Below are 115039 nucleotides of genomic sequence, written 5' to 3' on the forward strand. Positions count from 1 at the left end.
GGATGCGGCGTTCGCGAAGTTCGCCAAGCCTGGGATGTGTAATCCGGCGGATGCGTCGCCGGTCGTCGACGAACCCGACACCGACACCGACAGCAGCGACACCGATACCGACAGCAGCGACAGTAGTAGTAGCAGTAGTAGCGACACCAGTAGTAGCGGTAGCGGCGGTCGGGGTGGGCCGACCTTGTTCGACGACCCCGACAACCCAGACGAGCCCGGCGACAGTCCCGACCCAGACGGCGGGGGTTCTGGCAGCGACGGTCCCGGCGGTGGCAGTTCGGATGGTTCGCCTGGTGGCGGTGATGATGATGCTGTGGTGCGGGCGGGGCGGGATCGGCGGGGGCAGGGGCGGCGTCAGCATGATGCGTTGAAGGTGATTGTGCGGGCGATGTTGGCGTCGGGTCGGTTGGGGCAGCATCGGGGGTTGCCGGTGACGGCGGTGGTGTCGATGACGTTGAGGGAGTTGGAGTCGGCGTCGGGGCATGCGGTGACGGCGACGGGGTCGTTGGTGCGGATGCGGGATGCGATTCGGATGGCCTCGCATGCGCATCATTATTTGGTGATTTTCGATGATGATGGTCGGCCGTTGTATTTGGGGCGGTCGAAGCGGATTGCGTCGGCGGATCAGCGGTTGGTGTTGATTGCTTCGGATCGGGGGTGCAGTTTTCCGGGGTGTTCTCGGCCGGCGTCGTGGTCGCAGGTGCATCACATCGATGAGTGGGTGGGGGGTGGGAATACTGATATCGATTCGTTGACGTTCGGGTGCGATGAGCATCATGGGTGGGTGGGTTCGGGTGATGGTCAGTGGGCGACGACGAAGGCGGGTCCGGGTCATGAGTATCCGGGTCGTACGTTGTGGCATGCTCCGGTGTCGGTGGATCCTTCTCGTCGGGGTCGGGTCAATCATTTTCATCATCCGAACGAGTACATCTATTCTGCGCAGTCCGGGGCGGGGTCGGTGCAGGTGCCGAAAGACCGGGCAGCGCAGGACGCAGCGGCGCAGGGCAGGCAGGCGCAGGGCAGGCAGGCGCAGGGCAGGCAGGCGCAGGGCGGGCAAGCGCGGGACAGTGGATTCTGGGGCGGGACAGGACCTAACAACACAGCTTCCGACAACGCAGGATCGAACGGCGCACGATCGAACAACCCAGGATCGAACAGCGCAGGATCGAACAGCGCAGGATCGGACAGCGCAGGATGGAACGGCGCAGGATCGAACAGCGCAGGATCGAACAGCGCAGGATCGAACATCACAGCTTCCGACAGCGCAGGATCGGGCAGTGCAGGATCGGACAAGTCTGATGGGCCTGGGACCTGCGGGTCGGAGCCGGGCGTACCACCGCCTGCCTGACCGCGGGGCGTAGGGGGCTTGTCGTCCCTTGCGCCCCGCGGGTGGGGCTCCGCGCAGGGGGCCTGAGACGCCAGGAGCGGCACAGAGCATCACATGTGCCGCCTACAGTCGTGCGCTGGGTCCAAATCTATTCTTGTGTCAGCGCCGAGCGGGTCAGAGACGGAAGAGCACGGTGTCACCGGGGCGCAGTTGGCCGAGGATCGGCAGGTCCGCGGTGACCACTACACCGATGACCGGGTAGCCGCCGGTCACCGGATGGTCGGCCAGAAACGCGACTGGCTTGCCGTCGGGTGGTACCTGCAGTGCTCCGGGAACCATTCCCTCGCTGGGTAATTCGTCTGCGACAGACCGGGTCAATGTGGTATCGCCGTCCAGCCTGATGCCGACGCGATTGGAATCAGCTGTCACCGACCAACTCCGATTCAGCAGAGCGGTCGGATCGGTGAACCAGTCGGCGCGCGGGCCGAGTACAACGTGAACGAACGGGTCAGCATGTATCGGCGGCGGCGCGAAGTCCGCTGCAGGCCATTCGGCTACATCCTCTCCGATGGGCACGAGATCGCCGGGGGACAGCTGGGTGGGCCCAAGGCCGGACATCGTGTCCGTCGACCTGCTGCCCAGAACCGGTTCGACGTCGATGCCGCCGCGCACCGCAATGTAAGTCCGAAGTGCCGAAGTGGGTGTACCCACTGTCAATTCGTCACCGTCGACAAGGTGGAGAGTGTTGTACGTTGCGTTCGGAGTGCCGTTCACCGAGATCTCACCGTCGGCGCCCGTCACCGCGAGGACGACGGTCCCGCGTGCACGGATGCGCAACCCACCCATCGTCGCTTCGAGTGTTGCGGCGTCGATGTGGTTTCCCACCAACCGATTTGCGGTGTCGTGCGAGCGAACATCCGCGGCACCGGACCGCCCGACGCCGATGGACGAATATCCGACGCGGCCCCGGTCCTGCACCGTGCACAGTGGGCCTGGGGAGATGATCTCGAGTGAGCTCATCGCTGCTCGAACCGTATGGACACTCCTGGCCGCAGCAGGGCGGGCGGGTCGCGGTCCGGGTCCCACAGCACCGCGTCGGTGCTACCTATGAGCTGCCAACCGCCGGGCGAACTGCGGGGATAGATTCCAGAGAACTCGCCTGCGAGCCCGACAGAACCGGCGGGAACCGTCGTACGCGGTGTTGTTCTACGTGGAACATGCAGGCGGTCGTCGGTGCCGACGAGGTATCCGAACCCGGGTGCGAACCCGCCGAACGCAACGGTCCAGATCTGCTCTGTGTGAGCCGATATCACCTCGGCCACCGACTTGCCGGTCAACTGCGCAACGTCGTCGAGATCGTCTCCGTCGTACTTCACTTCGACCACAACGGGTTTCGAATCGGCCAGAATTGCGTTGTCGGACGGCTTCGTCGACTCGGCCCAGGCACGTATGCGGTCGCGATCGCCGCCGTGGCGCACCAGGATCGTTCGAGCCGCGGGAACGAGGTCTTCGATGTCGTCGAGCTGGTTCTCGTGCAGGGTGCGGTAGTAGGCCATCGTCTCGGCGAGGTCGGCGAATTCGATCAGCAGTGCGCGATCTCCGCAATCGTGAAAGATCATCAGACGAACGCAGAAATGTCGATATCGTTGTCGGACAAAATCTTCTGGATCGCCAGTGCCATCTCGACAGCGCCGGGTGAATCGCCGTGGACGCATACAGATTCGGCTCGGACGGCGACCGTGGATCCGTCGATCGCCTGCACGACGCCGTCCCGAACGAGTCTGAGTACCCGCTGGGCGACGTCGGCGGGGTCGGACAGCACGGCACCGTCCACGCGGCGAGACACGAGCTCTCCCGACGGCGTGTAGGCGCGGTCGGCGAATGCTTCGGCGACGGTGCGGAGTCCGGCCTTGTGCGCTTCGTCGAGGAACGCAGACCCAGGGAGCCCGAGGACCGGCAGGGTCGGATCGTAGGTTCGGACTGCGTCGACGACGGCTCGTGCCTGCTCGCGGTGCGTCACGATCGCGTTGTACAGCGCGCCGTGCGGTTTGACGTAGGCGATTGCCGATCCCGACGCCTGCGCGAGGCCGTCGAGTGCACCCATTTGATACAGGACGTCGGCGATCAGATCAGCCGGCTCCATGTCGATGAACCGTCGGCCGAAACCGGCGAGATCTCGGTAGCCGACCTGTGCGCCGATGCGGACGGCGTTCTCGGCCGCCGCACGGCATGTGTCGAGGATGGTGCGCGGGTCGCCGGCGTGAAATCCGCATGCGACGTTCGCACTGGTGACGATGGCCAGCATGGCGTCGTCGTCACCGAGCTTCCAGGTTCCGAAGCTCTCGCCGAGGTCCGAGTTCATATCGATGGAAGGCATTGCCCCGAGTTTAGGCGCCCTGCAGCCGGGCCGGGCACGATCGAAAGCTCGCGCCCGGCAGCAACGCCGATTCCGCAGCAGAAGGCGAAGTTCAGGTAGCCAGAACCCGTCCCGAGTTCGCCTTGCGCCGAGATCCGATGAAGCGGCAGATCAGGTAGATGACGAACGAGATGGTGGTGACGAAAGTCGACACCGGGACGCCTGGGGCGAGGGAAAGCAGGATGCCGCCGACTGCTGCGATTTCGGCGAAAACGATCGACAGCACGGTCGCCTTCAAGGGGCTTGCAGTGACCCGAGCGGCAGCAGCGGCAGGAGTGATGAGCAAGGACAGCACCAGCAGTGCGCCGACGATCTGCACACCGAGAGCGCATGCAACGCCGACGAGCACGGCGAACACGACGGCCAAGCCGCGAACCGGGACGCCGCGGGCGAGGGCGACCTCCGGGTCGGTGCTGGCGAACAAGAGGGGCCGATAGACGACGGCCAGCACGATCAGCACGACGACCGCACAGATCAACAGCAGCTGCAGCCCGCTCTGTCCGACGCCGACGATCTGGCCGATCAGCAGCGAGAAGCTGGTTCCCGTTCGGCCTGGATACAGCCAGATGAACAGGACCGAGAGTCCGAGGCCGAAGGACATGATGACGCCGATGACGGAGTCGCGGTCCCTGGCCTTGGCGCCGAGCAATGCGAACATGACCGCCGCGACGACCGAGCCGATGATCGCACCGAGCCCGACGGTGACGCCGACGAGAAGCGCCGCAGACGCACCGGTCAACGACAGCTCGGAAGATCCGTGCACGGCGAACGCCCACTGCCTACTGACGATCAACGGGCCGAGAGCGCCTGCCAGTAGGCCGAGGATCGCAGCGGCGATCAGAGCTTGCTGAACGAAGTCGTAGCTCAGCAGATTGGCGGTGGTGCTGAAGTCGAACATCTTGGAGAAGGCGTCGATGACCTTGTCGTTCATGCCGGATCCTCGATCGGGGGGTGGTGGGCACCTGCCGTGCCGAGTGCGTCGATCGAGTCTCCGGTGCCGACGACGACGAGTCGGCCTCGAACCTTCAGGACTTCGACATTGGTGCCGTACAGCTCCGACAGCACCTCGGTGGTCATCACTTCCGACGGCGTCCCGATCCGGAACTTGCCGTCGACTATGTAGACGATGCGATCGACGAGCGGGAGGATCGGATTGATCTCGTGGGTGACGAAGAGAACCGCGGTGTCGTGCTCACGTCGTCGTCGATCGATCAGTCCTGAGACGAGTCGCTGGTTGGCGAGGTCGAGACTGAGCAGCGGCTCGTCGCACAGCAGAACAGTCGGATCGCCGACGAGTGCCTGCGCGATGCGCAACCGCTGTTGCTCGCCGCCGGACATGGTCCCGACGGGCGCACCCGCGAACGAGTTGGCGTCGACCTGATCGATGGCGCTCTGCACGATGCGCTTGCGCTCGCGCATCCCGCGGATGCCCATGCCCCACTGGTGACCGTCCCAGCCGAGGCCGACGAGATCGCGGCCGCGCAGGGGCAGACCGTCGTCGATGCTTCGTTGCTGGGGGACGTAGCCGACGCCGGATTGACCTCGTCGAACCGGCTCACCCGCGATGGTGGCAGTGCCGTGGGTCAGATGGTTCTGGCCGAGCAGGACCTTGAGCAGCGAGGTCTTGCCCGAGCCGTTGGGGCCGAGGATCGCCACGAATTCACCGCTCGTCACGGTGAGGTCGAGGTTCTGCCACAGCGTGCGTTCACCGAATGCCAGGCCGGCATCACGCAGTTCTACAGCAGACATGTCGTACAGCTTTCCAGCACACTTCGGGCGGTACCCACTCAGGATGCCGAGAGTGCGGCCTGAAGATCTTCCGCTGCCTTCGTCTGCCACTGGATGTACGTCATGCCCTCGGGGAGAGTCTCGGTGACCTCGACGACGGGGATGCCTGCGGCCTCGGCGGTCGACCGGATGTCCTCGGTGACCGAGTCGACGGTCTGGATGTTGTAGACGAGGACCTGAACGGACTTCGAGGTGAACAGATCGCGGGTCTGTGCGATCGAGGCGGGTGACGGATCGTTGCCCTCCTCGATGGCGTTCGCGAAATCCTCGGGAGTCTTGTCGTCGAGTCCGGCTTCCTGGACCAGGTAATGCGCGATGGGCTCGGTCTGGGCGACGGGCGCCGCAGCGTGATCGGCGGCGATCGTGGCGGTGACGTCGGTGATGGCGTGAACCTGATCGTGGAATACTTCGGCGTTGGCGGTGTACTGCGCGGCGTTCTCGGGATCGAGCTGCCCGAGCGTGTCGGCGATGGATTCTGCTGTCGCGGCGGCAACTTCGGCGTCGTACCAGACGTGCTCGTTGTCGGTGCCGTGGCTGTGGCTGTCGGCCGATGGCTCGTCGGTTCCGGCCGTATCGTCGGTTCCGGCCGTATCGTCGGTGCCGGCCGTATCGTCGGTGCCGGCTGTGTCTTCGTGGGCTGCTGTGTCTTCGTGTGCTGCTGCGTCGTCATGTGCATGGTCGGAGCCGAGCAGGTCGTATGCGTTGACCGACGGCACATTCTTGCCCTCGGTACCGAGGATGTCCTCGATGAACTCGTCGTAACCGCCGCCGTTGTAGACGACGAGCGACGCCTCGGCCACCTTCGCCGCATCGCCTGCGGATGCCTCGTAGGAGTGCGGGTCGGCGGAGGGGTCGGCGATGATCGAGTCGACCGTGGCCAGATCTCCTGCCACCGCCTCGGCGACGCTGCCCCAGACGTTGGTCGACGCGACGATCGTGATCGGCCCGTCGACGGCAGTCGCCGCTGCCGAGCCCGCGGGAGCATCGGAGTCGGAGCTGCATGCGCTGAGGGCGAGTGCTGCGGCGCAGGTCAGCCCGATCATGGCGGTGACATTTCGATTGAGGGGTCGCACGGGGAACTCCTTGGAGCTGACGAATAGATGCAATTGGAAACCGTTACCGTTGTACTCTAGCGACTGTTCGACCGCCGATCGAATCGGTCAACTTTCACTCCGGCGACCTTTGCGGCTAACGTCCCCATATGTCCAGGTCGAGGGAGCCGCGTCGCCCGGCTACGTTGGCGTCCATCGCCGCCGAGTTGAAGGTGTCCCGCACCACGGTGTCGAACGCGTACAACCGACCCGACCAGCTGTCGCCTGAGCTGCGAGAACGCGTGTTGATGGCCGCCAAGCGTCGCGGGTACGCCGGTCCCGATCCCGTCGCTCGATCACTGCGTACCCGCAAAGCAGGCGCCGTCGGGCTACTGCTGACCGAGGCGCTGAGCTACTCGTTCCGCGATCCAGCCGCGATGTCGTTTCTCGCAGGCCTCGCTGAGTCGTGCGAGGCCGCAGGTCAAGGGCTGCTGCTCATCCCCGCCGGTCCCGACCGCGACGACACCGCGGCCGCAGCCGTCGTCCAACAGGCAGGCGTCGACGGATTCGTCGTCTACTCCGTCGCCGACGACGACCCGTACCTTCGCGCGGTGCGGGAGCGTCACCTCCCGATCGTCATCTGCGACCAACCGCGTGGTGTGCCCGAGGCGGCACTCGTCGCCATCGACGATCGAGCGGCGATGAAGATGCTCGCAGACCAGGTCGTCGCACTGGGCCACGAGCACATCGCCGTGCTGTGCATGCGGCTAGGACGCGACCGCCGAGATGGCGTCGTACCGCCGGGCCGGCTCGCGAGCAGTCACTTCCACGTACAGCGTGAACGCATCGCAGGCGTCAAGGATGCGATGGCGGAGGCAGGTCTCGATCCGGAGACGCTGACCGTCGTCGAGCGGTTCGAGCACACCACTCGCTCCGGGCATTCTGCGGCGGCGCAGGCGCTACAGGCCAATCGCGACACGACCGCCCTGCTGTGCACCACCGACGTCCTAGCACTCGGTGCGCTGAACTTCGCCAGGGTGACGGGTATCGACGTGCCGCGTCAGCTCACTGTCACCGGATTCGACGGCGTCGAGGATGCCATCCGCGAGAACGTCACCACGGTGCGGCAGGACGCCGAAGAGAAGGGTCGACGCGCCGGCACGCTACTGCTCTCGACGTCGCACTCGGGAATCATGGCGGCGGAAATCCTGCCGACCGAACTCGTCAAGGGTCGGACTGCGGGACCGCCGCCGGCTCGGGTCTCCTGAACGCTCGGGTCCCCTGAACGCTCGAGTCTCCTGAATGACCGCTTGAATGGTCCTTTCATACGCTCAGATCGTATGAAAGGACCATTCAAGCGATCCGGGGGCGGGCGATCCGGCAGTCCGGCGATCCGGGGGCGGCGATCCGCGCTCAGGCGCTCAGCAACGACGCACAGCGCAACAATCCGAGGTGACTGTAGGCCTGCGGGTGGTTGCCGAGAGAGCGTTCGGCGACGGGGTCGTACTCCTCGCTGAGCAGACCGGTCGGACCTGCTGCGCTGACGAGCTGGGTGAACAGCGCCTCGGCTTCGGATCGCTGGCCGATGAGCAGGTATGCCTCGACGAGCCAGGCGGCGCACAGGTGGAAGCCGCCCTCCCCGCCGGGGAGCCCGTCGTCGTGGTGGTAGCGGTACACCGTCGAACCGCTGCGCAGTTCGGCTTCGGTGGCGGTGACGGTCGCCGCGAACCGGGGGTCGGACGGGTCGATCAGCCCGGAGAGTCCGATGTGGAGAGTGGCGGCGTCGAGGTCGGTGCCGTCGTATGCGGCGGTGAACGATTGGACCTCGTCGTTCCATCCCTGATCGAGCACCTCGGCGTGGATCTCCTCGCGCAGCGCGGACCAGTTCGGCTCGGTCTCGCGGTCGAACGCCGTCGCGAGAGTGAGCGCGCGGTCGATGGTCAGCCAGCCCATCACCTTCGAGTACACGTGGTGGCGAGGGTTGCCGCGGATCTCCCAGATGCCGTGGTCAGGTTCGGACCATCGACGTTCGACGGCCTCGACCATGGACCGGACGAGCGACCAATCATCCTCGGAGAGCGCCTCTTTGCCGTCGAGGCCCGTGGCCTGGCGCGCGTGGGCGAGCGAGGAGATCAGGTCGACGATCGGCCCGAAGACATCGAGCTGCACCTGCTGGTTCGCAGCGTTCCCGACACGTACGGGTCGTGAACCGGCATAGCCGGGCAGCTCGTCGATGACGGCCTCGGGAGGGAGTCCGAGACCCCAGATCGTGTACAGCGGATGCAGGCGTTCCGGTCCGGGAACCGACTGCAGAACGCCGTGGATCCAGGACAGGTAGTTCTCGGCCTCTGTCGTCGAACCGAGGCTGACCAGTGCGGATGCTGTCAGGGCAGCGTCGCGCAGCCAGCAGTAGCGGTAGTCCCAGTTGCGGACGCCGCCGATTTCCTCGGGAAGCGAGGTGGTGGCTGCCGCCATGATCGAACCGGATTCGGAGTGCACCAACCCGCGCAGCGTCAACGCCGAACGCTTCATCAGGTCACGCTTGAGCGGTGGAAGCGACAGCCCGTCGACCCAGTCCTTCCAGTAGCTCTCGGACTCGGCGCGGCGCTCGGACTCCTCGCGTGCCGACGGGCCCAGATCCTCGGTGCCCAGCCGCAATTCGAGAACGATCGGGCCATGCGACGGGTCGACTTCTGCATGCGCGGTCTGCTGGGTGCCGTCGGAGACGATGTTCCACTTGACGCCGGGGCTGCGCAGCACCATCGGGTCCGCGGTGCCGTAGATCCGCAGGCCGTCCGCCTCGGGTTCGAGTCGGACCCACACCTTGCCGAACTCGGGGCGCGGCGCGAACGACACCACGGCCGTGGCCTTGCCGGAGATGACGCGGGTGAGCGAGGTCTGCCCGCTCAGGACGTCGTGCGGCAGATAGTCGGTGACCTGGAGGCTCGACCACTTGGTCTGCACCGTCATGGTTCCGTCGACGTATTGCTGGCTCAGCGGGAGTGCGGCCCGTGTCGGTCCGACGCTGAAGTGGCCGGCGCCGTCGCCGCCGAGCAGGTGCGCGAAGATCGCCGCCGAATCGGGTTCGGGATGGCACAGCCACGTCATCTTCGCGTCCGGCGTGACGAGTGCGACCGCGTTGGGACTGGCGAGCATCGTCAGCCGCTCGATGCGGGGTGCATCGGCACCGGAGAGCCACTGGCGACGCTCCTGGAGAAGGAACGCCAGGGCCAGCGACACCTGTTCGGTGCTCTCGATGCGGAACTCCGCTGCGGTGTCGCCCGTCCCGACCTTGACACCGATGTCCGGGCCGTGCAGGCGCGCGAACGCCTTCTCGTCGGTGACGTCGTCGCCGAAGAAGACCGCGGCGGTGGCACCTTCCTGATGACGCAGAATATCGAGGGCGATGCCCTTGTCGGTGACGATGACGGCCAGTTCGATGACCGACTTTCCTTCCGTCACCTGGACGCCCTCGAGGATGGCGACGCCTTCCCTGACGGCGACGAGAGCACGCTCGGCGTCGGCTGGATCGGCATTGCGGACGTGCAGTGCTGCGCTGGCAGGCTTGGTTTCGACGGTCACGCCGGGGAATCGGGCGGCAATCGACTTCATCTCGTCCGAGACGGTCGAGAGCAGGTGCTTGGCGGTGTCGTCGATGGCGTGGATGAAGCCGACGTCGAACTCGCTGCCGTGACTTCCGACGAGCTGGACCTCTGCGGGCAGTCTGGACAGAGTGGCCAGGTCACGTAGTGCGCGGCCGGAGATGACGGCGGCATTGGTGGCTGCGAGCGTCGCCAAGCCGCGCATGGCGCTGACCGACTCCGCGTGCGGAAACGCCTTGTCCGGATCGGAGACGATGGGTGCCATCGTTCCGTCGTAGTCGGAGGTGACGAGCAGTCGGGGGGTTCGGGCCACCCCGATGAGGGCGCGGCGAAGTTCGAGCGGCAGATCCAGAGCAGTCACGGTTCGAATCTATTCGATGGCGGACGATCCGGCTCACCCGGACACCGGCCCGGCCGAGGTCCGGGCCGAGGTGTCAGTCGAGAGCTTTGGACTCTCCGAGCAGAAGGTCGACGGTGAGTTCGAGGCGCGCGGCGACGTCGGTGGCCGAGGATCGCCGGGTCAGCCACGCGACGAGATTCGACAGCCACACATCACTGATGACGCGAGCGATACTGAGTTGCAATTCCGTTGGCTCGCCGTCGCTCATCGCCTTGGCGAACAAACGATCCATCAGACGGCCGACCTGATCCACCTCGGCGGCGGCCGAGGCGTCGGCGAACATGAAGGCGCGCGTCATCGCTTCGGTGAGCAGTGGGTCACGTTGCATCGCCCGTGTGATCTGTCCCAGGATCAGGTGCATCCGCTCCTGCGGGGTCTGACCGGGTGGGAGTTTGCGACGGGAGTCGATCTTCTCGAATTCTCGTGCGAGTGCCGACACCAGCAGGTGCACCTTCGACGGAAAGTAGCGGTACAGAGTCCCGACGGCGACATCGGCGCGCTCTGCAACGGCACGCATCTGAACGGCTTCGTATCCACCCTTGGATGCGAGGGCGAGAGTCGAATCGAGGATTCGCTTTCGTCGTTCGCGTTGCGCGTTCGAGCTCAGATCCTCGTCCGTGAGCACACCCACTGGCCTCAGTGGAGTAGCAGTCGGTGTCGGTGCGGGGACACCGTTGTTGTCGGCGGGGCTTGGAGCACCCGGCCGAGATGATGAGGTCATCGTTGGTTTTCCTTCGCACCTTGACTCTTGTCCAGCTAGCGTATTAGAACACGTTCTAGATGGAAAAGTCATCTCGAGAACCAGGGGAGTCACTGTGACGATTGCCACGACCGAGGAGCAACGCGACATCCAGAAGTCCATCGGTTCGTGGGTATCCTCTGCCCGGCCGACTGAAACTTTACGCGCTGACGAGCTGACCGGGTGGCGCACGCTCTGGCCGGCGCTCGCCGAGTTCGGACTGTTCTCCGTCGCGGTCGAAGAATCGGCCGGCGGCGCCGGGGGGACCGTCGCGGATCTCGCGGCGATGATCGAGGCGACCGCAGCCGGACTCGTCGGCGGACCGGTGGTCTCCACTGCCGTCGCAGCCCTGGTGCTCGCGCGCGGCGGCGGCCACGCCGAACCGCTTCTCGACGGGTCCGAGCCGTGCGCGCTGGTGTTACCTCCCGCGTCGGTGGCGGCGAGGAGGCGCGGCGAATCCGTGCTGCTCGACGGCGAGGTCGACATCGTCTCCGGGTTGGCGGACGGCGTTTCGGTGTTGCTGCCGATCGACCTCGACGACGAACAGATGTGGTGTCTCGTCCCCGCCGCCGCACCGGGGCTGAAGGTCGAAGCGCTCCCGGGTGTCGACCGGACCGTGCCGATGGGTCGGCTGACCGTGGCAGGCGCCGAGGTGTCCGCAGATTCGCTCATCCGAGGCATCGAATTCTCGTTCGTGGGCGATCTCGCTGCGACATTGCACGCCGCCGAGGCGTCGGGGATCGCGGGGTGGTGTCTGAAGACCGCAGTCGAGTACGCCACCGTTCGTGAGCAGTTCGGCGCGCCGATCGGCAGCTTCCAGGCGATCAAACACCTGTGCGCCGAGATGCTGTGCCGCGTCGAGAAGACCGGTGCAGCAGCGTGGGATGCTGCCGTCGCCGCCGACTCGGCGCCGGACGAATTGCCGCTGGCGGCGGCCGTGGCTGCGACGATCGCGCTCGACGCAGCCGTCGACACGGCGAAGGACTGCATTCAGGTGCTCGGCGGCATCGGTTTCACGTGGGAGCACGACGCGCATCTCTACCTCCGTCGGGCAGTGGCGTCGAGGCAATTGTCGGGAGGTTCGGCTCGATGGCGGCAGCGGGTGATCGAGCTGACGCGGGCGGGGTGTCGACGGCATCTCGGGGTCGATCTCGGCGTGGCCGAAAGGATGCGCGCAGCCGTCCGAGCGGAGGTTCGTGAGATCGCCGCCGCCGAGAATCCCGCCGTTGCTCTTGCTGCCTCGGGTCTTGCCGCACCGCACTGGCCCGCGCCCTACGGCCGGGATGCAACAGCAGCCGAGCAGCTGCTCTACGCCGAGGAACTCGCTGCCGCGGGACTGGAAAGCCCGGATCTGGTCGTCGGCTGGTGGGCGGTGCCGACCATCCTCGAACACGGGACGGCGGCTCAGATCGACAGATTTGCCGGTCCGACTCTGCGCGGCGAGATCGTCTGGTGTCAGCTCTTCAGCGAGCCCGAGGCGGGGTCGGATCTCGCCTCGCTGCGGACGACGGCACGCGAGGTCGACGGTGGGTGGACACTGCGCGGCCACAAGGTCTGGACGTCACTGGCGCGTGAAGCGGACTGGGCCATCTGCCTCGCCCGCACCGGCCATGACGTGCCGAAACGTGATAGTGCTGACGGCAAGCGTTCCAAGCACGACAAGGCTTCCAAATATCAGGGCATCACGTATTTTCTCGTCGACATGCGCTCGCCGGGGATCCGTGTCGAACCGCTGCGCGAGATCACCGGAGACTCGGTCTTCAACGAGGTGTTCCTCGACGACGTCTTCGTTCCCGACGACTGCATGGTGGGCGAGCGGGGTGGCGGCTGGCGGCTCGCGCGCACGACCCTCGCCAACGAGCGGGTGGCGATGAGCAACGGCTCGGCGCTCGGCTCGGCGCTCGAGGACGTGCTCACCGCGACGGCGGGCAGCCGGGACCGGGTCATGGGGGAGCGTCTGGGGGCTCTTGTCGCCGACGGGCAAGTCGGTTCGCTGCTCGAACTGCGAGGGGCTCTCCGACGGCTGGGCGGGCAGGACCCCGGCGCCGAGTCGAGCGTCCGAAAGCTGGTCGGCGTGCGGCACCGACAGGATCTCGCCGAGTTCGCGCTCGAGGCTGCGGGTCCGTCCGGCGCGGTCGAGGGGCCGCTTGCGAAGGAGATGCTTCTGACTCGGTGCCTGTCGATCGCCGGGGGCACGTCGCAGATCCTGCTCACCGTCGCCGCCGAGAGGATTCTCGGTCTGCCGCGGTGAATGCGCGACGGACTCTCCGCGCATGGGGCTGGTGCATCCCTTTGCCAGGTGTTAAAAATAGAACACGTTCTACTAACTTTCCTTCGACGGTGGGCAGGTATGGACTTCACCAGAGATTCGACTCAGACGACCGTGGCCGAGATGGTCACCGGTCTTCTCGCCAAGGAACCCGAGGACCTCCACGCGGCGATGTCCGACGCAGGCTTGTTCTCGATGCTGCTCCCTGCGGCGATCGGCGGCGACGGACTCGGCGTGATGGAGGCGACCGTCGTGCTCACCGAACTTGCCAGGGCCGCGGCGGTCGGTCCTGCGCTCGCCACGATCGGTTTCGGCATCATCCCGCTCGTCGAACTCGCCGATCCTGCGCTCGTGCAGCGAGTTGTTCGGCCAGGAGCCGTTCTGACCGCGGCACTGATGGAACCGGGATCACCGTTTCCGGCGGTGCCTGCGACGGAAGCCGTCTCCGATGGTCGAGACGTCCGGGTGACCGGTACGAAAATTGCCGTGGCCTACGCCGAACAGGCCCACCGAATCCTGGTACCGACATCGGCGGGTGTCTTTCTCGTCGATCCGCACGCCGACGGGATTCGGCTGACCCCGGCGCCTACCTCCAGCGGCGAACCCGAGTACATCGTCGAGATGAACCGAGCCGCAGGTGAATTCGTCACCGAGGACATCGGCGGACTTCATCGGCTCGCGATTGCCTCGATCGGTGCCGTCGCCGACGGCCTCGCCGCGGGCGCAGCCGAACTGACGGCCGCGCATCTGGCCGGCCGCCACCAGTTCGGCAAACCTCTCGCGACGTTTCAGGCGGTCGCGGGTGAGATCGCCGACGTCTATGTCACCGCGCGGACGATCCACGTCGCGGCAGTCTCGGCAGCGTGGCAGGCGCACACGACAAGCTCCGAGGACGACGGAAACGTGCTCGCCTACTGGATCGCAGCCGAACTTCCTGCGGCGATGCAGGTGTGCCATCACCTGCACGGCGGCATCGGCGTCGACATCACCTATCCGATGCACCGGTACTACTCGGCTGCAAAGGATCTCGCCCGACTCGTGGGCGGTGCGTCCCTGCGACTCGATCTGGTGGAGGTGTAGATGTTCGTCGAACTCACCGAGGAGCAGCGAAAGTTGCAAGCAGAGCTTCGGCACTACTTCGCAGATCTCGTCAGCGAAGTCGACGCCGAGACCATGATGACCGAGCGGCACGGGCCGACGTACCGCAGGATCGTCAAGAGAATGGGAGTCGACGGGTGGCTGGGGGTCGGATGGCCGTCAGAGTTCGGCGGACGCGGATTCGGTGACGTGGAGCAGTCGATATTCGTGAACGAGGCTGCGCGAGCCGATGTTCCGCTGCCGGCGGTCACGTTGCAGACCGTCGGTCCGACGCTGCAGAAGTACGGGACCGACGTGCAGAAGAAGAAATTCTTGCGCGCGATCCTGGCCGGCGACGTTCATTTCGCGATCGGATACACCGAACCGGAGGCCGGAACCGATCTTGCGTCGTTGCGTACGACGGCGGTGCGCCGCGGGGACGAATACGTCGTGAACGGGCAGAAGATCTTCACCACCGGCGGTCACGACGCCGACTACATCTGGCTTGCCGTCCGTACCGGACCCGCCGATTCGCGTCATCGAGGAATCTCGATGCTCATCGTCGACACCACCGATCCCGGATACTCGTGGACTCCGATCATCACGTGCGACGGTGCACACCACGTCAACGCCACCTACTACAACGACGTGCGAGTGCCGGTGGACATGCGGGTCGGGGACGAGAACGCCGGGTGGGCTCTGATCACGACGCAGCTGAACCACGAACGCGTGATGCTGGGTCCTGCGGGTCGAATCGCCGGACTGTTCGAGCGACTGCGCGCGTGGGCACAGAGCCACGATCTGCTCGGCGAGCCCGATGTCCGACGCATTCTCGGTGAGATTCACGCGACGTTCCGTGTCAACGAATTGCTCAACTGGCAGGTGGCATCGAGTACCGCCGAATCGGTCGACATTGCCGACGCCTCCGCGACGAAGGTGTTCGCCACCGAGCGAATACAACGCGTCGGCCGACTCGCGGAGGAGCTGGTCGGGCGGCACGGCAACCCTGCCGACCCCGACACAGCCGCTCTGGCGGAGTGGCTCGACAAGCAGGTCAAACGCAATCTCGTCATCACCTTCGGCGGCGGGGTCAACGAGGTGATGCGCGAGATGATCGCGACGTCGGGACTCGGATTGCCGCGGGTGATCCGATGAGCGTGCACGAGATCCAACGGGCAGCGGAACGCATCGAGGCAGCGGGTGAATGCGCGCCTCGAGCGGGGCGGGACCCGATCAACCAGCCGATGATCAACAACTGGGTCGAGGCGATCGGTGACGCCAATCCCATCTACGTCGATGCGGCCGCGGCACAGGCCGCCGGGCACAAAGGCGTCGTCGCACCTCCGGCGATGGCGCAGGTCTGGACGATGGGAGGGCTGCACGGCCGTCGCACCGCCGACGATCCGCTCGGGCTCATGATGGGGATTCTCGACGACGCGGGATTCACGTCGATCGTCGCGACGAACTGCGAACAGACCTACCACCGCTACCTCCAGCTGGGAGAGGAACTCACGTTCACGACGAGGCTCGACGGCGTTGTCGGACCGAAGAAGACAGGACTGGGGCTCGGGTGGTTCGTCACGACGCGCAACACGTGGTACGTCGGTGACGAGCCCGTTGCCGAGATGCTGTTTCGTGTTCTGAAATTCGCACCCGCTGCCGAATCATCGGTGCAGGAACAGATTCGGCCGGTCGTCTCACAGGAGACCGAATTCTTCTGGGACGGAACACAGGCCGGGGAGCTGAGAATTCAACGAACGCGGGACGGTTCGCTGCGGCATCCGCCGATTCCGGCGATCTGGCAGGACAAGGAGGAACCGATCGACTACGTCGTCGCGAGCGGGCGGGGGACGGTCTTCAGCTACGTGGTGCACCACGCACCGAAGGTGCCGGGCCGCAGCGTGCCGTTCGTGGTGGCGCTCGTCGAGTTGGAGGAAGGGGTACGCATGCTCGGGGAACTGCGCGGCATCGACCCCGCGGAGGTGGAGGTCGGTCTCGACGTCGAGGTCGAGTATCTGCGTATCGACGACGATCTGACACTCCCGGCATGGAAGCCGGTCCGATGATCGCCGCAGTCGGCGACCTGCTGCCGGAGTTGCAGATCACCGCCGATCCGACGTTCGTGGTATCGACGGCATTGGCCACCAGGGACTTTCAGGATGTGCACCACGACAGGGACAAGGCGGTCGAGCGCGGGTCCACGGACATCTTCGTCAACATCCTCACCGACACAGGACTGGTCCAGCGGTTCGTCACCGACTGGGCGGGGCCGAGCGTCGTATTGCGTTCGATTGCACTGAAACTCGGTGTCCCGTGGTACGCGTACGACACGTTGACATTGAGCGGGACCGTATCGGCCGTCGACGGTGACGAGATCACCGTGGACGTCCGCGGAACCGACTCGCTCGGTGCCCACATCATCGCGACGGTGAGGATGGCGTGAGGGTGAGGATGGCGTGAGGGTGAGGATGGCGTGAGGGTGAGGATGGCGTGAGGGTGAGGATGACATGAGTAGGCAGTCGGCAGGATTGTCCGGTCGCGCCGCGATCGTCGGGATCGGTGCCACGGACTTTTCCAAGAACTCCGGTCGAAGCGAGCTGAGGCTCGCGGCCGAGGCGGTCACCGCAGCGCTCGACGACGCAGGCCTGGCACCCGCGGACGTCGACGGACTCACCTCGTTCACGATGGACACCAATACCGAAACCGCCGTGGCGCGGGCAGTCGGTATCCCGAATCTCAAGTTCTTCAGTCGAATTCACTACGGCGGCGGGGCCGCGTGCGCGACGATTCAGCAAGCGGCGATGGCCGTCGCGACAGGAGTAGCCGACGTCGTCGTCGCGTATCGAGCATTCAACGAGCGCTCGGGCGCCAGATTCGGACAGGTCGCATCACATCTCGCGCAGGCGCCGACGTCGTCGGGCATCGACGCCGGGTGGTCCTACCCGCACGGGCTCGGAACCCCCGCGTCGTTCGTGGCGATGGTCGCGCGCCGATACATGCACGTCTACGGCGCCACGAGCGAGGACTTCGGACGCGTCGCCGTCGCCGATCGAAAGCATGCCGCGACCAATCCCGCTGCCTTCTTCCACGGCAAGCCGATCACGCTGGAGGACCACCAGAATTCGCGATGGATCGCCGAACCGCTGCATCTGCTCGACTGCTGTCAGGAATCCGACGGTGGCATCGCCATCGTGGTGACGTCCGTCGAACGGGCGAAGGATCTGCCGAATCCGGCCGCTGTCGTCACCGCGGCAGCCCAGGGCAGCGGCGCCGATCAATACATCATGACCAGCTACTACCGCGACGCGATGACGGGGCTGCCGGAGATGGGGCTCGTCGGAGATCAGTTGTGGGCCCAGGCCGGGCTCGGGCCGTCGGACATACAGACCGCTGTTCTGTACGACCACTTCACCCCGTTCGTGTTGATGCAATTGGAGGAGCTCGGATTCTGTGGTCGCGGCGAGGCCAGGGATTTCATCTCGGGGGGCGCGATAGAACTCGGTGGACGACTCCCGTTGAACACACACGGCGGCCAGTTGGGTGAGGCCTACATCCACGGGATGAACGGCATCGCCGAGGGTGTACGTCAGATCCGCGGCACGTCGGTCAACCAGGTCGAAGACGTGGAGAACGTGCTGGTGACCGCGGGTACGGGAGTGCCTACGTCGGGCTTGATTCTGTCGAGTTCTCGGTAGCGAGCATCGCGCCGGTCGATTCGCTCACGATCTCGAGCATCGCCTGCTCCGCCGCGGCGGCATCCCCTGCCTGAACGGCAGACGCGACAGCGCCGTGCAAGCGGATCGCCTCGGGATCGGCTTGATGCGGCATGAGCGCGTGACGGGTTCGACCGGCGAGCACTTCGACGACGATGTCGGACATCGAGCGCAACATCGGATTTCCCGACGCGGCCAGCAGCGTGCGGTGGAAGTCCGAATCGTGGGCGAGATAGGCGTCGGAGTCCGCGGACCGCGAGGTGGCCGACATTCCGATCACGGCAGCGGTCAGCTTTCCGCACTGCGCAGGGGTCGCGCGAGCAGCAGCGAGCCGAGCCGCCAAAGGTTCTATCCCCGAACGTAATTCGCTGAGAACCAGTAGCTGCTCGGCGCGCCGTGGGCCGGCGAGTTGCCACCTGATGACGAGGGGGTCGAGCGAATTCCAGTGCTCGGAATCGAGAACGGTGATCCCGACGCGTCTGCGCACGGTCAGCAGGCCGAGGGATTCGAGCACTCGAACCACCTCGCGGACGACCGTGCGCGAAACCTCGAAACGCGTCGCAACGTCATCGGCGGAAATGCGGGTGCCCGCAGGCACAGCGCCGCCCACGATGCCCAGACCCAGTTTTTCGAGTACGGAATCGTGTAATTGCAGGAACTCGACGTTCGCTTCGGCCACCACTGCTCGATCGTGCCATGCGATTCGATCACCCGTGCATCTCGACAGCTTGCCGTGTATCCAGACGGTTCTGTTGTCGCTACTGTCGAATGCAGGGGCGGTGCGCAGGAAACGTCGGCGTACAGGGGAGACCAGTACCAGAGAGACCAGTACAGGGGGCGACCATGACCGATCGCGACGACCTACGGTTCGAATCAGGCGGGGCAGAGTGCGCGGCGTGGCACTATCGGGGGCGTGAGGGTGCGCCGGTCGTCGTGATGGCGCACGGTCTCGGCGGAGTCCGGTCGATGCGCCTGGCCGCGTATGCCGAGCGATTCGTCGCGGCGGGGTATTCCTGCCTCGTGTTCGACTATCGGCACTTCGGTGACAGCGGAGGCGAACCCCGTCAGCTCCTCGACATCGGAGAGCAGCTCGACGACTGGGCCGCCGCGATCGGGTTTGCGCGCACCCTCGGGTCCGGCCGCGTGGTGCTGTGGGGAACCTCGTTCGGCGGCGGCCACGTGATCATCGCGGCGGCCAGGGACGGCGACATCACCGCGGTGGTCTCGCAGTGTCCGTTCACCGACGGCCCAGCTTCCTCCTGGGCGACGCGGCCGTCGACGGCAGTGCGGGTGACGGCACGGGCTGCCGCCGACCGTCTCTCCTCGCTGCTCGGCCGTGAACCGGTCATGATCGCGCTCGCGGGTCCGCCCGGATCGACCGCGTTGATGTCCGCGCCGGACGCGATGCCCGGGTATCTGGCGCTCGTTCCCGAGGGTGCCCCGTTCAGGAACGAGGTGTTCGCACGCGTCGGCTTGCACATTCCGATACACCGGCCGGGCGCGTACGCGTCGAAGGTGACCTGCCCGATCATGTTCTCCGTCTGCGCGTCGGACACCGTTGCGCCCGCCAAGGCGACCATCCGGCATGCCAAGCGTGCCCCTCGCGGTGAGGTGGTGGTCTACCCGGACGGTCATTTCGGTATCTACGTCGGCGAGCCGTTCGAGCGGGTCGTCGGCGATCAGGTCGAGTTTCTCCAGCGTGTAGCACCCGCGCGCGCCTGAGTCGCGCGGACCGTGCATGCACCCCGGCTCGCATTTATCATACGAAATGCAGAATAATTTGCAATTTGTATGATTATTGGAGATAGTGAGCCGGGTCACCGACGCGGACATATGGTGACGGAACATCCGGGTACGCAGCTGGTGCGTACCTCGAAGACCTGGTGCGTACCTCGAAGACCTGGTGCGTACCTCGAAGACCTGGTGCGTAACTCGAAGACATGGAGTGGTGATCTGACGTGACCGAATTGCAGAGTGCGCAGCCGGTTCTGGTCATAATGGGCGTTTCGGGATCGGGGAAGTCGACCGTGGCGGGGATGCTGGCGGGTGCACTGAAGTGGGATCTGCAGGAGGGCGACGACCTGCATCCGGCGTCGAACGTCGCGAAGATGGCGTCCGGGCATCCGTTGACCGACGAGGATCGGTGGCCGTGGTTGGAGACCATCGCGGAGTGGATTCGGGCGCACACCCGCAGCGGCGAACCCGGAATCGTGACCTGCTCTGCCCTCAAGCGGAGTTACCGTGACGTTCTTGCGAAAGGCTCGGAAGGCAAGGTGGTCTTCGTACACCTCGCCGGTACCAGGAATCAGATCAGCGACCGTCTCAATGTGCGCATGGACCACTTCATGCCGAGTACGTTGCTCGACACTCAGATCACGACGCTGGAGCCGATCGAACCCGACGAGCAATCGATCGTCGTCGACGTCGGTCCGCCGCCTGCCGAGATCGCGGCGAGAATCATCGCCGAACTGGAGCGAAAGCTCGACGAATGACGCTGTGGCGCCGACCGGTGCATGCGCCGGTTCACGAACGAAGTGACAGTCCATGGTGAGGGGTGCGCCCTCGCGGCCGGTCGAACTTCCAGTCCCGTATGCCGATGTGTGGGACTGGCAACTCGACGGTCTGTGCCGCGGATACGACTCCTCGGTGTTCTTCCATCCCGAGGGTGAGCGAGGACGCGCCCGATCCATGCGGGAGCAGAAGGCCAAGGACGTGTGCGGCAGGTGTCCGGTTCTGGCGCAGTGTCGATCGCATGCCCTGTCGGTGAACGAGCCGTACGGCGTCTGGGGCGGCATGTCGGCACACGACCGCGCCGACTACTACCGCGGCGCATCCCGACCGGCCTGATTCTTCGCGGCATCCGTACCTGTCGGTGGGGTCCTGCATGATGTCGTCTCATGAACAAGGTCCTACGTGCGACGCTCGTCAGCGCGGTCGTCATCACCACGGTCATCGGTATCGCATCGTTCGTGCTGAGTTTCGCAGCGCTGTGGGATCTGGCGACCATGGCGGGCGTCCCGAGGAATCTGTCGTGGTTGTGGCCCGTCATCGTCGACGGCACCATCTTGCAGGCCACCATCTCGGTCATCGCGCTTGCCGGTTTCGAGGACCAGCGCAGCGGTAGGCGCTTCTTCTGGTGGGTGCTCGTCATCGCCGCGTTGGTGAGTATCGGAGCAAATGCGATGCACGCCTTCATCTCTCATACCGGTACCCTGCACCCGGCGTTGTCCGCCGCGATCGCGACGGTTGCTCCGGTGAGTCTGCTTGCTGCAACGCACGGCCTGGGAATCCTGGTGCGAATACCGGCCCGGACGGCGGACTCCGCGCCCGACCCGGTACCACTGGAACAGCCGATAACAGGGGGACAGCCGATATCAGGGGAACAACCGTCGGCATCGGAGCAGACCGACGTGGAGCCGTTGTCCTGGAACCACTTCCGATCGATCGACACCGCCGCTGCTGCAGCCGCTCCGGTGACCCCGAAGGCGCAGGCGTATGTACCGACTGTCGGGCACGCCGAGCCGGTCGCCGAACCGCTCGAAGACGTGGACCGCTGGATTCTCGACGAGGATCGAGCCGACGATCTGTACCCCGTCGATGCTCCCTGACGGCTCGGCCCTGTCCGCGGCTGTCGCGCCGGGACCACGGCGCTCCGGCGCCGAGAGTGGCACTATCGAGTGATGAGTACGGTGAGCCCCGAGGTTCCGGGGCCGGGGCAGGAATCGGTGTGGGACTATCCGAGGCCACCCCGGCTCGAACATTCGAATCGCCTGATCACGGTACGTTTTCGCGGCGCACTCGTCGCCGAGACGCGTGATGCATGGCGGGTACTGGAGACCAGTCATCCGCCGACCTGGTACGTCCCGCGGGACGATGTCGCACCGAGTGCACTGTCACCTTCGGCCGCTGCCGCTACGCATTGCGAGTGGAAGGGCGCGGCCACGTACTGGGACGTGCACGGTGAGGGCGAGGTGAGCGCGGGCGCCGCGTGGAGCTACGAGGATCCCACCGCAGCGTTCCTGCCGATCACCGGGCATCTTGCCTTCTCGCCGAGCCGCCTCGAATGCGAGGTCGACGGCGAACCGGTGACTCCGCAGGAGGGCGGGTTCTACGAGGGCTGGATCACCAGCGATGTAGTCGGGCCGTTCAAGGGCGTTCCCGGTAGCTGGGGGTGGTGAGTCAGTCGCGCCGACCGAACTTTTCGTGGTGAATGGCCTCGGACAGGTCTCGTCGGCTTCTCCAGCCGAACCGCTCGAGGTCGGGGGTGCGCTGGAATTCGGTGACGGGCCCGATGCACAGCCATGCGATAGGCCGGACGGGCCAGGGGATGTCGAGCAGATCGGTGAGGTAGGCCTCGTCGTAGAACGACACCCACCCGACTCCGATCGATTCGGTGACCGCTGCGAGCCACAGATTTTCGATCGCCAGAACGGCGGAGAAGAGGCCGGTGTCGTCGACGGTCGCACGTCCGAGGATGTGCTCTCCGCCGCGCGCCGGGTCGTACGTCACGACCACTCCGGTGCCGCTGGTCTCGATGCCTTCGATGCGGATCGGGTCGAAGGTGTCCTTTCGATCCGAGGGCAGTGAATCGGCGAAGGCTTCTCGCTGCTGCTCGACGTGCCGCGCGAACGCGCCGAGGGTCTCGGGAGATCGGACGACGACAAAATCCCACGGCTGTGTGTTTCCGACACTCGGCGCGTGGTGTGCTGCGGTCAGAATGCGCTGCAGCACAGCATCATCGACGCATTCGCCGCTGAATTCTGCGCGAACGTCTCGCCGTGACTCGATCGCGGCGTACAGGGACATCTTCTGGTTGTCGATCATCGGCGGGTAGCGACGTCCTTCAGCTCGGAGTTCAGGGCGGCCACGGAGGCAGGGATTCGGTGACCGGGAACGGGACGTCCGAGATAGTAACCCTGCGCGGTGGTGCAGGACAGCCTGCGCAGCTCGAGCAGAGTCTCGATGTCCTCGACGCCTTCTGCCGTGACGGTGAGGCCGAGGGTCCGAGCCAGGTCGATGGTCGACTGCACGATGACCCGGTGCGTCTGTGTGGTGAGCATGTGAGCCACGAACGTCTTGTCGATCTTCAGCTGCTGGACCGGTAATCGCTGCAGGTAGGACAACGAGCTGTATCCGGTCCCGTAGTCGTCGACCGCCAGAGTGATGCCGAGTTCGCGGAGTTGGCGCATCGATTCGATCGCAACGAGTGGATTTGCGATCGCTGCCGTCTCGGTGATCTCGAGTGTGAGTATCTCCGGGTGGGCTCCGACGGCGGCCAGTGAACGCCTGATTTGTCCGACGATGGTGGTGTCGATCAGATTTCGTGTCGAGACGTTGACGGACATGGCGAGTTCGAGACCATCGCGGCTCCACAACTGTCGTTGAGCCAGTGCCTCGGTCAGCACGAAGTCGGTGAGAGGTCGGATCAGACCGGTGCGTTCTGCCATCGGAAGGAAGAGGTCGGGTTCGATCGTTCCTCTGTCCGGGTGGTTCCACCGAAGGAGGGCCTCGACGCTCGTCGCCTCCATGGTGGCCAGGTCGACCTGAAGTTGGTAGTACACCTCGAGCTGGTGTGTGTCGATTGCCGTGGTGAGCTCGCTCAACAGCAGGAGTTGGCGGCTGTTGTCTCGGTCCATCGACGCGTCGTACAGGGCGATGCGAGGTTGCACCGCCTTGGCCGAATGCACGGCGAGCCCGGCATGTCGAATCAGAACGTCGGATCGGTCGTCGAGGCTCTGCGCGCACGCCACTCCCACGCTGGCTTCGACGAGCAGTGTGGATTTACGGACGGTGATGGGTCTTCGCAGCGTGGCGTGCATCTCGTGCGCGACGGTCATCGCGTCCGTCATCTCTGCCCGGAGCGCGACGGCGAATTCGTCCGCGCCGATGCGTCCCACTGCTCCTCGGCGTCCGATCACGGCGCCGAGTCGGTCGGCCACGACGCACAGAACCTCGTCACCGATCTCGCGACCGAACGTGTCGTTGATCTCCTGGAATCGGTCGATATCGAGCAGAAGCAGGGCCAGTGGCAGTGCAGGGGCACTCGGCGACTCCATCCACGACTGCAGTCCGTGTCGGTTGTACTTGCCGGTCAGGGTGTCGGTCGTGGCGACTGTCCGCAGCGATTCGGTCTGGTCGTGCAGCAGTCGCAGCAGCTCGGCGACTCGCACGAACACCAGACACACCAGCACGGTTGCGCACACCACGACACCCCACCCCCACTGGTGCACGGGCGCACCGCGGACGAGGAGGATTCCCATGACTGCAGGTGCGGTCAGCGTCGCCAACGTCAACACGATGACCGTCGGGGTGCTGAACGACGCCACCAGATGGATGGCGCTGCCGCTCCTGGGCGCCGGGCGAGCAAGAGCCCGCATGGACGGGTGGAGTGCGGCGGTGCCGGCGAGAACGTAGTACGCGATGTAGCCGAGGTCGAGCGCGGTGCGCGAGGTCTCCGACAGCGACGTCACGGCGACGTTCGATGCGGTATCGGCCACCAGGACAGCCACCGTGGCAGCGGTCAGCAGCCGGAACGACGCGCTCTGCCATTGGACGGCACCGACGAAGTGCACGAGCAATCCGAGTAGATACAGGTCCATGGCCGCGTAGACCACGCCGAGGATTCCCGCCGTCGTCGAGATGTTCACGGCCTCGACGTCGACGACGAACACCCACATCAGCAGACCGAACGCGATCATGACGATCGCGCTGTTGGCTACGTGGCCCAGCTCGCCGCGTCGCCATCCTCTGTGTACGAGCAGGTACAGCCCGGCTGCCATGACGGGGTAGCCGAGGAGATAGATGCCATCTGCTGCCGAGGGCAACGGAACGACCCCGGTCGTGTGGCCGATCCAGAGGAATGCGGCGTCACCGAGCACCCACAGGCCGGAGCCCGCCGCGATGAGCCACCACGCCTGCGCCGACGCAGGCCGGTTCGCCCGGATCCCGATGGCCATCGCGACCAGGGAGGATGCGCCGATGGCGACGAAGATCGATTCCGACACCACGCCGGCCGGAGCGAAGAAGTACACGGTGCAGGCAAGCGCACCGAACGTCGGATACAGCCACCATTTCACCGGGTGCATCCTTCCGTCCACGTGCTGTCGGTACTCGGTACTCACCCAACCTTCCACACTTGATACTGCAGGTCACTTTCATTGCGCGACGGCGATTCGGCCCACCCTCGCTCACGGCAGAAGACGGTCGATGAACGTGTTGCTGTAGATCCGGTGCGGATCGAGGGAATCGAACGTGGCGCGCGCTGTGTCCCAGTTCTCCGACGCCGGGACGCCCTCGCGGTAGGTATTCGGGAGAGTGTCCTCGATGACCGCGGCGTCCTTGTACGGCAGTTCGGTGCTGAACGCCCAGCCCTTGGACCATTCCGGACGAAAGGTGGCCGTGGTGCCGGTGTAGTGCGAGCGCATCCACTGCTCCATCTCGCGATAGAACGCGAACATCCCGGGTGTCCCCGGTACACCGAGAACATTGAGCCACACCGCCGTGTCCCATTCCGGATGGTCGGGACGTGGACGCATCGCCGATATCGTCGGAGGTCCGGCCGAATCGACCAGAACGTCGGCCGCGGCGTCCATTCCGCAGCATCGGATCTCGACGGGGCCGTTGATGGGAAACTGGCCGATCGACTGGTAGTACGCCACACGCTCGGAGAACCATTGGGTGAAGTCGTGGATCACCTGGGCGACGTCGGCGCGGTTCGTGATCACTGCCCCACCGCCTTCGGTGAGCAGCAGGGTGCTCGGCTTGATGTAGAACTGGAGGTCCTTGGCCCATCCCCACAGATCGGATGAGGCCGTCGCGGCCAGGCCCGCAACCGTCGTGCCGTAGAAGACCTGCCCGAATGCCGGTGCGATGAAGGTGTTTCCAGCGGTCAGCTGCCCGATGAGATCGGACGCGACCTCCGGCAGGTTGTCGGAGAACGCGTAGTTGTACGGACCGGTGACCTCTCTGGCCGTCACAGGTTTGTCGGGGCAGATCGACCAGACCTTGAGCCACGGGTTCTCGGTGAACGGATACCAGATCGCCTCGACGCGGCCGGTGCGGCCGAGGTAGCTCTCGAAGGTGCGGCCGGGTGCTCCTGTGGCGCCGAACATCTCACGCCAACCGATGTCGGTGTAGCTCTGACAGCGCATGCGGCTGTTCGCGCCCGCCTGCATCGTCACCGAGGTGAGGAAGGCGCGGCCGAGATGGGTGAGCAGTGGGGTGATCTCGGGTTCGGATCGGTCGAACGTCCGCAGAGCGTAGGCGCTCCCGTTCCACACCACCGCGGTCAACGACGTGACGAGATTGCTCAGTGATCCGTATGTCGTTCCTGCAACCGGTGTTTCGCCCGCAGCGGGAATCGCGGCGCCGTGGGCGTCCACGGCGAGTGCGCCCGCGACGGACAACACTCCAGGGGCAGGAACACTGACCCAGCCGAGTCCGTTGTCCTCGAGTTGCGCAAGCATCGCTTCGATGGTTGCGCCTGCGCCTGCCGTGACGGTAGAGGTCGACGGATCCACGCTGATGCCGTTCAGGTGGACCATGGTGTCGACGAGTACGACACGGTCGATGTTCTCGCCGTTGACGATCGTCAACGGCGTCCACCCGTGCATCGCGCCGCGGGGACGGATGCGATACGAGTTCTCGTGTGCCCAGTTCGCCAGCCGGACGACGTCATCGGGTGTCACCGGTGAGCACGTCCAGATGGCGTCGAGGATGATCTCCTTCGACCAATTCTGATACCGCTGCTGATACAGCGGGATGCCGGCGGGGAAGTTCGGTGGTGCCGGGATCGTGGTGTCGGAACTGCCGAACGGCGCAGCGCCCGCAGGCACCGGGCGCAGCACCGAGGTGACTGCCAGTGCGCCTGCGCCTGCGGCGATGAACTGACGACGATTGAGCTCGGGCATGGTTTGTCGGTCCGATCGGTCGATTCAACGGGTGGTCAGTACTACGTCGGCAAGTGCGGGGGCGTCGTGTCGGTCGCGGACGAAGACACCGACGACGAGTCGGTCGTCCTCGGCCCAGATGCGGCAGAGCAAACTCTCACCCGGATAGACGACTCCGGCGAACCGGGCTTCGAAGCTCCGAACGGACTCGACGTCGCCGTCCAACATAGTGTCGGTGACGGCCTTGCAGACCATCCCATAGGTGCACAACCCGTGCTGAATCGGTGCGGAAAACCCTGCAGAGGTTGCGAACTCGGGGTCCGAATGCAACGGATTGCGGTCTCCGCACATGCGGTACAGCAGGGCCTGCTGCGGCAGAAGAGCGATGGTCGTCTCGGCGTCGGCCGGCCGTTCGGGCAGTGGAACTCTCGTCGTTTGTCCGCGTTCGCCGCCGAATCCGCCTTCGCCGCGCGCGAACATCGACGACCGAGTCCGCCACAGTTCGGTACCGTCCGGTGCGGTCGTTCTCGACTCCTGGACGATGACCGCGGCGTTGCCCTTGTCCCAGACGTCGGTGATCCACGTGATCGTGCGAGCCCGTCCCGCGGGGGGTATCGGGCTCGACACCGTGACCTGCTGGGTGCCGTGCACCACCTTCGCCAGGTCGATGTCGACGCCGGGGAACTGCACTCGCGGGGCCTCGGTCGCGTGAAACGTGGGCGCGACGGTCGCGAACGTCGGAAGCACGACGGGCTCGGTGTCGTCGAGGTAGCGCAGTTCCCGGGGATTGCTCGGCTCACCGCCCGCGCCGAGTGCCAGGTTGTAGGTCTGGACGTCGCGCGGGGTCCACTCGAACTCCTGCGCGGCGAGCTCGGCGCCGATCGCAGCCGACGGATCTATCACCGCAGTGCCCTGCTCGCCATGTCGAGGACTGCGAGGTATCCGAACGTCATGGCCGGACCGATGGTCGCTCCGGGGCCCGCGTACGTGTGGCCCATCACCGGGGCGCTGGCGTTGCCGACGGCGTACAACCCGTCGACGACGCTTCCGTCCTGCCGCAGTACGCGGGCATCGGCGTCGGTGACGAGCCCGCCCTTGGTTCCGAGATCGCCGGGCACCATCTTGACCGCGTAGTAGGGCGGCTTGTCCAGTACACCGAGGCTCGGGTTGGGCTTGTTGGTCGGATCGCCGTAGTACTTGTCGTACCCACTGTTGCCGCGGCCGAAGTCCTCGTCGACTCCGCTGCGCGCAAAACCGTTGAACCGCTGCACGGTTGCGGTCAGCTCGGCGACGGGGAGGCCGGTCTTCTCGGCCAGTTCGGAGATGGTCTCGGCCTTGACGACCACTCCAGCTTTCATCCAGCGCGACGGGAACGGCTTCTTGGGTTGCAGCCCGGCGAAGATGTAACGGTCGCGGTAGCGCTGGTCGATGATCATCCACGTCGGAATGTTCTCCCCGGGGCCGTCGCCGATTCCGTATTCGCCGCCGTACATTCGGTGCACCGCTTCGACATACGGCGCTGCCTCGTTGAGAAACCGCCTGCCCGACGCGTTGACCATGATTCCGCCGGGCAGTGTGCGCTCGGCTATGCAGAACCATGGGCCACCGGTCAGTGGGATGGAGGGACCCCACCAGGCATCGTCCATCAGATCCACTGCGGCGCCGAGCTTCTGGCCAGCAAGGATCCCGTCGCCGGTGTTGGCCTTCGCACCGACAGTCCAGCCCGTCCCGATCGGTTCGCGCTGGTACTTCTTGCGCATCTCCTCGTTGTGTTCGAATCCGCCGGAGGCGACCACGACACCGAGTTCGGCTCGAAAGATTCCGCGGTCGGTGTGTACGCCTCGAACCCTTCCGTCCTCGATCAGGAGGTCGACCATCGGTGTATCGAGCAGGACGGGCACTCCTGCGTCGAGCAGCCCCGCGCGCAGTGCCGCGGCGAGGGCCTGACCGCGTCCCAGCAGGTGTTTTCCGGTGAGTTTTGCTGCCATCCAGCGCATTCCGACGCGCAGCACCCGCGCAAGACCGCTCGGGTGGCGCCGCAGCAAATTGATGGTGCGGTAGTCCGCCTGCGTCAGCACGACGTTCAGTGGCGCCTTGCCGTAATCGGGTTCCAGATTGTCGATCTCCGGGCCCAGGCACGACGCGTCGAACGGGGTCGGTTCGACCGAGCGTCCGCCGACCCTGCCGCCAGGCGCCTCGGGGTAGTAATCCGAATATCCGGGCACCCACTGCATCTTCAACGGCGAGTGTCGCAGAACGAAACTCAGCATCTCCGGCCCACGTTCGAGGTAGGTGTCGATTCGTTCCTTCGTGACGACGTCGCCGATGATCGAGTGTAGATACTCTCGTGCGGCCTCCGGGGTGTCGTCGACGCCGTCGGACTCCAGTGCCTCGTTGCCTGGGATCCACACTCCACCGCCGGAACGTGCCGTCGAACCACCGTAGTGGGGTGCCTTTTCCAGTACGACGACGCTCAGTCCTCGGTGTGCCGCGGTGAGTGCGGCCGTCATGCCGCCTGCACCGCTGCCGACGACGACGATGTCGTAATCCTGCTCGCTCATGTAGAACACGTTATAGAATGATATGGCCGTCAGTCCATGCTTTCTGCCAGGAAGAATCGACGAGAAGTCATCGAATAACCAAAACACGTTCCATTTTTGTTCGGGAGGAATGCCAGTGACCTGGGATCTGCATGCCGACGTCGTGGTCGTCGGGTTCGGGGCGGCCGGAGCGGCCGCGGCGATCGAGGCCGCCGAAGCCGGCGCACAGGTGATAGCGCTCGACCGGTACTCCGGTGGTGGGGCAAGCGTCATGTCGGGCGGAGTCGTGTACGCGGGAGGGGGCACGTCGGTACAGCGGGAGGCGGGCGTCGTGGACTCGGTCGACGACATGTACGGCTACTTGAGCGAGGAGGTCGGCGACGCCGTCTCCGCCGAGACGTTGCGACGGTTCTGTGAGGGCGCCGCCGCAATGATCGACTGGCTCTCGGCGCACGGGGTGCCGTTCGAGGCGAGCCTGTGCCCGTACAAGACGTCGTATCCGAGCAATCGTCATTACCTCTACTACTCGGGCAGCGAGGCCGCAGGGGCATTTCGCGACGTCGCCAGGCCTGCGCCGCGGGGGCACCGGGCGAAGGGGAAGGGCACCTCGGGCAAGATGCTCTACGGTCCGCTCGCTGCGTCGGCGAAGAACGCAGGCGTGCATGTGCTTTCGCAGACACGGGCGTACTCGCTCGTGGTGGAGGGCGGCCGGGTGCGCGGTGTCGAATGCCATAGTCTGATGAACGCACCGGCGCACGTCAGGCGCCGGCATCGTCGGCTGGGCCTGCTGTCCGCCAAGCCGGGTGTCTACGCCCCTCGATTTCGGTACATGCTCGAGCGAAGACTCGCGCGTATCGAGAAGAAGTACAGCCGGACCGTGCGCATCGAAGCCAGGCGAGGCGTCGTGCTCAGTGCAGGCGGATTCGTCGCCGATCGCGTCATGATGGCCGAGCACGCGCCCGAGTACACCGGCGGAATCGCACTCGGAACCGCGGGCGACGACGGCAGCGGTATCACTCTCGGCACCGATGTCGGTGCGGCGACGGCGAAGCTGGGCAACATCTCCGCCTGGCGATTCATCGTCCCGCCCGTGCCGTTCCTCGGTGCGCTCCTGGTGAACAGCGCAGGAAAGCGGATGGTCGACGAGTCCAGGTACGGCGCAGCACTCGGACATGCGATCGTGGAGAAGGGAGGCGGGCGGGGGTGGTTGCTCGCCGACGTCGATCTCGCCCGCGACGCCAGAAAGCAACTCCCGCACCAGGCGATGTGGTTCCAGCGCATCCAGAATGCGGGTCTGGTGCGAACTGCGGTACACGGCAACACTGTCGAGGACGTCGCACGGGCCGCGGGAGTCGATCCGGGGGAGCTTCGGGAGACGGTCGAGCGACACAATGCGGCCATCGCGTCGGGAATCGCTGACCCGTTCGGCAAACACGACGATTTTCGACGACCGATCGTGCGGGCACCGTTCACGATGTACGACGCCGGGATTCCGGCAGGCAGCGGGCTCGCGAAGATGATGAATCCGTGCCCGATGATCACGCTCGGAGGTCTCGTCGTGGACGAGGAGACCGGCGGAGTGAAAGATGCAGCGGGCCAGATCATTGCGGGTCTGTTCGCGGCAGGACGCACGGCGGTCGGGCTGTGCTCGAACTCGTACGTCAGCGGGTTGTCGCTTGCGGACTGCATCTTCTCGGGCCGCCGAGCCGGTACCCACGCAGCGAGAGGGACACGGCACGCTGTCGACGCAGACACGATGTGAGCTCGCGAACGTGCGCCGCCTGTAGGGTCGAATGCGGGTTGGGTACGTACAAGGCGGAGTAGCACTGTGACGAACGACGAAGACACGCACGCATCGATCGTGGCGGCTGCAGTGGCCGTCATCGCGGAGACAGGGTACGCGTCGGCGTCGCTGACGACCGTCGCCGAGCGTGCAGACGTTCCCGAGGCCACGGTCGTCGGCCTCTTCGGGAACAAGCCCACGTTGATAGCGATGACGATGGGGTGGATGTACGGCGACCTCGCCCACTACGTCGGTGCCCGCCTCGAAGGTGAGCCCGAAGGCCTGCCGAAGATCCAGGCGTACATCCGAGCGATGAACCGGTACTTCTTCGACAATCCTGGGCACATACGGGTGATGGGCGAGGTGATCGGCAGCGGCGAACTGGTCGGCCCGCCCGGTGACCAACCCGCTACGCGGCGTTGGCAGTCGGTGGCGGACATGCTCGCCGAAGGCCAGAGAAACGGAGTGCTGGGAAAGTTCGACCCACGGGCAGTGGCGATCGTCATCGGCGGAGCCATCGACGGCCTGCTCGTCGAATGGACGACGGACTCGTCGTTCGACCTGATCGCGGCGACCGAGGAGCTTGCCCGAATGGTCTCCGTCCTGACGCGGGATGCCGCGTTCACTCAGGGCTGAGCGCTATTCGGGGACTGTCAGAATTCCTTCCAGAACCGCGTGCTCGATGGAGTCCTGCATACGCGGGCAGGACTCACGCGTCGCAGAACTTCCTGCCTCGCGAAAGACCGGACACGTCTCTGCCGGGCGCGTGGTCCACTGGACGGAAGTCTGCTTGAAGCTGTTCTTGCGCACCAGCACACAGGTTCCGCAGGCCCGGCATTCGACGGGGGCGAGGCGTGAATCCAGGTAGTTGTCCTTGTCCCTGACGGTCTGGGCGTGGATTTCCAGGGCGCGGCCCGGGTCGTCCGCGAAATCGGGAGCCTTCGCCCACTGCAGGGTCATGCGTCGGCTTTCGCGGTGGTCTTCTCGGCTGCCTGTTTGGCCAGGTTCTCCTCCACTTCGTGCTGCCAGGCCTCGTTGGCCTTGGTCGTGTCGACCTCGAATTCGAAGCGGTCCGTCATCTTCTCGGTGACGTCGGCGACGTCGACGTAGAACTGGTCGTACCACCGTCGCAGCTGATACACCGGCCCGTCCTCCTCGCACAGGAGGGGATTGTCGATCTTGGTCTTGTTCTTCCAGATCTCCACGTCCTGCAGGAATCCGACACTGATTCCCTCGGTGAACTTCTCGGCCAGTCTCGTCGCGGTCTTGTCGTCGATACCCTCGGGCTTCTTGACGGTGATGCCCCACTGCAGCACGAACGAATTCTGGTCGATCGGGTAATGGCAGTTGATCAGGACGCTCTGCACCTCGTAGCCACCGTAGATGTTGATCAACGGGTTGATCATGTACGAGGGACCGAAGTACGACGCCTCGGACCTCAGCAGCGTGTCACCGCCGTACTGCGAGGCCATGCCGATGTCCGGTCTGCCCTTGGTGTTGAGGTACTGCGAGGCGATGTGCCCCTCGAAGACGTTCTTGAAATACGTCGGGAACGCATAGTGGATGTAGAAGAAATGGGCCATGTCGACGACGTTGTCGATGATCTCGCGGCAATTCGCACCCTCGATGACCATCGAATTCCACGTCCAGTCGGTCCAGTCGTCGCTGTAGGCCCCGTCGATGCGCGGAATCGTGACGTTCTCCGGTGGCGGGTTGCCTTCGGCGTCGTTCCAGACGAACAACTGCCCGTTGCGGTCCAGGGTCGTCCACGTGCGGGTACGAGCCAACGGCGGTACGCGTCGGGCATAGGGAATCTCGGTGCACTTGCCGTTCGATCCCCATCGCCAATCGTGGAACGGGCACGCGATGGAATCGCCCTTGACCGTGCCCTGGGTCAGATCCCCGCCCATGTGGCGGCAGTACCCGTCGAGCACGACGATCGTGCCCGAGGAATCGGCGAAGACCACGAGCTTGGTTCCGAAGGCGTGTACTGCGTGCGGTTCGCCGTCCGTGTAGGTCTCGGTCAGTCCGAGACAGTGCCAGCCGCGGGCATAGCGGGTCGGTGTCACACCCACGTCGATGTCACGGATTCTGGCCATGTGCACCCCTTACGTATCTCGTCGCTACTAGTAGAACACGTTATAGAATTGGGTGGCTATTCGCTAGTGACAGCGGTGGAACGAGTTCTCGACAGCTAGCGGTAACGTGTTCTAGTCTGACTGGGCAACCACGGAAGGCAGGGGCAGACGAAGTGACTCACGAGGTTATGCACAGGCTCGACGCCTTACTACCCACGCTGCGGGAGCGCGCGCAGGAAACCGAGGACCTCAGGCGGCTGCCCGACGAGACGGTCAAGTCGCTCCAGGAACTCGGATTCTTCCGGCTGCTGCAGCCCGCGCAGTGGGGCGGCTACGAGGAAGATCCGGTGCTGTTCTACTCCGCGGTGAAGAAGATCGCGAGCGCCTGCGGCTCGACCGGGTGGGTCAGCTCGATCATCGGGGTGCACAACTGGCATCTGGCGCTCTTTCCGCAGCAGGCTCAGGAGGACGTCTGGGGGCAGGACACCGACGTCCGAATCTCGTCCTCGTACGCGCCGATGGGCGCGGGAACCGTCGTCGACGGCGGGTATCGCCTCTCCGGGGCATGGCAGTGGTCGTCGGGATGCGATCATGCGAGTTGGGCGATGCTGGGCGGGCCCGTGATCAAGGACGGACGCCCGGTCGATTTCGTGACGTTCCTCGTGCCGCGGGAGGACTACCGCATCGACGACGTGTGGAATGTCGTCGGGCTGAGGGGGACCGGCAGCAACACCGTGGTGGTCGAGGACAAGTTCGTTCCGACGCACCATGTCCTGAGCTTCAAGAAGATGAACGATCACACCGCCGAAGGGCTGGAGCGCAATACCGCTCCCGTGTACAGGATGCCCTGGGGCACAATTCATCCCACGACCATATCGGCGCCGATCGTCGGTATGGCCGAGGGCGCGTACGCCGCGCACGTGGAACATCAGGGCAAGCGTGTGCGTAAGGCGTTCGTCGGGGAGACGGGCAAGGACGACCCGTTTGCCAAGGTCCGCATCGCGGAGGCGAGCAGCGATATCGATGCGGCGTGGCGGCAGCTCTCGGGCAATGTCGCCGACGAGTACGCACTGTTGAAGGCGGGCGAGGAAGTTCCGATAGAACTGCGACTGCGTGCCCGACGCGATCAAGTGCGTGCGACGGGAAGATCCGTCGCCTCCATCGATCTGTTGTTCGAGAGTGCAGGTGCGACGGCATTGCAGAACGAGACTCCGCTGCAACGCTTCTGGCGCGATGCGCATGCCGGACGGGTTCATGCTGCCAACGATCCCGAGCGCGCCTATCAGATGTTCGGCGGCGGAGAGTTCGGTCTCCCGTTGAAGGACACGATGGTATGACCGCGGTGGCGCAGGAGATCACGTACGAGTCCACGTCGAAGTTCGCTCGCGTTCGCGAAGACCTGACGTTGCATTATCACGAGGCGGGCGTCGGCAACGACACGACGATCGTGTTGTTGCACGGAGGTGGCCCAGGGGCATCCGGTTGGTCCAACTTCGCGGCGAACATTCCCGTTCTGGCACAGCGGTTTCACGTTCTGTGTGTGGATCAGCCGGGGTTCGGGAAGTCCGACAAGCCGACCCGGCATCCGCAGTACTTCGTGCACAGCAGCTCGGCATTGAACGATCTACTCGACCATCTCGGTATCGAGAAGGTGCATCTACTCGGCAACTCGCTCGGCGGCGGCACGGCCGTGCGTTTTGCGCTCGACTATCCGAAGAGGGCAAACAGGTTGGTGCTCATGGGTCCCGGAGGGTTGAGCATCAACCTGTTTGCGCCCGACCCGACCGAGGGCGTCAAGAACCTCGGTAACTTCGCGGCACCACCGGGCCCGTCGAAGGAGAAGTTGGCGGCTTTCCTGAAGGTGATGGTCTACGACCAGTCGATCATCACCGAGGAGCTGCTCGATCAACGGTACGAGCAGGCGTCGACGCCGGAGTCCGTTGCGGCGATGAAGGCGATGGGAAAGTCCTTCGCCGGCGCCGATTTCGAGAAGGGAATGCTGTGGCGCGAGGCGTACAGGCTCCGTCAACGTGTGCTGTTGATCTGGGGTCGTGAGGACCGCGTCAATCCGATCGACGGCGCGTTGGTGGCGCTCAAGACCATCCCGCGTGCGCAGTTGCACGTCTTCGGGCAGTGCGGGCACTGGGCTCAGGTCGAGAAAGCCGACGAGTTCAATCGTCTGACCGCCGCATTCCTGACCGAGGGGAGCTGAATCATGGGAATCAGATCACTCGCGTACATGCGCGTCGAAGCAACCGACATGGGTGCGTGGCGCGAATACGGCCTGAAAGTGCTCGGCATGGTCGAGGGAAAAGGCGCAACGCCGGGGGCGCTGTACCTACGGATGGACGATTTCCCCGCACGCCTCGTCATCGTGCCGGGGGAGAAGGACAGGCTGCTGGTCTCGGGCTGGGAGACGGCGAACGCTGCAGAGTTGCAGGAGATCCGAACAGCGTTGGACAACGCAGGTGTGCCGTACAAGGAAGGCACCGCCGAGCAGGTGCAGGACCGCCGCGTGGATGAAATGATCGTGTTCGAGGACCCGTCGGGCAACACGCTCGAGGCGTTTCACGGTGCGGCACTGGAACACCGGCGCGTCGTCAGTCCGTACGGGCACCGGTTCGTCACCGGTGAGCAGGGGCTCGGACATGTGGTGCTCTCCACCGACGACGACCAGGCATCACTGCAGTTCTATCGCGACGTTCTCGGTTTCAAACTCCGCGACTCGATGCGTCTGCCACCGCAGATGATGGGCAGACCGGCCGACGGCCCGCCCGCATGGCTGCGGTTCTTCGGGTGCAATCCGCGCCATCACAGTCTGGCGTTCCTGCCGATGCCGACGCCGACCGGCATCGTCCACTTGATGATCGAGGTGGAGAACTCCGACGACGTCGGCTTGGGACTCGACCGTGCGCTGCGCAGGAAGGTGCCGATGTCGGCGACCCTCGGCCGACACGTCAACGATCTGATGCTCTCGTTCTACATGAAGACACCGGGCGGCTTCGATATCGAGTTCGGCTGCGAGGGAAGGCAGGTCGAGGACGACAACTGGGTGGCGCGCGAGAGTACCGCAGTCAGTCTGTGGGGGCACGACTTCACGGTGGGAACGAAGTAGTGACGCTCGATCCTCGCGTGTTCAGGACTGTCCTCGGGCAATTCTGCACCGGGATCACGATCGTGACGACGGTTCTCGACGGAAAACCGATCGGTTTCGCCTGCCAGTCCTTCGCTGCGCTGTCCCTCGACCCGCCGCTGGTGCTGTTCTGTCCGAGCAAGGGCTCCAGGTCGTGGGCGGCCATCGAACACTCGGGCGTCTTCGCCGTCAACGTACTCGGTGAGGAGCAACAGCAGACGTGCGCGCGCTTCGGATCCCGCGAGGCGGACAAGTTCGCCGGAATCGGTTGGGAGCCGTCGAAGCTGGGCTCGCCGATCCTGGCGGGATCGCTCGCGCATGTCGACTGCACGGTCGAGAGTGTGCACGACGGAGGCGATCACGTCGTCGTCATAGGAAGGGTTCACTCGCTCGGCGAGATCACCGGCGAGCGCCCACTGCTGTTCTACCGGGGGCAGTACACCGGCATCGAGCCGGACAAGACCGTCCCTGCGCCCTGGCGCGACGATCTGGAGGCGTTCCTGACGGCGACGTCGGCCGATACCTGGTTGTGAGTACGGCACCGATTGCCCTTCAGGACTCGACACTCGGATTTCGGATTCGACGGAGATAGGACTCCGCGACGGTTGTTCGACGTGATATGAGTTGGTCGAAGGCACATTCACTTCGATCGAAGAGGGCACCATTGAAATTTCCATCGTTCTTCTTCGCGGTCGGTGAGCAACTGCACCCGCTCCCCGTTGCCGCCGGTGCGTGGACCGAGGGGACCATCTCCGGACCTGCCGTCTGTGGAGTGCTGGCGCGAAGTCTCGAACGAGAGATAGCGGACCAGATGTGGCGGCCCGCTCGTGTGACGGTCGATATGTTTCGGCCGGTCAGAATGGCACCGGTGACGACCGAGACGAAGATCGTTCGCGACGGTCGACGCATCAAGGTCGTCGATTCCTCTCTCGTGCAGGACGACAGAGTCGTCGCCCGCGCCAGCGCGGTTTTCGCTCGTCTGTCCGAGGATCCACCGGGAGAGATCTGGGCTCCGGCGCTCGCCGACGACGCCAGACCGCCGCTCGGCAGTGCGTCGAATGGCACTGCGTTGAACGGCGGTGAGTCGAATGGCGGTGCGTCGAATGGCGGTGAGTCGAACAGCGAGGGCTGGTATTGGTCGAGTGAGCGTCAGTGGACCAACAGCATGATCGATCATCAGAACTCCGGTCGCAAACGCGTATGGGTCCAACAGGCGTCGCTCGTGGAGGGCGAGGCGTCGTCACCTTTTGTTCGTCTCGTCACGGCCGCAGAGGTGACGAGTATGTTGACGAACTGGGGCAGCAAGGGTATCGGTTTCGTCAACGCCGATCTGACGGTGCAATTGGCTCGTCTGCCCCAGGGGCAGTTCATCGGCCTGGAAGCGCAGAATCACGCGAGCGCCGACGGTGTGGCCATGGGAACCACCATGATCTACGACGAGGTCGGCATATTCGGCAGTGCGTCGGTGTGTGCAGTGGTCAATGCAGCGCTGCAACTCGACATGACGTCGATAGTCGCCGAGCGCGGTGCGGCAATCGCCAACGGCGTGTGAACCGTGCACGCGCCGCGGACACACCGGTGCCCGGCCGAACTCCGGTCAGGTGAGTCCGCGGATCGCGTACCGCTGGACGAAGTCTCGTACCGCGGCCGGGTCGTCTCCTTCGTGCGCGATCGATGCCTGAAAGATGGTGAACGACAGCAGGATACGAGCCAGCCATTCGCTGGCATCCGCAACGTCGAGGTCTGCGCGAGCTTCGCCCCGCGCACGGGCGGCCTCGATGTAGGGCCGCAGCTCCTCGGCGGTTCGCTGCAGCGCGTGGACACTCTGGTAGGCCAGCATGTGCGCCAGGGCGGACGGATCGGTGACGACGCCGCCTGCTTCCGGATGAATCGACGAGATCAACATCTCGGAAAATGTGCCCAGTTGCTCCGACAATGACGACTTCGTGTCCATTGCACGGGAAACCTCGGCGAAGAACACATTGCTGACCTGTCGATTCAGGGCCCCCAACAATGTCTCTCGGGTGTCGAAGTAGCGGTAGAGGGTTCCTCGTGCGACTCCTGCCCTGCGGGCGACGTCGGACATGTTCAAGCGCTCTGCACCGAACTGTTTGAGCACGGCGGCACCGGCCTCGAGTAGTTTCGTCTCGGTGGCGCTGTCCAAGGAGTTGGGCTCGCCCGACGGGATCGATGCAGTTCCGGACGGGCTCCCGTCGGATGTATCAGTCATTCCGGTCTCCCTGTTCCGTCCGATATGGCCGTATGCCTCTGCTGGAACAGTCTAGGTAGGCCGGCGGGCGGAGTGGGGGTCCGGTCCGGTTCGTCGGCGCCCGAACCGGCCGGACCGAAGGTCAGACGAGCCAGACGGGGAGTTCGGTAGTGGCGTGTCGCGGCGCCTTGCGCACTGGCCGCGCCGAGGTGGCCAAGGACGTTGCTGTCAGATCGGATGGGCCGAGCATCAGGAACGAGACGCCGCATCCGACCGTGTCGGTCCACAAATCGACATCGATGGGATGTGTGTCCGGACGGCGCACGAGCATGGAACGACCTCGCCCCCACGTGACGAAGAACCAACCGTCTCCGTCCTCGATCACGTCACCGAGCAGAGCGCGGCCGAGTAGATCGTGCGCGCGTCCGAGGTCGTCCGAGGTCAGCCCGATCATCGAAATAGGCTGTGATGGAGCGCTTTCCGATGCACTCGCTGCCGCGCCCGAGTGGTGCGAGCTGCGGATCGATTGGTACGCCTCGGCCTGCACGAGTTGCACGAACGTGCCGATGGAGGTGTCCTTCGGATGCAGGAACACCTCTCCTGAATGGGTGTGCCTGTCTGAATCGGTGTGCCTGCCTGAATCGGTGTGGCCGCGTGGATCGGGGACAGGCGAGAAGTTCAGGCGCTCCAGGTCTTTCATGGCGTCGTCGAGGGAGGGGACTGTGAAGGTGATGTGGTCGGCTGCAGTTCCGCTGTGCTCGGGAGATCTGCCGACGAGACCGTCGGGTGAGCCGGGCGAGAGAAACTGCAGGCCCACACCGTCTTCGCGCCAGGGCTGATACGGCGAGGCCGCGTCGGGCGCACCCCCGGAAGTCTGCTGTCCGTCCGAAATCTGCTGTCCGTCCGAAATCTGCTGTCCGTCCGAAATCTGATGTCGACTCGGTTCGCTGATCGTGCTGAAGGGCGAGTCCTCCCGGCGGTCGACGCGGATGGTGAGTCGATCCAGTGTCGGCCATTGAATGGCTGCTACGCCGGTGGTCGGTGTGCGGACTTCGGGCCCGGGAACCTGCTGAGCGTGCATTTGTGCCTCCTGTGTGTCGATCTGGCCGGTCCGGAAATTCGCTGCTCGTAGATTTCCAGATCAATACTAGACATATGAACAGGTTGTGTTCTAGTGTCTCATTCGTCGAAGGAAATGTAACCCGGATCACGTACTCCCCTCGACTGGGTTGTGAGGTCCTGCAGGCAGAAAGGGGTGTTATGACGACCGTGAACCGCGCCATCGATGGCCTGGTGAACGTCAGTATGGCCGACCAAGGAGTGCCCGATTGGATGGTTCGGGTGAAGGAGGATTACTTCAAAGGTGGGGAGTCGTTCTTTCGGAACGCAGACTTCGGTCAGCTGATCGACGAGATGGACGAACACGGTGTTCGTAGGGCCATCCTCATGGAGAACGTCGCGCTCGGCGGCACCTCGCGTGCCCGGCAGTTCGCCGAGAAAGCTCCTGATCGATTCTCGGTCGGAGTCGGCGGATTCGATCTGTTACGTCCTGTGCCGAGTCTGCGCTCGCTCACCGAGATTGCCGCCACTGTCCCTGTCTCGTATGTGACTGTGGGGCCGAGCTTCTGGGGTGACGGCGCCTATCCGCCGAGCGATGCCGTCTACTATCCGCTGTACGCCAAGGCGGCGGAAATGGGATTGCCGGTCTGTCTGAACACCGGCCTTCCCGGCCCGCCCATCCCAGGGGATGTGCAGAATCCGATTCACCTCGATCGGGTCTGTGTGCGTTTTCCCGAATTGAAACTCTGCATGATTCATGGTGCAGATCCATGGTGGGACGTCGCGATCAGGCTGATGATCAAGTACAAGAACCTGCATTTGATGACGTCGGCATGGTCGCCCAAGCGACTGCCCGAGTCGTTGTTGCATTTCATGCGAACCCGGGGCAAGAACAAGATCATGTTCGCCTCGGACTCGCCCGTTCTGTCGATAACCCGAACCATCTCGGAGGCAGCGAATTTGGACCTCGGAGACGAAGTACTCGACAACTACCTGTATGGAAACGCATCGCGTTTCTTCTTCGATGGAGATGAGTGAGATGACTGCTGTTTCGGACCAGAAGCTCGACGATGCGACTCTGTACTCGCAGCCTTTCGATAGCGACCATCACTACTACGAGAAGATCGATGCATTCACACGGCACCTCGACAAGAAGTTCCGGAACCGTGGCATCCAGGTCGTCAAGCGCGGCACGCACACCGAACTGTTGGCCAACGGTCGTCTGTTCGAGTTCGTACCGAATCCCACGTTCGACCCCGTCATCACCCCGGGATGTCTCGACCTGTTGTTCCGCGGACAGATTCCCGAGGATGTCGATCCGCGAACACTCACTCAGGTCGAACCACTGAATCCTGCGTACCAGGACCGCGATCTTCGTCTCGCCGAGATGGACAAGCAGAAACTGTCCGGCGTCCTACTTCTCCCGACGCTGGGATGCGGTGTGGAAGAGGCGCTGAAGGAAGACATTCCAGCCACGATGGCAAGTCTGTCGGCATTCAATCGGTGGCTCGACGAGGACTGGGGTTACTCGTACAAGGGAAGAATCTTCGCCGCGCCGATGCTCTCTCTCGCCGACCCGGATGAAGCAGTCAAGGAAATACACAGACTGATCGAGCGTGACGTGCGCAGTGTCTCCGTGCGGCCGGCGCCTGTGCCGGCAGGAAACAACCGATCGAACTCTCTGGGTAATCCGATCTACGATCAGGTGTGGGCCACGCTGGCCGACGCGGGCATCGCAGTGATCTTCCACCTCTCCGACAGCGGGTACAACGGTCTGATCGCCTCGGCGTGGGGCGCACCCGATCGTTTCGTGCCCTTCCGTAGCTTCAACCCACTGGCATCGATCGTGGTGTCGGACAGAGCAATTCACGACACGATGGCGAGTTTGGTCGTCGACGGTGTCTTCGCTCGCCATCCCAAGCTGCGGGTAGCTAGCATCGAGAACGGCGCTGAATGGGTTCCGCTGCTGGTCAAGAGGCTGCGGAAGCAGGCAAATCAGACTCCGTGGATATTCGACGGTGATCCGCTGGACACGATTCGCAAGCACGTATGGGTCACGCCGTACTACGAGGAGGACATCCGCAAGCTGGTGGACCTCGTCGGGTCCGACCGTGTGCTGTTCGGCTCGGATTGGCCGCACGGTGAGGGTCTGGAAAGTCCGCTCTCGTTCCGCAAGGAGCTCGAGGGGATCAACGAGGCGGAGACCGACCAGATCATGCGCACCAACGCGTTGGACTTGCTGCAGCTTCCGCACTGACCGCACGTCGAAGTGGCAGGCGAGACACTCTTGTCTCGCCTGCCACCGTGCTGAACAACCAACGCCTCTGCGGACGTCGTGCCCCCGTCCATCCATCCGCCTACTGTCGCGACCAGCGAAGAAAAGACCATCATGAGTGACACCCTGATCGAGCGCTTCGACGGTGTAGTGAAAGTGACGTTCAATCGTCCCGACAAGAAGAACGCATTGACTGCGGAGAACTGGCTCGATCTCGACCGAGTCATCGACGAAGTCGCCAAGAACCCGGCGGACCGGGCGCTTGTTCTGACGGGGGCCGGTGGGTGTTTCTCCGCCGGTGCCGACCTTGCCGGTGGCCTCGACAGTGAGACGAACGGAAAGCGGCCAGGGCTGACCGGCAGAGAACAGCAATCCATTCTGCACGAGATGCGGATCGTCAACGACATCATCAGCCGGCTGCAGCGGTTGCCGAAACCTACGATGGCCGTCGTCGACGGCGTGGCGATGGGTGTCGCTCTCGGTCTGGCACTGGCGTGCGATCTGATTCTGGCCAGTGATCGTGCTCGTTTCTCGGAGGTGTTCGTCAAGCGCGGCCTGGCTCTGGACGGCGGCACCTCGTGGTCGCTGCCTCGGGCGATCGGAGTTCGGCGAGCCAAGCAGATGGCGTTCTTCGGAGACATGGTCGATGCCGAAACAGCCCTGTCCTGGGGGCTTGTGAACGAAATTGTGCGGGCCGACGAGTTGCAGACCGAGGGGGATCGCTGGGCACGGCGACTTGCTTCGTCTCCCACCACCGCGGTCAGTTTGATCAAGCGTCTGATCGACAACGGACCGCACACGAATTTCGATCAGTCGCTCGAGGACGAAGCCCGCAGCCAGCAGATAGCGTTCACCACCCACGACATGCGGGAAGGTATCGCCGCGTTTCTGGGACGCCGGGATCCTGTGTTCACCGGTGTGTAGCAGTGCGATGAATCTGTTCAGCGCGCGGAGCCGAGCATCCCGCTCGGCGGAGCGCCAGGAGAGGCCGTACGCCAGTTCCAGCGATCAGGAGTCAGCAAACATATGAGCACCGATCTGTTTCCTTCGACGACCGACGAGCAACGGATGATGCTGGACGTGGTCAGCCGGGTCTTCGACACTATTTCTCCGTTGGATGTCGTGCGTGCGGCATCGGAGAAGTCGGAGCCGAGCAGTCCCGAACTCAGGCGAACACTTGCCGACGTCGGCTGCTTCGGCCTTCTCGTCGACGAGGCTCACGGAGGCGGTGGCCTCTCGATCAACAGTGTCGTCGATGCCGCACTCGTTGCGGCAGAGCGTGGGGCGAGCCTGCAACCGGGTCCGTTCGTTGGGTCGAGCATCACTGCGCACACGCTCTCTCGGGTGGGCGCCGCGGCGCACCGGGTGACGTTGAATTCGCTGATCTCCGGCGCCGCCGCCGCGACGTGGGCACCGGACGGGCTCACCGGCGGAACGGCGGGTGCTGTCGTCTCGGTCGATTCCGGTCACGTGGTCCTCGGCGGGGTGATCGAAGCGGTACAGGATGCCGACGAGTGTGCAGTGATGCTGCTGAGTACACCGACGGACGGGGGCATCACTCAGATCCTCGTACCGTTGTCCGACAAGAGAATCGAGTTGCAGCGCCGTGGCAGCCTCGATATCACCAGACGCTTCTTCGACGTCCACCTGTCCGACGTGCTGTTGCCCATGGATGCGGTACTCGCCGACGGTGCTGCGGGACGCGCGCTGTTCGAGCGTCAGCTGGCGGTGGCAGCGGTGCTGAGCGCGGCCGAGTCGATCGGAGCCATGGACACGGACTTCGGCCTCGCAGTCGAGTATGCGAAGAGCCGCATCGCGTTCGGGCGCCCCATCGGGTCCTTCCAAGCTGTCAAGCACCTGCTCGCCAACACCGGTCTGATGCTCGAGATGGCGAAGAGCTCGACGACGGCCGCCGCCGAGTCGGTCGGCAACGACTCCGACGACGCCCTCGCGATGGCCAGCATGGCCAGAATGTTCGTGAGCGAGAAGTCGATCGAGCTGGCGCACAACTGTTTCCAGGTATTCGGAGGAATCGGCTATACCTGGGAGCACGATCACCACCTCTTCATGCGGCGCTTGGCGTCCGACGCGTATCTGTTCGGATCGCCCACATGGCACAGCCGAACCGTCTGGGCGCAGTCGCACCATGCATCCCACGAGAATCGGAGCATCGATGTCTGAAAACCTCCCTGCGCTGGAGGACTACCGCCACGGCGTTCGGACCTGGCTGGAGGCCAATCTCGACCGAAGGGAAGAGGCCACCGGCAGGTTCGGCTTCTCGAACGAGATCACCGAGGAGCGACTCGCCGAGCAACGGGCGATTCAGCGCAAGATCTTCGACGCGGGTTACGCCGGAATCTCGTGGCCCACGGCGTACGGCGGACAGGGACTTCCCGAGTCCTACGAGCGCGCGTTCGACGACGAGGCGGCGAGCTTCGCCACGCCGGATTTCGGTATCGCCGGTGGAACGACCTTCGGTGTCTGTGCAAGGACGATGCTGGCGCACGCGTCGCCCGAGTTTCTGGAGCGTCATGTCCCGAAGATCTTGGCCGGGGAGCGATTGTTCGTCCAGTTCTTCTCGGACCCCGAGGCCGGATCGGATCTCGCCGGCGTCCGAACGCGAGCAGACCGTGCCGGCGACAACTGGATTCTGAACGGATCGAAGATCTGGAGTAGCGGGGCATACTATGCCGACTACGGCATGTGCCTGGCGCGTACGGATTGGGACGTCCCGAAACATCGAGGTCTGACCTGGTTCGCGGTCCCGATCGACTCGGACGGTGTGACGGTTCGGCGGATCAAGCAGATCACCGGCGACGCCGAGTTCTGTCAGGAGTTCTTCGACGACGTCGAACTGCGTGGAGACGACGTCATCGGATCGGTGAACGATGGTTGGTCGGTGGCCCAGACGATGCTGTTCTTCGAACGCGGCGGCAGTGCAACGGCGGCAGTCGAGGACGACGCCGCGGATGTGCGTCGCCTTCCTGCAGACCTGATCGAACTCGCCGATCGCAGTGGCAAGCTGGGGGACAGTCGAGTCCAGGACCTGATAGTTCGCGCGCACGTCGATGCGTTCGCCAAGCATCAGCTCGATCTCCGCGTGGGTGCGCTGATGAAGTCGGATCCCCTGCGCGCCAGTGCATATGCGTCGTACAGCAAGTTGGCCTCCGGGGTCTTGGACCCTCTTCGCGCGAACATGGCTCTGGACATCGCCGAAGGAGCAGCGACAACCTGGTCCGATCCCGAGACCGCACCCCAGGTTGCACTCGATCTACTCAACAGCCGCTTCATGTCGATTGCGGGCGGTACGAACGAGGTTCAACGCAACAGCATCGGGGAGCGAGTCCTCGGCCTGCCACGTGAGCCGTCGTTCGATACTCAGAGGTCCTTTCGGGAAGTGATTCGGGCCTCGCTCGAATGGTCGGGCAAGGTGGGCTGACGACCTGCTGTACGTCCGCGGTCTTCCATCGACCGACACGCGCGAGTTCCATTCGGCCACTAGGATCTACGAGGAGATTTCATGGTTTCCCAGGAAGCAGACATCATATCTCAGCTCACCGCGGCAGGTGCCAAATACGAAGTGCACGAGGAGAAGGCGCGCGGACATGTACTTCCGGTCTTCCGTCATCGTGCGAAGTCGCTGCGCGAGGTTCTGGAGTCCGCGCGAGCGTTCGACGAACGAATCTTCATCATCGATGGCGACGACAGACTCACCTATGCAACACATTTACAGTATGTCGATGCCTTTGCTTCGGCTCTCCAGAACGAATACTCGGTCGAACCTGGCCAGCGGGTGGCCATCTTTGCTGCCAACCGGTGGGAATGGATCGTCTCCTTCTGGGCCGCGGCGAGTATCGGAGCTATTCCGTGTGCGATGAACGGGTGGTGGACGGTAGCGGAGTTCGCGCATGCCGTCGACCTCATCGAACCCGTGCTGGTGATCGGCGATGCGGTGCGACTGGGGCGAGTGGCCGGGTATCGAGGCTCGTTCGCCACACTCGATCTCGACAGCCACTTCGGCGCGACCATCCGCCGCTACGAGGGTGCTGTTCCGATGCTTCCGAGGATCGAGGAGGACGACCCGGGGTTGATCCTGTTCACCAGTGGCACCACCGGCCGGGCCAAAGCGGTGACGCTTTCCCATCGATCGATGATCGGATTCGCTCAGCTGAACCAGTTCGCCGGTGTTGCAGGCGGAGTGGCCTTCGGCATGCCGATTCCGAAGAAGGACGATCCGCTGATTGCCTCGCCCGAGGTCTCGTTGATCACGTCGCCGCTGTTCCACGTGTCGATGTTGCAGGGTTTCGTGCTCTCGTCCTTCGTGAAGGGTGGAGCCATCGTCCTGCTCCGCGGGCGTTTCGATCCCGAACGTGTTCTACGAACCATCGAGAACGAACGGGTCACCACGTGGTCGGCGCTCGGTAGTGCCGCATCGCGCACCGCGATGTCGCCGGCTCTGGGGAAGTACGACACGACAAGCATCATCGTTCTCGGTGTCGGGGGCGCGCCCGTCAGTCCTACGGTGCAACAGCGGCTTCGGGATGCGTTCCCGAGTGCGTTCACTCTCGGTATGGGGTACAGCAGTACCGAGGCAGGAGTCGTGGTGGCGACGATCAACGGCGTCGAGTACGTGTCGCGGCCGTTGTCGACCGGGCGCCCCAACGTCACGGTCGACATCGAGATACGTGATCCGTTCGACGGCCGTCCGATGGGCGAAGGCGAATACGGTGAGGTTCATGTGCGCAGCCCGTACACGATGTCGGGATACTGGAACGACCCGCTCGCGTCGGCAGAGGTCCTCAAGGAAGACGGTTGGCTCGCGATGGGAGACATTGCGCGCGTCGAGGGCGGATATCTCTACATCGACGCGCGGGCACGGGATCTCATATTGGTCAACGCCGAGAATGTCTCTCCCACCGAAGTCGAGTACGTCCTCGACGCCCACCCCGCCGTCTCCGAAGTAGCGGTATTCGCTATCGACGACGTCGTGACCGGTGATGCGGTCTGTGCGGTGGTAGTGGTGCAGGAGGCAGGGCAGACCAGTCAGGAATCGCTCGACCAGTGGTGTCGAGATCGACTGGCGCACTTCAAAGTACCCACGCGGTGGTATATCAGTGTGGAACCGCTGCCGCGGACTCCCACGGGCAAGGTCAAGAAGAACAGTCTGCGTTCACAGATCGAATCGGTGAGGTTGTCGCATTGACGAGTTCGGTGAGAAGTCCGATGTCCGACGACGCACCGCCGCTGCCCGTCGAATTCGTGAATCTGACGACGGTTGCGAGGACGTATCTCAAAGTGATCTGGATGTCGCAGGAGTGGCGCCCGACGCGTATGTCGACGAAACTACTGGCGTCCAGTCTGTCGGTGACGGCGTCGACAGTGTCGGAGACCATCCGGAAACTGGCTGCCATGGGGCTCGTGCACCATCGGCCCTACGGCGCCATCGGACTCACCGAGGCCGGGCGAGTGGCGGCAACCTACATCGTGCGACGCCAACGTCTCCTGGAGCTCTTTCTCGTGGAGCAACTCGGTTACGGGTGGGATGAAGTAGCCGAGGAGGCCGCATGCTTGGAATCCTCTGCATCGGACAAGATGATCGACTCCATCGACGCCGTGTTGGGTTATCCGACACGAGATCCTCACGGCGACCCCATTCCACGTCTGGAGGGCGAGGGGGCCGGTCCGCAGATATCGGTGCTCTCGTCGCTGCAGCCCGGCGCAAGCGGGACGATTGCGCGGGTGTCGGAATCGAGCGCGGAGCTGCTGCGCTACTTCGACGCGGTCGGCATAGGTCTCGGTAAGTCGGTGACGGTGTGTGACAACGCACCCGTCCTCGGAACCGTCACCGTCAGGGTGGAGGAACAGGCTTCGCTCAATCTCGGATATGTTGCTGCAGAGTCGATCTGGTTGGTACCGGGCGGGGAGTGAGTGCGTGTCCCGGGTCTCCTGTCGGTCGGGGTCGGGGTCGGGGTCGGGGTCGGGGTCGGGACAGGTCGGGTCAGGTCAGCACGACGTCGAGCTCGGTTCGCATGCGTTCGGCGAGGGCGTTTGGAAATCCCGCTGCAGCGGTGAGGGCTACTCGCCAGCTCGACAGGTCGTAGTTCGGCCGTGACGGATGATCGAGAATCGTCGAGAACAACGAGGGAGCTCCAGGGACGACGGTGATTCGTTCTCGTTCGATCGAGTCCATCGCGGCCTCGGCGTCGTTTCCCACCTGCGGCACCATCGTCGCACCCGTCGACAGGGCCACCAGAATTCCGGCCTGGTGTTCGGCAGTGCGCGAGAAGGGGTCGACGATCAGGCAACGGTCGTCGGAGTTCGATGTCGCGCCTGCCCAGGCGCGTGCGATACCGGCGATGTCGCGATGCGTGCTCGACTCACCGCTACTCGGGTCCGGGGTCTGCGGGGTGAACCGGATGTCGGCGATGCCGTCGCCGCTGACCCCGTCCGCACGCTGCTCGGCGATGTCCTCACCGACCGCGGCACCGAGAAAGCGGAGATCGGCCCACGGGACGGCTGTGTCGTTCCGAGGCACCGGCCCGCCGAGTCGAACGACGGTCAGCAGCGAGACGGGGAGTCCGGCAACCTTGAGTTCGGCGAACCTGTCCGCACCGAGGAACTCACCCGCCACGCACAGTGCAACAGCACGGCTCTGCGTCAGAATGTCAGCAGCGTCGGCCCCTGTGCACCGGGTGTCGATCTGAACGATCGCCGCCCCCGCGTAGTGCACGGCAAGTGCGGCAGCGACCCGGCGGTGACTGTTGGGCGCCCAGATCGCAACGCGGTCGCCCGGTTCGACGTTGCGCGCGATCAGCGCGCGGGTGACTGCGACGACGTGGCTGTGCAGGTCCCGGTAGGTCCAGCGGATGTCTTCGTCCGCCACTGCGCCGAGTCCCCCGAATCTCTGCGCCGCCGATCTCAGTGCCGCCGGGCTCGTATCCGATTCCGTGTCCACTTACACCCCCCAGTGTCAGCACAGCGATTGTGTCAGCAAAGCGAGCGACGAGGGGCAAATTTTACCGGCTGGGCGGCGGTGGATCGCATATTGGGCCCGGCGAGTGTGCCCAGCTGTGCTCGAGGTGACCTGAGCGTGGAGAATCGGGCCGATGGAGATCGCAGTGTTTCTGGTTGCGCTCGCGATCGGTGTACTCGCCGTCGCTGCTCTGGCCGAACGATTGGACGTACCGCCGCCGCTGTTGCTGATCGTCGTCGGCGTCGCGGTGTCGTACGTTCCTGGAATCCCGGAAGTCCATCTCGAACCAGAGATCGTGTTGCTCGGATTGCTCCCACCGCTGCTGTATGCGACGGCCATTCAATCCTCGCTCGTGGACTTCAATGCCAACCGTCGATCGATTCTGCTGCTCTCGGTGGTTCTCGTCGCCGTGACGACGTTCGTCGTCGGCGTCATCGTGCACGCGATCCTGCCTGGAATTTCGTGGCCTGCGGCGCTCGCGATCGGTGCCGTCGTCGCACCCCCGGACGCCGTTGCCGCCACGGCGATAGGCCGGAGAATCGGGCTGCCGCGTCGTGTCGTGACGATCCTCGAAGGGGAGTCGCTGCTCAACGACGCGACCGCACTCGTCGCCCTGAGTACGGCGATCTTCGCCCTCGGTCACTCCGTGCACGCGTGGCGGGTCGGCCTCGACTTCCTCCTCGCGGCCGGCGGCGGCATCGGAATCGGGCTCGTGACGTTCGTGCTCGTCGCCAGGCTCAGACGCCGACTGACCAATCCGGTTCTCGACACGGCCATCTCGTTCGTCGTCCCGTTCGGTGCGTATCTGCTCGCCGAGGAGATTCACGCGTCGGGAGTGCTGGCCGTCGTCATTGCCGGACTGCTCCTCGGCCACAAGGCCCCGATTCTGCAGTCCGCGCAGTCCCGGATCGCCGAGCGCATCAACTGGCGAACCATCGCGTACATTCTCGAGAACGCGGTGTTCCTGCTCATCGGGCTGCAGGCGTCGTGGCTGCTGCGGGACGTCGGAACGAGTTCGCTGTCGGCGATGACGATCGTGGCGGTATGCGCGGCGACGCTCGTCGGGGTGATCGCCGTGCGGATGCTGTGGGTGTTTCTCGCCCGCTACGCGCTGATCCGCCCCGTTGCCGACCCGTCGACGGCCACGGTTCCGTCCTGGCGATACACCGTGCTCATCGGCTGGGCGGGGATGCGCGGTGTGGTCACCCTCGCAGCGGCGTTCATCATTCCGGTGGGCACCGAGTACCGCGAGATTCTGCTGCTGATCGCATTCACCGTCGTCGCGGGGACATTGTTCGTCCAGGGTCTGTCGTTGCCCCTGCTCGCTCGGCGTCTGAAGGTGCCCTCGCCTGACCCGATGGACGACGCCTTGGCGCGGGCGACTCTGCTGCAGCAGGCATCGAAGGCGGGTTACGCCGCGCTCGACGAGCTCGAGTACGAGGACCCGCACGGTGTCGAGGAGCTCGTGCGCCAACGAGTCGACCAGCGCAACTTCTCCGCATGGGAGCGGCTGGGTACGACTGCCGATCAGGAGACGCCGAGCGAGCTCTATGCACGGATTCGGATGACGATGATCGAGGCCGAGCGAGCCCGAGTCCTCGAGATCCGCAGCTCGGGGCGGGTGCCGTCGGACGTCGTCGGCGAGGTTCTGGCGATGCTCGACGTCGAGGAATCGATGATCGACGTCGCAACCGAAGCCCGCGCCGATATTCGGGCCTCGGAGGGACTGCGCGGCCGATCCGGGAAGACGTGCGCGGAACTAGCGCGCTATCCGGAGACGGTGACCCACTCGGACGGGACGTGCCACGAATGCATCCGCGACGGTACGGAATGGGTTGCCCTGCGTCAGTGCCTCGAATGTGGGCACGTCGCATGCTGCGATTCCTCGCCGAACCAACACGCGACCGCGCACTTCCACGACACGACTCACGCCGTCATGCAGTCGGCCGAGCCCGGGGAGAATTGGCGATGGTGCTACGTACACCATCTGACCGCCTGATCTCGCTGACCTCCTGATTTCGCTGACCGCCTGATCTCGCACTCGTGTCGGACGTTCGTGCGAACATATGTTCGTGACCGATTTCGCGAAACCAGAGGCCAGCATCATGCATGCCGACCTCGATTCGTTCTACGCCTCGGTCGAGCAACGCGACGATCCTCGGCTGCGTGGCAGGCCGGTGCTCGTCGGTGGCGGTGTCGTGTTGGCGGCCAGCTACGAGGCCAAGGCCTACGGCGTGCGGACGCCGATGAACGGGGCACAGGCCCGCGCACTGTGCCCGCATGCCATCGTGGTGCCGCCGCGAATGGACGCGTACATCGAGGCGAGCAAAGCGGTCTTCGAGATATTCCGCAGCACCACCCCGCTCGTGGAGGGCATCTCCGTCGACGAGGCATTCCTCGAAGTCGGAGGTCTCGGCAAGATCAGCGGTACACCCGTGCAGATCGCCACGGGCCTGCGCCGTGAGGTCAAGGAACAGGTCGGTCTACCGATCACCGTGGGAATCGCCTGCACCAAGTTCCTCGCGAAGGTCGCCAGCGCGGTGGGCAAGCCGGACGGGCTCCTACTCGTCGAGCCCGGGCGCGAACTGGAATTTCTTCATCCGCTGAAGATCGAAAGGCTGTGGGGAGTAGGCAAGGTCACCGCGGAGAAGCTCCACGCGTTCGACATCGACACCATCGGCGACCTCGCGTCACACAGTGAGGCGTCGATCGTGTCGATACTCGGCAAGGGAGCAGGCCATCACCTGCATTCGCTGGCCAACAATCGGGATCCTCGGCGGGTGCAGACGTATCGCGGCCGCAGCTCCATCGGCGCTCAACATGCGCTCGGCCGTGGTCCCACGTCGCGGCAGGACCTGGAGGCGTCGCTCATCTCGCTCGTCGATCGGGTGACGCAGAGGATGCGGGCCGCCGAGCGCACGGGCCGAACGGTGGTGCTGCGTCTGCGATTCGGGGACTTCACCCGGGTGACCAGGTCGCACACTCTGGGCCGTGCGACGGCGGACACACAGGACATCCTCGACGCGTCGCTGACGCTGTTGCGTGATGCGGGCTCGCTCATCGCCGACCGCGGTATCACCCTCGTCGGTGTCACGGTCTCCAACATCGATCGAAGCGGAGCCGAGCAGCTCGAATTGCAGTTCGACAAGCCCCGTGACGCCCCGAGTGCCTCGGCGCTCGATCTGGCGCTCGACGGTGTACACACCAAGTTCGGAAAGAAGGCGCTGACGAGGGGAGTGCTCCTGGGGCGGGACTCGGGGATGTCGGTGCCACTACTTCCGGACTGACCACTACTTCCGGACTGACACTGCGAGCTCGAAGCCCTTCGGCATGAGCGTCAGGCGCTCCTCGATGCGCAACCGGTAGGTGGGATCGGCGTGAATGTCGAACTGCTGCAGTATTGTTCCGAGAACGAGGACGGCTTCGTGAATGGCGAATTGACGGCCGATGCACGCGCGTTCGCCGGTGCCGAACGGCTTGTACACGTGCCCGGGCCGTGCTCGCACGTTCTGGGACAGAAACCGGTCGGGATCGAAAACCTCGGGATCGGGGCCCCATACGGGATCTCGGTGGAGGCCGGGGATCAGGACCAGTGCCCAGTCGCCCTTCTTCATCGGATACGTCCCGCCGACGACGGTGTCCTCGCGCGCTTGCCTCGCGAACGCCGGGGCCGTCGGCCACAGGCGGAGCGTCTCGTCGAGGATCCGCCGAACGAGTCTGAGTTTCGGTACCTGCTCGAACGCAGGTGTGTCCGATCCCCATACCTCGTCGACCTCGGCGCGGGCAGCGGCCAGTATCCCCGGATTCCGCGACAGATAGTACAGAGCGAACGACAGTGCGCCGGAGGTTGTCTCGTGTCCAGCGATCAGGAATGTGAGGATCTGCTGCCGGATGTTGATCTCGCTGAGCGCATTCGGATTGTCGGCTTCACGTGCGGCGTCGAGCATGATGTCCAAGAGGTCATGGCCGGCGCCACCGGCAGTGGAGCCCGCGGCCTCGGGGGAGTCGCGGCGGGTTCTGATGATGTCGTCGAGAAGGTCTGCCATGTACTGCTTGTCGATCTCGTTCTGCCGGTCACCGCGGCGGAACCACAGGTCGCTGACAACCGGAAGCCGGATGACTTCGCGTCGCTGATTGTAGGTGAGGGTCCGGACCATGGCGTCGACGAACGGGTGGGTGCGGTCGCTGGTGAAGGAGTCGAACGTGTAGCTGAATCCGGTGCGGCCGATGGTGTCCAGGGTCAGTTTTGTCATGTCGGACGAGACGTCGACGACGGGGTGCTCACGCCACCGTCTCGTCAGGTCGGAGGCCACGTCGACCATGATGTCGTGATAGCTCCGCATCGCGGGCTGAGTGAACGCAGGGCGCAGCAGGTCGTGCGCTTTGCGCCAGTTCGGTTCGTCCGAGTAGGCGGTGAACAATGCGTCTCCGCCGATGGATCGCAACCCCTGGACCGCGGGGGCGAGGTGTTTGACGAATGCGCCCTCGTCGCACAGGTCGCCCACGTGGTCCGCGCCGGAGACGATGACGAAGCGTCGACCGAGAACGACGCGTTCGAAGATCGGCCCGAGTTGGCGTGCCAACGCGATCGAGTCCTGAACAGGGGTGGACACGTGGGCTCCGAGGACGTCACCGATGATCGGCACGCGCTTGGGTGGGTGTGGCAGTTCTGGTGCACGAACAACGACGTCGGTGGACATGAGTACCTCTCCGCTCACTATTGAACTGGGATACAACAACGAACGTACTCGCTGCTGGGAGCATGTCAAGCACCTACGACCGGCGCAGGAAGTAGCATCGCTAGGGCCATGACGACCACCCGTAGAAGACTGTCGCCTGATCAGCGGCGAGCGCAGTTGCTGGACATCGGTTCCCGTCTGTTCGCCGAAAGGCCGTACGACGACGTCTGGATCGAGGAGGTTGCCGATCTGGCGGGTGTCTCTCGCGGGCTCATGTATCACTATTTTTCGTCGAAGCGAGATTTTTTCGCGGAGATCGTGCGGGTCGAGTCGGCACGCCTGCTCGAGATCACTGCCCCTGACACGTCGCTTCCCGTCAGCGAGCAGGTCGCGGCGGGGTTGGATTCCTACATTCGATACGTCGTCGAGCACGAGCACGGTGTTCGTGCGATCAACCGGGGATCGATGTTGGGTGACAACGAGATTCAGTCGATCCTGGGTGCCGAACTGGAGGCGCAGCAGCAGCGGATCTTGGCTGCGCTCCCCGCCGAGGTACGTGATGACGAGGTGACGCGGACGGCGCTACGCGGGTGGGTCTCGTTCGTCAGGGCCGTGTGCATCGATTGGATCGATCGAAGGACCATCACCGAGGCCGAGGTGAAGGCTCTGTGTATGCGGGCTCTCGAAGGCCTGCTGAAGATCTAGCGCGCGGCTATCGTGGCTCTCATGTGCCGAAACATCACCACTTTGCGTGGGCTCGAACCACATGCGACGGACGAGGAGATCGAGGCTGCGGCCCGGCAGTACGTCCGCAAGGTCAGCGGTGTTCAGAAGACGTCGGACGCGACGCGCGATGCGTTCGAGCTCGCTGTCGCCGAGGTGACCGCGACGACGCATCGTCTGCTGGACGCTTTGCCCGAGCGTCGCCAACCACCACCGACGGTCCCGCCGCTCCGCAGGCCCGAGGTACAGGCCAGGATCGCTGCCAAATCCGGAGCCTGAGAGGTTCTGGCGCCGCTATGCGCGGCCCTGCTCCGCGGGGTCTGCGGAGCCGGTTCGTCAGCGAGTGCTGTCCGGGGGAATTTCGGGGAGACCTTCGCTGGCTCGGAGTTTCTCGGCCATCGAACTGAGCAGATTCTGCGATTCCTCCGACAGATCGAACGCCCGAGCGGAGAGCCGGCGTAAGCCGTAGCCCTGTAGTTGGGTGAGCAGCTCCAGGTCGTGATCGATCTTGGCGGCGTATATGTCGTTGAAGAAGTAATCGGACTTGACCTTGAAGAACCGAGCGAGGGCGGCGACTGTGTCGTCGGATGGATTGGTGCGTTGTCCGGACCGCAGCTGGGAAATGTAGGGCTTGGAGATCTGATGGCCGTGTTCGGCCAACGCGTCGGCAACTTCGGCGTTGGTGTGCGGTTTGCGTCCTGGTGGATGCACCGTGTTGAACAGTGTGTTCAGGCGTGCCGCGAAGTCTCCGGGCATCGGGATCTTCTCTCACCCTTCGGTTCTGTGACCGCGCAAATTCTTCTGCGCGGCACAACCAGAATAACGGGTGAATAGCGGAATGGGGCGGATGGCCGGACGGATTCGCGCAATCAGCGGCAAACCCTGGCGTCGGGCGACGACGCATGTGCGGAGGTGGGGTTGCATACCGCCTGGTCCGGATCGGGCTCGTCGATCGAACGACCGACATGCCCCGACAAGGGCGAACGCCCGAGCTCGGGCGCGGTTGCCTGAAGTTAGCTGACGGGCGTCGCGCTAGATTCGTTCGATGATCGTGCCCGTGGAGAGTGCACCGCCCGCGCACATCGTGATGAGCGCAGTCGACCCGTCCCGTCGCTCCAGTTCGTGCAGGGCGGTGGTGATCAGGCGCGAGCCGGTGCTGCCGACCGGATGCCCGATCGCGAGTGCGCCTCCGTTGACGTTCACCGTGTCCATATCCGGACGGTGCACCGACGCCCAGGACAGTGGCACCGATGCGAAAGCCTCGTTCACCTCGAAGAGATCGAGATCTCCGATCTTCATTCCGCTCAGCTCGAGTACGCGAGAGGTGGCCTGGACAGGTCCGTCGAGGTGGAACTCGGTCTCGGCGCCCACCAGACACTGCGAGACGATGCGGGCGCGCGGCCGAAATCCCAGCTGCTCGGCGCGGTCGGAGTCCATCAGGATCACTGCGGATGCGCCGTCGGAGATCTGCGACGACGTCCCGGCGGTGTGCAGTCCGTCGTCGACGACCGGCTTCAGTTTTGCCAGAGTGTCCGCCGAGGTCTCTCGTAGGCCCTGATCCCGCGTGATGGTGTCGTCGCCGACCTGCACCGGTACGACCTCACGATCGAATCGCCCCTCGTCCCACGCGCGCTTCGCGAACGCCTGCGATCGCACGCCGAGTGCGTCGAGATCGGCTCGGGTGAAGCCTCGTCGTCGGGCAATGCGCTCGGCGGCCTCGAACTGGTTGGGCAGGTCGATGTCCCAGGTCTGCGGTCGCCTCGGTCCTGCATTCTCTCCGACGTTGGCGCCCAGTGGTACTCGGCTCATGGCCTCGACTCCACATGCCATTCCGACATCGATCGCATCGACGGCGATCAACCCCGCGATCAGATGATTCGCTTGCTGCGCGGAGCCGCACTGCGCGTCGATGGTCGTGCAGCCGCTCTGCCACGGCAACCCGGCGTGCAGCCAGGCGGTTCTGGTGATGTTGTTCGATTGTTCGCCTGCCTGGGTCACACAGCCACCGATGACCTGCTGTACGGACTCCGCCGCGATGCCGAGCCGGTCGATGGCGCCGCGCTGTGCAACTCCGAGCAGTTCGGCTGCGTGCAGGCTCGACAGCCACCCACCTCGCTTCCCGATGGGTGTGCGGACGGCCTCGACGATCACGGGATTGCCCACGGTGGGCTCCTTTCTCTTCCGACTCGAAAGTAGAACATGTTCCACCAGCGCCGCAAGGGCGGTTGACCGTATCTTCTTCCGTCCTACAAGGCCTTGTGTTTCAATAAAGCTAGAACGTGTTCCAATGGATCGTGGCCGGCTTCTGACAAGGGGAAGCATCTTTGCGGCGCAGCCTGCGGACTGACCGGATACAACCGTCAGGAGAACCAGTGACAGATGTGCGCCCGGACCTCACGCGTCCGGATCTGCCGGAGGGTTTCGACCCCACCGATCCCGGCATCTACGAAAGCCACGTACCGGTGAAAGAGTTCGCCGAGCTGCGGAAGACCGCGCCCATCTGGTGGTGTCCGCAGTTGCCGACGGTGGGAGGATTTCACGACGACGGCTACTGGGTCGTCACCAAGCATGCCGACGTCAAGGAGATCTCCAAGCGCAGTGACGTGTTCTCCAGCCGCGAGAACACCGCATTGCCCAGGTTCAACGACGACATCACTCGTGAACAGATCGAGCTTCAACGGTTCGTGATGCTGAATCAGGATGCGCCGCAGCACACCAAGACACGCAAGCTCGTCTCCAAGGGGTTCACGCCCAAATCGATCAACGGACTGCGCGAGGAGCTGGAGCGTCGCGCCAACGAGATCGTGAAGAAGGCGGCCGAGAACCGAGAAGGCGACTTCGTCACCGAGATCGCGTCGGAGCTCCCGTTGCAGGCAATTGCCGATCTGATCGGGATACCGCAGGAGGATCGACGGAAGATCTTCGACTGGTCCAACGAGATGACCTCGTACGACGACCCCGAATTCGACATCGATCCCATCGAGGCCTCCACCCAGATCCTCGGCTACGCCTATCAGATGGCCGACGAGCGCCGGAAGTGTCCGAAGGACGACATCATCACCACGCTCATCAACGCCGACATCGACGGTGATCACATGGCGCCCGAGGAGTTCGGTTTCTTCGTCATCATCTTGGCGGTTGCCGGGAACGAGACGACGCGTAACGCGATCACCCACGGTATGGCGGCGTTCATGGCCAATCCTGACCAGTGGGAGCTGTACAAGGAGAAGAGGCCGGAGACCACCGCCGACGAGGTCGTCCGTTACGCGAGTCCCATCGTCGCTTTTCAGCGCACGGCAATGGAGGATTTCGACCTCGACGGGACGACGATCAAGGCAGGAGACCGGGTTGCGATGTTCTACAGCTCGGCCAATTTCGACGAGGACGTGTTCGAGGATCCGTATCGGTTCGACATCACCCGCGATCCCAATCCGCACGTCGGATTCGGCGGCCACGGTGCGCACTACTGCATCGGGGCCAACTTGGCGCGAATGGAGATCAATCTGATGTTCAACGCGATCGCCGATCACATCCCCGATATCAGCAAGCTGGGAGACCCGAGGCGCCTCCGGTCCGGTTGGCTCAACGGAGTCAAGGAGTTTCGGGTCGATTACCAAGGTGGTTGCCCGAGGTAGTGCGGCTGGTTCGACCGCGCGGCCGGTGAGCAGGGAGTTACCTCCCGAGGTAACTCCCCACTCACCGGCGGGTCAGTGTATGTGGATGTCAGTGTATGTGGGTATCGGCGAACTTCCGGAGCGAATCCTGCTTCGCCTCCAGCGGGCCGTCGAAGCCGACGCCGTCGAATACCCAGGGGACCGTGATGATGTCGGTGACGCCCGCGGCCTCCAGCTCCGCGAAGCCGTCCTTGCCGAAACGGTCGATGCACACGGTCTGGATCTCGTACGGCTCCTCGGACTTTCCGTACTCGTTCCTCAGTTCGCGAAGGCGCTCGATGACCGAGACCAGATCGTCGAACTTGATCATTGCCGAGGTCCAGCCGTCGCCGACGCGGGCTGCGCGCCGCAGGGCGACGTCGGTGTGGCCGCCGACGTAGAACGGGACGGGCGCGGTCGGTGCCGGGCTCATCTGCAGCTTGTCGAAATCGTAGAACTCCCCGTGATGTTCGACCATACCGCCGCCGAGAATCAGCTTGATGACGTCGATCATTTCGTCGACGCGTCTGCCGCGCTTGTCATAAGGGACCCCGCACCACTCGAATTCTTCCGGAGCCCAGCCGATTCCGACGCCGAAGCCGAACCTGTTGTCGGTCAACGCTGCGACCGATCCGACTTGACGAGCCAGCAGGACCGGGTTGCGTGACCCCAGTTTGAGTACCTGGGTGTAGAACTCGATCCTCGAAGTCACCGCACCCATCGCCGCAGCGGCGATCAACGGATCCACCCAGGGTGTCTCCTCGGTCCACATGCGTGAGCCGTCCGGGGTGTACGGGTAGTCGGCCGACTGAGTCTGCATGTAGAACAACGAATCCGGCAGTGCGATGGAGCTGAATCCGCACTCCTCGGCGGTTCTGGCCAACGCGGTCAGCTCGTGCAGTGGTGTCATGGCAATTCCGACGGTGTACTTCATGGCTGCTCGTTTCCTACGACCCACATCGAAAAGTACTGTGATCCGCCGCCGTACGCGTGCCCCAACGCTTTTCGGGCGCCGTCCACCTGGTGATCGCCCGCCCGGTGCATCACCTGCATCGCGGCCTCGGCGAAACGAATCATTCCCGACGCCCCGATGGGGTTCGACGACAGCACACCGCCGGAACAGTTGATCGGCAACCGGCCACCGAGTGCCGTGTCCCCGGCTTCGGTGAGCTTCCAACCCTCGCCCTCGGGCACGAATCCCAGGTTCTCGAGCCACATGGGTTCGAACCACGAGAACGGCACGTAGATCTCGGCAGCGTCGATCTCGTTCAACGGATCGGTGATGCCGGCCGACTTCCACAGCGATGCCGCTGCGTCCTTGCCTGCCTGCGGGTTCACTTGATCACGGCCCGCATACGTCGTCGGCTCGGTGCGCATGGCCGTCGCGTGGATCCAGGCCACCTTTCTGCCGTCGTCTTCCCGTGCGCGCGCGGTGCTCTCGTCCCCGATGACGATGGCGCACGCACCGTCGGACGACGGGCACGTCTCGTCGTAGCGGATCGGATCCCACAGCATCTGCGACGCCTGCACCGATTCGAGTGTGATGTCCGGCTGCCGCAGATGTGCGTACGGGTTCTTGCTTCCGTTGAGTCGATCCTTGACGGCGACCATCGCTCCGATGTGTTCCGGTGCATGCGAGCGGCGGATGTACGAGCGCACGTGTGGGGCGAAGTATCCGCCCGCGCCTGCGCCGACGGGCATGGTGAACGGAACCGGAATCGACAACGCCCACATGGCATTGCTTTCCGACTGCTTCTCCCATGCCACTGCGAGCACCCGTCGGTGGACCCCGGAGTGCACGAGCGACGACGCCACCACCGCGGTCGAGCCGCCCACCGACCCTGCGGTGTGGACGCGCAGCAGCGGTTTTCCGGTCGCGCCGATGGCATCGGCCATGAACAGCTCGGGCATCATGACGCCCTCGAAGAAATCAGGAGCCTTCCCGACGACAACGGCATCGATGTCGTCCCAACCGACCTCGGCGTCGATCATCGCGCGGTCGATGGCTTCTCGAAGCATGCCCGACATCGAGACGTCGTGCCGCTTGGCGACGTAATGCGTCTGTCCGGTGCCGATCACCGCAGCGGGTTGCTTGCTCACTTATCTTCCTTCCATGACTGCGACCAGATTCTGTTGGAGCAGTGGACCGCTGGTGGCATGGGCGAGGACTCGGTCGTCGGTGCCGTCGAAGATGCGGTTGGCGGCGTGGCCGATTCGCTCGAGACCCGCCGAGAACATCGCATTTCCGACGAGGGTCCCGCCCGACGGATTCAGCGCGACATCGCGGGGGAGCCATTCCGAGAGAATCAATTCCTGGTGCGTGAACGGCGCGTGCAGTTCCGCAGCAGTGATGCTCGACAGGTCGCCGCCCGACGCCTTCAATGCCGCGTTGTACGCCGACGGCGCAGTAGTCAAGTCTCGGGCACCGATGTTGGGAGAGTCCACGAGATGCTCGATTCCCGCAATCCATGCCGGGTTCTCACGCAGCGACCGCGCACGATCTCCCGATGCGAGCACGATCGCCGACGCGCCGTCGGTGACAGGTGCGCAGTCATGGGCTCGCAGCGGATCGGCGATGTACTCGGACTGCAGGAGCGATTCGACATCGAGTTCGCCGGCGGACAACTGCGCGAGCGGATGCGCGTGAGCACGGTTGCGCACGGCGACCTCTGCCATCGCACGCTCGTCCCACTTGCCTGCGTCGATGCCGAGTCGCGCCTGTATTCCGGCCAGCGACAACGAGTCCGGCCACAGCGGCCCGACCAGGTACGGATCGAGCTGCATCGCGAGAATCTTCGGGAGCACCCCTGCCGACGACTTGCCGAAACCGTAGACCAGCGCCGTGTCGACCTCACCCGTCATCAGCTTGATCCATGCCTCGTACAGTGCCCACGCGGCGTCCATCTCGACGTGCGATTCGTTGATCGGTGGCACAGCCCCGATCGCGTCGATCGCCGAGATGAAGGAAAATGCGCGACCGGCGAGGTAATCCGAGGACCCGGAACACCAGAACCCGATGTCGGACTTACCGATTCCCAGCTCCGCGTACAACTGCCGAAAACACGGCACCAGCATCTCGACGCCGTTGGTGGTGCCTGCAGTCTCGGCGACGTTCGGTGCCTGCGCGAAGCCCACCACTGCGATTTCTGTCATGTCCGCCCTTAGAGGTGATGGCTGTAGGTGTCGTACGGGGCGTCGGGCTCACCCGTCGGTCGGAAGTACTCGATGTTCTCGAGCGTGTGACCCCACTCCTGCTGCGGTTTCCACTTCGCCACGACGCGCATGCCCATCCGAACTTCGGCGGGGTCGCATTCCAGAATGAGATGCAGAAAAGCGATATCGGCGCCGTCGAGAAGCACGTACGCCGCGATGTACGGAGGCGTGATCTTCTGGCCGAGGAACGGGACATTGACGATGCAGTACGTCGTCACGGTCCCGTAGTCGGGGAGCTCGACCTGCTCGGTCGTCGGGCGTCCGTCGGTGGGGCTCGCGCCGCGGGGCGGGACGTACACCTTGGCTCGGGCGTCCGCACGGCCACCGAGAATTCGGCCCTCCGCCAAGCCCCTCAGGAAATAACTCTCCTCCGCGGAGGCCGAATGGAGATACTCGAGGCGCACCGGGGTGGTGATCATCTCGACGGGCTCGGCTTCCGCGTCTGCCGCACCCGCACTCACAGCAGCACCAGCACCGGCACCGGCACCAGCACCATCACCCTCTCCCGGCTCGAAGCACACGATGTCGTGGATATCGCCTACCGGTTCGGGAGCCCACCGCGCATGCACCCGCATTCCCGTCGACATCGCGCCAGGGGAACCGGCGTCGACGGCATGAAGCAACGAGGTGTCGGCGCCGTCGAGTCGGATGAGTGCATAGGCGAACGGGCGGTCGAGCGGCTGGCCGTCGTAGGGCCTCGGCACCCACGACCATGACACCACGGTGCCGACGGACTCGACGTCGACGAACTCGGTGATGGGTTCTTTTGTGGCGGAGTCGTATTCGGGAGGCGGCACGTACACTCGTCCGTCGCTTCCGCGCCCCCCGGTTATTCGTCCGCGGCGCAGAGAAGTCAGAAACGCTCCGATTGTCGGCCCGACCGAGCGGGTGTAGTCGAAAGCGTTGTTCAGAGGTGCGCTGAGTGGTGCGTTCACCGAAGTCACATTTTTCAGTAGAACAGGTTCTTATTATGGAGGCAAGCATCGGACGGAAGGCATGGAAGATGAAGCTTGGATTGCAGCTCGGCTACTGGGGCGCGCAGCCCCCGTCGGGGACGGGTGAGCTCGTCGACGCGGCAGAGGCGGCCGGGTTCGACGCGGTCTTCGCGGCGGAGTCGTGGGGATCCGACGCGTTCACGCCACTGGCGTGGTGGGGGTCGAGGACGTCGAACGTGCAGCTGGGCACCTCGGTCGCGCAGCTCTCTGCGCGTACTCCCACCAGCTGTGCCATGCATGCGCTGACGCTCGACCATCTCAGCGGCGGGCGCGCGATCCTGGGGCTCGGTGTGTCCGGACCGCAGGTGGTGGAGGGGTGGTACGGCCAGCCGTTTCGCAAGCCGCTGGCGCGTACACGCGAGTACGTGGACATCGTGCGGCAGGTTCTCGCACGCGAAGCCCCGGTGACCAGCGCCGGGCCGCACTATCGGCTACCCGAGACGGGCACGGGTCTCGGTAAGGCGCTCAAGCCGATCACCCATCCGCTTCGCGCGGATCTGCCCATCTGGCTCGGCGCCGAAGGGCCCAAGAACGTAGCGCTGACGGCCGAGATCGCCGACGGCTGGCTCGCGATCTACTACTCACCGCGCTTGGCACCGATGTACGACGAGTGGCTCGACGAGGGATTCGCGCGGCCCGGTGCTCGCCGGAGCAGGGAGGACTTCGAGGTCGCGGCGACGTGTCAGGTGATCGTCACCGACGACCGGGCGGCGGCTCTGGAACGGCTCAAACCCACCATTGCCCTGTATGTCGGCGGTATGGGTGCGCCCGAGTCGAACTTCCACGCTCAGGTCTACCGGCGAATGGGGTACGACAGCGAGGTCGCCGAGATCGGCCGATTGTTCCTGTCGGGCCGCAAGACCGAGGCGGCCGCGGCGGTGCCGGACGACATGGTCGCGGAGACCATGATCGTGGGGGACGCCGACCACGTGCGTGAGGAAGTGAAGCGGTGGGAGGACGCGGGCGTGACGATGCTTCTGCTCACTGCGTCGAACGCGTCGGAGGTCGGTGAGCTCGGGGCCTTGCTCAAGGGGTAGAACACGTTCTAGATTGAAGGTCATGACGGTCGAAGGAAAGTCGAAAACTCGTACGTGTGGGCTGTGGAAGATCGCGGCAGAGGAACCGGATCGCATCGCCCTCGTCGATCCGGCAGGGGAGTCGTACAGTTACCGAGATTTGGTCTCCGATGCGAACCGATACGGACGCGGACTTCAAGCCATGGGTTTGCGGCCGGGCGACAGCGTCGTGATGATGCTGAACAACAGCGCCGATCTCCTCGCCTTCTATTTCGCGGCGTTCCAGACCGGTCTCTACATCGTGGCCGTCAACTGGCATCTCACGGGGCCGGAAGTCGCGTACATCCTGAAGGACAGTGAAGCGAAAGCCTTTGTGGCGTCCAGTCGTTTCGCCGACGCCGCCCGTCAGGCAGCCGACGAGTCGGGCGTGGGCGGTAGATTCTCGGTCGGCGACATCGACGGTTTCACGCCCCTTCGTGATCTCGGCGATTCCGATGAGAAACCCGAAATTCGCACTGCGGGTGGGCCGATGCTGTACACGTCGGGAACGACGGGTAGGCCCAAAGGGGTCAGGCGGCCACTGACCGGTGACGACCCGGAGGAGGTACCGCGTGTTGCGACTGGATTCTTCGGAATCTTCGGTATCGAACCGTTCGACGGCCATGTGCACATGTGCAGTTCACCGCTCTATCACACCGCAGTGTTGAACTGCGCTTCGATTTCGATACAGCTGGGCCACAAGGTTGTTCTGATGGATCGGTGGGATCCCGAGGAGATGCTCGTGCTCATCGAACGGCATCGCGTCACCCACAGCCACATGGTCCCGACGCAATTTCGCCGCCTGCTGGCGTTGCCCGAGTCGACCCGCGAGAAATACGACCTGACGTCCCTGCGGGTGATGATTCACGGCGCTGCTCCGTGCCCGCAGGAGGTGAAGCGAAAGATGTTGGCGTGGTGGGGCCCTGTCGTCACCGAGTACTACGCCGCCACCGAGGGCGGCGGGACCGTGATCTCGGGTACGGAGTGGCTTCGCAAGCCAGGATCGGTCGGCACCGCGTGGCCCAACTCCGTGGTCAAGGTCCTCGGCGACGACGGACACGAACTCCCGGCGGGCGAAACAGGGGAGATCTACATGAGAATGGGCCAGTCGAGTTTCGACTACCATCACGACAGGAAGAAGACCCTCGAATCCCGCGTCGGCGACCTGTTCACGTTGGGCGACATCGGCTTTCTGGACGAGGACGGCTATCTGTTCCTGTGCGATCGCAAGTCCGACATGATCATCTCCGGCGGCGTCAACATCTACCCGGCCGAGATAGAAGGGGAGATCGTCACGCATCCGAAAGTCGCCGATGTTGCTGTTTTCGGTGTGCCACATGCCGATTGGGGTGAGGAGATCAAGGCCGTCGTGCAGCCGGAGGCGGGGATCGATCCCAGTGACGAGCTGACCGAGGACATCATGAACTTCGCGCGGGAGCGTCTCGCGAAGTTCAAGTTGCCGAAGTCCGTCGACTACGTCGTCGAGCTACCCCGTGACCCGAACGGAAAGCTGTACAAGCGCAGACTCCGTGACCCGTACTGGCAGGGCCGCGCGAACATCTGACGGCGGTTCTCGCGAACATCCGACGGCGGTTCCTACAATGGATCGTGCTGTACGTGCTCCATGGGCGTACCCACTCTGCGTAGGGCGTAGAGCGTCGTCCTGACCATCGACGGAGATCCGCAGATCTGAATCTGCCGGTCGGCCCACGAGCCGAACTGCGTGACGACTCTTCCGATCTGCCCTTGCAGCCGATGATGCATTCCCGACGGCAGCTCGATGGCGGGACTGGAGTGCCACCACGGGTTCTCGTACTGCTCGGTGACGGGGACGACCGTCAGCCACGGGTTGGACAGCGAGAGCTGCCACAGTGTCACCGCGTCGTACAGATCGCGCGGATAGACCCCGCTCATGAACAGGTGGACGCGTGGATTGCGGCTCCTGTGAGCCATGTCCATGATCTGTGCGCGCAGCGGTGCGAGCCCGGTCCCGCCGGCGATCATCAGCACGTCCTCGGGGATCGCGCGATCGACAGCGAGGCCGCCGAGCGGAGGGCTGACGGCCCAGCGATCGCCGACGACCGTCTCTCCCACCATCGCCGGAGAGACCCAACCGCCGGATACGCGTCGCACATGGAACTCGATCTCGCCCTGCGGGTTGCTCGGAATCGCGGGGGAGAGGTAACGCCACAGTTTGGGACGCTGCGGGATCTGCACGCTGACGTACTGGCCGGGGAAGTACGGAATGCTCGCGTCGAGCTGTAGCCGAACGATAGCCAGATCGTCGAGAACGCGTTGATGCTCGACGACGGTCCCGCCCCAGTACGGCGGCAACTCGTCGGAGTCCGCGGCGTCGGCCATGCTGCCGCAGACCAGATCGAGGGTGTCGTTCCACGCGGACTCCACCTCGTCCGTCCACACTTCGTTTCCGACGAAATTTCTGAAGGCGGCGATCAGCGCAGAACCACCGGCGCGGAAGTGCGACCCGTCGATGCCGTGCTTTCGATGGTCGCGCCCGAGTTGCTCGAGAAAGGGAACTACTCGTTCGTCCTTGTCGAGGTTGTCGAACACGTACGCCAGAGCCCTGACGAAGTGGTCACGCTGCTGGTCCATCGACGCGGGGAAGAAGAAACGGAACTCGGGATGTTCGACGAACAGCTGTGCGTAGAAAGATCGCGCGAGTTTCTCAGGACCGTTCTCGGCGGCCAGGACGGACTTGAAACCGGCACGAACCAGGGAGATCGTTCGCGCGTCGAGCATCAATCAACCTCCGCCATAGCTAGACGGTTCCGAAGTAGACCGCTCGAGGGTAGCCCGATTTTTGCTCGTCGGCTACAGAGTGGAGTGAGGCGGATCGCCGGAGGGCTGGCTTGCCTTGAAACAACGTGCCTTGAAATAAACCGAAAAACTTGAAGTTGAGCGGAACAGACTCAACCTTTGTATCGTTGTAGTCACCGACATCAGTTCTTTCCCAGCAGAAAGTAGGTGACCGGTGGACAGTTTCACCCCCACCACGAAAACGCAGGCAGCCCTCAGTGCTGCATTGCAAGCCGCTTCGGCGGCAGGAAACCCGGATATCCGTCCGGCACATTTGTTGGTGGCGTTGCTCGATCAGACCGACGGCATCGCCTCCCCCCTGTTGAAGGCCGTCGGCGTCGATCCAGCGACGGTACGCGGTGAAGCGCGAGCACTGGTCGATCGGCTTCCCTCTGCAACAGGGTCCACCACGACCCCGCAGCTCGGCCGCGAGGCGCTCGCCGCCATCACTACGGCGCAGAATCTCGCCACCGAACTCGACGACGAGTACGTCTCCACCGAGCACTTGACGGTCGGTCTCGCGACGGGTGACTCCGACGTCGCCAAGCTGCTCACCGGCCTCGGTGCCGGTCCCGACGAGCTGCGCGACGCCTTCCAGACGGTGCGCGGCAGCGCGCGCGTCACCAGCGCAGATCCGGAAAGTACCTATCAGGCGCTGGAGAAGTACAGCACCGACCTCACCGCGCGTGCTCGCGCAGGTGATCTGGATCCGGTCATCGGCCGCGACACCGAGATTCGGCGTGTGGTGCAGGTGCTGTCGAGGCGCACCAAGAACAACCCGGTCCTCATCGGCGAGCCCGGCGTCGGTAAAACGGCCATCGTCGAAGGTCTCGCTCAGCGCATCATCGCCGGCGACGTGCCGGAGAGCCTGCGCGGCAAGACCGTCGTCTCGCTCGACCTCGGATCCATGGTCGCCGGTGCCAAGTACCGCGGCGAGTTCGAGGAACGGCTCAAGGCCGTGCTCGACGACATCAAGAACTCCGCGGGGCAGGTCATCACCTTCATCGACGAGCTGCACACCATCGTCGGTGCAGGCGCCACGGGCGAGTCCGCGATGGACGCGGGCAACATGATCAAGCCGATGCTCGCCCGGGGTGAGCTCCGGCTCGTCGGCGCGACGACGCTCGAGGAGTACCGCAAGTACATCGAGAAGGACGCCGCCCTCGAACGACGCTTCCAACAGGTCTATGTCGGCGAGCCGTCGGTCGAGGACACCGTCGGAATCCTGCGTGGACTCAAGGAGCGCTACGAGGTGCACCACGGCGTTCGCATCACCGACTCGGCGCTCGTCGCCGCTGCCACCTTGAGCGATCGGTACATCACCGCGCGCTTCCTGCCGGACAAGGCCATCGACCTGGTCGACGAGGCTGCGTCGCGCCTGCGCATGGAGATCGACTCGCGTCCCGTCGAGATCGACGAGGTCGAGCGTGCTGTCCGTCGCCTCGAGATCGAGGAGATGGCACTCGAAAAGGAGACCGACGACGCGTCGAAGGCTCGGCTCGAGAAGCTGCGCGCTGAACTGGCCGACGGCCGCGAGAAGCTCAACCAACTGAGCACCCGCTGGCAGAACGAGAAGAACGCCATCGACTCGGTCCGCGTGCTCAAGGAGGAGCTGGAGAACCTTCGCGGCGAGTCGGAACGGGCGGAGCGCGACGGTGATCTCGGCAAGGCCGCCGAACTGAGGTACGGCCGCATTCCGACCCTGGAGAAGGAGCTCGCCGAGAAGACCGACGCAACTCCGACACAGGAGGACGTCATGCTGAAGGAGGAGGTCGGGCCGGACGATGTCGCCGACGTCGTCGCAGCGTGGACGGGTATCCCGGCGGGACGCATGCTCGAGGGCGAGACCGCGAAGCTGCTGCGCATGGAAGACGAGATCGGCAGGCGCGTCGTCGGACAGAAGGACGCCGTGCAGGCGGTGTCCGACGCAGTGAGGCGAGCTCGCGCAGGCGTCGCCGATCCCAACCGTCCGACGGGCTCGTTCCTGTTCCTCGGGCCGACCGGCGTCGGTAAGACCGAGCTGGCCAAGGCACTCGCGGACTTCCTGTTCGACGACGAGCGGGCGATGGTCCGCATCGACATGAGCGAGTACAGCGAGAAGCACGCGGTCGCGCGGCTGGTCGGTGCTCCTCCGGGCTACGTCGGATACGAAGCAGGCGGTCAGCTCACCGAGGCCGTCCGCAGGCGCCCGTACAGCGTGATCCTGTTCGACGAGGTCGAGAAGGCACACCCGGACGTCTTCGACATCCTGCTCGCCGTGCTCGACGAAGGCAGGTTGACCGACGGTCAGGGCCGCACCGTCGACTTCCGCAACACCATCCTGATCCTGACGTCGAACCTCGGCGCGGGCGGTACCAAGGACCAGGTGATGGAGGCGGTACGGCGCGCGTTCAAGCCCGAGTTCGTCAACCGCCTCGACGACGTCGTCGTGTTCGACGCGTTGTCGGAAGACCAGCTGGAGTCGATCGTCGACATCCAGCTCGGGCAGCTGTCCAAGCGGCTCGCAACGCGCAGGCTCACACTCGATGTCACACCGGCAGCGAAGATGTGGCTGGCGGTTCGCGGATACGACCCGCTTTACGGTGCTCGCCCGTTGCGCAGGTTGATCCAGCAGTCCATCGGCGATCAGCTCGCGAAGCTGTTGCTGGCGGGCAAGGTCCGCGACGGGGACACCGTCCTGGTCGAGGTGTCACCCGACGGTGACACGTTGATCCTGGGATAGAGGATCCCGGCCTGGCAGGTCGCGCAGGGCTCGACAAGGCTCACCGGTACTCCCGGTGGGCCTTGTTGTCGTCGTACCCTCGATGACATGACACATCCGGATGATCCGCGCGACCGGCCATGGGAGGACGGGACGGGGAACCCACCGCCCGAGCCGCCCGATCGCGATCAGCCCACCGAGGCATGGCAGCAATATCCGGATCAACAGCAGTACCCGGATCAACAGCAGTACCCGGATCAGCCGCAGTATCCAGCGCAGCAGTACCAGCAGTACCCCGCGCAGCAGTACCCCACGCAGCAGTACCCCACGCAGCAATATCAGCAGTACCCGCCGGGCCAGCAGTATCAGCAATATCCGGATTCGCCGCCGTATCCGGACCAGCCGACCCAGCAGTACGGCTATCCGCAGCAGACACCCCAGCAGCCGAATCCGACGCAGGCGCTTCCGCCGTACGATCCGAATCAGCAGTACGCGGCCAACCAGCAGTACACACAGCAGTACGGGCCACCGCTGAACCAGCCACCGGAGAACTCGGGACAGCCGCCGGTTCACACCGGGGGAACGCCGTACGTCACCGGGGAGTCGACACCTGGCGGCGGCTCGTCGAAGAAGTGGCTTCTTGCGCTGCTGGCGTTGGCGGCGCTGGCCGTCGTCGTGCTCGCCGGCATTCTCTTCGTGACCAACCAGCCGTCGGATTCGAACACCGCGGCGTCGCCGGGCACCACGCGCCAGCTGCCCACAACGGTTGCGCCGACTCCGAGCACACAGCCGAGTACGCCTGCGTCGCCGTCGACCGGTCTGCTACCCGGTGGCATTCCGGAGATTCTCGGAAATTCGGGAGCCGCGATCGGAAGGATCACCGCGATCGACGGATCGACGATTTCGCTGCAAGGCTTCGACGGTGCGCCGGTGACGGTGTTGACGACGCCTCAGACGCAGGTGCTGTCGTTGTCGGGTTTCGATATCTCTGCGTTGAAGGTCGGGTCGAACATCGTCGTGAACGGCAGCCCGGCCGAGGGCGGGTCCATCACCGCCGACATCATCATCGAGACACCGTAGGGGGCCGCCGGCTTCTGACGGCCGCGCCTACTCGCATCGACACGGCGACCCGCTTCGATGCAGCCAGGCTATAAGCTGATTCGCGATGACGGCTATGTGGTTCGGACTTGCAGCGATCGCCCTGGTTGGCGCGGTCGCACTCCTCTATATCGATCGGTCGCGGCGTGACCAGCTCGGACGTGTGCGCCAGTTGTGGGCGAAGGCGCAGGGGTACACCTACTCGGCAGTCGACGAGGACATCATCGGATTGTTCCGGCGTGCAGCACTCGCCAAGCCGGAGCACACCGCCGCTCTCGACGTCGTGCGGGGCGTGCGGCGCGGCGAGAAGTTCGTACTGTTCGACGTCGAAGAAGAGACGACCATCGTCGCGGTGCAGCGGCCCGTCGGGTCCGCCGTCGACATCGATCTTCGGCTGAAGTCGACTCCGCCGCCGCGAGACCGCGACATGGAGTTGCTCGGATCGATCGGGCCACGCGTCGTGTTCGCCACCGATATCGAGATCGCCCGCCGCGTATGCGACCAGAGGATGGCGGCGTTCACCGAGACAGTGCCCTCGCATGTGTCGTTGCTGTGGAGCGAGAACGAATGGACGCTCGGGTCGTTGCCGCTCGGATCGAGCGGACGTGACTGGGATGCGGCCATCGATGCCGTCGCGCGGCTCTCCGGAATGCTGCACGTACTGCCGCCGGTCTCGCGACGCCCCGGAGCGAATCCCCGTTCGGCGCCGCCTCGGTCGCCCCAGCCCCAGCCCCGATCGCAACAGCCCCAACCGCAACAGCCCCAACCGCAACAGCCCCAACCGCAACAGCCCAAGTCGATTCAGCCAACCCAGTCGCGTCGTCGGCCGGAACCGGAACGTTCCGATTCCCCGCGTCCGCCGATCCGTCAGTCGGGCGACCGTGATGCTCGCGGGCCGCGGCCTGTGCAGGGGCCCGCGCAGGCGCCCCGCGTCGAGCCGCCGAGACGACCGCAAGGGCAGGCTCGGCCGACACCGATCACTCGGGACTCGGACCGCCGACCCACCGACTCGTGATCGAGCTTGCGACACATGGCTACTGATTCGTGAGAAAGCTATAACCTTCTTCGCATGACCGCTGAGCCGATCGAACCCGTGTCCCCCCGGAAGCTTCGTCCAGTGGCGCTCGTCACCGGTCCGACATCGGGGTTGGGCGCCGGGTATGCGCGGCATCTCGCGGCGCGCGGCTACGACCTGGTACTCGTGGCGAGGAACGAGCTGAAACTGCGTTCGCTGGCCGACGACCTACGGCTGGGATTCGGTGCGGACTCGGAGATCATCGCTGCCGACCTGGCCACGCAGCAGGGACGGGATCTGGTGATCGACCGTCTGGGGCGCGGAGTCGAATTCCTGGTCAACAATGCGGGATTCGGCACGTCGGGTGAATTCTGGACGGCACCGACGGAACTGCTGCAGGCGCAGCTCGACGTCAACGTGACCGCTGTGATGCAGTTGACCCGCGCAGCGCTTCCGTCGATGGTGGCTGCCGCCAAGGGCACCGTCGTCAACGTTGCCAGTGTCGCTGGACTGTTGGCAGGACGCGGCTCGACGTACTCGGCGTCGAAGGCGTACGTCGTCTCGTTCTCCGAGGGGCTCTCGGGCGGTCTGGCAGGTACGGGAGTCCAGGTGCAAGCGCTGTGCCCCGGGTTCATCAGAACCGAGTTCCACGAGCGGGCAGGCATCGAGATGTCGACCATTCCTCGGTTCATGTGGCTGAACGTCGAGCAGGTGGTGCATGCGTCGATGAGCGATCTGAGCAAGGGGAAGGTCATCAGCGTCCCGGGTGCGCAATACAAGCTGCTCACCGCGGTCGGCACGAAAATACCGAAATCCGCAGTGCGGAAGCTGACGAACGTCGTCGGACGTGGTCGCGGGCGAACATAGTTCCGCGCGTCCGGGCGTGCCTGCGGGCGTGTCGTGGCGAACACCGATAAATTCGTACCTTGTGACTGTTTTCGTGATCCTGGCGATCCTCGTTCTGGTGGTCCTTGCCTACGCGGCAAGCGTCGAACGGCGGGTGCGACGCTACAGATCCCACACCGCAGCCAGCAGAGCGCTGGTCACCGTCGAACTCGAGCGCAGGTACGTCCAGCTGGAGCCGTTCATCGCCGCTGTCGATTCCTCGGGAATGGACCAGGAGAAGGTCCGCCAGCTCGTGGGGGCGCGGTCGTGGTCGAAGGCAGTGCGTGACCGCGGGCTCGGTCTCGGTGCACAGGCAGCGGCGGAGAACGCGCTGTCGGCGGCCGTCCACGCAGTGCTCGCCGAATCGCACCAGCATCCGAAGCTGAAGGCCAACTGGGCCTTTCAGGGTCCGGCCGGAGACCTCGAGACCACCGAGAAGCGGATCGTCGGTGCCGTCCGCGTCTACAACGACAACGCGTACGCACTCTCGCTGATCCGGGCGTCGTTTCCGTCGAAAGTCGTCGCCGCGATGCTGAAGGTCACCAGCCCCGAACCGTTCGTCGAACACGTCGATCCCGTCGGCGACGCACAGCCCGAGGACGTCGTCGCGTAGGTCGGCAGATCCTGCGCCGAGCACGGTCGGTAGATTCGTCTGCGGAATCGACCCGAAGGGAATCTCTCATGGCCGACAGTGCCGGCAGGACTCACAGCGCCGAGCGGGCAGACTTGGCCGAGCGTGCAGAATTGGCCGGGCTCGTGCGCGACCTGGCCGTCGTGCACGGCAAGGTGACGCTGTCGTCGGGCAAGGAAGCCGACTACTACGTCGATCTTCGTCGCGCGACGCTGCATCACCGCGCCGGTGCGCTGATCGGATCGCAGATGCGCGAACTGGTCGCCGATTGGGAGTTCGACGCCGTGGGCGGCCTGACCATGGGTGCAGACCCCGTCGCGCTGGCGATCATGCACGCGCAGGGCCGACCCATCGACGCGTTCGTGGTTCGCAAGGCCGCAAAAGCGCACGGGATGCAGCGACAGATCGAGGGGCCGGACATCGTCGGCAAGCGAGTTCTGGTCGTCGAGGACACCACGACCACGGGGAACTCCCCGCTCACCGCCGTCAAGGCACTGCGTGACGCGGGCGCAACGGTCGTCGGAGTTGCTACCGTCGTCGACCGGGCCACCGGCGCCGACGACGTCATCGCGGCCGAGGGCCTCGAGTACCGCTCGCTTCTGGGTCTGGGAGACCTGGGCCTGTAGGACGAAGCTGCCTCACGTGACGTGCGCGACGACGATGTAATTGTCGTTCGTGGGTTCGCCGTTTCGCACGTCGCAGTTGGCGAGGATCAGGCGGCCCGGTACTTGGGCGCGTAAGTCGTTGTCGCTCAACAGCGAACCCTTGGGTAAGGGTCCGACGGTGTCGACGGAGTACCGCAGGACCCCGCTCGATGTTCGCAGCACTATTTCGTCTCCCGGCTGCGCCACTCCCAAGGCCTTGAACGGAGCATCGCGCTTGGAGTAGTTGTGTCCCACAACCACTACCGTCTCCTGGGTGTCGGTTCCCGGCAGTCCGCTCTCGGCCCACCACGCAGGTAGTTCGTCGACCGGGTTCAACACTTGGTCGCTGTTGCGGAACAGGCCTTCGGGGTCCACCGGACTGCTCATGTACGTCACCGAATCGGCCGATCTCAGTTCTATCCAGTCGGGCTGGGCAGGTGCAACCGGGGCGGGTGGAGCCACGGAGATCCGTGACTCCACCGCTGACCGGTCCGGAGGAACCACTGCCGGTTCCTCTGCGGCGCAACCCGATACGAGAAGTGCCAGCCCCAGTGCGACTGCGAGTCTACGAAGACGCATCTGTCGAGTTGCGACGACGCAGGTAGATGCCGCCGCCGACGGCCGCGATCGCGACGATGCCGACTCCGGCCAGGATCGCCGGGGTGGCGGACGAGCTGTCGGAGCCACCCGACGCCGCGTCCGAGGAATCCCCGAGAGCGAGGTCCACCGCGGGCAGCTCGCCGGCGACAACGGTGACGCCGTCGTCGTTGGTGGTGAAGTAGTCCGCGACGGTGAACGAGCCGTCCTCGTTGGACACGCCGATCAATTCGACACCGGTCTCGTCGACGACGACCGACGTATCACTGACCTGCGTGACCGGGACGTCCTCCTTGACGGTGGTGCCCAGGTTGATCGTCCAGCTGAACTTCGGTCCACTGGCGGCCACTTCGGCTGCCTTTGCCACCAGATCGGCTTCCGCCTTCGTCGCTGCATCGGCAGCTGTCTTCGCGTCCGTTGCCGCCGTCTGCGCGGCCGTCAACTCGCCTGCCTTCGCGTCGGCGTCCGCCTGGGCCGCTGTCACTGCAGCGTCGGCTTCGGTGACCTCGGCTTCGGCAGCGGCTGCGGCGGCGTTGGCGTCGTCCACTGCCTGCTGCGCGGATGTGACTGCAGCTTCGAGGGTGGCGATGTCCGCGTCCGACGGTGCTGCGGCGAGGTCGGCTTCGGCTGCGGTGGCAGCTTCGGCTGCGGCTGCGGCGGCGGCCTGAGCTGCCGTGGCGGCAGCGCGCGCGTCGTCGGCAGCCTTGTTGGCTTCTACTGCAGCCTCGGTGGAGGCGGCGGCGGTGGCTTCGAGCTCTTTGGCTCTCGCCTCGGCAGCGGTGGCCACGTCGAGTGCAGTTCGTGCTTCGATCGCTGCCGACAGGGATTCCGCTGCCCTGGCTGCAGCGGCCCGTATCGCCGCACTGACCTTCGCGATGTTGAGTGTCTTGAACGAATCCTGCACTGCTGTCAGCGAATCCTGCAACGCCTTCGCCGACGCCTCGGCATCGGCTGACGCCGTTGCAGCAAGTTCGGCCTTGGCATCCGCGTCGGCTCTCGCAGCAGTGGCGGCCGCGACGTCGGCCGGGGTACCGGCTGCCTTCGCGGTCGCTTCGAGCTCGTCTGCCAATGCCGCCGCAGCAGCTGCTTCGGCATCGGCGTCGGTCTTCGCCTGCGCTGCGGCATCGGAAGCGGCCTGCAGATCGGCGGTGTCGGACTTGGCCTTGTTGACCGCTGCGACCGCCGCGATCCTGTCCAGCTCCGCAGCTGCGGCGACGGTGTCCGCCTGCGTGGCCTTGGCCGCAGCGTCTGCGGCAGCGAGCTCGGCCTTGGTCACCGCGGTGCTGGCAGCAGCGTCGGCGGTAGTGGCCGCGTCGAGTCGTACCTGCGCGGCGGTAGAGGCTTCGACTGCCGCCTTGCTCTTCGCTTCGGCGTCGACGAGCGCTTGCTTCTCGGCGTCGGACAGCTGCGGGACGATATCGAGGTTGATCGTCGCAGTTCCGTCCGCGTTGAACACCACTCCGCCGGTGATCTGAGGAAAGGGTCGCTCGGTGGACGGCGCGGCGGGCGGAGGGACGGCCGCAACGGAGGCGTCGCCGGTTCCGGCGGTGGGAACCTGGGCAGGCGGCTGTAGCTCGCCGGTTGCGGTGTCGGTGCTCTCGGGTGTCGTCGCCTCAGGGCTGGTTGCCGGTGCCGACGTTTCTCCGGTCTCCACCTCTGTCGGAGCGTCGACGGCGGGTGTCTCGGCAGGCGTTTCCGGCTGTGCGCTGGCGATACCCGGTCCTGCGAGGGCGAACGACAGTGCAACTGCAGCGCCGGCTGCGGCGAGGCGGGTCTTCCGTGATCGAGTGATCGACTTGTGCGACATGGATCTTCTAGCCCTTCGGTCGTGGCAGCCGAGGCCGCCAACACTCCCGTCCCGATCCGGAAATGTCTTTAGTGAGGCACACGTACTAGTGCTCCAAGGACCGTAACGGACCGAAGGGTTTGTGAAGCTTTACCGGAGGATAGGTTATCGAAGTGTTACGTATGGGACTGAAGTGAAACAAGTGACTCCCGCGGTGTCACTAGTCTCCGACCGTCACCGCCTGTGCCTCGTCCACGCTGTGCGGTGCCGGGTCGTGATCGTCCACGTGGGCGAGGACCTTCGGCCGGTGGAGACCCGTGCCGATCCGCGCCGTGAGCGACGACCTGCGTGCCGTCGCCGGTCTCTTCGAATTCGTCGCGGCCAACCCCGCCGAGTCGCATTCCGTTCTGTGCCTGGCCCTTGGCAGCACGTGACCACCACCCACGCGGACAGCTGGTTCGGCCGAGTGACCCGAATTCCACACCATCGCGGGTTCAGCGACACCCACTACATAGACGACCATGGGCTCAGCCAGATCACCGCAGCGCTGCCGTTGATCGGGTTGCCCCGCGATCAACAGCTCACCCTCACACGCGGGGACGGATCCGACATAACTGTCGACGGGCTCGACGATCTGCAAGCCATGCGCATGATCCTGCTCCAAGTCCTCACGGCCGACGTTCGAGCGAGATCCGAACGTGCGATTACGACTGTCTTTCCGCCGCCTCCGATCACAGCGCCGACGCCAACGGAACTTTGTCGAGGTTCCGCTACGCTCAGAGCAAGATCGACGTCGCACCGGACACCATTCTCGTCGACCGTGAAGTAGCTGAAATTATTGCTGAACAACGAGATTGGCTGCACACTCACTGCCCGAATGTTGATCACCGCTTCTTGTTCGTCCAACGTAGCGGCAACCGTCGCGGCGACAAAACGTTCCATCCGGCACGTATAACTGGGTATTGCGCACGCTCAGTTCTGTGATTCAGATCAGAGATTCGCGCGGCCACCGGTACAACTGAGTCACACTCACCGGTTTCGTCAGACCCGGCTCACCCGCCTGGCTGAACTCGGTTTACCGGTTCACGTGCTCCAACGCTATGCCGGCTATGCCACCCCGACGATGACCATGCACTACATCGCAGCCCGCGACGAACACGCCGAACAAGCATTTCTCGCGACCGCGAAGCTCCGCGCCGACGGCATCCGCATCGCATTGTCCAGCGAAGACCACGACAGCCTGCATCTATTCCGCAGTGCCGACCGAATCCTCCCGAACGGCTGTTGCATGCTTAGCTGAGCCTCGTCAAAAGCGTCATCCAAGCCTGAAACGGTGTCGACGCCTATCGGCAACGCATGAAGAATCTGCCACTCCTCCTGCTGAGGTCTTCACTCTGCAGCGCTTCCGCTGTCCCCTCCTCGAACTGCTGATGTAGGTGCAGGAACCAGAATCCGATGCGCTTAGTGGTGTTCTGTTGAAGCATTCGACTCCCCGTCTTGTTGCGTACGAACGTTCGAACCATTCCTCTTGGAGTCCTACAGGGCCGTGTGGATCCAGGGCATACTTAACGTCACGGTGAGTATATCTCGTGCACAATATAGTCGCATGGTCCAGTATCTCGCATTGACGATATTAATGTCTTGGTGAGAGGTTTGTGACGTAGTGAGCATCGAGGTGGCAACCGCCGTCCAGAGAAGAGACTCCGGGCACGGCCGAAGGATCGGACTTGGTCGGAGGAACACGTACGTTGCGCGACGACTCGGCTATGCGGCGTTCGTGATCTGGGCTGCATATACGTTGAGCTGGCTGCTGCTTTTCCTTCTGCCCAGCAACGCCGCCGAAATCATGCTTCGCAACATCAGTGGCGGCAGCTCGGCCGCAGACCCCGCTGCGATAGCAGCACTCGAACAGAAATATGGACTCGATCGTCCACCGTTGGAGCAGTATTTGACGCTTCTGCTACGGGCGCTGCGAGGAGATCTAGGAACGTCGGTCGACACCGGCCTCCCAGTCACCACAGTGGTCGGACAAGCCGTCCCCAGTACATTGCAACTCGGAGCGGCTGGCCTGGTGTTGGGTACTGCCTTGGGACTGGCTATCGCAGTTGCTGCAAATCTGGTTCGTAGACCTTTTCTTCGGAACGCTCTGTTCGCTGTTCCTCCCCTGTTTTCCTCTCTACCGACGTTCTTCGTAGGGCTACTTCTGATCCAGTTCTTTGCGTTCCGGCTCGGTTGGTTGCCCCCCATCGGAAGTGGCAGCACCAGTCAACTCGTATTGCCTGCGCTCACTCTGGCTATTCCAACGAGCGCCGGGATAGCGCAAGTGACTGCGACGAGCCTCCATGCAGGCATTCGTTCGCCCTACGGAGACTATCTACGAGCACGAGGTGTCCCACATCTGCGCATGGTGATCAGACACGCGCTACGAACTGCCATTATCCCCGCCACCACTCTGCTCGGCTTGTCAGTCGGGGGAATTCTCGCCGGCACAGTTGTGGTCGAGACCGTCTTTTCGCGTCAGGGCTTGGGCCGTCTTCTGCAGACATCGGTTATGCAGCAGGATATTCCAGTCGTACAAGGTGTCGTCATCTTCTCTGCCGTGATCTACGCGGTGGCCAACCTGATCGTCGACATGGTCTACCCCAAGATCGACCCCAGAATCACGATTGGCTGAATCGAAATGTCTGACAGAACATTGCTCGACTCCCTGGACTCCACCGTTCACGCATCAATGTCCTCGGCGATGGACAGGCAGGTCGGTGACCGCGAGCCGAGGTGGTCTCGGCGGAACCTGGCACGCGCTGTCCACCCTCGAAAAGTGCAGCCGACTCTCGTCTTGTCCGTTCTCGTCTTGCTGGTCGTCGTACTTTTCGCGGCGTTTCCTTCGATCTTGACCGCCTACAATCCATACGCCAGAGACTTGACCAATATTCTGGCCGAGCCATCCTTTGCGCATCCATTCGGCACGGACAGTCTCGGACGTGATCTGTTCACACGATTCGTGTTCGGGACCAGAACGACTCTGGTCGCAGCACTGCTCGCGCTGACAATCGGCGTATCCGTCAGCATCGCGATCGGCCTGCTTGCAGGTTATTTCAGAGGTCTCGTGGACGAGATTGTCGGACGTCTGATCGATGTGTTCTTGGCGGTGCCCGGACTGCTTGTCGCACTCATGCTCGTGACAGGCTTGGGCTTCGGGATCGTCAATATCGCTATCGCAGTCGGCGTCAGTTCCATCGCGTCACTCACCCGCGTTCTGCGTGCCGAAGTTCTTCGCGTGCGCACATCGGATTTCGTAACAGCTGCAACGCATTCAGGGGTCAGGTGGTACCGAATTCTCCGGCGGCATGTTCTTCCTCATGCCCTAGGCCCGGTGGTCGCTCTCTCAGCGCTGGAGTTCGGGGGTGCCCTACTTGCTATCTCTGCCTTGAGCTTTCTAGGCTTCGGCGCGCAACCGCCGACACCGGAATGGGGTGCGTTGGTGTCGGACGGCCGAACGTATCTCGCATACGCGTGGTGGCTTACCACATTGCCCGGGCTCGCCGTTGTTCTGGTGGTACTCGCAACGAACCGAATCAGCAAGTTCGTGGAGAGTGTCCGATGACCGAGACGGAAACCTCTTCGAACCTTCTTCTTGCTGTCCAGCATCTGAGCGTCTCGTACCACCCTAGAGGAGGCCGAATTCAGAGCGGCCCGCCCGCAACGGAACGGATTCGCGCGGTGACAGATGTGTCCTTTCGCTTACATCGTGGTGAACGACTCTCCTTGATTGGTCAGTCGGGTTCTGGAAAGTCCACGATCGCGAATGCGCTGCTTGGGTTGTTACCTGCACATGCGACGGTCGACTCCGGGACAGGGAGTTTCCGCGATGTCGATTTATTTGCGCGCCGCACCGAAAAGGCGTGGAACAGAATTCGGGGTGGTTCCATCGCGTATGTTCCCCAGGATCCGGACATTGCTCTGAACCCTGTGAAACGAATGGGAAGCCAGATCGATGAGACACTGAGGCTCCATGGGGGAGTTCGTGATCGAGATGAGTTGAGGAGAAGGTCGATCGCGTTGTTCGAGCAGGTTGGACTCACTGACCCTGCTCGGATACACGACGCGTTTCCGCATCAACTCAGTGGTGGCCAGCGTCAACGCGCTCTGATCGCGATTGCGCTCGCAGGGGAACCCGAGATCATCATCGCCGACGAGCCGACCTCAGGTTTAGACGTGACCGTTCAGAAACTCGTTCTCGATTTGCTGGACGATGTCGTCCGTTCACGGTCACTGTCGGTGCTGTTGATTACGCACGATCTTGCGGTGGCAAGTGAGCGAACCGATTCCATCGTCGTGCTTCACCGTGGTGATGTGGTTGAAAATGGGCCAACACACGCAGTTGTCCGCAGCCCTAGGGACCCGTACACCCGCCGGCTGTTCGATGTGGTGCCCTCTCGTTCCTCTCGTAGGCTCCTCGCTACCTCCAACGGTCGCCTTGAAAGTTCGAGAATCGAAGTCGCGGATCGACTGCAGCCGCAGCTGATCGCAGTAGAGAACTTGAGTAAGGCATACGCCACACGCAGCGCACGTGCAGGAACGACGGTCACTCGCGCGGTCCGGGATATCTCTTTCTCAATCCCGGAGCACAGCACCTACGGACTGGTCGGTGAGTCGGGGTCAGGCAAGTCGACCGTGGCTCGGATCATCGCTGGAATCGATCGGCCGGACAGCGGATCACTTACGTATCGTGGACGTGATGCATTGACTACGAGCAGATCCGGTAGGCGTGAGTTCAGTCGATCCGTGCAATACATCTTTCAGAACCCGTACTCCTCGCTGGACCCGAAGATGAAGGTCTCCGATATCGTTGCCGAACCGCTCGAAGGGTTCAGAATCGGCTCCAAGCAGGAGCGCAGCGATCGCGTTCGTGAGGCATTGGCTGCTGTGGGACTTGAGCGTGAATACCTAGGACGCAAGCCGACCGAACTCTCCGGTGGGCAACGTCAGCGAGTCGCGATCGCGCGTGCAGTCGCGCTCCGTCCGGAGATGATCGTTCTCGACGAGCCGGTGTCGGCTCTGGATGTCTCGGTCCAAGCGCAGGTCCTACAGCTCCTGGTCGATTTGCAGTCCGCGTTCGGGCTGACATACCTGTTCATCTCCCACGACCTCGGGGTGATCCGGCTCGTAGCGGATCGCGTCGGAGTTCTACACCATGGCGCTCTCATAGAGGAGGCCCATGTAGACGACGTCTTCTCAAATCCGAGGCACGACTACACCCGACTTCTCATCGATTCGATTCCGAGTTTGGCGGGAATTCCCGAGCAACTGACACGACACAGCAGAATGGGTTCGCAGACATGATGATACGTTCCACACGAGCCCCTAGGGCGCGACATTCGATCGCACTCGCTCTTGGGTTGGCTGCCGTGCTTACGCTCACCGCGTGCGTTGGCTCGGAGGGTCCGACACAGGCAGCCACTGACCGCGCAGACGACGGCACCCTGACCGTATATTCGGAACCGACACCGGCATTCGACCCGCGTCAATACTATGGCTGGATCAACCGTGCCCTCAGCGATTCTCTCATCGACCGCGACCCCGACACTGGTGAATACGTACCGTGGCTGGCCACATCGTGGGAAGAGAACGAATCCGCAACCGAGTTCACGTTCCACCTTCGAGAAGGCGCAACTTTCTCCGACGGAGCCCCGATCGATGCACACGCGGTGCAAGCAAATTTTGACGGCGTGCTTGCTGACCTCGCTGCCGGGGGCGGGTGGTACTTACGAGGATTGTTCGACCACTACGTCGGAACTGATGTAATCGACTCGGACACAGCCGTTGTGAAGTTTTCCCAACCTAATCCACCGTTTCTGACCACGGTAGCTACCAGCCAATTGGCATTGCTCTCGCCGCGATCGTTTGATACCGACCTCATCGTGCGCCGAACTGACTTCGCCGCAAGTGGTCCGTTCGTCATAGACAGCTACGTTCCTGATGAAAGTCTGGTGCTCAAGCGGCGGCCGGACTACAACTGGGCGTCTGGCCTTGCCGAACATCAGGGACCGGCCAGCATCGATACAATCGATGTCCGTTTCGTGGCAGAAGAAGGCGTCCGGGAAGGTGCGCTGACCAGCGGTCAGATCGACATCGCGGAATCACCCACAGTCCCTGGCGCGATCGCATTGGAAAGGGCCGGAAACTCACTCCACTGGAGGGGACAGGTCGGCCTCCCGTACTACCTGGAAGCCAACTTCACCAAGCCCCTGGTTCAGGATCTGGCAGTGCGACGTGCCCTCCAACGTGCGATCGACCGCCAAGAGATCTCCGACTCGGTCACCGGTGTGACCGCGCCTCCGGCCGATAGTGTGATCACCAGCACTCTGACTGGGCATCAGAGCTTCGATAACCTGCTCGGACACGACCCCGACGAAGCTCGCAGCATTCTCGACGACGCTGGATGGAATCCCAGTAGCGATGGGATCCGTGCAAAGAACGGTGAACGACTGGAACTGAAGGTAATTGGAAAATCGAACGACACGGTAATCCGTGACTCACTGGTTCTGATCAAGGAACAGGCCAGAGAAGTCGGCATCGAGATCACGTTGCAGTTCACCGATAATGCGGGGCCGACGTGGTGGGAGTCCGGGGCAGACTATCTGTTCCAGGGCAACAAGAGTCCTGATGCGGATATTCTGCGCAAGATCTACCAGAACGAAGGCAAGCAGGCCCAGCCGTGGCTCTACACGAACAGCTCGGATGTCAGCACCCACGGTGGTCGGTTGGAAGAGGTGCTGCAACTCCAGGCAACGGAACCGGACCAGTCCGCGCGCACTGCTCTGCTGGCCGAAGCCCAGGAGATTCTGATCGAGGACGCGATCTGCATCCCGCTCATCGAAAACGAGTCAGGGTACGTCGCGGCTGGCCCCCGCGTACACGGACTGCGTCTGGACAGCTTGTCCAACCTCATCGTCTCCGACGCGTGGGTCGACAACTAAGCACTGCGAAAATATCACTACGACAAGGGAGTACGCGAATCCATGACCGACCGCGAAGATCGCCAGATCCATCTCGGCCTCTGGCTCACCTTTCTCGACAGCACAGATTGGCGCAATCCAGCCAGTCGAGCTGAGGAGTTGAACTCCCTGGCACCGTATGTAGAGCTGGCTCAGATTGCTGAAGCGGCCAAATTCGACGCGCTGATACGTGGCGACGGATTTGGTGCGCCGATACCAAGCGCGACGCAGGCATACGCTGGATCGCTCGAGATCTTGCCACTGTTGGCGGCGCTCGCCGCGCGAACCGACAGAATCGGCCTCATCGGAACAGCATCGACGACATTCTCCGAACCGTACGATCTCGCACGAACGCTGGCGACGATCGACCATCTGAGCAATGGCAGAGTGGGGTGGAACATCGTCACATCGACAGGCGGAGAGGAGAATTATGGTTACGACCGCATTCCCAGCCACGCTGAACGCTACGAGCGTGCTGACGAGTTCATCGACGTAGTCAGCAGGCTGTGGGCGAGCTGGGACGGGGACGCAGTGCAGATCGACCGCTCCAGCGGAACCTTCTTCGACCCATCCAAGATCAACCCGATCGACCATCGAGGCAAGCACTTTCAAGTCGCTGGACCACTCAATATCGCGCGCCCACCGCAGGGGCGGCCTGTGTTTGTCCAAGCAGGAGATTCCGAGGCGGGCAAGGACTTCGCAGCCCGACACGCTGAAATAGTGTTCACCGCACAACGGGAGGTTTTCAATGCTCGAACGTTCTATGCAGATGTGAAGTCCAGGATCAAGCAGCAGGGGAGAGACGAGACTCGGGTCAGTGTTCTACCCGGCTTGGTCTTCACGATCGCCGAAACCGAGACTGACGCACTGCAACTCTCGGACGAGTTTCACCGGCGGATCGACTACGACCGAACCCGAGTGAACCTTCAGGAACTGCTCGGCGGCATCGACTTGTCCGACATCGGCTTGGACGAGCAGGTTCCGGCGGAGCGCTGGCCGAATGCGTCCACCCTCACCCGACAGCAGGGGCGTCCTCAAATTCTCCTGAATCTCGCCGCACAGGACGGAACGACGCTTCGACAGCTCCTGCACGCACTCGGCACTGCACACGGCCACGGCCGGATATTTGGCACTCCTGAACAGATAGCCAACCACATCGAGCTCTGGACCGAGACCAACGCCGCCGACGGATTCGCGCTCTCTCCTGCACAAGGTATTTCAGGGGCGCGCGCTTTCGCCGACCGTGTCATCCCGATCCTTCAGGCGCGAGGTCTCTTCCGCACCGACTACACCGGATCCACGCTACGTGAGCATTTCCAACTCGAGCAGCCCGCTGGAACGATCGAATCGGTAGGAGGCCCTCGATGACAGACGGACGAAAGATCCTACTGGCCTATAACCTCCGCAGCTATGGGGTATCACCTCGGGCGTGGCTGACTGGCAATTCGTCCGGGCACGCGTTGTTCACAGCCGACTACTGGTCGGACGTAGCGCGCGAAGCTGAACGTGGCTTGTTCGACGCTGTCTTCGCCGGTGACTCATCGCAGTTTCTCGGAGCCAATCGGATCGACGTCGACGGGCTGGACAGGTTTATCGCATGGGCGTCCGTCATTCCGAACACCGATAATATCGGAATCATCGTCACTGCCTCCACCACCTACAACGACCCCTACCGACTCGCCGAGCGACTGTTGTCGTTGGATCACCTCTCTGGCGGGAGGGTCAGCTGGAATCTCATCACCACCTTCGCTCCAGACTCAGCAGCCAACTTTGGCTTGGCAACCCATCCGGACCGCAAGCAGCGATACCGCCGCGCCGACGAGTTCGCGGATGTCGTGGTCCGCCTGTGGGACTCAGCTGGCAGCGGACCTTCCGTCGAGATTCGCAACACGAACTTCACCGTATTGGGCCAGTTACCGCTCCCACGATCGAGACAAGGCCGACCACCGATCATTCGAGCCAGTTCATCAGCCGAAGGCCGCGCTCTTGCAGGTAGGCTGGCAACCGGTGTGTTCGACTCTGCCCTGACACTGGCAGGCGGGCAGGAAGGGTATCGGCGAGTGAAATCCGACGCCGTATATGCGGGCCGTTCACCAGCCGAACTCGCATACCTTCCCGGAATTCGAATCGTGTTGGGGAGCACCGAAAGTGAAGCCCGCGGTAGAGTCGACGAATTGTTCTTGAACGATCCGTTGACCAGCAGCGAGCATCGCGCCTGGTTCGGCTCGCTGATCGGCACCGACATCGAGACGCTCGATTCCGAGCGACCTATTCCCGCATCGGTGCTGACCGCTGCGTTAACATCAGCCATCGATGATCGTGACGCGGTACGTGCATCGACCCTGAAATTGTTGGGCGAGCAGGCGACATTGCCCGTGCACGAACAGCTGCGTCTCACCCGCTATGTGAGCGGAGGACACTCCACTTTTGTTGGGGCCCCTGATCAACTGGCGGATCGACTCGAAATTTGGTTCCGTGGCCGCGCCGCAGATGGTTTCGTCATCGCGCCCGACCTCACAGTCGACACATTGCCCATCCTGGTCGACGAGGTCGTTCCCCTCCTACAACGGCGAGGACTGTACAAGCATGAATACGCATCGTCGACCCTGGCCGGCCACTTCCGGGACGCAAGCGGGCTCGGAATTGAGGTGCCAGCGTGACTCGCAGCACACGGTGGCTCCTTGCAATCACCGACCGACTAGTCAATGTTCTCCATTCCGATGGAGAACTCGCCGACCGAATCGACGACGCCGGATTCGACACAGTAATTTTCGGGATCGACCGGTTGACGCCGCACCCAGCTAATGGCGATCACCTCGACCCGACCGCAGTTGCATCGATTCTCTCGCAGAGGATCACGAAGACTCGGATCGCAATCGCCGCCGCCAACCAACGCGAGCACCCATGGAACCTGGCGCGTGCGGTAGCAAGCCTGCAGACCTTCGCATTGGCTGGCAGCGGTCTACTCCTCGGGCCAGTGGACCACACCGCTGGATCCGGCGAGCCAGGAATGAGCGCCTGGGACGCTCGGGGACTTTCACAATCGGTCGACACCAGCGTCGCCGCGACCATCGATACCGGGGCGATTGCACGGACACTCTGGAATGACTACTCATTCGATGCTGTAGTCAGTGACCGAACTAGCGGAAGATACATTGATCCTGACCGCATACGTTCAAGCAACCACCGTGGCGTGTACGAGGTGGCCGGCCCGCTGTCGGTTCCGACACGCGGTAGACCGACCCTGTCACTGTTCGCTGTTGACGACATCTTCAGTGCTCTGCCGAGCGAGTTAGTCGTCCCAGCGGCGTTCGATTCTGTCACCACGACATTGGAGTCTGCAACGGCGCGCGTAAAGGACCCAGGCTCATTCGGCGGGCGGCCGTTGATCGTTCATATCGACGATCTGAATGCGCTCACCCATGCTCGGACACTTGATGGCAGCAACGGTCGAATTCATGGGTTACAAATCCAGGTCAGTGACAGGGGCGAACTGGAAGAGGCCCTGGCGCAGTTCCACTAAGCGGACTGCGCCGCGAGAAAGTCTGGCGGCGTAGCGGCCGCCGACTCCGCATCTGCCAAATCACCTAAGAATTCGGCGATTACAGACAATTGCGCATCGTCGAACCGGCCCAGGACACCCGCCAGTCGCTCCAGGCGTGCGCCATCGTTCGGGTGGACGTGCTCGGCATTCAACGACACGATCACCTTCCGACGATCCTCGGTTGAACGTGTCCGCTCGACGTACCCGGCCTTTTCGAGTCGGTCGATGACTCCTGTAGTTGTGCCGGACGATGTGACATCGGTGAGCTGCCCGAGCAACCCTGGACTGAGCGGGCCGTGCAACTGCAAAAGGTTGAAGAAGTTCGCTTCACACGTACTCAAGGTCAGCCCTGCATCGTCGGCAGAAATCTGCTGAATGCGTGCCGACGCCGCCGCGTACCGCCGCATCGCGGCATCAATGTCCACCGCATTGGCAGACCTGTCAGGACTTGCAGTTGCCATCGTCAACCTCCCGTCATAGTATCTCGCGCAGACGAGATACTTGCATAAGCGATAAACCTAGTTGAGCGACTATATCGCGAAAAGCGATGTTACTCGCCGGAGAAGGAGCCTCGGAGATGACGGCATCCACAACCTCCCCTGATGACACGGACGCACCACAGCACCCGTACCGCTGGGCAGCCATGGTCGTATTGGTCCTGGGGTTCATGCTTGATCTCTTGAACGTGACCATCGTCAACGTCGCACTCCCCGTCATTCAGATAGATCTCTCGGGCACGCCCTCCCAAATTGGTTGGATCGCCACGTCGTACCTGCTCGCCTTTGCGGTCACTCTCATCACCGCTGCCAAACTCGGTGATCTATGGGGCCGCAAGCGGGTTTTTCTGGTCGGTCTCACAGCGTTCGCGGTCACTGGCATCTGGTCAGCACTTGCACAGAGTTCAGGCGAGCTGATCGCAGCTCGGGCAGGCCAAGGCGTTGCAGCCGCAATACTGGCACCACAGGTTATGAGCACTCTGTACACCCTGTTCACCGGAAAAGAACGCGCAACGGTATTCGGATTGTTCGGCCTTGCCGCGGGTCTTGCCCAGGCAGGAGGGCTACTACTCGGCGGCATTCTCATCTCGGCCGACATCGCGGGCCTGGGTTGGCGAACAGTCTTCTGGGTCAGCGTTCCGGCCGCTGCAATCCTTCTCGCGCTCGGCGCTTGGCTGATTCCGGAGAACCGCGCTCCAGATGCCTTCCGGCCCCGATGGCTTCCTGCCACTGTGCTCACAGCTGGCTTGATCGCAATCATCTTTCCGCTCTTGGAGGGGCGCGCTCACAATTGGGCGCCATGGACGTGGGGTGTCATGCTGGGTGGGATAGTCGCGGTTGTATCGGTGGCGTTCGGTGAACACCGAAATGCTGCGCTCCGCGCTGGCGCACTACTTCCCCTTGGCCTTCTCAAGGAACGAATCAGCGGCGTTGCCATGGTGGTACAGCTCATTGCCTTCGCAGCATTCAGCGGCTTTCTTCTGGTATTTATCGTGTGGCTGCAGGACGGCCAGGACTACACCCCTCTGCGCGCCGGCGTAGTCACCATCGCGTTTTCAGTCGGCGGACTTGCCATGGCAGTATTCGTCGGTCGTCTCACACTCCGATTCGGCCGATACACGGTGGTTGCAGGCACCCTCATCGGTGCAGCGGGAACACTCGCGGTCCTCGCGGCCGCCGGCACAGCGACCATAGATGTCGATCCATGGCTCCTTGCCCCCGGCCTGTTCGCTATTGGAGTCGGGATGAACCTCGTCATGCCGCCGCTGACAACAATGTTCCTCTCGACTGTCCCGGCGCGCTATGCAGGCTCAGCATCAGGCATATGGACCACCAGTCAGCAGTTCGGCGCTGCTATCGGTGTCGCCTCTCTGAGCGCGGTGTTCTTCGGTACGGCCGCTACCAGCGATTATTGGAAAGCCCTCCAATCAAGTGCGTATGCGATTGTCGCAGCGCTGATCGTCAGCGCCATTGCATGCATTATTTTTCTTAGACCGTCCAATGAACGGTACTTAGCTTGAATGTACCGATGGGTTGAGCCGGTGGCCGTGAATCATGCTGTGGGGTCTCGGCGCGGTCATGGGCATGGCTGCGTGCCCGATCTCATGTATCGGGTTGTTCCACTGAGCCTTTCGCGTTGTGGGCGGGCTGGGTTCGTCTGGTTAGGTGCGAGATCGAGCATTCTGGCGGAAGATGTTGCCGAACAGTGCGATCCAGGCTTTCTCTCATGGCCACTTCTGCGGTAGATGCATGGTGATTTTTCGTGCGGAGTAGGCGATCCGGGTCGGGACGGTGATCAGGGTCGGGACGGTGATCAGGGTTCGCCGGATCGTCCCGGTCGTCGCTTTGACCAATTTCCGGTCACCGGTGAGTGTCGCGGCGGCGCGGGTGAGGTTGAATGCCATGACCGCACAGACCAGCCAAGCTGCGTTGGCGCAGAAGTGCGCCGAGGGTAGATGGGCGTGGGCGGAGTTCTTGATCGGCGTGGACTTGTTCGATGATCGTGTGGCGGCGGTGGATCTGATCGGCGGTCACGGTGTCGACCTCGTCGGGGTCGGTGGTGGTGAAAAATGAGTGGAAGCGCCACACGTCGAATAGTTGGCCCTGGCCCTGGCCCTGGTGCCGGCGCCGCGGTGTCGGTGGTGACCGTGGTGATCAGCGAGTTCAGGCCTAGGATGCCGAGTAGCCGTAGCCGGATCCTTGTTTGCTGTGGCCGTGGACTTCGATGATGGAGTCGTCGAAGTCGACCATCACACGGTCGGTGTCGATGCCCGCGAGCGGTGGGGAACACGGCGACACACAAAGAAGGGTCCGCGCCATGAGAATCCACCGAGCACGCCGCCGACAAGCGGGCCCGTCGCGATGCCGATGCCGAGCGCGGCCTCGTACAGAATGATCGCGCGCGCGACGCCACCGGAGGCGGCGCCGACGATCGTCGACAGGGCAGTCGCGATGAAGAGTGCGTTGCCCAATCCCCATCCGGCGCGGAAGCCGATGATTTCACCGACCGAACCGGACAGGCCGGCGAGCGCGGCGAACACCACGATGATCGCCAGTCCCGCCAGCAGCGTGCGCTTCGGACCGAAACGACTGGACACGACGCCGGTGATCAGCATCGCGACGCCGGTGACCAGCATGTAGCTGGTGAACAGCAACGAGACCTGGGAGGGCGACGCGTCGAGCTGCTCGCCGATCGGTTTGAGGATCGGGTCGACGAGACCGATGCCCATGAAGGCGATGACGCTGGCGAATGCCACCGCCCAGACGGCTTTCGGCTGCTTCAGCAGGCTGTCCGACGTTGTGTTCACTGCTATTTCTTTTTGCGAATATGTCGCTACTGATCGGAGATCGACGTCTTGAGCATGGTGCGCAGTTCGCCCAATCCGTCGGTCAGCTTCTTCAATTGCTCCGGGTCGAGATCGGAGAGGTAGGGGACAAGCCCGTCGCCGATGAAGGCGCGTCCGTCGGCCAACCAGGCCGCGCCCTTGTCCGTCGTCTCGACGAGAACGGCGCGCGAATCCGACGGGTCGGACGTGCGTTCGACGAGCCCCTGGTCGACCAGCTTCTTCAGCAGCGCGGTCGCCGAGGGCTGTGAGCATCGGTCGATGACGGCGAACTCGCTGATGCGCAGCGGCTGATACTCCTCGAGGAGCGAGAGGGCTCGCATCCATGCCCTGGGATGCTCGTCGCTGCCGAGCCGGGCGGCGAGGCGGGCGAATCTCGACGAGGTGGTGACCAGTTCGACCAGGAGGTCGCGCATCGAGGCGTCGGTGTCGGGCATGCACATTATGTTACATAAGCTAATTATGTATTTCGCCTCGGGCGGCAATTGGCGCGACGAACGAGTGCGTCAGGACGCGTTGTGTTCGTCCAGGAATTTCGTGATCGCCTTGTCCCAGTCGGCGTTGCGGCCCATGTCGAGTCGAAATTTCAGGGCCGAATAGAACCCGAACAGCACCAGTGCGACCGCGAACAGGCTGCCGATTCCGGTGAACAGGGCTGCGGCGACTGCATCGGCATTCGTGATCGGCTGTGTGGTCCGATCGCCGTTGCGATCGACCCAGATCCTGGTCTGCGTGCCCTCGGGCGTTCCGGCGGTGACCGACACGGTGCCGCTGTGCTCGGCGCCGTCGAAGGACCAGGTTGCTTCGACATTCGAAGTGGGCGTCGACGCGAACTCGCTCGACGCGACCGGTGCTGCGATTGCCTCGGCCGTTGTCGTTGCGGTTGCCGGTTGAACGGAGACCTGCTGGTCGGCAACCCGACTCTGCTGCGCCGACAGGGAGGCCATGCCGAGCCAGACCGCGATCGGCAGCATCAGAATGAGCAGGGTGACGACGACGTTCTTCGCGGTCGCCTGAACGCGGTCGGATCGTCGAAGCAAAGGATTGTGCGACGCGAGGTACTCGACGCCGGTGGAACGAGCGTGCTCTGAATGTTTCCGGCGCATAGTCGTCCCAACGTCTCGTGTCACGTGTTTACCTTTCAACGATGACAAGCTGCGCGGTTCCGATCAAGCGATAGGGGCCAGCATCACACTTTTATTAGTTGTGCGAAGCATGGAGGAGTTCGGGTGATCGATCGATCCACGGTAGCGAGGGCAGTCTTCGCCTCGGCCACGGTTGCGACCGTGGTGGGGGCCGTGACGGGGAACCCGCGGTTGCACGCGGTGGCCAAACCGGCGATGATGCCTGCCCTCGCGGCGAGCGTGCGCCGTCCGTCGCCGCTGATGGGAGTGGCCCTGGCTGCCGCGACGGTGGGCGATGTGCTGCTGATCGATCCCGACGACGACTCGCGCATACTGCGCGGCGCAGGTGCTTTCGCGGTCATGCAGGCGTGCTACACAGCGATGCTGACCTCGCGAGGTGCCCGAATCACGGCGGCAGCCGCGGTCCCTCGGTTTGCAGGATGGTCGATCGCGGCGGCCTCGTTGGCCACGCGGTCTCCCGGCGTCGCGCCTGGTCTGGCGGCCTACGGGCTGTCGTTGGCCACGATGTCCACTCTCGCAGCCGACCCCGCTCTTGCGCCCGGCGCATCGGTGCGCGCGTCTCTCGTGCTGCCGACCGTCGACGACCGCCGGACCTGGCTCGCCGCAGGAGGAATCCTGTTCACGGTGTCCGATGCGGTGATCGTCTTTCGCAGGCTCGCACTCGACGGAGAGAAGGCCAGACGCATCTCGGAGGGTGTCATCCTCGCCACCTATGCACTTGCACAGTTACTCCTGGTCGAGGGGCTGTCCGGGGAGCAGTAGCACTCGGTGGTGGTCCGACGGATCGACCATGATCGGTAGGGTTTGACCTGGCTCGAAGCGTGTCGCCTCGTCCGGGGGAATTCGGTACACGATGCGTCCGGCGAACGAGTCGGCTCCCGGCACGGTGAATTCGAGATGGAGTTCGGTGGATGTGTCGTCGATCTTGCGGGCGGCTTCCACCCGGGCCCACCCTTCTATGCCCTTCTTGGCCAGGGCGCGCTCTTCCGCCGTGCGGCGGTTGGCCACCATCATCGCCACGCCGAGTGCCACTGCGAACCCTGCGACGAGAGCGGTCAGCTGATAGGGCAACGTTCCGGGCTCGGTGTGCGGTCGGAGCCAGGTAGCCCACACCACCAACACGAGTACGTACCCGGCCGCCACGAAAGCGACCGCACGCAGAATCCGTTCGTGATTCACCCAAATCTCCTCGACGACATTTCGATCGTAGTCCCGAAATCCTCCGAGTGACTTACCGATAATCCGAGTAACGCCTATCCTGTCGGAGTGCCCACTCAAACCGTGTTCATCACCGGCGCCGCTGCCGGAATCGGACGTTCCACAGCCCTGAAATTCGCCCGATCGGGATATCTCGTCGGCGCGTACGACATCGACGAAACCGGCCTCGCCTCCCTGAGCAAAGAAGTCGTCGCCGCAGGTGGGCGCGTGGTGACCGGAGTGCTGGACGTGACGAACCCCCAGCAGTGGGAGGAGCGATTGAAGGAGTTCGACGCCGAATCCGGCGGGCGTCTGGACATCCTGATCAACAATGCGGGCATTCTCGTCGCGGGACGTTTCGAAGAAATGCCTCTCGAGGTGCACAAGCGCCAGATCGACATCAACGTCAACGGGGTCCTGTACGGCACCCTCGCTGCGTTCCCCTATCTGAAGGCGACTCCTGGAGCTCAGGTGGTCAACCTGTGCTCGGCGTCGGCGATCTACGGCCAGCCCGAGCTCGTCACCTACGGTGCATCCAAGTTCGCGGTCCGCGGCATCACCGAAGCTCTCGATCTCGAGTGGGCCGAACACGACATCTCGGTCAAGGCGATGTGGCCGCTGTTCGTCGACACCGCGATGACCAAGGGAGTCTCGACCGGTACCACCAACTCCCTCGGCATCAAACTCACCCCGAACGATGTTTCCGAAGGCATCTTCAAGGCCACGCGACCGTCGAGGCGTGTGCTGCACAAGGTGCATTTCCCCGTCGGAATCCAGTCCAAGGCATTGTCGCTCGGTTCGCGTTTCTCGCCTGCGTGGCTGACACGTGAGGTCAATCGTCGGCTCAGTCACACCTAGGGCGGTTCGGTTCGCGAAACCCCGCACCCCGACGGCGGCGTGCCCCGATCGCCGGTAAGGTCGCTCGGGCGAGCGGGGGTCGAGCGAAAGTGGGGTCGGGTTCGAAGATGGTGAACACGCGACGTGCGGTGGCAGGACTGTTCGCAGTGGCTGCGGTACTTGCAGGCTGTGGAAGTGAGTCCGGTGCGGAGGTGGCCGCCACCAGTTCGGCGCCGCCTGCGGTGATCACCACCACAGCGGCCCCGACGACCACGGTGGCTCCTGCTCCGATCACGACGACCGAAGTGCCGCCGGCCCCCACCACCGAACCCGCCCCGATCCCGACGCCGCAGACCACGTACGCCGCGATCGGCGGGGCGTACTACTTCAGTTCCCCGGACGGGCAGTTCCAGTGCGGGATCGTTCCGCTCGCCTCTCGAACCGAGGCCGGGTGCCAGGGAACGACGGACCCGGTACCGCCTCGCCCCGAGGATTGCATGATCAGCTGGGGCAACGGAATTCGGGTCACAAATGAAGGTGAGGCGTCGTTCATGTGCGCGGGCGGAGCGGTGTACACCTCGGGCGGGGAGACCATCGATCCACCGTTGGAGATCGGTCGGTCCATCGCCGCCGACGGGTACACGTGCACCTCCGCTGCCGACGGCATCTCCTGCGTCAACGACGCGACCGGGCACGGCTTCCGTATCGCCCCCGACAGCAACGAAACCTTTTGAGCGACAAGGATTCGGCCGACGAGGTGAGCGCCGACGTCGGACCAACCGAGTGGGGTGAGAACCCCAACGGCGTCGGACCGTGGGAGGACGAGCACGACGGTCCCCGCCCGGTTGATGCTCGCTACGACCGCGACCTGCTCGATGCAGGTGACCGTCGTAATGTCGTCGACGCATATCGCTACTGGAAGCGCGAGGCGATAGTCGCCGACATCGATGGACGTCGTCACTCGTTGCACGTGGCGATCGAGAACTTCACGAACGACGCCAACATAGGAACGGTCGTGCGTACCGCGAATGCCTTTGCGGCGCAGGCTGTTCACATCGTGGGCCGACGCCGGTGGAATCGGCGCGGTGCGATGGTCACCGACAGGTACCAGCACATCCACCATCACGCGACCGTCGCGGATCTTCTCGAATTCGCTCGTGCACAAGGGTTGACGGTCGTCGCCGTCGACAACACACCGGGTTCGGTGCCGATCGAGACCGCGGTACTGCCCGCCGAGTGCCTGCTGTTGTTCGGCCAGGAAGGGCCCGGGGTCACCGAGGAAGCGCGCGACGGCGCGTCGATGACCGTCTCGATCGCGCAGTTCGGATCGACCCGCAGCATCAACGCAGGTGTCGCTGCCGGAATTGCGATGCACTCGTGGATAAGAGAGCACGCGGACCTGTCGCGGGCGTGGACGTGACACCGTCGTCGGTGCCGTGAGAGGTAATGGCAGGATCTAGCCCATGCAGGAGCTATGGTCGCAGCGAGCAGATGCTGCGGAGGGGGCCGTCGTCGCACGGCACGCACGCCGGTTGTGGGGTTTGCCCGGCACCGCGCTCGCCGTCGTCGCCTGGCCGCCGGTCCGTCGTGAACGGCTGTTCTTTCGCTGGCATTACTGGTGGCAGGCGCACTTTCTCGACTGCGCAGTCGATGCTGCCTCCCGTGAGCCGACGGCCAAACGCCGTCGCCGACTGACCAAGATCGCACGGGCACATCGTCTTCGAAACCTCACCGGGTGGACCAACGACTACTACGACGACATGGCGTGGTTGGGGCTTTCTCTCGAACGCGCGCAGCGACTGCATGCCGTCGACAATCGAAACGGCATCCAGGCACTCGAAATGGAACTGTTCGATGCATGGGCTCCCGATTCCGGTGGCGGAATTCCGTGGCGCAAAGGGGACAACTTCTTCAACGCTCCGGCCAACGGGCCTGCGTCGATCCTGTTGGCGCGCGGGGGAAGGCTCTGGCGTGCGCAGGCCATGGCGGACTGGATCGATGCCACCTTGCGCGACCCCGATACTGGTTTGATATTCGACGGCATCCGGACGGGCGGAACCACCCAGGCAGACAGAACTGGAGCCGGCGTTCTCGATCGTGCGGTCTACAGCTACTGCCAGGGCGTCGTGCTCGGCGTCGAGACCGAGTTGGCGGTGCGGCTGGGTGCTCCTCGGCATCGTGAGCGTGTGCACGCGCTGGTTGCCGCGGTCGATACGCATCTGTGTCGCGATCGCGTCGTCGTCGGAGGTGGCGGGGGAGACGGCGGATTGTTCGACGGGATTCTGACGCGGTATCTGGCGTTGGTCGCGACGACGCTGCCGGGGGACACCGCCGAGGACGAGGATGCACGCGAGCTCGCGGCCGCGATCGTGCTGGCGTCCGCCGACGCCGCGTGGGAGAACCGGCTCGAGGTCGAGGATCATCCTCTGTTCGGCGCCGACTGGGAGTCGCAGGCTCGCTTGCCCGGCCCCGGACGCACGGTCGCGTCGTTCAGCGGTGGAACGGTGCGCTCGTCCTCGGTGCCGGAGCGCGATCTGGCGGTTCAGCTCAGCGCGTGGATGTTGATGGAGGCCGCGTACACGGTCGCTGCCGCCGGGTACGTGCTCTGACGGCACAGGCGTCGCTGTCACCGTCGTTGGCTAGGGTGTCCGGCATGGGGACTTCGTGGAATCCTGGCGTGTATCAGCGGTATGCGATCGAGCGGTCGCGTCCGTTCTTCGAACTCGTGCAGCGTGTCCGGCACGAGGCGCCCGCGCGCATCGTAGACCTCGGCTGTGGGACCGGTGTGCAGACCGCGACGCTCGCCGAACGGTGGCCGGACGCGCAGATCACCGGAATCGATTCCTCGGCCGACATGGTCGACAAGCAGCCGAAAGATCTCCCGTCGAACGTCTCCGTCGTACAGGGAGATATCGCCGAGTTCGACGCGTCGGGCATCGATGTCGTGATTTCCAATGCGGCCCTGCAGTGGGTGCCGGTCCATCGCGATCTGGTGCGTCGGTGGGCGGAGCAGATCGACGTCGGGTCGACGCTCGCGTGGCAGGTGCCCGGCAATTTCGACGCGCCGTCGCACGTGCTGATGCGGGAGATGGCCGATTCGGCGGAATTCTCGCCGTTCCTGGCGGGAGTTCTCCGCGGCGGGGACAGCGTGGACACCGCGCAGCAGTACGCGTCGGAGATGATCGCTGCTGGTCTGACGGTCGACGCGTGGGAAACGACCTACATCCATGTGCTGCCTGGCGTCGATCCGGTGTTGAACTGGGTTCGCGGTACCGGTCTGCGGCCGGTGCTCGACGCCTTGGACGACGAACAGCGGGGTCGATTCGAGGAGCAGTACGCGGCGAAGTTGCGTGCGGCATACCCGTCGACCCCGGAGGGGACGCTGTTTCCGTTCCGGCGAATCTTCGTCGTCGCGCGTAAGAGCTGAGTTACTCGAGTACTTCCTCGACTTCCACGGTCTCCTCGGGCCGTGCCATCTCCTTGCGGTACTGCCAGATGCCCAGCCCGGTTCCCACGACGAGGAGTACGACCATCGCGATGAGAACTGCGGGCAGCAGCCACGGAACTTTTTCGAGGAAGCTCCCGAAGTAGAAGCCGACGAGGAGAAGTACCGGAGCCCAGATGATCGCTCCGAGAGTGCTCGCGATGGTGTACCGGCGGTGATTCATCTTCGCTGCGCCCGCCACCATGGGGCACAGGGTGCGTACCCAGGGAATCCAGCGGGCGACCAACACAGCCCAGAATCCGTGCTTCTCGAGCAATACGTTGACCTTGTGCAGGTTCTTCGTGTTGAGATATTTGCCGTTCTTGCGCGCGACGAGTGTCGATCCGGTGCGATGGCCGATGACGTACCCGACCTGATTTCCGGCGATGGCCGCGACCATGGCGCCGCCGGACAGAGCCCAGATGTGGCCGGTGCCCGAGGCGTGCGTGGCCATCACGATGCCCGCGGTGATGAGCATCGAGTCGCCGGGCAGAAAGAGTCCGATGATGACCGCGCACTCGATGAAGACGAATGCCACGACCACGATCCAGACCACGAGAGGTCCGGCTGTCTGCAGGGGGCCGAACTGGCCCATCGACTGAATCATTGTGACGGCGGCACGATCTAGGAGGAGGGGTCCCGCTGCGATTCGATGGCGTCGGTCGCCTCGGCCAGCGGGGTCTTACGGGCCTTGATCATGCGCTTGCCGACTTCGATGACGATCGGAAGAACCGAGACCAGGACGATGATGACGAAGATGATGTCGACGTGTTCGCGGATGAAATCGATTTGGCCGAGCAGGTAGCCGAGCATCGTCACGCCCGCACCCCACACGATGCCGCCGACGACGTTGTAGGTCAGGAACAGGGAATAGCGCATCTTCGACGCACCTGCGACGACGGGTGCGAACGTGCGGACGATCGGAACGAAGCGCGCGAGGATGATCGTGACCGGACCGTGCTTTTCGAAGAACGCATGGGATTCGTCGATGTACTTCTTCTTGAAGAAGCGTGCGTCGTTCGACTTGAACAGTGCCGCGCCGCCCTTGGTGCCGATGAAGAATCCGACCTGGTCGCCGAGGATTGCGGCGATGGGGATCAGGATCAGCAGCAGCCAGATCGGCGCGAACGGCTCGATGTCCGTGGATTTCGACGCGGCGATCAATCCGGCCGTGAACAGCAGCGAATCACCGGGAAGCAGTGGAAACAGCAACCCCGATTCGATGAAGACCACGAGGAGCAACCCGACGAGCACCCACGTGCCGAACGAGTTGAGCAGGTTGACTGGATCGAGAAAGCCGGGCAACAAAGCCAGGTTCGTCGTCACGGATTCCGAGGCAGCAAGAAGACTCACCGCGCCCACACTACCGGCCGAACCTGGGACAACCTGAACAACAGGTGTCGATTTCCCGCGAAGACGATGTCCGATTCGTCACGATTGAGTGGTGCGGTGCCGGGTGGGTACCGGCGACACACGGCTCGCGGCTTGCCATACTGCACTGGACACCCCGGTGCGTGCCGCGACAAGCGCCACGTCCCACTGAATCTCTTCACATGGAGGAATGACGCCGTGCCGATCGCAACTCCCGAGGTCTACGCCGAGATGCTTGGCCGGGCCAAGGAACACCAATTCGCATTTCCGGCAATCAACTGCGTGGGTTCCGAGTCCATCAATGCTGCTATCAAAGGCTTCGCCGACGCAGGAAGCGACGGCATCATCCAGTTCTCGACCGGCGGTGCCGAGTTCGCCTCCGGTCTCGGAGTCAAGGACATGGTCACCGGCGCGGTGGCGCTAGCCGAGTTCGCGCACGTCATCGCCGCGAGGTACGACGTCACCATCGCTCTGCACACCGATCACTGCCCCAAGGACAAGCTCGACACCTACGTCCGCCCCCTCATCGCGATCTCTCAGGAGCGCGTCGATGCAGGACGTAACCCGCTCTTCCAGTCGCACATGTGGGACGGATCGGCAGTCCCGATCGACGAGAACCTCGAGATCGCCAAGGATCTGCTCGCGAAGGCCGCTGCGGCACGCATCATCCTCGAAATCGAGATCGGTGTCGTCGGTGGTGAAGAAGACGGCGTCGAGGCCGAGATCAACGACAAGCTCTACACCTCCAACGAGGACTTCCTCAAGACCGTCGAGGCGCTCGGTGCAGGCGATGCGGGTTCGCGTTACCTGCTGGCGGCGACGTTCGGAAATGTGCACGGCGTCTACAAGCCGGGCAACGTCAAGCTCAAGCCTTCGGTTCTCGCCGACGGGCAGCGCGTGGCCGCGGAGAAGCTGGGTCTCGCGTCGGGTTCCAAGCCGTTCGACTTCGTCTTCCACGGCGGTTCGGGTTCGGCGAAGAGCGAGATCGAAGAGGCGCTCGACTACGGAACCGTCAAGATGAACGTCGACACCGATACCCAGTACGCGTTCAGTCGTCCGATCGCCGGGCACTTCTTCTCCAACTACGACGGCGTCCTCAAGGTCGACGGCGAGGTCGGCAACAAGAAGGCATACGACCCGCGCAGTTACCTCAAGAAGGCGGAGGCGGGTATGACGGCTCGCGTCATCGAAGCCTGCAACGACCTGAAGTCCGCAGGCCGGAGCGTCTCGGCCGGATAGTTCGGCCGCCCGAAGCGGCACGGCCGAGGACACTCGGTCGTGCCGCTCACGCCGGGCTGCAGACCTTCCATTCGTCCTCGTCGAGACGCAGGTCGAACGTGCGCGGTGACCGATCGTTCGGGTTCGCTGCCGTGTAGGCGATCACCTGGGCGATCGCGGTGTCCCCGGTGATCTGGACCGCGTCGATGTTCTCGACCACGGGAATGTTGCCCTGCTCGACGGCGACGCGGTGTACGTCGGCGAACTCGGTGTCGGGGATGTCGCGGTAGAACGTCGCCAGATCGCCGCACGACGAGGTGCGCAGAGTCCCCAGGTCGCCTGTGGTCAACGCCTGGGTGAACCCACCGATCGATTCTCTGATCCGGTTCTCCGCCGATGTGCCCGCCCCCTCGCGCGAGAGATACACGAACCCGGCGATTCCGACGGCCGCGATGACGACGAGGGCAGTCGCCAAGGCAGCTATCCACCGGCCGCCCCGTCGTCGGGTGCGCTGTGGTTCGGGGTGCGCCCCGATACGCTGCGGCTTCGCCTGCGTGACCGCCTGCCGCGTGGTGTCGGCTCGCCCTGTGCCCGGCTCGATCCGGGGCTCGATGCGTCGAGGCCCGACGGGACCGGGCTGTTGCTTCGGAATCGCCTCGGTGGCGGGTTCCTCCGCCCGAGAGCTCTTCTTGCTCTGATCGTCCGACACGCCGACTCCCCACTACCTGGAACTTGCACACTGCACGCAAGAGCCTAATAGGCAGTCCGGGTGGCCGAACGCAACCGCTCGCAGTGTCGGGGCACAATGGGCACATGACTTCATTCGGTGACTTGCTCGGACCGCAACCGACACTGCTTCCCGGGGACGACGAAGCAGAGTCCGCGTTGCTCAACCACGAGGACCCGGCGACGGTGGCCGCCGCCAACCCGACGGCGTCGATAGCCTGGGCATACCTGGCCGAGGCTGCTCTCGACGGTGGCCAGACCATCACCGCGTATGCGTACGCACGAACCGGGTACCACCGTGGACTCGATCAGCTGCGTCGTAATGGATGGAAGGGATTCGGGCCGGTCCCGTACAGCCATGAGCCCAACCGAGGATTCCTCCGCTGCGTCGCCGTCCTCGCCAAGGCCGCGCGCGACATCGGCGAGAACGACGAGTACGCGCGATGCCTCGACCTCCTCGAAGACAGCGACCCCAAGGCAGCGGAAGCGCTCGGCCTCGGCTGACGGCCTGCCGTCGATTCGGCGGATGCGTCCGACGGCCCGCCGGGGCGGAGCTCGTATCCGCGCGGGGCGCAAGCGGCTGCAGCTGTCGCTGCTTCCGATCATTCAGTGCGCGCTGGCAGCAGGCGTCGCATGGTTCGTCGCAACGGACATCGTCGGTCACACGCATCCGTTCTTCGCACCGATAGCGGCCGTCGTATCGCTCGGTGTGTCGCTCGGTGCGCGGTTGCGTCGATCGGCCGAGCTCGTGGCCGGGGTGACCGTCGGAATAGGCGTCGGAGATCTGATCATCTCCGCCATCGGCAGCGGACCATGGCAGATCGCGCTCGTCGTCGTTCTCGCGATGTCCACCGCGGTATTTCTCGACGGTGGCCCGATCATCGCGATGCAGGCGGGTTCCTCTGCGGTGCTCGTCGCGACCCTCATACCGCCGGGGGATTCCGGCGGCATCGACCGGATGGTCGACGCGTTGACCGGTGGCCTGGTCGGGATCGCGATCGTGGCGCTCATTCCGACGCACCCGGTGTGGCGCGCGCGTAAGGATGCCGCGAAGGTGCTCGGGACGGCGTCGGATGTTCTGCAGAAAGTTGCGGACGGACTCGTCGCCAACGACCCGAAACCGATCGAGGATGCGCTGAAGAAGGCGCGCGCGACACAATCCGACATCGACGCGATGCGGACCAATCTCAAGGGTGGCCACGAGATCGCCAGGATCTCGCCGTTGTACTGGGGGCACCGCACTCGCCTCGCGGGTCTGGCCAAGACCGCCGACCCCATCGACAACGCGATCCGCAACATTCGCGTGCTGGCTCGTCGTTCACTGACCTTGGTCCGCGACGACGAGATCCTCGATCCGCGTCTCGTCGACGAGGTCGAGAAGCTGGGTCAGGCGGTCGAGGTGTTGCGCAGGATGATTCTCGCCGATCCAGGAGAGCAGCCCGATGCCGCCGAGGCAGCGCGCGTTCTCCGGACGGTGGCTGCGGGCGCGAAGCCGGAGTTGATATCGAATGCGGGACTGTCCGCGACGGTGGTGCTCGCACAATTGCGCTCGATCGTCGTCGACCTGCTGCAGGTTGCCGGATTGAAGCGAATATCCGCTCTTGCCACGCTCCCGCCGACCGTCGAGAAGCCGGATGTGACGCCGGATCCGCTCTGATCGTGTCGGCCTCCGAGGCCATTGCACATATGCGCATGTACGCATATGGTGAGTTCGGCATCAACCGACCGAGGGGGAGACATGGGCGCGGGGCACGGGCACAGTCACGGCATGACGGGCGGCGGGGCCTCCGGCGGCAAGAGTGGCGCACCGTCGAGCAAGCGCATCCGCAACATGGTGATCGCCCTGGTCATCCTCGTCGCCTTCCTCGTGCTGGAAGCCACCGTCGCGCTACTCATCGATTCTCTCGGCCTGCTCGCCGACGCAGGCCACATGTTGACCGACGTCCTGGGGATGTCGATGGGCCTCGTCGCGCTACTGCTCGCCAGAAAAGGCAGTGCGGTCGCGGCACGAACCTTCGGATGGCATCGCGCCGAGGTACTGACGGCCATCGCGAATGCCGTGCTGCTGCTCGGCGTCGCGGCGTTCATCATGTACGAGGCCATCGACCGAATCGGTGACGCCCCCGACATCCCGGGGCTGGCGATGGTGCTGACGGCAACGGCGGGTCTCGCGGCAAATCTCGTCGTCATGCTGTTGATCCGCGGCGACGCCAAGGACAGCATCGCCGTACGCGGCGCGTACATGGAAGTGCTGGCCGACGCCGTCGGCAGCGTGGGCGTGCTCGTCGCCGGATTGCTGCTGTTGGTGTTCGGATGGACGTGGGCGGACATCGTCGTCGGCGTCGCGATCTCGTTGTGGGTCATCCCGCGCGCGCTGAAGCTGGCGGGCTCAGCATTGCGGATACTCACCCAGACCAGCCCGGGCCACGTCGATGTCGAGGCCGTGGAAGCGGACCTTGCCGCGCTGCCGGGTGTCGTCGGCGTGCACGATCTTCACGTGTGGACACTGACCACCGGCATGGACGTCGCGACCGTGCATCTCGAATGCGACGGCTCGGGTTCGGTGCTGCTCCAACGTGCGAAAGCCGTCCTCGGTACGTACGGGCTCGATCACGCAACCGTCCAGGTCGAGCCTCGATCGCACGGTTCGACGTGCAAGGACGAACTCACCTGGTGAAGGTTCGCACGTCGGTGCCGGGTCGCCACAATTGAATCTTCATCCGCTCGTCCACGATCGACGTCAGCACCACTTCGGTGATGTCGAGGTCGAATACGTTGTACGGCACCAGTTCCGGTGGCGCGTCGTCGAAGATTTCTTTCAACGCGGCCGGGTCGACGATCTCGATCGCGGTACCTGCGATCTTCGCGTCACCGCCGTCCATCGAGTGATGACCGGGATTGCTGTGGATGGCGAACCGGGGATCGCGTTGCAGATCCAGCACTTTGAGCGCACCGGGCATCGATCCGAGTCTCAACGTTCCACTGCTCGGGAACTCCACCTCGGTGCCGCTGACCCGCGGTGAGCCGTCGCGTCGAAGCGTCGCGAGTACGTGGTGTCGGTGCGCGGTCAAGCGTGCGGATACGGCCGCCGCGAGTGTCGGTGCCGCCTTCTCGAATTCTGTCCAGGTCGCCATGGAAGTCAGTATCCGCATCGATCACTGACACCGTGTGTCAGTGAATTTTCGTAGGATTCTCGCGTGCGATCGTCGCGGCTACTCGAACTGATGCTGATGCTGCAGCATGGGCGGTCCACGACGGCTCGGGCGCTCGCCGACGCAACGGGGGTGTCGGTCCGCACGATCTATCGCGACATCGCCGCGCTCGGCGCGGCCGGAGTTCCGCTGTGGACCGAATCGGGTCCCGGTGGAGGTGTGCGATTGCTCGACGGGTGGCAGTCCAAGCTCACCGGCATGACCGACGTCGAGACCTCCGCTCTGATGCTGCTGGGCGTGCCGTCGATCGCAGCCGATCTTGGCCTGGCCGACGCCGCCGCGGCCGCCGAGCACAAACTCCTCGGCGCACTGCCGGTGCCGCTGCGGGACGGTGCGCGGTTGTGGCGCGAACGCCTCTACGTCGATGCGCCCGGATGGTTCGCCGCTCCCGCGTCGAACGAACATCTTTCGGTGATCAGCGCGGCAGTACTGTCCGCGCGGCAACTGGCGCTCGAGTACCGCGGAACCGTCCGGACGGTGAATCCGCTCGGTCTCGTCGCGAAGGCCTCGGTCTGGTACCTCGTGGCGGCGCGTGCGGACACGGTGTTGTCCTACCGTGTGGACCGGGTGACCGGGGTCGAGTTGTCGGCGGAGCCCGCAGTCAGGCCCGACGGTTTCGACCTGGCGTCATGGTGGTCGAACGCCGCGGCCGAGTTCGATCGCGCGCTGCTGAGGTTCGACTGCGATGTCCGCCTCGCACCTGCCGCCGTGCGCATGCTCAGCGCAGTGATCGGCCGCGAGGCCACCCCCGATCCGATGCCCGCGCCCGAGGGCGACGGCTGGACCCTGTGCCATCTACGGCTCGAGTCCGAGAGTGTTGCACTCGGCCAACTCACATCGCTCGGTGCCGGTGTGGAAGTGATCGAGCCCCTCTCGCTACGTCGATCCCTGTGCAGGCTTGCGCAGGACATGGTACGGCTCAACATCTGACTTGCGCTGTAAAAAGTCAGCGTAGGGTTTACTGCGTGGTAGCGATGAGATTGAAGGGTGTTCTCGCGGACAGATCCGCGTGGAAGGCGACCAGGTGCTCGATCGATCGGGCGATGGGTGTCATCGGCACGCGGTCCGCGGTCCTCATCCTTCGTGAGGCGTTCTACGGCACTACACGGTTCGACGACTTCGCCGAGCGCGTCGGCATCACCGAGGCCGTCGCCGCCGCGAGACTGAAGGACCTGACCGCCGCCGGGGTGTTCGAGAAATCGCCCTATCGCGAGCCGGGCCAGCGCACCCGATACGAGTATCTGCTCACCGAGATGGGAAACGACCTCCTCCCGATCGTGCTCGGACTGATGCAGTGGGGGGACAAGTACCTGCAGGACGACGGTGGCCCGCTGCGCGTCACGGCCGACCGAGAGCCCGCGCGAGTCGATGTCGTCGGTCAGGACGGTCGGGTGCGCTCTGCCGAGAATCTCGAGGTCAGAGCCAGAAACGCATGAGGTAGTTGCCGTACTGGGCATATATCTCCGGAACGCCCGAGAGTTCGAACACCCAGTAGATCGCGTCGAAGAATGCGACGTTGATCGCCGGGACGAACAGGAACGCGACGAGGATCAGAATTCCGTACGACTTGAAGTTGGCGAGCGCGCGCCGAGTGTCGTAGGACAGGTACGGCTCGATCGCGGCGTAGCCGTCCAGGCCGGGGACCGGAAGCAGGTTCAGCACGGTAGCCATGACCTGCAGAAAAGCGAGAAAGCTCAGCCCCCACCAGAACACGAGATGATCGCCGCCCATCCCGAACACGCGGATGACGATCAGCAGAATCACGGCAGTGATCGCATTGGCGGTCGGCCCGGCCAGAGCGATGCGGCGCTGCACCTTCGGTTCGAACATTCCGGGCCGGAGATACACCGCACCGCCGGGTAGTCCGATTCCGCCGATGGCGATGAAGACGACCGGCAGCACGACCGACAGCAGGACGTGGCTGTAGCGGAGCGGATTCAGGGTCAAATAGCCGCGAAGCTCCACTTCACGGTCTCCCGCGCGGTAGGCCGTGTATGCATGGCCGAACTCGTGCAGGCAGACCGTCACGATCCATCCGGCCAGTACCAACACGAACACTCCGACGCGAGCGGCGACGGACGACGGCTCGGCCGTCCACGCGATCACCCCACCAGCCACCGTGGCCGCGACGACCCCGAGAAACACCGGGCTCGGCCGCACCGGGCTGCGTCTGACCGGAGTTCGATTCACCGGACCAGCAACCACTCCTGGTCGTGCCGGTAGAACGTCGACCGCTTGACCTCTCGGTCGCCGAGAATTCCGTCGCGGGTCAGCTGGGCTGCCGTCGCACCGAGCTGCATGGCACGACCGACGGCCCACCGGCGTCCGAGCAACAACCTGCGTCCGGTGACACGAGCCTTGAGGCCCGGCATCTCGGGTGTCGGGACGACCTCGACACCGGGGGCCCGGCCGGAGAACAGCTGGGTGTCGTCGACGTAGGCCTCACCTTCGAGCTCGCTTCCCGACGATCCCCGAACCACCGCTCGGCCCACGACGGCTTTGCCCGCGTCGTCACGAATGAGCGGGGTCGGCGTGGCCTTCCCCGTCATGGCGACCTTGGCTGCGCGTGAGCCGGTGCCGAGTCGATAGATATGTCCTGCCGCCGTCACGGCTTCCGGTACGAACGCGAGCTCGAAGTGCAGCCGCTCGGTCCGCATGAGGCGCGTCAGCACAGCCGCGAGGGACGAGTCGTCGCCCAGGACGATGACTCGGGGGTCGGGTGCGTTGCCGACCGCCCCGAACAATTTCTCGCACTCCTCGTTCGTCGGAACGGGGGACGCCGCGGTGAGCGGAACATCGGTCAGCGAAATCGGCAACGGCGGATTTCCGCAGTGCAGGACGAAAGGTGTCACAGTGCTCGGCCTGTCGGCCGAGAACGTGCGCGCGTATGTCTCACAGTGCTCCCTGTATCGGCCGCGGTTTTCGAGTCCACCGTAGCGTCAAGTCCGCGCGGGGCTGGTGCCGAGCCGGGCAGAACAAGGTCTCGGCTAGACTGACCTCCCGGCCTGCCTCGATACCTGGCAGCAACCTGCGCGATACGTCATTGCACGCGAGAGACACCAGGAGAGCACATGCCGGCGATAGTCCTGATCGGCGCCCAATGGGGCGACGAGGGCAAAGGCAAAGCGACCGATCTGTTCGGAGAACGCCTTCAGTGGGTCGTTCGCTATCAAGGTGGCAACAATGCCGGCCATACGGTTGTACTCCCGAACGGCGACAAGTTCGCCCTTCACCTGATTCCGTCGGGAATCCTCACGCCGGGCGTGAAGAACATCATCGGCAACGGCGTCGTCGTCGATCCAGGCGTACTGCTGACCGAACTGGCAGGCCTCGAAGAGCGTGCCGTCGATACGACCGGCCTGCTGCTCAGTGCCGATGCGCACCTGATCATGCCGTACCACGTGGCCATCGACAAGGTCACCGAGCGCTTCCTCGGCGCTAAGAAGATCGGTACGACGGGCCGTGGCATCGGACCCTGTTACCAGGACAAACTGGCACGTGTCGGTGTGCGTGCCGCCGATGTGCTCGACGAGAAGATCCTGACGCAGAAGGTCGAGGCGGCCCTGGAGTTCAAGAACCAGGTTCTGTCGAAGATCTACAACCGCCGCGCGCTCGACCCGCAACAGGTCGTCGACGAGGTGCTCGGACAAGCAGAGGGCTTCAAGCACCGCATCTCCGACACACGCTTGGAGCTCAACCGTGCACTCGAGCGCGGCGAAACCATTCTGCTCGAGGGCTCGCAGGGCACGCTCCTCGACGTCGATCACGGCACCTACCCGTACGTGACGTCCTCGAACCCGACGGCGGGCGGCGCGGCCGTCGGCTCCGGCATCGGACCGAACAAGATCAACACCGTCCTCGGGATCCTGAAGGCGTACACCACGCGTGTCGGTTCTGGCCCTTTCCCGACCGAGCTGTTCGACAATCACGGTGAGTACCTCGCCAAGCAGGGCGGCGAGGTCGGTGTGACGACGGGTCGCGCACGGCGTACCGGATGGTTCGACGCGGTCATCGCCCGTTACGCGACACGCGTCAACGGCATCACCGACTACTTCCTGACCAAGCTCGACGTTCTGTCCAGTCTCGACACGGTGCCGATCTGCGTCGCATACGACGTCGACGGTGTACGTCACGACGAGATGCCGATGACGCAGACCGGCTTCCATCACGCCAAGCCGATCTACGAGGAACTGCCCGGTTGGTGGGAGGACATCTCCGCCGCGCGCACGTTCGAGGACCTCCCGAAGAACGCACAGAACTACGTGCTGCGTCTCGAGGAGCTATCGGGCTCGCACATTTCGTACATCGGAGTGGGTCCAGGGCGCGATCAGACTATTGTGCGTCGGGATATTCTGGCCTGAAAAAGACCCCGAGTTCGAATACGACAGCCTTTTCCGGACGGCACTCCACCTCGAAAAAGTGGAGTGTCGTTTTGCTGTTACCAAATGCGGAAAAAGGCGGATAATAGGCTTCAGAATCGCTTGGGGAGGAAAAGCCTATGTCCGCGTCGTACAACGGTTTGGATGTATTCGGATATCAATTCGATCGCTTTGCTTACGAACATCCGTGGATCGGTGAGCAAATCGGGGAGTTCATGCTCGGCCCAGCGGGCGGAGGTGTACTCGAGTACACCAATGCCACTGTGTTCGCGTTGCCCGAGGGGGGAGCACACGAGGTGCACGGTGCCATTTTGGAGTGGTACAACGCGCACGGGGGACCGTATGGCCCCCTTGGTTATCCGATCTGTGACGAGAAGCCGACTCCCACGGGGTACGGGCGCTACAACCTGTTCGAGAACGGTGCCGTCGGTTGGTTGCCGGAGAGCGGCGCCTTCCCGATCGGTGGGTCCTCGACCGCGGTGACCGACGAGAGCGTCGAGGAGGTCGACGTCGTCTCGGTCATCTCCGAGCCGCAGACCAGGATGTCGGCCTGAGGTCGATGTCGGTCTGAAGTTGATGTCGGTCTGAAGTTGATATCGGCCTGAGGTACAGGTCGAGCAGTAGCCGAGGTGTTCGGTTCCGATGAATCGAACTCTTCGGTTTCTGTCTTTCTGTTGCTATTTCAATTGAGGTGCAATTCTTTTACCGCGTGCATGATCGACAATTACGATGCCGTGGAATGGCGAAACATTTAGTGATGCTGACGAATTGAGCGCTCGTTCAGAATTCCAGCTGCGCGCTTGTACTCGACCATCCCATTCGGATCCATCCCGTGTCCGGTGGCCAGCGCGCAGTCGATGTTGTCTTCACACCCAAAATGATCACGCGCTGGCCGCCCCGATCAGTGCACACAGGCCGATACCAACGATCAGAAACGAACTACTGCTGAAGTGCTAGCCGGTTGTGCCGCGAATCGGGCATCCACCGGCGAGCGGTGAGAGCAACTCGTCGCTGTCGTAGAAGTGTTCGACCTCGGCAAGCTTCAGATCATCGCTCAACCGCGCGATGCTGACACCGAACATCTCGATGGTCTCGCCGGTAGGCGCGTTGCCTTTGTATTCACCTTCGAACGCACCCCAGTGGCGCCATTTGAACGCTACAACTGGTGGAGGCGAAAGAATTTCGAGCACTTCCCAGAAGAATCCATTCGGAAGCGCGGCGTGGAAGACATCGTGGGAGGAGTCGAAACTCTCCTTGGTGCTGTCGTAGAACACCGATTCGCCGACGAGCACGTTATAGCTGCCGCGTTCGACGATATCGGCGCCGTCCGCCCACGGACCGCCGTTCACCCGCGTGCGAAATCGATCGGCCACGACCGAAACCCACGTTGCGGGGTCGTGCTTGTGTGAGACCTCCATCTCGAAGACTCGAACCAAGTTCTCGACGACCAGCTCCAGGGAGCCCTCCTCGAAACTGGTCGTTCTCTGCTTCGGAACCACCTCATCCGTCAGCGCGTAGTCTGGCGTCCCGCCTCGCCAATCCCCCGGATCTGCCGCCGCGACAACCGCATTGCGCCCTTCGAGCCACAATGATGTGGACACATTTTCAACCACTTTCTCAATCCCCCCAGAGTTGCCGTTTAATCCGAGGCGATAATAGGTCGAGGATCCGAAGTGTGCACACGAACCGGCGGTCCGAAGGCCCGCTGGCTGAGCAAATGCGTGTGCGTTTGCGTGGTTGCTGGGCGTTGATCCTGCTGTGTGCGCAAATGCGTGTGCGTTTGTGTGAATGGCGGGCGGGCTCAGAACAGCGTCGGCTCTCCGAAACCGGCGACACCCTCGATCGCGAGGATCTTCTCCTTCGTGCTCGCGCCACCGGGGGCCGAGAAGCCGCCGACTTCGCGGCCTGCGCCGAGCACACGATGGCACGGGATGATCACCGGCACGGGGTTCCGGCCGAGCGCCCCACCGACGGCCTGCGCTGCGCCGGGGTGGCCGAGGCGCGCGGCGATCTCGCCGTACGTCTTCGTCGATCCCGCCGGGATGGATCGGGTGAGGGCGTAGACCGATGCGTCGAAGTCGGAGACGTCGAGGACGACGGGCACCGTCGTCAGATCAGCTTGCTTGCCGTCGAGCAGTGCGGTGATCTTGTCGATGGCCGAGGCGGCCACAGCGTCGGGAACTCCGAGTTCTGCCTCGAAGCCCTGCAGATAGTCCGCCAGTGCGTCGTCGGGCTCGGGAAGTCCGACTGCGAGGACGCCAGCGTCTGTCCACGCGAGGCCGCAGTGGCCGATGGCGGTGTCGAACAGTACGTAGGGCACGCGGTCAGTATGAACCCGTGGTACGACCAACAGTCCACTCGATGAAAATTGGATTTGATCCAGCAGTCCAGTGGGCGAATACTGGGAGCCATGGCCACCCGAGTGCTCAACGCAACGTCACTGGCTCGCGATCTGGGCCGATGGCGCACCGATGCGGACGGGGCACCTGGACGTCGACGCACCTCGCGTCCCACCTACCGCGCGCTGGCCGACGGGGTGCGGCTGCTCATTCACGACGGGCGGATCCCGCTCGGAGCAGGTCTTCCGAGTGAGCGCGACCTGTCGGCGGCACTGGACCTCAGTCGCACGACCATCACCTCCTCGTACGCCGTTCTGCGCGAGGAGGGGTATCTGATCAGTAAACAGGGCGCCCGCAGTACCGTCGCACTTCCCGACATGGCACGGCCGAATGGGTTGCTGGTGCAGACGCGAGATGCGGCAGGCCCCGTCATCGATCTCAGCCATGCCGCGATGGCGGCGCCGACGGAGTCCATGATGTCGGCGTACACGTCTGCGCTGCAGGCACTCCCGTCGTATCTGTCGACGCACGGGATGGAACCCATAGGGCTCGCGGTGCTGCGTGAGGCCATCGCTCGACGGTTCGTCGAACGTGGGCTACCCACGACGCCCGATCAGATCATGGTGACATCCGGTGCGCAGCAAGCGGTTCGGCTGCTGCTGGGTACGTTGACCTCACCGGGGGACCGTATTCTGATCGATCACCCCACCTACCCGAATGCGCTGGAGGCGATCCGGCGCGTGGGGGCACGCCCGGTTCCGGTTCCGATCGGACCCGACGACTCGGGCTGGGATCTGGAGGCAATTGCGGGCGCGGCGCGCCAGACGGCGTCGAAAGTCGCCTACATGATCCCGGATTTCCACAATCCGACCGGGCGATGTCTGCACGCGGAAGGCCGTGCGGAACTGGCCCGTATCGCACGCGATACGTCGATGACACTGATCGTCGACGAGACCATGGTCGATCTGTGGCTCGATGCGCCCCCGCCGCCGCCCGTGGCCTCGTTCGGGCGAGTATCGGGAACCGACATCGTCACCATCGGCTCGGCATCGAAATCGTATTGGGGCGGTCTGCGGATCGGCTGGATTCGCGCCAATCCGTCGTTGATCAGCCGACTCGCCGGATCACGGGCCGCGCACGACCTCGGCACGTCCGTCATGGATCAACTCGCCGCAGGGTTTCTGCTCGAGGATGCAGACAGCATCCTGGGCGCCAGGCGCAGGCAACTTCGGGAGCGAAGGGCTGTGCTGGAAGCTGCACTCGCCGAACATCTTCCGGACTGGAGCTACCGGCGTTCGACGGGTGGGATGTCCCTGTGGCTGGAACTGCCGACTCCGGTGTCGAGTGCTCTGGCCGCGACCGCGCCGTCGTTCGGTGCGGTGCTGGCAGCAGGGCCGAGATTCGGTGTCGAGGGTGCGTTCGAACGTTTTCTCAGGCTGCCGTACACCCGCGAGCCGGCCGAGCTCGCGGCAGCGGTTGCAGCCACCGCTGCCGCCTATCGTGCTCTGGCGCCCAATGCTGCGACGCGTGAGCCGGTCCTGGTTTTCTAGCCCGACGCGGTCAGCGCCATATGGTGTCGGCGTCCACCGCGGAAGACGGTGGCGGCGTGGGTATTCCATTGGGGGTGCGGGAGAAGCGCGGCGCCGGACGGTGTTGAGTGACACCGTCGACCTCGATGAGCGTGCCGCGGGCCTGCAGATGCGGCTGCTCGGGCGCTTCGCCGAACGTCAGAACCGGTGAGACACATGCGTCGGTGCCGTCGAAGATCGCGGCCCACTCGTCGCGCGTCTTGGACTCGAACTTCGCGGTGAGGATCTCACGCATCTCGGGCCACCGGTCGCGGTCGCCCTGCCCCGGCGTCGTAGTGGGGTCGAGTTCGAGCAGTCGGAGGAGTTCGGCGAAGAACTGCGGCTCCAGCGCGCCGACGGCCATGTACTTTCCGTCGGAGGTCTCGTAGGTGTCGTAGTACGGCCAACCGGTGTCGAGCATGTTGACTCCACGCTCGTCGGACCAGGCTCCGACTCCGCGCATAGCCCAAATCATATGCGCGAGGGACGAGGTGCCGTCGACCATCGCGGCGTCGACGACCTGACCCTGACCCGACGTCTGACGCTCGAACAAGGCAGCCAGAATCCCGAACACGAGATACATCGATCCGCCGCCGAAGTCGCCGACCATGTTCAGCGGCGGCACCGGCCGCTCGCCCGTACGACCGATGGCATGCAGGACGCCGGTGATCGAGATGTAGTTGATGTCGTGACCCGCCGCGGACGCCCATGGGCCTTCCTGACCCCACCCCGTCATACGGCCGTAGATCAGGCGCGGGTTGCGGGCGTGCGCGTCCTCCGGTCCGAGTCCGAGCCGCTCGGTGACGCCGGGACGAAATCCCTCGATGAGAACGTCCGCGCGTTCGATCAGGCCGAGGACACGCTCGACGTCGGCTGGATCCTTGAGGTTGGCCTCGACGAGAGTTCGGCTTCGAAGCTGTTGATCGTGCTCGGAGATCTGACCTGCGCGTTGGACTCGGATGACGTCGGCACCGAGATCCGCCAGCAGAAGTGCCGCGTGCGGACCCGGGCCGAGGCCTGCGAGTTCGACTACACGAAGTCCGGCGAGCGGACCCATTTTCGATGAATCTTGTTCCGACACGCATCCTCGTTCCAGTGGAGGGGTAGCAGGGTGAACCGAGGCTAACTTATGTGCGGGTGCCGAAGTGGTCGGGGTGTGGATAATGGGCGGGTGAGCCCGCGAGAAGATGCTGCCCGAATCGGTACCCCGCTGACGCCAGGAGCCACGAGAGTGATGCTGTTGGGCGCAGGGGAGCTCGGCAAGGAAGTGATCATCGCGTTCCAGCGTCTCGGTGTCGAAGTTGTTGCCGTCGACCGCTACGAGAACGCGCCAGGGCATCAGGTCGCTCATCACGCCTACACGATCGACATGAGCGATCCGGTCGAGTTGGTCAAGCTCATCGACGCCGAGCAACCCGATTTTGTCGTCCCCGAGATCGAGGCCATCGCCACCGACGCACTCGCCGAGGTGGAGAAGCGCGGTCGCAGCGTTGTGATCCCGACCGCCCGTGCGACACAACTGACGATGAACCGCGAAGGAATCCGCAGACTGGCAGCCGAGGAGTTGGGTCTGCCGACCTCGCCGTACGCGTTCGCCGGATCCCTCGCCGAGGTCGAGAAGGCACTGGCGACCATCGGCTTTCCCGCCGTCGTCAAGCCCGTCATGTCGTCTTCGGGCAAGGGGCAGTCGGTGGTGCGCGGGCCGGAGGACGTGAGCGCGGCGTGGGAGTACGCGTTGGCAGGTGGCCGTGTGGACCTGGGCCGAGTCATCGTCGAGGGATTCGTCGATTTCGATTACGAGATAACGCTTCTCACCGTCCGGTCGGAGTCCGGCACGGACTTCTGCGAGCCGATCGGGCACCTGCAGGAATCGGGTGACTACATCGAGTCATGGCAGCCGCAGCCGATGTCGGATACCGCCATCGCGGCCGCACGGGATGTCGCTGCCAAGATCACCGACGCGCTCGGGGGCCGCGGCCTGTTCGGTGTCGAATTGTTCGTCAAGGGTGATGACGTCTACTTCTCCGAAGTCAGCCCACGGCCGCACGACACCGGGCTCGTCACGCTACGGACACAACGGTTCTCGGAATTCGAACTGCACGCCCGCGCCATCCTCGGTCTGCCCGTCGACGTCACGCTCGTCTCGCCCGGAGCATCGGCGGTGATCTACGGCGGTGTCGACGCGAAGGGAATCGCATTCGACGGCGTCGCCGACGCATTGTCCGTGCCCGAGACCGACATCCGGCTGTTCGGCAAGCCGGAAAGCTTCGTGCGACGACGCATGGGCGTCGCGGTCTCGACGGCGGGGGACATCGCCACCGCGCGTGCACGAGCGACCGACGCTGCGGGCAAGGTTCGTCCCGTCACGTGAACGCGGGTGGGGAGGTTCTGGTCGCTCTCGCAATTGCCGTCGGGCTCGTCGGGATCGTGGTGCCGATACTGCCCGGCACGATCCTGATCTTCGCCGCAATCACGGTGTGGGCCATCGCTTCCGGGGGGTCGGTGGCGTGGACGACGTTCGCCGTGGCGACGTTCCTGCTCGTCACCAGTGGGGTGGTCAAGTACACGTGGCCGGGGCGACGGATGAAGGACGCGGGGATACCGACTCGATCGCTCGTCGTCGGTGGGCTCGTCGGAATAGTCGGGTTTTTCGTGATCCCGATCGTCGGGCTCTTCATCGGTTTTGTCCTCGGTACCTACCTCGCGGAGCTACCACGGCACAGGAGCGTGGTCGGGGGATCGACCAGAATGCGCGACAGTCATTCTGCGGCATGGAGATCGACGGTGCACGCGACCAAAGCTGCGGGGCTGTCGATCCTCGTCGAACTGCTCGGCGCGTTGCTCGCCAGCGGGGTCTGGCTCGCGGCAGTCCTATTCACGTGACGTGCTTGTTCACCTGACGCGCCTGTTCACATCCCGCGCCTGTTCACGTGACGCGATACCAGGCACGCGCATTGCCGCCGAGCACGGCGGGCAGATCACCGCCGACGGCCTCGGCGATGAGGTCGATGTCGGACTCGTCGAATCGTCGTGGTCCCCTCGTGCCAGGAAGGTCGGTGCCGAACATCAGCGCCGCCGGATTGACCGCGTGGATCTGCCTCATCGTGTCGACGATGTCCATGTCGGTGCGGCCGAAACCGGATGCTTTCACACGGGCGCCGCGGTCGACGAGGTCGAGTAGGTAGGGCAGACCCTGGGACGACATCCCGAGGTGGTCGATGCTCACGGCGGGCAGTTTCGACAGGATCGGTTCGAGCGAGAGCAGCATCGCCGCTTCCACGTAGAGCTCCGCGTGCCAGCCGACGAGCTCGTTCGCCTGCCGTGCCTGCGCGGTCAGCGTCTGCACGTCCGTCGCGCCGCGCTTGAGGTTGAGGCGGATCGCTCGAACGCCCGCTGTGTCGAGCTCGACGATGTCCTCGTCCGTGGCCTCCGGATCGAGCTGTGTCACACCCACCCAGCCGTGTCCCAGAGTGTCCAGCGACGAGACGAGGAAACTCTGATCGGTGCCGTGGAACGACGCACTGATCACCGCGCCGCCCGTGATGCCGAGCCCGTCGGTGTCCTTGTCGTACTCGGCGATCGTGTACGGCTCCGGTTGGTACCCCTGATTCTCGACCAGCGGAAACCGAGGATCGAGGATGTAGCGGTGGGCGTCGAACACCCCAACAGCATGCCAGCTCCGTCATTTCCACTCGACGAGACCCGGACCGGTGCTTGAATGCGATCCATGAAACCCGACTTCACAGTCGTCCTCGACGGCTACACCTACTTCGAGTGTCCACGCTGGCACGGCGGTCGTATATGGGTCTCGGACTTCTACAGTCATCGAGTGCTGTCGGCCAACGCGGACGGCTCCGACGTGCGGGTGGAAGCAGAGGTACCGCAGCAG

The 115039-nt window shown here is 64.0% G+C and carries 110 protein-coding genes and 3 pseudogenes (1 of these 113 cut by a window edge); 67 read left to right on the plus strand and 46 right to left on the minus strand.

Annotation, left to right across the window (positions count from 1 at the left end; all coding sequences use genetic code 11):
- Window positions 1-931, plus strand: a pseudogene (locus RY1_RS11780) (HNH endonuclease signature motif containing protein); the annotation flags it as partial.
- Window positions 932-1501: 570 nt separating this feature from the next.
- Here the strand turns inward: RY1_RS11780 and RY1_RS11785 are convergent.
- The 6 genes from RY1_RS11785 to RY1_RS11810 all read right to left on the minus strand — a co-directional run bounded on the left by RY1_RS11785 (window position 1502) and on the right by RY1_RS11810 (window position 6574).
- Window positions 1502-2347 (minus strand): 5-oxoprolinase subunit C family protein, encoded by an 846-nt coding sequence (locus RY1_RS11785; protein ID WP_072803773.1) that lies wholly within the window; start codon window positions 2345-2347, stop codon window positions 1502-1504.
- Complete coding sequence (locus tag RY1_RS11790; RefSeq protein ID WP_072803774.1) at window positions 2344-2946, minus strand: 5-oxoprolinase subunit B family protein; 603 nt, start codon at window positions 2944-2946, stop codon at window positions 2344-2346. Before RY1_RS11790 ends, RY1_RS11785 begins: the two co-directional genes overlap by 4 nt.
- Window positions 2946-3704, minus strand: a complete 759-nt coding sequence (locus RY1_RS11795) for a LamB/YcsF family protein (protein WP_072803775.1) — start codon at window positions 3702-3704, stop codon at window positions 2946-2948. The genes RY1_RS11790 and RY1_RS11795 overlap by 1 nt, the downstream gene beginning before the upstream one ends.
- A gap of 91 nt (window positions 3705-3795) precedes the next feature.
- Window positions 3796-4674 carry a metal ABC transporter permease gene (locus RY1_RS11800; RefSeq protein WP_072803776.1) on the minus strand — a complete coding sequence of 293 codons (879 nt, stop codon included), beginning with the start codon at window positions 4672-4674 and terminating at the stop codon, window positions 3796-3798.
- Window positions 4671-5492: a metal ABC transporter ATP-binding protein gene (locus tag RY1_RS11805; protein WP_072803777.1), complete on the minus strand. Its 822-nt coding sequence runs from the start codon at window positions 5490-5492 to the stop codon at window positions 4671-4673. The genes RY1_RS11800 and RY1_RS11805 overlap by 4 nt, the downstream gene beginning before the upstream one ends.
- A 38-nt stretch (window positions 5493-5530) precedes the next feature.
- A complete protein-coding gene (locus RY1_RS11810) occupies window positions 5531-6574 on the minus strand; it encodes a metal ABC transporter solute-binding protein, Zn/Mn family (protein WP_072803778.1) in 1044 nt (347 codons plus the stop codon).
- Between the two features lie 158 nt (window positions 6575-6732).
- On the opposite strand from RY1_RS11810, the gene RY1_RS11815 reads away from it, so the two are divergent.
- Window positions 6733-7830, plus strand: coding sequence for a LacI family DNA-binding transcriptional regulator (locus RY1_RS11815; protein WP_072803779.1), 1098 nt, complete (start codon window positions 6733-6735; stop codon window positions 7828-7830).
- A gap of 145 nt (window positions 7831-7975) precedes the next feature.
- On the opposite strand, the gene otsB is transcribed toward RY1_RS11815, so the two are convergent.
- Together otsB and kstR are read right to left on the minus strand one after the other, a co-directional pair.
- The gene (otsB, locus tag RY1_RS11820; RefSeq protein ID WP_072803780.1) at window positions 7976-10525 is read right to left on the minus strand and encodes a trehalose-phosphatase; all 2550 of its coding nucleotides are present in this window, start codon (window positions 10523-10525) and stop codon (window positions 7976-7978) included.
- Window positions 10526-10598: 73 nt separating this feature from the next.
- Entirely contained in the window at window positions 10599-11285 is a 687-nt protein-coding gene (kstR, locus tag RY1_RS11825) for a cholesterol catabolism transcriptional regulator KstR (RefSeq protein WP_072803781.1), read from the minus strand.
- A 94-nt stretch (window positions 11286-11379) separates the two neighbouring features.
- Here kstR and RY1_RS11830 point away from each other — a divergent pair, with 94 nt between their 5' ends.
- The 6 genes from RY1_RS11830 to RY1_RS11855 all read left to right on the plus strand — a co-directional run bounded on the left by RY1_RS11830 (window position 11380) and on the right by RY1_RS11855 (window position 18344).
- Complete coding sequence (locus RY1_RS11830; RefSeq protein WP_072803782.1) at window positions 11380-13554, plus strand: acyl-CoA dehydrogenase family protein; 2175 nt, start codon at window positions 11380-11382, stop codon at window positions 13552-13554.
- A gap of 99 nt (window positions 13555-13653) precedes the next feature.
- Window positions 13654-14652, plus strand: a complete 999-nt coding sequence (locus RY1_RS11835; RefSeq protein WP_072803783.1) for an acyl-CoA dehydrogenase family protein — start codon at window positions 13654-13656, stop codon at window positions 14650-14652.
- Window positions 14653-15804, plus strand: a complete 1152-nt coding sequence (locus RY1_RS11840) for an acyl-CoA dehydrogenase family protein (protein ID WP_072803784.1) — start codon at window positions 14653-14655, stop codon at window positions 15802-15804.
- Window positions 15801-16715, plus strand: coding sequence for a bifunctional MaoC family dehydratase N-terminal/OB-fold nucleic acid binding domain-containing protein (locus RY1_RS11845; RefSeq protein WP_072803785.1), 915 nt, complete (start codon window positions 15801-15803; stop codon window positions 16713-16715). The genes RY1_RS11840 and RY1_RS11845 overlap by 4 nt, the downstream gene beginning before the upstream one ends.
- Window positions 16697-17092 (plus strand): MaoC family dehydratase, encoded by a 396-nt coding sequence (locus RY1_RS11850; protein ID WP_281249970.1) that lies wholly within the window; start codon window positions 16697-16699, stop codon window positions 17090-17092. Before RY1_RS11845 ends, RY1_RS11850 begins: the two co-directional genes overlap by 19 nt.
- A 64-nt stretch (window positions 17093-17156) precedes the next feature.
- The gene (locus RY1_RS11855) at window positions 17157-18344 is read left to right on the plus strand and encodes a lipid-transfer protein (protein ID WP_072803786.1); all 1188 of its coding nucleotides are present in this window, start codon (window positions 17157-17159) and stop codon (window positions 18342-18344) included.
- On the opposite strand, the gene RY1_RS11860 is transcribed toward RY1_RS11855, so the two are convergent.
- Window positions 18310-19044 carry a FadR/GntR family transcriptional regulator gene (locus RY1_RS11860; protein WP_072803787.1) on the minus strand — a complete coding sequence of 245 codons (735 nt, stop codon included), beginning with the start codon at window positions 19042-19044 and terminating at the stop codon, window positions 18310-18312. The two genes, RY1_RS11855 and RY1_RS11860, sit on opposite strands and share 35 nt — an antisense overlap.
- A gap of 161 nt (window positions 19045-19205) precedes the next feature.
- Between RY1_RS11860 and RY1_RS11865 the strand changes: the two genes are divergently transcribed.
- The 5 genes from RY1_RS11865 to RY1_RS11885 all read left to right on the plus strand — a co-directional run bounded on the left by RY1_RS11865 (window position 19206) and on the right by RY1_RS11885 (window position 22540).
- Window positions 19206-20084: an alpha/beta hydrolase gene (locus tag RY1_RS11865; RefSeq protein WP_072803788.1), complete on the plus strand. Its 879-nt coding sequence runs from the start codon at window positions 19206-19208 to the stop codon at window positions 20082-20084.
- Between the two features lie 275 nt (window positions 20085-20359).
- On the plus strand, window positions 20360-20854 hold the full coding sequence (locus RY1_RS11870) for a gluconokinase (RefSeq protein ID WP_072804014.1): 495 nt from the start codon (window positions 20360-20362) through the stop codon (window positions 20852-20854).
- Window positions 20855-20906: 52 nt separating this feature from the next.
- Entirely contained in the window at window positions 20907-21209 is a 303-nt protein-coding gene (locus tag RY1_RS11875; RefSeq protein ID WP_072803789.1) for a WhiB family transcriptional regulator, read from the plus strand.
- 50 nt (window positions 21210-21259) lie between these two features.
- Window positions 21260-21970, plus strand: a complete 711-nt coding sequence (locus RY1_RS11880) for a DUF2637 domain-containing protein (protein ID WP_072803790.1) — start codon at window positions 21260-21262, stop codon at window positions 21968-21970.
- 72 nt (window positions 21971-22042) lie between these two features.
- Window positions 22043-22540: a DUF427 domain-containing protein gene (locus tag RY1_RS11885; RefSeq protein WP_072803791.1), complete on the plus strand. Its 498-nt coding sequence runs from the start codon at window positions 22043-22045 to the stop codon at window positions 22538-22540.
- A gap of 1 nt (window position 22541) precedes the next feature.
- On the opposite strand, the gene bluB is transcribed toward RY1_RS11885, so the two are convergent.
- From bluB to kstD, 5 genes are all read right to left on the minus strand, one after another.
- Window positions 22542-23186 carry a 5,6-dimethylbenzimidazole synthase gene (gene bluB, locus RY1_RS11890; RefSeq protein WP_072803792.1) on the minus strand — a complete coding sequence of 215 codons (645 nt, stop codon included), beginning with the start codon at window positions 23184-23186 and terminating at the stop codon, window positions 22542-22544.
- Window positions 23183-25438, minus strand: coding sequence for a putative bifunctional diguanylate cyclase/phosphodiesterase (locus tag RY1_RS11895; RefSeq protein WP_072804015.1), 2256 nt, complete (start codon window positions 25436-25438; stop codon window positions 23183-23185). The genes bluB and RY1_RS11895 overlap by 4 nt, the downstream gene beginning before the upstream one ends.
- Window positions 25439-25549: 111 nt before the next feature.
- Window positions 25550-27271, minus strand: a complete 1722-nt coding sequence (locus tag RY1_RS11900) for a cholesterol oxidase substrate-binding domain-containing protein (protein ID WP_072803793.1) — start codon at window positions 27269-27271, stop codon at window positions 25550-25552.
- Window positions 27272-27295: 24 nt separating this feature from the next.
- Complete coding sequence (gene chsH3, locus RY1_RS11905) at window positions 27296-28153, minus strand: enoyl-CoA hydratase ChsH3 (protein WP_072803794.1); 858 nt, start codon at window positions 28151-28153, stop codon at window positions 27296-27298.
- Window positions 28150-29811 (minus strand): 3-oxosteroid 1-dehydrogenase, encoded by a 1662-nt coding sequence (gene kstD / locus RY1_RS11910; protein ID WP_084727386.1) that lies wholly within the window; start codon window positions 29809-29811, stop codon window positions 28150-28152. The genes chsH3 and kstD overlap by 4 nt, the downstream gene beginning before the upstream one ends.
- A 109-nt stretch (window positions 29812-29920) precedes the next feature.
- On the opposite strand from kstD, the gene RY1_RS11915 reads away from it, so the two are divergent.
- Window positions 29921-31552, plus strand: coding sequence for an FAD-binding protein (locus RY1_RS11915; protein WP_072803796.1), 1632 nt, complete (start codon window positions 29921-29923; stop codon window positions 31550-31552).
- A gap of 66 nt (window positions 31553-31618) precedes the next feature.
- Entirely contained in the window at window positions 31619-32209 is a 591-nt protein-coding gene (locus RY1_RS11920) for a TetR/AcrR family transcriptional regulator (protein WP_072803797.1), read from the plus strand.
- 3 nt (window positions 32210-32212) lie between these two features.
- On the opposite strand, the gene RY1_RS11925 is transcribed toward RY1_RS11920, so the two are convergent.
- Window positions 32213-32533: a hypothetical protein gene (locus RY1_RS11925; RefSeq protein WP_072803798.1), complete on the minus strand. Its 321-nt coding sequence runs from the start codon at window positions 32531-32533 to the stop codon at window positions 32213-32215.
- Complete coding sequence (locus tag RY1_RS11930; protein WP_072803799.1) at window positions 32530-33672, minus strand: 3-ketosteroid-9-alpha-monooxygenase, oxygenase component; 1143 nt, start codon at window positions 33670-33672, stop codon at window positions 32530-32532. The genes RY1_RS11925 and RY1_RS11930 overlap by 4 nt, the downstream gene beginning before the upstream one ends.
- Before the next feature lie 167 nt (window positions 33673-33839).
- Here RY1_RS11930 and hsaA point away from each other — a divergent pair, with 167 nt between their 5' ends.
- The 5 genes from hsaA (at window position 33840) to RY1_RS11955 (ending at window position 38336) form a co-directional block, all read left to right on the plus strand.
- Window positions 33840-34988: a 3-hydroxy-9,10-secoandrosta-1,3,5(10)-triene-9,17-dione monooxygenase oxygenase subunit gene (gene hsaA, locus RY1_RS11935; RefSeq protein WP_072803800.1), complete on the plus strand. Its 1149-nt coding sequence runs from the start codon at window positions 33840-33842 to the stop codon at window positions 34986-34988.
- Window positions 34985-35863, plus strand: coding sequence for a 4,5:9,10-diseco-3-hydroxy-5,9,17-trioxoandrosta-1(10),2-diene-4-oate hydrolase (gene hsaD, locus RY1_RS11940; protein WP_072803801.1), 879 nt, complete (start codon window positions 34985-34987; stop codon window positions 35861-35863). The genes hsaA and hsaD overlap by 4 nt, the downstream gene beginning before the upstream one ends.
- A 3-nt stretch (window positions 35864-35866) precedes the next feature.
- Window positions 35867-36766 (plus strand): iron-dependent extradiol dioxygenase HsaC, encoded by a 900-nt coding sequence (gene hsaC, locus RY1_RS11945; protein ID WP_072803802.1) that lies wholly within the window; start codon window positions 35867-35869, stop codon window positions 36764-36766.
- Complete coding sequence (hsaB, locus tag RY1_RS11950) at window positions 36766-37317, plus strand: 3-hydroxy-9,10-secoandrosta-1,3,5(10)-triene-9,17-dione monooxygenase reductase subunit (RefSeq protein ID WP_169914663.1); 552 nt, start codon at window positions 36766-36768, stop codon at window positions 37315-37317. Before hsaC ends, hsaB begins: the two co-directional genes overlap by 1 nt.
- Window positions 37318-37448: 131 nt before the next feature.
- Window positions 37449-38336, plus strand: coding sequence for an acyl-CoA thioesterase domain-containing protein (locus tag RY1_RS11955; protein ID WP_169914665.1), 888 nt, complete (start codon window positions 37449-37451; stop codon window positions 38334-38336).
- A gap of 45 nt (window positions 38337-38381) precedes the next feature.
- Here RY1_RS11955 and RY1_RS11960 read toward each other — a convergent pair whose 3' ends face one another.
- A complete protein-coding gene (locus RY1_RS11960; RefSeq protein ID WP_072803804.1) occupies window positions 38382-39014 on the minus strand; it encodes a TetR/AcrR family transcriptional regulator in 633 nt (210 codons plus the stop codon).
- Between the two features lie 121 nt (window positions 39015-39135).
- Window positions 39136-40074: a VOC family protein gene (locus RY1_RS11965; RefSeq protein ID WP_072803805.1), complete on the minus strand. Its 939-nt coding sequence runs from the start codon at window positions 40072-40074 to the stop codon at window positions 39136-39138.
- 179 nt (window positions 40075-40253) lie between these two features.
- Between RY1_RS11965 and RY1_RS11970 the strand changes: the two genes are divergently transcribed.
- The 7 genes from RY1_RS11970 (at window position 40254) to RY1_RS12000 (ending at window position 48255) form a co-directional block, all read left to right on the plus strand.
- Window positions 40254-41090, plus strand: coding sequence for an amidohydrolase family protein (locus RY1_RS11970; protein WP_072803806.1), 837 nt, complete (start codon window positions 40254-40256; stop codon window positions 41088-41090).
- A gap of 1 nt (window position 41091) precedes the next feature.
- Complete coding sequence (locus RY1_RS11975) at window positions 41092-42309, plus strand: amidohydrolase family protein (protein ID WP_072803807.1); 1218 nt, start codon at window positions 41092-41094, stop codon at window positions 42307-42309.
- A 132-nt stretch (window positions 42310-42441) separates the two neighbouring features.
- Window positions 42442-43251: an enoyl-CoA hydratase/isomerase family protein gene (locus tag RY1_RS11980; protein WP_072803808.1), complete on the plus strand. Its 810-nt coding sequence runs from the start codon at window positions 42442-42444 to the stop codon at window positions 43249-43251.
- A gap of 102 nt (window positions 43252-43353) precedes the next feature.
- Window positions 43354-44508: an acyl-CoA dehydrogenase family protein gene (locus RY1_RS11985; protein WP_072803809.1), complete on the plus strand. Its 1155-nt coding sequence runs from the start codon at window positions 43354-43356 to the stop codon at window positions 44506-44508.
- Complete coding sequence (locus tag RY1_RS11990; RefSeq protein WP_072803810.1) at window positions 44501-45766, plus strand: acyl-CoA dehydrogenase family protein; 1266 nt, start codon at window positions 44501-44503, stop codon at window positions 45764-45766. Before RY1_RS11985 ends, RY1_RS11990 begins: the two co-directional genes overlap by 8 nt.
- An 81-nt stretch (window positions 45767-45847) precedes the next feature.
- The gene (locus RY1_RS11995) at window positions 45848-47530 is read left to right on the plus strand and encodes a class I adenylate-forming enzyme family protein (RefSeq protein WP_072803811.1); all 1683 of its coding nucleotides are present in this window, start codon (window positions 45848-45850) and stop codon (window positions 47528-47530) included.
- 20 nt (window positions 47531-47550) lie between these two features.
- Window positions 47551-48255, plus strand: coding sequence for a metal-dependent transcriptional regulator (locus RY1_RS12000; protein WP_072803812.1), 705 nt, complete (start codon window positions 47551-47553; stop codon window positions 48253-48255).
- 70 nt (window positions 48256-48325) lie between these two features.
- On the opposite strand, the gene RY1_RS12005 is transcribed toward RY1_RS12000, so the two are convergent.
- Window positions 48326-49282, minus strand: coding sequence for an AMP-binding protein (locus tag RY1_RS12005; RefSeq protein ID WP_072803813.1), 957 nt, complete (start codon window positions 49280-49282; stop codon window positions 48326-48328).
- A 151-nt stretch (window positions 49283-49433) separates the two neighbouring features.
- On the opposite strand from RY1_RS12005, the gene RY1_RS12010 reads away from it, so the two are divergent.
- Both RY1_RS12010 and dinB read left to right on the plus strand, forming a co-directional pair.
- Window positions 49434-51299 carry a Na+/H+ antiporter gene (locus RY1_RS12010; RefSeq protein ID WP_072803814.1) on the plus strand — a complete coding sequence of 622 codons (1866 nt, stop codon included), beginning with the start codon at window positions 49434-49436 and terminating at the stop codon, window positions 51297-51299.
- A gap of 67 nt (window positions 51300-51366) precedes the next feature.
- Window positions 51367-52587: a DNA polymerase IV gene (gene dinB, locus RY1_RS12015; RefSeq protein ID WP_072803815.1), complete on the plus strand. Its 1221-nt coding sequence runs from the start codon at window positions 51367-51369 to the stop codon at window positions 52585-52587.
- A 3-nt stretch (window positions 52588-52590) separates the two neighbouring features.
- On the opposite strand, the gene RY1_RS12020 is transcribed toward dinB, so the two are convergent.
- Window positions 52591-54000 carry a cytochrome P450 gene (locus tag RY1_RS12020; protein WP_072804017.1) on the minus strand — a complete coding sequence of 470 codons (1410 nt, stop codon included), beginning with the start codon at window positions 53998-54000 and terminating at the stop codon, window positions 52591-52593.
- A gap of 108 nt (window positions 54001-54108) precedes the next feature.
- On the opposite strand from RY1_RS12020, the gene RY1_RS12025 reads away from it, so the two are divergent.
- Together RY1_RS12025 and RY1_RS12030 are read left to right on the plus strand one after the other, a co-directional pair.
- A complete protein-coding gene (locus RY1_RS12025) occupies window positions 54109-54684 on the plus strand; it encodes a TetR/AcrR family transcriptional regulator (RefSeq protein WP_072803816.1) in 576 nt (191 codons plus the stop codon).
- A 21-nt stretch (window positions 54685-54705) separates the two neighbouring features.
- Window positions 54706-54981, plus strand: a complete 276-nt coding sequence (locus RY1_RS12030; RefSeq protein ID WP_072804018.1) for a DUF2277 domain-containing protein — start codon at window positions 54706-54708, stop codon at window positions 54979-54981.
- A 57-nt stretch (window positions 54982-55038) separates the two neighbouring features.
- Here RY1_RS12030 and RY1_RS12035 read toward each other — a convergent pair whose 3' ends face one another.
- Together RY1_RS12035 and RY1_RS12040 are read right to left on the minus strand one after the other, a co-directional pair.
- A complete protein-coding gene (locus RY1_RS12035; protein WP_072803817.1) occupies window positions 55039-55458 on the minus strand; it encodes a helix-turn-helix domain-containing protein in 420 nt (139 codons plus the stop codon).
- Window positions 55459-55734: 276 nt separating this feature from the next.
- Window positions 55735-56865 (minus strand): steroid 3-ketoacyl-CoA thiolase, encoded by a 1131-nt coding sequence (locus RY1_RS12040; protein ID WP_072803818.1) that lies wholly within the window; start codon window positions 56863-56865, stop codon window positions 55735-55737.
- A 209-nt stretch (window positions 56866-57074) separates the two neighbouring features.
- On the opposite strand from RY1_RS12040, the gene RY1_RS12045 reads away from it, so the two are divergent.
- On the plus strand, window positions 57075-58337 hold the full coding sequence (locus RY1_RS12045; protein ID WP_281249971.1) for a cytochrome P450: 1263 nt from the start codon (window positions 57075-57077) through the stop codon (window positions 58335-58337).
- Between the two features lie 88 nt (window positions 58338-58425).
- Here RY1_RS12045 and RY1_RS12050 read toward each other — a convergent pair whose 3' ends face one another.
- From RY1_RS12050 to RY1_RS12060, 4 genes are read right to left on the minus strand one after another with little or no spacing between them, the layout of a single operon-like run.
- Window positions 58426-59289, minus strand: coding sequence for a TIGR03619 family F420-dependent LLM class oxidoreductase (locus RY1_RS12050; protein ID WP_072803820.1), 864 nt, complete (start codon window positions 59287-59289; stop codon window positions 58426-58428).
- The gene (locus RY1_RS29660) at window positions 59286-60455 is read right to left on the minus strand and encodes a thiolase family protein (RefSeq protein WP_139279813.1); all 1170 of its coding nucleotides are present in this window, start codon (window positions 60453-60455) and stop codon (window positions 59286-59288) included. Before RY1_RS29660 ends, RY1_RS12050 begins: the two co-directional genes overlap by 4 nt.
- Window positions 60456-61508, minus strand: coding sequence for a thiolase family protein (locus RY1_RS29665; RefSeq protein WP_139279814.1), 1053 nt, complete (start codon window positions 61506-61508; stop codon window positions 60456-60458).
- Window positions 61509-61516: 8 nt separating this feature from the next.
- Complete coding sequence (locus RY1_RS12060) at window positions 61517-62503, minus strand: Zn-ribbon domain-containing OB-fold protein (protein ID WP_072803821.1); 987 nt, start codon at window positions 62501-62503, stop codon at window positions 61517-61519.
- 68 nt (window positions 62504-62571) lie between these two features.
- Here RY1_RS12060 and RY1_RS12065 point away from each other — a divergent pair, with 68 nt between their 5' ends.
- Window positions 62572-63600: an LLM class F420-dependent oxidoreductase gene (locus tag RY1_RS12065; RefSeq protein WP_072804019.1), complete on the plus strand. Its 1029-nt coding sequence runs from the start codon at window positions 62572-62574 to the stop codon at window positions 63598-63600.
- A gap of 22 nt (window positions 63601-63622) precedes the next feature.
- Complete coding sequence (locus RY1_RS12070) at window positions 63623-65182, plus strand: acyl-CoA synthetase (protein WP_072803822.1); 1560 nt, start codon at window positions 63623-63625, stop codon at window positions 65180-65182.
- A gap of 32 nt (window positions 65183-65214) precedes the next feature.
- On the opposite strand, the gene RY1_RS12075 is transcribed toward RY1_RS12070, so the two are convergent.
- Window positions 65215-66378, minus strand: coding sequence for a globin domain-containing protein (locus tag RY1_RS12075; RefSeq protein WP_072803823.1), 1164 nt, complete (start codon window positions 66376-66378; stop codon window positions 65215-65217).
- Between the two features lie 232 nt (window positions 66379-66610).
- Between RY1_RS12075 and clpB the strand changes: the two genes are divergently transcribed.
- The 6 genes from clpB to pyrE all read left to right on the plus strand — a co-directional run bounded on the left by clpB (window position 66611) and on the right by pyrE (window position 73391).
- Window positions 66611-69157, plus strand: a complete 2547-nt coding sequence (clpB, locus tag RY1_RS12080; RefSeq protein WP_072803824.1) for an ATP-dependent chaperone ClpB — start codon at window positions 66611-66613, stop codon at window positions 69155-69157.
- A gap of 87 nt (window positions 69158-69244) precedes the next feature.
- On the plus strand, window positions 69245-70216 hold the full coding sequence (locus RY1_RS12085) for a DUF5666 domain-containing protein (RefSeq protein WP_139279815.1): 972 nt from the start codon (window positions 69245-69247) through the stop codon (window positions 70214-70216).
- Between the two features lie 94 nt (window positions 70217-70310).
- The gene (locus tag RY1_RS12090; protein ID WP_072804020.1) at window positions 70311-71249 is read left to right on the plus strand and encodes a TtfA family protein; all 939 of its coding nucleotides are present in this window, start codon (window positions 70311-70313) and stop codon (window positions 71247-71249) included.
- A gap of 54 nt (window positions 71250-71303) precedes the next feature.
- The gene (locus RY1_RS12095) at window positions 71304-72116 is read left to right on the plus strand and encodes an SDR family NAD(P)-dependent oxidoreductase (protein WP_072803825.1); all 813 of its coding nucleotides are present in this window, start codon (window positions 71304-71306) and stop codon (window positions 72114-72116) included.
- Window positions 72117-72177: 61 nt separating this feature from the next.
- Window positions 72178-72747: a LemA family protein gene (locus RY1_RS12100; RefSeq protein ID WP_072803826.1), complete on the plus strand. Its 570-nt coding sequence runs from the start codon at window positions 72178-72180 to the stop codon at window positions 72745-72747.
- 68 nt (window positions 72748-72815) lie between these two features.
- A complete protein-coding gene (gene pyrE / locus RY1_RS12105) occupies window positions 72816-73391 on the plus strand; it encodes an orotate phosphoribosyltransferase (RefSeq protein WP_371829468.1) in 576 nt (191 codons plus the stop codon).
- A 12-nt stretch (window positions 73392-73403) separates the two neighbouring features.
- Here the strand turns inward: pyrE and RY1_RS12110 are convergent, their stop codons facing one another.
- The 3 genes from RY1_RS12110 to RY1_RS30835 form a co-directional block, all read right to left on the minus strand.
- A complete protein-coding gene (locus RY1_RS12110) occupies window positions 73404-73988 on the minus strand; it encodes a class F sortase (RefSeq protein WP_072803827.1) in 585 nt (194 codons plus the stop codon).
- The gene (locus RY1_RS12115; RefSeq protein WP_072803828.1) at window positions 73975-75813 is read right to left on the minus strand and encodes a hypothetical protein; all 1839 of its coding nucleotides are present in this window, start codon (window positions 75811-75813) and stop codon (window positions 73975-73977) included. The genes RY1_RS12110 and RY1_RS12115 overlap by 14 nt, the downstream gene beginning before the upstream one ends.
- A 199-nt stretch (window positions 75814-76012) precedes the next feature.
- Window positions 76013-76432: a hypothetical protein gene (locus tag RY1_RS30835; protein ID WP_281249973.1), complete on the minus strand. Its 420-nt coding sequence runs from the start codon at window positions 76430-76432 to the stop codon at window positions 76013-76015.
- Between the two features lie 483 nt (window positions 76433-76915).
- Between RY1_RS30835 and RY1_RS30840 the strand changes: the two genes are divergently transcribed.
- The 8 genes from RY1_RS30840 (at window position 76916) to RY1_RS12155 (ending at window position 86313) form a co-directional block, all read left to right on the plus strand.
- Window positions 76916-77092, plus strand: a complete 177-nt coding sequence (locus RY1_RS30840; RefSeq protein ID WP_281249972.1) for a hypothetical protein — start codon at window positions 76916-76918, stop codon at window positions 77090-77092.
- A 363-nt stretch (window positions 77093-77455) separates the two neighbouring features.
- Entirely contained in the window at window positions 77456-78466 is a 1011-nt protein-coding gene (locus tag RY1_RS12125; RefSeq protein ID WP_245819621.1) for an ABC transporter permease, read from the plus strand.
- Between the two features lie 6 nt (window positions 78467-78472).
- On the plus strand, window positions 78473-79396 hold the full coding sequence (locus tag RY1_RS12130; RefSeq protein ID WP_072803829.1) for an ABC transporter permease: 924 nt from the start codon (window positions 78473-78475) through the stop codon (window positions 79394-79396).
- Complete coding sequence (locus tag RY1_RS12135; protein WP_072803830.1) at window positions 79393-81135, plus strand: dipeptide ABC transporter ATP-binding protein; 1743 nt, start codon at window positions 79393-79395, stop codon at window positions 81133-81135. The genes RY1_RS12130 and RY1_RS12135 overlap by 4 nt, the downstream gene beginning before the upstream one ends.
- A complete protein-coding gene (locus RY1_RS12140; protein WP_245819638.1) occupies window positions 81135-82772 on the plus strand; it encodes an ABC transporter substrate-binding protein in 1638 nt (545 codons plus the stop codon). The genes RY1_RS12135 and RY1_RS12140 overlap by 1 nt, the downstream gene beginning before the upstream one ends.
- Before the next feature lie 42 nt (window positions 82773-82814).
- The gene (locus RY1_RS12145) at window positions 82815-84158 is read left to right on the plus strand and encodes an NtaA/DmoA family FMN-dependent monooxygenase (RefSeq protein ID WP_072803832.1); all 1344 of its coding nucleotides are present in this window, start codon (window positions 82815-82817) and stop codon (window positions 84156-84158) included.
- Window positions 84155-85450, plus strand: a complete 1296-nt coding sequence (locus RY1_RS12150) for an LLM class flavin-dependent oxidoreductase (protein WP_072803833.1) — start codon at window positions 84155-84157, stop codon at window positions 85448-85450. The genes RY1_RS12145 and RY1_RS12150 overlap by 4 nt, the downstream gene beginning before the upstream one ends.
- Entirely contained in the window at window positions 85447-86313 is an 867-nt protein-coding gene (locus RY1_RS12155; RefSeq protein ID WP_072803834.1) for an LLM class flavin-dependent oxidoreductase, read from the plus strand. The genes RY1_RS12150 and RY1_RS12155 overlap by 4 nt, the downstream gene beginning before the upstream one ends.
- On the opposite strand, the gene RY1_RS12160 is transcribed toward RY1_RS12155, so the two are convergent.
- Window positions 86310-86795, minus strand: coding sequence for a MarR family winged helix-turn-helix transcriptional regulator (locus tag RY1_RS12160; protein ID WP_084727370.1), 486 nt, complete (start codon window positions 86793-86795; stop codon window positions 86310-86312). The genes RY1_RS12155 and RY1_RS12160 overlap by 4 nt on opposite strands.
- A 116-nt stretch (window positions 86796-86911) precedes the next feature.
- On the opposite strand from RY1_RS12160, the gene RY1_RS12165 reads away from it, so the two are divergent.
- Window positions 86912-88351, plus strand: a complete 1440-nt coding sequence (locus RY1_RS12165) for an MFS transporter (RefSeq protein WP_072804024.1) — start codon at window positions 86912-86914, stop codon at window positions 88349-88351.
- Window positions 88352-88555: 204 nt separating this feature from the next.
- Here RY1_RS12165 and RY1_RS29375 read toward each other — a convergent pair.
- From RY1_RS29375 to RY1_RS12185, 4 genes and pseudogenes are all read right to left on the minus strand, one after another.
- Window positions 88556-88946, minus strand: a pseudogene (locus RY1_RS29375) (IS1380 family transposase); the annotation flags it as partial.
- A 185-nt stretch (window positions 88947-89131) separates the two neighbouring features.
- Window positions 89132-89644 (minus strand): annotated as a pseudogene (locus RY1_RS12175) (MFS transporter); the annotation flags it as partial.
- Between the two features lie 20 nt (window positions 89645-89664).
- A complete protein-coding gene (locus tag RY1_RS12180) occupies window positions 89665-90111 on the minus strand; it encodes a MarR family winged helix-turn-helix transcriptional regulator (RefSeq protein ID WP_072804025.1) in 447 nt (148 codons plus the stop codon).
- Window positions 90112-90180: 69 nt separating this feature from the next.
- A complete protein-coding gene (locus RY1_RS12185; RefSeq protein ID WP_245819622.1) occupies window positions 90181-90804 on the minus strand; it encodes an Rv1733c family protein in 624 nt (207 codons plus the stop codon).
- 102 nt (window positions 90805-90906) lie between these two features.
- On the opposite strand from RY1_RS12185, the gene RY1_RS12190 reads away from it, so the two are divergent.
- A complete protein-coding gene (locus RY1_RS12190; protein ID WP_072804026.1) occupies window positions 90907-91581 on the plus strand; it encodes a lysoplasmalogenase family protein in 675 nt (224 codons plus the stop codon).
- Here RY1_RS12190 and RY1_RS12195 read toward each other — a convergent pair.
- A complete protein-coding gene (locus RY1_RS12195; RefSeq protein WP_072803837.1) occupies window positions 91546-91998 on the minus strand; it encodes a hypothetical protein in 453 nt (150 codons plus the stop codon). The two genes, RY1_RS12190 and RY1_RS12195, sit on opposite strands and share 36 nt — an antisense overlap.
- 87 nt (window positions 91999-92085) lie before the next feature.
- On the opposite strand from RY1_RS12195, the gene RY1_RS12200 reads away from it, so the two are divergent.
- From RY1_RS12200 to RY1_RS12220, 5 genes are all read left to right on the plus strand, one after another.
- On the plus strand, window positions 92086-92874 hold the full coding sequence (locus tag RY1_RS12200) for an SDR family oxidoreductase (protein ID WP_371829469.1): 789 nt from the start codon (window positions 92086-92088) through the stop codon (window positions 92872-92874).
- 107 nt (window positions 92875-92981) lie between these two features.
- Window positions 92982-93587, plus strand: a complete 606-nt coding sequence (locus RY1_RS12205) for a DUF6636 domain-containing protein (protein WP_072803838.1) — start codon at window positions 92982-92984, stop codon at window positions 93585-93587.
- Window positions 93584-94273, plus strand: a complete 690-nt coding sequence (locus RY1_RS12210) for a TrmH family RNA methyltransferase (RefSeq protein WP_072803839.1) — start codon at window positions 93584-93586, stop codon at window positions 94271-94273. The genes RY1_RS12205 and RY1_RS12210 overlap by 4 nt, the downstream gene beginning before the upstream one ends.
- A 43-nt stretch (window positions 94274-94316) precedes the next feature.
- A complete protein-coding gene (locus tag RY1_RS12215) occupies window positions 94317-95462 on the plus strand; it encodes a glycoside hydrolase family 76 protein (RefSeq protein WP_072803840.1) in 1146 nt (381 codons plus the stop codon).
- Between the two features lie 44 nt (window positions 95463-95506).
- Entirely contained in the window at window positions 95507-96280 is a 774-nt protein-coding gene (locus RY1_RS12220; RefSeq protein ID WP_072803841.1) for a methyltransferase domain-containing protein, read from the plus strand.
- A gap of 1 nt (window position 96281) precedes the next feature.
- Here the strand turns inward: RY1_RS12220 and RY1_RS12225 are convergent, their stop codons facing one another.
- The gene (locus RY1_RS12225) at window positions 96282-96932 is read right to left on the minus strand and encodes a DedA family protein (RefSeq protein ID WP_084727388.1); all 651 of its coding nucleotides are present in this window, start codon (window positions 96930-96932) and stop codon (window positions 96282-96284) included.
- A gap of 29 nt (window positions 96933-96961) precedes the next feature.
- A complete protein-coding gene (locus RY1_RS12230) occupies window positions 96962-97690 on the minus strand; it encodes a VTT domain-containing protein (protein WP_072804028.1) in 729 nt (242 codons plus the stop codon).
- Between the two features lie 216 nt (window positions 97691-97906).
- Here RY1_RS12230 and fbaA point away from each other — a divergent pair, with 216 nt between their 5' ends.
- Complete coding sequence (gene fbaA / locus RY1_RS12235) at window positions 97907-98947, plus strand: class II fructose-bisphosphate aldolase (RefSeq protein WP_072803843.1); 1041 nt, start codon at window positions 97907-97909, stop codon at window positions 98945-98947.
- A 46-nt stretch (window positions 98948-98993) separates the two neighbouring features.
- Here the strand turns inward: fbaA and RY1_RS29960 are convergent, their stop codons facing one another.
- Window positions 98994-99635 (minus strand): Rv0361 family membrane protein, encoded by a 642-nt coding sequence (locus tag RY1_RS29960; RefSeq protein WP_156376390.1) that lies wholly within the window; start codon window positions 99633-99635, stop codon window positions 98994-98996.
- A gap of 104 nt (window positions 99636-99739) precedes the next feature.
- Here RY1_RS29960 and RY1_RS12245 point away from each other — a divergent pair, with 104 nt between their 5' ends.
- The 3 genes from RY1_RS12245 to RY1_RS12255 all read left to right on the plus strand — a co-directional run bounded on the left by RY1_RS12245 (window position 99740) and on the right by RY1_RS12255 (window position 102329).
- Window positions 99740-100156, plus strand: a complete 417-nt coding sequence (locus tag RY1_RS12245) for a DUF3151 domain-containing protein (protein ID WP_072803844.1) — start codon at window positions 99740-99742, stop codon at window positions 100154-100156.
- Between the two features lie 22 nt (window positions 100157-100178).
- Window positions 100179-101309 carry an FUSC family protein gene (locus RY1_RS12250; RefSeq protein ID WP_174565369.1) on the plus strand — a complete coding sequence of 377 codons (1131 nt, stop codon included), beginning with the start codon at window positions 100179-100181 and terminating at the stop codon, window positions 101307-101309.
- Window positions 101310-101390: 81 nt separating this feature from the next.
- Window positions 101391-102329, plus strand: a complete 939-nt coding sequence (locus RY1_RS12255; RefSeq protein WP_072803845.1) for a cation diffusion facilitator family transporter — start codon at window positions 101391-101393, stop codon at window positions 102327-102329.
- Here RY1_RS12255 and RY1_RS12260 read toward each other — a convergent pair.
- Window positions 102319-102786 carry a pyridoxamine 5'-phosphate oxidase family protein gene (locus tag RY1_RS12260; protein ID WP_072803846.1) on the minus strand — a complete coding sequence of 156 codons (468 nt, stop codon included), beginning with the start codon at window positions 102784-102786 and terminating at the stop codon, window positions 102319-102321. The genes RY1_RS12255 and RY1_RS12260 overlap by 11 nt on opposite strands.
- Before the next feature lie 63 nt (window positions 102787-102849).
- Between RY1_RS12260 and RY1_RS12265 the strand changes: the two genes are divergently transcribed.
- Together RY1_RS12265 and RY1_RS12270 are read left to right on the plus strand one after the other, a co-directional pair.
- Window positions 102850-103794: a helix-turn-helix transcriptional regulator gene (locus tag RY1_RS12265; protein WP_072803847.1), complete on the plus strand. Its 945-nt coding sequence runs from the start codon at window positions 102850-102852 to the stop codon at window positions 103792-103794.
- A 35-nt stretch (window positions 103795-103829) separates the two neighbouring features.
- Window positions 103830-104300, plus strand: coding sequence for a winged helix-turn-helix transcriptional regulator (locus RY1_RS12270; protein ID WP_072803848.1), 471 nt, complete (start codon window positions 103830-103832; stop codon window positions 104298-104300).
- Here the strand turns inward: RY1_RS12270 and RY1_RS12275 are convergent.
- Together RY1_RS12275 and RY1_RS12280 are read right to left on the minus strand one after the other, a co-directional pair.
- Window positions 104281-105054: a site-2 protease family protein gene (locus tag RY1_RS12275; protein ID WP_245819623.1), complete on the minus strand. Its 774-nt coding sequence runs from the start codon at window positions 105052-105054 to the stop codon at window positions 104281-104283. The genes RY1_RS12270 and RY1_RS12275 overlap by 20 nt on opposite strands.
- Window positions 105051-105716 carry a hypothetical protein gene (locus RY1_RS12280; protein WP_072803850.1) on the minus strand — a complete coding sequence of 222 codons (666 nt, stop codon included), beginning with the start codon at window positions 105714-105716 and terminating at the stop codon, window positions 105051-105053. The genes RY1_RS12275 and RY1_RS12280 overlap by 4 nt, the downstream gene beginning before the upstream one ends.
- A 219-nt stretch (window positions 105717-105935) precedes the next feature.
- Here RY1_RS12280 and RY1_RS12285 point away from each other — a divergent pair, with 219 nt between their 5' ends.
- On the plus strand, window positions 105936-107225 hold the full coding sequence (locus RY1_RS12285) for an adenylosuccinate synthase (RefSeq protein ID WP_072803851.1): 1290 nt from the start codon (window positions 105936-105938) through the stop codon (window positions 107223-107225).
- Window positions 107226-107362: 137 nt separating this feature from the next.
- Complete coding sequence (locus RY1_RS12290; RefSeq protein ID WP_084727372.1) at window positions 107363-107797, plus strand: LGFP repeat-containing protein; 435 nt, start codon at window positions 107363-107365, stop codon at window positions 107795-107797.
- 399 nt (window positions 107798-108196) lie between these two features.
- Here RY1_RS12290 and RY1_RS12295 read toward each other — a convergent pair whose 3' ends face one another.
- Entirely contained in the window at window positions 108197-108844 is a 648-nt protein-coding gene (locus tag RY1_RS12295) for a nuclear transport factor 2 family protein (protein ID WP_245819624.1), read from the minus strand.
- Between the two features lie 200 nt (window positions 108845-109044).
- Entirely contained in the window at window positions 109045-109563 is a 519-nt protein-coding gene (locus tag RY1_RS12300; protein WP_072803853.1) for a methylated-DNA--[protein]-cysteine S-methyltransferase, read from the minus strand.
- 90 nt (window positions 109564-109653) lie between these two features.
- Here RY1_RS12300 and yczR point away from each other — a divergent pair, with 90 nt between their 5' ends.
- The gene (gene yczR / locus RY1_RS12305; RefSeq protein WP_072803854.1) at window positions 109654-111132 is read left to right on the plus strand and encodes a MocR-like transcription factor YczR; all 1479 of its coding nucleotides are present in this window, start codon (window positions 109654-109656) and stop codon (window positions 111130-111132) included.
- 10 nt (window positions 111133-111142) lie between these two features.
- On the opposite strand, the gene RY1_RS12310 is transcribed toward yczR, so the two are convergent.
- Window positions 111143-112231, minus strand: a complete 1089-nt coding sequence (locus RY1_RS12310; protein ID WP_072803855.1) for a CaiB/BaiF CoA transferase family protein — start codon at window positions 112229-112231, stop codon at window positions 111143-111145.
- A gap of 48 nt (window positions 112232-112279) precedes the next feature.
- Between RY1_RS12310 and purT the strand changes: the two genes are divergently transcribed.
- Window positions 112280-113521: a formate-dependent phosphoribosylglycinamide formyltransferase gene (gene purT, locus RY1_RS12315; protein ID WP_072803856.1), complete on the plus strand. Its 1242-nt coding sequence runs from the start codon at window positions 112280-112282 to the stop codon at window positions 113519-113521.
- Window positions 113518-114033 (plus strand): DUF456 domain-containing protein, encoded by a 516-nt coding sequence (locus tag RY1_RS12320; RefSeq protein ID WP_072803857.1) that lies wholly within the window; start codon window positions 113518-113520, stop codon window positions 114031-114033. Before purT ends, RY1_RS12320 begins: the two co-directional genes overlap by 4 nt.
- A 43-nt stretch (window positions 114034-114076) precedes the next feature.
- On the opposite strand, the gene RY1_RS12325 is transcribed toward RY1_RS12320, so the two are convergent.
- The gene (locus RY1_RS12325; protein ID WP_072803858.1) at window positions 114077-114811 is read right to left on the minus strand and encodes an amidohydrolase family protein; all 735 of its coding nucleotides are present in this window, start codon (window positions 114809-114811) and stop codon (window positions 114077-114079) included.
- Between the two features lie 66 nt (window positions 114812-114877).
- Between RY1_RS12325 and RY1_RS12330 the strand changes: the two genes are divergently transcribed.
- Window positions 114878-115039 carry the 5' end (the start) of an SMP-30/gluconolactonase/LRE family protein gene (locus RY1_RS12330; protein WP_371829470.1) on the plus strand. The gene runs 711 nt beyond the window's last position, so the window shows 162 of its 873 coding nt (coding positions 1-162); its start codon is at window positions 114878-114880; its stop codon lies off the right edge, out of view.

The organism is Rhodococcus yunnanensis NBRC 103083 (genome assembly GCF_001895005.1).
GTDB lineage: Bacteria > Actinomycetota > Actinomycetes > Mycobacteriales > Mycobacteriaceae > Rhodococcoides > Rhodococcoides yunnanense.

Bases quoted from the DNA above. Each gene is read 5' to 3' on its own strand.
- RY1_RS11785 (WP_072803773.1), bottom strand. From the start codon at position 2,347: ATGAGCTCACTCGAGATCATCTCCCCAGGCCCACTGTGCACGGTGCAG.
- RY1_RS11790 (WP_072803774.1), bottom strand. From the start codon at position 2,946: ATGATCTTTCACGATTGCGGAGATCGCGCACTGCTGATCGAATTCGCC.
- RY1_RS11795 (WP_072803775.1), bottom strand. From the start codon at position 3,704: ATGCCTTCCATCGATATGAACTCGGACCTCGGCGAGAGCTTCGGAACC.
- RY1_RS11800 (WP_072803776.1), bottom strand. From the start codon at position 4,674: ATGAACGACAAGGTCATCGACGCCTTCTCCAAGATGTTCGACTTCAGC.
- RY1_RS11805 (WP_072803777.1), bottom strand. From the start codon at position 5,492: ATGTCTGCTGTAGAACTGCGTGATGCCGGCCTGGCATTCGGTGAACGC.
- RY1_RS11810 (WP_072803778.1), bottom strand. From the start codon at position 6,574: ATGATCGGGCTGACCTGCGCCGCAGCACTCGCCCTCAGCGCATGCAGC.
- RY1_RS11815 (WP_072803779.1), top strand. From the start codon at position 6,733: ATGTCCAGGTCGAGGGAGCCGCGTCGCCCGGCTACGTTGGCGTCCATC.
- kstR (WP_072803781.1), bottom strand. From the start codon at position 11,285: ATGACCTCATCATCTCGGCCGGGTGCTCCAAGCCCCGCCGACAACAAC.
- RY1_RS11835 (WP_072803783.1), top strand. From the start codon at position 13,654: ATGGACTTCACCAGAGATTCGACTCAGACGACCGTGGCCGAGATGGTC.
- RY1_RS11840 (WP_072803784.1), top strand. From the start codon at position 14,653: ATGTTCGTCGAACTCACCGAGGAGCAGCGAAAGTTGCAAGCAGAGCTT.
- RY1_RS11845 (WP_072803785.1), top strand. From the start codon at position 15,801: ATGAGCGTGCACGAGATCCAACGGGCAGCGGAACGCATCGAGGCAGCG.
- RY1_RS11850 (WP_281249970.1), top strand. From the start codon at position 16,697: ATGGAAGCCGGTCCGATGATCGCCGCAGTCGGCGACCTGCTGCCGGAG.
- RY1_RS11855 (WP_072803786.1), top strand. From the start codon at position 17,157: ATGAGTAGGCAGTCGGCAGGATTGTCCGGTCGCGCCGCGATCGTCGGG.
- RY1_RS11865 (WP_072803788.1), top strand. From the start codon at position 19,206: ATGACCGATCGCGACGACCTACGGTTCGAATCAGGCGGGGCAGAGTGC.
- RY1_RS11870 (WP_072804014.1), top strand. From the start codon at position 20,360: ATGGGCGTTTCGGGATCGGGGAAGTCGACCGTGGCGGGGATGCTGGCG.
- RY1_RS11875 (WP_072803789.1), top strand. From the start codon at position 20,907: ATGGTGAGGGGTGCGCCCTCGCGGCCGGTCGAACTTCCAGTCCCGTAT.
- RY1_RS11880 (WP_072803790.1), top strand. From the start codon at position 21,260: ATGAACAAGGTCCTACGTGCGACGCTCGTCAGCGCGGTCGTCATCACC.
- RY1_RS11885 (WP_072803791.1), top strand. From the start codon at position 22,043: ATGAGTACGGTGAGCCCCGAGGTTCCGGGGCCGGGGCAGGAATCGGTG.
- bluB (WP_072803792.1), bottom strand. From the start codon at position 23,186: ATGATCGACAACCAGAAGATGTCCCTGTACGCCGCGATCGAGTCACGG.
- RY1_RS11900 (WP_072803793.1), bottom strand. From the start codon at position 27,271: ATGCCCGAGCTCAATCGTCGTCAGTTCATCGCCGCAGGCGCAGGCGCA.
- kstD (WP_084727386.1), bottom strand. From the start codon at position 29,811: ATGAGCGAGCAGGATTACGACATCGTCGTCGTCGGCAGCGGTGCAGGC.
- RY1_RS11915 (WP_072803796.1), top strand. From the start codon at position 29,921: ATGCCAGTGACCTGGGATCTGCATGCCGACGTCGTGGTCGTCGGGTTC.
- RY1_RS11925 (WP_072803798.1), bottom strand. From the start codon at position 32,533: ATGACCCTGCAGTGGGCGAAGGCTCCCGATTTCGCGGACGACCCGGGC.
- RY1_RS11930 (WP_072803799.1), bottom strand. From the start codon at position 33,672: ATGGCCAGAATCCGTGACATCGACGTGGGTGTGACACCGACCCGCTAT.
- hsaA (WP_072803800.1), top strand. From the start codon at position 33,840: ATGCACAGGCTCGACGCCTTACTACCCACGCTGCGGGAGCGCGCGCAG.
- hsaD (WP_072803801.1), top strand. From the start codon at position 34,985: ATGACCGCGGTGGCGCAGGAGATCACGTACGAGTCCACGTCGAAGTTC.
- hsaC (WP_072803802.1), top strand. From the start codon at position 35,867: ATGGGAATCAGATCACTCGCGTACATGCGCGTCGAAGCAACCGACATG.
- RY1_RS11960 (WP_072803804.1), bottom strand. From the start codon at position 39,014: ATGACTGATACATCCGACGGGAGCCCGTCCGGAACTGCATCGATCCCG.
- RY1_RS11965 (WP_072803805.1), bottom strand. From the start codon at position 40,074: ATGCACGCTCAGCAGGTTCCCGGGCCCGAAGTCCGCACACCGACCACC.
- RY1_RS11970 (WP_072803806.1), top strand. From the start codon at position 40,254: ATGACGACCGTGAACCGCGCCATCGATGGCCTGGTGAACGTCAGTATG.
- RY1_RS11975 (WP_072803807.1), top strand. From the start codon at position 41,092: ATGACTGCTGTTTCGGACCAGAAGCTCGACGATGCGACTCTGTACTCG.
- RY1_RS11980 (WP_072803808.1), top strand. From the start codon at position 42,442: ATGAGTGACACCCTGATCGAGCGCTTCGACGGTGTAGTGAAAGTGACG.
- RY1_RS11985 (WP_072803809.1), top strand. From the start codon at position 43,354: ATGAGCACCGATCTGTTTCCTTCGACGACCGACGAGCAACGGATGATG.
- RY1_RS11990 (WP_072803810.1), top strand. From the start codon at position 44,501: ATGTCTGAAAACCTCCCTGCGCTGGAGGACTACCGCCACGGCGTTCGG.
- RY1_RS11995 (WP_072803811.1), top strand. From the start codon at position 45,848: ATGGTTTCCCAGGAAGCAGACATCATATCTCAGCTCACCGCGGCAGGT.
- RY1_RS12000 (WP_072803812.1), top strand. From the start codon at position 47,551: ATGTCCGACGACGCACCGCCGCTGCCCGTCGAATTCGTGAATCTGACG.
- RY1_RS12010 (WP_072803814.1), top strand. From the start codon at position 49,434: ATGGAGATCGCAGTGTTTCTGGTTGCGCTCGCGATCGGTGTACTCGCC.
- dinB (WP_072803815.1), top strand. From the start codon at position 51,367: ATGTTCGTGACCGATTTCGCGAAACCAGAGGCCAGCATCATGCATGCC.
- RY1_RS12020 (WP_072804017.1), bottom strand. From the start codon at position 54,000: ATGTCCACCGACGTCGTTGTTCGTGCACCAGAACTGCCACACCCACCC.
- RY1_RS12025 (WP_072803816.1), top strand. From the start codon at position 54,109: ATGACGACCACCCGTAGAAGACTGTCGCCTGATCAGCGGCGAGCGCAG.
- RY1_RS12030 (WP_072804018.1), top strand. From the start codon at position 54,706: ATGTGCCGAAACATCACCACTTTGCGTGGGCTCGAACCACATGCGACG.
- RY1_RS12035 (WP_072803817.1), bottom strand. From the start codon at position 55,458: ATGCCCGGAGACTTCGCGGCACGCCTGAACACACTGTTCAACACGGTG.
- RY1_RS12050 (WP_072803820.1), bottom strand. From the start codon at position 59,289: ATGAAGTACACCGTCGGAATTGCCATGACACCACTGCACGAGCTGACC.
- RY1_RS29665 (WP_139279814.1), bottom strand. From the start codon at position 61,508: ATGACAGAAATCGCAGTGGTGGGCTTCGCGCAGGCACCGAACGTCGCC.
- RY1_RS12065 (WP_072804019.1), top strand. From the start codon at position 62,572: ATGAAGCTTGGATTGCAGCTCGGCTACTGGGGCGCGCAGCCCCCGTCG.
- RY1_RS12070 (WP_072803822.1), top strand. From the start codon at position 63,623: ATGACGGTCGAAGGAAAGTCGAAAACTCGTACGTGTGGGCTGTGGAAG.
- RY1_RS12075 (WP_072803823.1), bottom strand. From the start codon at position 66,378: ATGCTCGACGCGCGAACGATCTCCCTGGTTCGTGCCGGTTTCAAGTCC.
- RY1_RS12085 (WP_139279815.1), top strand. From the start codon at position 69,245: ATGACACATCCGGATGATCCGCGCGACCGGCCATGGGAGGACGGGACG.
- RY1_RS12090 (WP_072804020.1), top strand. From the start codon at position 70,311: ATGTGGTTCGGACTTGCAGCGATCGCCCTGGTTGGCGCGGTCGCACTC.
- RY1_RS12095 (WP_072803825.1), top strand. From the start codon at position 71,304: ATGACCGCTGAGCCGATCGAACCCGTGTCCCCCCGGAAGCTTCGTCCA.
- pyrE (WP_371829468.1), top strand. From the start codon at position 72,816: ATGGCCGACAGTGCCGGCAGGACTCACAGCGCCGAGCGGGCAGACTTG.
- RY1_RS12110 (WP_072803827.1), bottom strand. From the start codon at position 73,988: ATGCGTCTTCGTAGACTCGCAGTCGCACTGGGGCTGGCACTTCTCGTA.
- RY1_RS12115 (WP_072803828.1), bottom strand. From the start codon at position 75,813: ATGTCGCACAAGTCGATCACTCGATCACGGAAGACCCGCCTCGCCGCA.
- RY1_RS30840 (WP_281249972.1), top strand. From the start codon at position 76,916: ATGACCATGCACTACATCGCAGCCCGCGACGAACACGCCGAACAAGCA.
- RY1_RS12130 (WP_072803829.1), top strand. From the start codon at position 78,473: ATGTCTGACAGAACATTGCTCGACTCCCTGGACTCCACCGTTCACGCA.
- RY1_RS12135 (WP_072803830.1), top strand. From the start codon at position 79,393: ATGACCGAGACGGAAACCTCTTCGAACCTTCTTCTTGCTGTCCAGCAT.
- RY1_RS12140 (WP_245819638.1), top strand. From the start codon at position 81,135: ATGATACGTTCCACACGAGCCCCTAGGGCGCGACATTCGATCGCACTC.
- RY1_RS12145 (WP_072803832.1), top strand. From the start codon at position 82,815: ATGACCGACCGCGAAGATCGCCAGATCCATCTCGGCCTCTGGCTCACC.
- RY1_RS12150 (WP_072803833.1), top strand. From the start codon at position 84,155: ATGACAGACGGACGAAAGATCCTACTGGCCTATAACCTCCGCAGCTAT.
- RY1_RS12160 (WP_084727370.1), bottom strand. From the start codon at position 86,795: ATGGCAACTGCAAGTCCTGACAGGTCTGCCAATGCGGTGGACATTGAT.
- RY1_RS12165 (WP_072804024.1), top strand. From the start codon at position 86,912: ATGACGGCATCCACAACCTCCCCTGATGACACGGACGCACCACAGCAC.
- RY1_RS12180 (WP_072804025.1), bottom strand. From the start codon at position 90,111: ATGCCCGACACCGACGCCTCGATGCGCGACCTCCTGGTCGAACTGGTC.
- RY1_RS12205 (WP_072803838.1), top strand. From the start codon at position 92,982: ATGGTGAACACGCGACGTGCGGTGGCAGGACTGTTCGCAGTGGCTGCG.
- RY1_RS12215 (WP_072803840.1), top strand. From the start codon at position 94,317: ATGCAGGAGCTATGGTCGCAGCGAGCAGATGCTGCGGAGGGGGCCGTC.
- RY1_RS12220 (WP_072803841.1), top strand. From the start codon at position 95,507: ATGGGGACTTCGTGGAATCCTGGCGTGTATCAGCGGTATGCGATCGAG.
- RY1_RS12225 (WP_084727388.1), bottom strand. From the start codon at position 96,932: ATGGGCCAGTTCGGCCCCCTGCAGACAGCCGGACCTCTCGTGGTCTGG.
- RY1_RS12245 (WP_072803844.1), top strand. From the start codon at position 99,740: ATGACTTCATTCGGTGACTTGCTCGGACCGCAACCGACACTGCTTCCC.
- RY1_RS12250 (WP_174565369.1), top strand. From the start codon at position 100,179: ATGCGTCCGACGGCCCGCCGGGGCGGAGCTCGTATCCGCGCGGGGCGC.
- RY1_RS12255 (WP_072803845.1), top strand. From the start codon at position 101,391: ATGGGCGCGGGGCACGGGCACAGTCACGGCATGACGGGCGGCGGGGCC.
- RY1_RS12260 (WP_072803846.1), bottom strand. From the start codon at position 102,786: ATGGCGACCTGGACAGAATTCGAGAAGGCGGCACCGACACTCGCGGCG.
- RY1_RS12285 (WP_072803851.1), top strand. From the start codon at position 105,936: ATGCCGGCGATAGTCCTGATCGGCGCCCAATGGGGCGACGAGGGCAAA.
- RY1_RS12290 (WP_084727372.1), top strand. From the start codon at position 107,363: ATGTCCGCGTCGTACAACGGTTTGGATGTATTCGGATATCAATTCGAT.
- yczR (WP_072803854.1), top strand. From the start codon at position 109,654: ATGGCCACCCGAGTGCTCAACGCAACGTCACTGGCTCGCGATCTGGGC.
- purT (WP_072803856.1), top strand. From the start codon at position 112,280: ATGTGCGGGTGCCGAAGTGGTCGGGGTGTGGATAATGGGCGGGTGAGC.